The 115,343-nt window shown below is 37.0% G+C and carries 103 protein-coding genes and 1 tRNA gene (2 of these 104 running past the window's edge); 55 read left to right on the forward strand and 49 right to left on the reverse strand.

What is annotated here, in order from left to right:
- A protein-coding gene (locus MM214_RS04090; protein WP_241292314.1) for a sodium-dependent transporter crosses the window boundary here: on the forward strand, positions 1–376 show its 3' end. Its footprint begins 1,025 nt before the window's first position; the window shows 376 of its 1,401 coding nt (coding positions 1,026–1,401); its start codon lies off the left edge, out of view; the stop codon is at positions 374–376.
- Positions 377–641: 265 nt separating this feature from the next.
- On the forward strand, positions 642–1,226 hold the full coding sequence (locus tag MM214_RS04095; RefSeq protein ID WP_241292317.1) for a porin family protein: 585 nt from the start codon (positions 642–644) through the stop codon (positions 1,224–1,226).
- A 154-nt stretch (positions 1,227–1,380) separates the two neighbouring features.
- On the opposite strand, the gene MM214_RS04100 is transcribed toward MM214_RS04095, so the two are convergent.
- From MM214_RS04100 to purN, 7 genes are all read right to left on the reverse strand, one after another.
- Positions 1,381–2,526 carry a galactokinase gene (locus MM214_RS04100; RefSeq protein ID WP_241292319.1) on the reverse strand — a complete coding sequence of 382 codons (1,146 nt, stop codon included), beginning with the start codon at positions 2,524–2,526 and terminating at the stop codon, positions 1,381–1,383.
- A gap of 8 nt (positions 2,527–2,534) precedes the next feature.
- The gene (locus MM214_RS04105) at positions 2,535–3,614 is read right to left on the reverse strand and encodes an aldose epimerase family protein (RefSeq protein ID WP_241292322.1); all 1,080 of its coding nucleotides are present in this window, start codon (positions 3,612–3,614) and stop codon (positions 2,535–2,537) included.
- Positions 3,615–3,731: 117 nt separating this feature from the next.
- Positions 3,732–4,757: a LacI family DNA-binding transcriptional regulator gene (locus tag MM214_RS04110; protein ID WP_241292324.1), complete on the reverse strand. Its 1,026-nt coding sequence runs from the start codon at positions 4,755–4,757 to the stop codon at positions 3,732–3,734.
- A 20-nt stretch (positions 4,758–4,777) separates the two neighbouring features.
- Positions 4,778–5,758: a M28 family peptidase gene (locus MM214_RS04115; protein ID WP_241292327.1), complete on the reverse strand. Its 981-nt coding sequence runs from the start codon at positions 5,756–5,758 to the stop codon at positions 4,778–4,780.
- Positions 5,748–7,244, reverse strand: coding sequence for a cysteine--tRNA ligase (gene cysS, locus MM214_RS04120; protein WP_241292330.1), 1,497 nt, complete (start codon positions 7,242–7,244; stop codon positions 5,748–5,750). Before cysS ends, MM214_RS04115 begins: the two co-directional genes overlap by 11 nt.
- A 478-nt stretch (positions 7,245–7,722) precedes the next feature.
- Positions 7,723–9,249 (reverse strand): bifunctional phosphoribosylaminoimidazolecarboxamide formyltransferase/IMP cyclohydrolase, encoded by a 1,527-nt coding sequence (purH, locus tag MM214_RS04125; protein ID WP_241292332.1) that lies wholly within the window; start codon positions 9,247–9,249, stop codon positions 7,723–7,725.
- A 160-nt stretch (positions 9,250–9,409) separates the two neighbouring features.
- Positions 9,410–9,967, reverse strand: a complete 558-nt coding sequence (gene purN, locus MM214_RS04130) for a phosphoribosylglycinamide formyltransferase (protein ID WP_241292334.1) — start codon at positions 9,965–9,967, stop codon at positions 9,410–9,412.
- 215 nt (positions 9,968–10,182) lie between these two features.
- Between purN and MM214_RS04135 the strand changes: the two genes are divergently transcribed.
- Entirely contained in the window at positions 10,183–10,959 is a 777-nt protein-coding gene (locus MM214_RS04135) for a prohibitin family protein (RefSeq protein ID WP_241292337.1), read from the forward strand.
- A 130-nt stretch (positions 10,960–11,089) separates the two neighbouring features.
- Here the strand turns inward: MM214_RS04135 and MM214_RS04140 are convergent, their stop codons facing one another.
- From MM214_RS04140 to recQ (MM214_RS04150), 3 genes are all read right to left on the reverse strand, one after another.
- Entirely contained in the window at positions 11,090–11,947 is an 858-nt protein-coding gene (locus tag MM214_RS04140) for a geranylgeranylglycerol-phosphate geranylgeranyltransferase (RefSeq protein WP_241292339.1), read from the reverse strand.
- A gap of 236 nt (positions 11,948–12,183) precedes the next feature.
- Positions 12,184–13,347 (reverse strand): hypothetical protein, encoded by a 1,164-nt coding sequence (locus MM214_RS04145; protein ID WP_241292342.1) that lies wholly within the window; start codon positions 13,345–13,347, stop codon positions 12,184–12,186.
- Positions 13,348–13,669: 322 nt separating this feature from the next.
- The gene (gene recQ, locus MM214_RS04150; protein WP_241292346.1) at positions 13,670–15,805 is read right to left on the reverse strand and encodes a DNA helicase RecQ; all 2,136 of its coding nucleotides are present in this window, start codon (positions 15,803–15,805) and stop codon (positions 13,670–13,672) included.
- 287 nt (positions 15,806–16,092) lie between these two features.
- On the opposite strand from recQ (MM214_RS04150), the gene MM214_RS04155 reads away from it, so the two are divergent.
- Together MM214_RS04155 and MM214_RS04160 are read left to right on the forward strand one after the other, a co-directional pair.
- Positions 16,093–16,281 (forward strand): CsbD family protein, encoded by a 189-nt coding sequence (locus MM214_RS04155; RefSeq protein WP_241292348.1) that lies wholly within the window; start codon positions 16,093–16,095, stop codon positions 16,279–16,281.
- A 326-nt stretch (positions 16,282–16,607) separates the two neighbouring features.
- Complete coding sequence (locus tag MM214_RS04160) at positions 16,608–17,771, forward strand: homogentisate 1,2-dioxygenase (protein ID WP_241292351.1); 1,164 nt, start codon at positions 16,608–16,610, stop codon at positions 17,769–17,771.
- 201 nt (positions 17,772–17,972) lie between these two features.
- On the opposite strand, the gene MM214_RS04165 is transcribed toward MM214_RS04160, so the two are convergent.
- Positions 17,973–18,452: a DUF4293 domain-containing protein gene (locus MM214_RS04165; protein WP_241292354.1), complete on the reverse strand. Its 480-nt coding sequence runs from the start codon at positions 18,450–18,452 to the stop codon at positions 17,973–17,975.
- A 347-nt stretch (positions 18,453–18,799) separates the two neighbouring features.
- On the opposite strand from MM214_RS04165, the gene truA reads away from it, so the two are divergent.
- From truA to MM214_RS04230, 13 genes are all read left to right on the forward strand, one after another.
- A complete protein-coding gene (truA, locus tag MM214_RS04170; protein WP_241292357.1) occupies positions 18,800–19,594 on the forward strand; it encodes a tRNA pseudouridine(38-40) synthase TruA in 795 nt (264 codons plus the stop codon).
- Between the two features lie 21 nt (positions 19,595–19,615).
- A complete protein-coding gene (locus MM214_RS04175; RefSeq protein WP_241292360.1) occupies positions 19,616–21,388 on the forward strand; it encodes an ABC transporter ATP-binding protein in 1,773 nt (590 codons plus the stop codon).
- 85 nt (positions 21,389–21,473) lie between these two features.
- The gene (locus tag MM214_RS04180; RefSeq protein ID WP_241292363.1) at positions 21,474–22,061 is read left to right on the forward strand and encodes a hypothetical protein; all 588 of its coding nucleotides are present in this window, start codon (positions 21,474–21,476) and stop codon (positions 22,059–22,061) included.
- Between the two features lies 1 nt (position 22,062).
- A complete protein-coding gene (locus tag MM214_RS04185) occupies positions 22,063–22,575 on the forward strand; it encodes a hypothetical protein (RefSeq protein WP_241292365.1) in 513 nt (170 codons plus the stop codon).
- A gap of 134 nt (positions 22,576–22,709) precedes the next feature.
- Entirely contained in the window at positions 22,710–23,246 is a 537-nt protein-coding gene (locus MM214_RS04190) for a hypothetical protein (protein WP_241292368.1), read from the forward strand.
- 176 nt (positions 23,247–23,422) lie between these two features.
- Positions 23,423–24,454 (forward strand): uroporphyrinogen decarboxylase, encoded by a 1,032-nt coding sequence (gene hemE, locus MM214_RS04195; protein WP_241292370.1) that lies wholly within the window; start codon positions 23,423–23,425, stop codon positions 24,452–24,454.
- Positions 24,455–24,906: 452 nt separating this feature from the next.
- A complete protein-coding gene (locus MM214_RS04200; protein WP_241292372.1) occupies positions 24,907–25,662 on the forward strand; it encodes a DUF6733 family protein in 756 nt (251 codons plus the stop codon).
- A gap of 278 nt (positions 25,663–25,940) precedes the next feature.
- On the forward strand, positions 25,941–26,498 hold the full coding sequence (locus MM214_RS04205) for an RNA polymerase sigma factor (protein ID WP_241292375.1): 558 nt from the start codon (positions 25,941–25,943) through the stop codon (positions 26,496–26,498).
- Between the two features lie 100 nt (positions 26,499–26,598).
- Entirely contained in the window at positions 26,599–27,786 is a 1,188-nt protein-coding gene (locus MM214_RS04210; RefSeq protein WP_241292378.1) for a FecR family protein, read from the forward strand.
- Positions 27,787–27,848: 62 nt separating this feature from the next.
- Complete coding sequence (locus MM214_RS04215) at positions 27,849–31,511, forward strand: SusC/RagA family TonB-linked outer membrane protein (RefSeq protein ID WP_241292381.1); 3,663 nt, start codon at positions 27,849–27,851, stop codon at positions 31,509–31,511.
- Positions 31,512–31,532: 21 nt separating this feature from the next.
- On the forward strand, positions 31,533–32,999 hold the full coding sequence (locus MM214_RS04220) for a RagB/SusD family nutrient uptake outer membrane protein (RefSeq protein ID WP_241292384.1): 1,467 nt from the start codon (positions 31,533–31,535) through the stop codon (positions 32,997–32,999).
- 31 nt (positions 33,000–33,030) lie between these two features.
- Positions 33,031–34,419: a zinc-binding metallopeptidase gene (locus tag MM214_RS04225; protein ID WP_241292387.1), complete on the forward strand. Its 1,389-nt coding sequence runs from the start codon at positions 33,031–33,033 to the stop codon at positions 34,417–34,419.
- A 10-nt stretch (positions 34,420–34,429) separates the two neighbouring features.
- Entirely contained in the window at positions 34,430–35,737 is a 1,308-nt protein-coding gene (locus tag MM214_RS04230; RefSeq protein WP_241292391.1) for a DUF4302 domain-containing protein, read from the forward strand.
- Between the two features lie 64 nt (positions 35,738–35,801).
- Here the strand turns inward: MM214_RS04230 and MM214_RS04235 are convergent, their stop codons facing one another.
- Positions 35,802–36,596 carry an MOSC domain-containing protein gene (locus MM214_RS04235; RefSeq protein ID WP_241292394.1) on the reverse strand — a complete coding sequence of 265 codons (795 nt, stop codon included), beginning with the start codon at positions 36,594–36,596 and terminating at the stop codon, positions 35,802–35,804.
- A 514-nt stretch (positions 36,597–37,110) separates the two neighbouring features.
- On the opposite strand from MM214_RS04235, the gene dnaK reads away from it, so the two are divergent.
- Positions 37,111–39,027: a molecular chaperone DnaK gene (gene dnaK, locus MM214_RS04240; protein WP_241292397.1), complete on the forward strand. Its 1,917-nt coding sequence runs from the start codon at positions 37,111–37,113 to the stop codon at positions 39,025–39,027.
- Between the two features lie 191 nt (positions 39,028–39,218).
- Entirely contained in the window at positions 39,219–39,593 is a 375-nt protein-coding gene (locus tag MM214_RS04245) for a co-chaperone GroES (RefSeq protein ID WP_241292400.1), read from the forward strand.
- 145 nt (positions 39,594–39,738) lie between these two features.
- Here the strand turns inward: MM214_RS04245 and MM214_RS04250 are convergent, their stop codons facing one another.
- On the reverse strand, positions 39,739–40,065 hold the full coding sequence (locus MM214_RS04250) for a HesB/IscA family protein (RefSeq protein ID WP_241292403.1): 327 nt from the start codon (positions 40,063–40,065) through the stop codon (positions 39,739–39,741).
- Positions 40,066–40,448: 383 nt separating this feature from the next.
- On the opposite strand from MM214_RS04250, the gene MM214_RS04255 reads away from it, so the two are divergent.
- Positions 40,449–40,613, forward strand: coding sequence for a hypothetical protein (locus MM214_RS04255; RefSeq protein WP_241292406.1), 165 nt, complete (start codon positions 40,449–40,451; stop codon positions 40,611–40,613).
- A gap of 76 nt (positions 40,614–40,689) precedes the next feature.
- On the forward strand, positions 40,690–41,691 hold the full coding sequence (locus tag MM214_RS04260; protein ID WP_241292409.1) for a hypothetical protein: 1,002 nt from the start codon (positions 40,690–40,692) through the stop codon (positions 41,689–41,691).
- Between the two features lie 14 nt (positions 41,692–41,705).
- On the opposite strand, the gene MM214_RS04265 is transcribed toward MM214_RS04260, so the two are convergent.
- The 11 genes from MM214_RS04265 to MM214_RS04315 form a co-directional block, all read right to left on the reverse strand.
- Positions 41,706–42,101, reverse strand: a complete 396-nt coding sequence (locus MM214_RS04265; RefSeq protein ID WP_241292413.1) for a VOC family protein — start codon at positions 42,099–42,101, stop codon at positions 41,706–41,708.
- 195 nt (positions 42,102–42,296) lie between these two features.
- The gene (locus tag MM214_RS04270; protein ID WP_241292416.1) at positions 42,297–42,929 is read right to left on the reverse strand and encodes a nitroreductase family protein; all 633 of its coding nucleotides are present in this window, start codon (positions 42,927–42,929) and stop codon (positions 42,297–42,299) included.
- A 261-nt stretch (positions 42,930–43,190) separates the two neighbouring features.
- Positions 43,191–44,105, reverse strand: coding sequence for a bifunctional molybdenum cofactor biosynthesis protein MoaC/MoaB (moaCB, locus tag MM214_RS04275; RefSeq protein WP_241292419.1), 915 nt, complete (start codon positions 44,103–44,105; stop codon positions 43,191–43,193).
- A 46-nt stretch (positions 44,106–44,151) separates the two neighbouring features.
- Complete coding sequence (locus MM214_RS04280) at positions 44,152–44,460, reverse strand: nucleotidyltransferase domain-containing protein (protein ID WP_241292422.1); 309 nt, start codon at positions 44,458–44,460, stop codon at positions 44,152–44,154.
- Position 44,461: 1 nt separating this feature from the next.
- The gene (locus tag MM214_RS04285) at positions 44,462–44,938 is read right to left on the reverse strand and encodes a nucleotidyltransferase substrate binding protein (RefSeq protein WP_241292425.1); all 477 of its coding nucleotides are present in this window, start codon (positions 44,936–44,938) and stop codon (positions 44,462–44,464) included.
- 66 nt (positions 44,939–45,004) lie between these two features.
- Positions 45,005–45,451 carry a molybdenum cofactor biosynthesis protein MoaE gene (locus MM214_RS04290; RefSeq protein WP_241292428.1) on the reverse strand — a complete coding sequence of 149 codons (447 nt, stop codon included), beginning with the start codon at positions 45,449–45,451 and terminating at the stop codon, positions 45,005–45,007.
- A gap of 34 nt (positions 45,452–45,485) precedes the next feature.
- Positions 45,486–45,713, reverse strand: coding sequence for a MoaD/ThiS family protein (locus tag MM214_RS04295; protein WP_241292431.1), 228 nt, complete (start codon positions 45,711–45,713; stop codon positions 45,486–45,488).
- Between the two features lie 108 nt (positions 45,714–45,821).
- Complete coding sequence (locus tag MM214_RS04300; protein WP_241292434.1) at positions 45,822–46,556, reverse strand: sulfite exporter TauE/SafE family protein; 735 nt, start codon at positions 46,554–46,556, stop codon at positions 45,822–45,824.
- Between the two features lie 3 nt (positions 46,557–46,559).
- Positions 46,560–47,735 (reverse strand): molybdopterin molybdotransferase MoeA, encoded by a 1,176-nt coding sequence (locus MM214_RS04305; protein ID WP_241292437.1) that lies wholly within the window; start codon positions 47,733–47,735, stop codon positions 46,560–46,562.
- A 40-nt stretch (positions 47,736–47,775) separates the two neighbouring features.
- A complete protein-coding gene (moaA, locus tag MM214_RS04310; protein ID WP_241292440.1) occupies positions 47,776–48,777 on the reverse strand; it encodes a GTP 3',8-cyclase MoaA in 1,002 nt (333 codons plus the stop codon).
- 190 nt (positions 48,778–48,967) lie between these two features.
- Positions 48,968–49,906 carry a sterol desaturase family protein gene (locus MM214_RS04315; protein ID WP_241292443.1) on the reverse strand — a complete coding sequence of 313 codons (939 nt, stop codon included), beginning with the start codon at positions 49,904–49,906 and terminating at the stop codon, positions 48,968–48,970.
- Between the two features lie 413 nt (positions 49,907–50,319).
- Here MM214_RS04315 and mce point away from each other — a divergent pair, with 413 nt between their 5' ends.
- From mce to MM214_RS04330, 3 genes are all read left to right on the forward strand, one after another.
- Positions 50,320–50,721, forward strand: coding sequence for a methylmalonyl-CoA epimerase (gene mce / locus MM214_RS04320; RefSeq protein ID WP_241292719.1), 402 nt, complete (start codon positions 50,320–50,322; stop codon positions 50,719–50,721).
- A gap of 6 nt (positions 50,722–50,727) precedes the next feature.
- Positions 50,728–51,759 (forward strand): thiamine-phosphate kinase, encoded by a 1,032-nt coding sequence (gene thiL, locus MM214_RS04325; RefSeq protein WP_241292446.1) that lies wholly within the window; start codon positions 50,728–50,730, stop codon positions 51,757–51,759.
- Positions 51,760–51,862: 103 nt separating this feature from the next.
- On the forward strand, positions 51,863–52,555 hold the full coding sequence (locus tag MM214_RS04330) for an ERCC4 domain-containing protein (RefSeq protein WP_241292449.1): 693 nt from the start codon (positions 51,863–51,865) through the stop codon (positions 52,553–52,555).
- Positions 52,556–52,581: 26 nt separating this feature from the next.
- Here MM214_RS04330 and MM214_RS04335 read toward each other — a convergent pair whose 3' ends face one another.
- Complete coding sequence (locus tag MM214_RS04335; RefSeq protein ID WP_241292452.1) at positions 52,582–52,947, reverse strand: hypothetical protein; 366 nt, start codon at positions 52,945–52,947, stop codon at positions 52,582–52,584.
- A 407-nt stretch (positions 52,948–53,354) separates the two neighbouring features.
- On the opposite strand from MM214_RS04335, the gene MM214_RS04340 reads away from it, so the two are divergent.
- On the forward strand, positions 53,355–53,603 hold the full coding sequence (locus MM214_RS04340; protein ID WP_241292455.1) for a hypothetical protein: 249 nt from the start codon (positions 53,355–53,357) through the stop codon (positions 53,601–53,603).
- A 366-nt stretch (positions 53,604–53,969) separates the two neighbouring features.
- Here MM214_RS04340 and MM214_RS04345 read toward each other — a convergent pair whose 3' ends face one another.
- The 3 genes from MM214_RS04345 to MM214_RS04355 all read right to left on the reverse strand — a co-directional run bounded on the left by MM214_RS04345 (position 53,970) and on the right by MM214_RS04355 (position 56,635).
- Positions 53,970–54,347 carry a hypothetical protein gene (locus MM214_RS04345; RefSeq protein WP_241292458.1) on the reverse strand — a complete coding sequence of 126 codons (378 nt, stop codon included), beginning with the start codon at positions 54,345–54,347 and terminating at the stop codon, positions 53,970–53,972.
- Positions 54,344–55,750, reverse strand: coding sequence for a 23S rRNA (uracil(1939)-C(5))-methyltransferase RlmD (gene rlmD / locus MM214_RS04350; RefSeq protein ID WP_241292461.1), 1,407 nt, complete (start codon positions 55,748–55,750; stop codon positions 54,344–54,346). The genes MM214_RS04345 and rlmD overlap by 4 nt, the downstream gene beginning before the upstream one ends.
- Before the next feature lie 273 nt (positions 55,751–56,023).
- Positions 56,024–56,635 carry a Pr6Pr family membrane protein gene (locus tag MM214_RS04355; RefSeq protein ID WP_241292464.1) on the reverse strand — a complete coding sequence of 204 codons (612 nt, stop codon included), beginning with the start codon at positions 56,633–56,635 and terminating at the stop codon, positions 56,024–56,026.
- Positions 56,636–56,717: 82 nt separating this feature from the next.
- On the opposite strand from MM214_RS04355, the gene MM214_RS04360 reads away from it, so the two are divergent.
- Together MM214_RS04360 and MM214_RS04365 are read left to right on the forward strand one after the other, a co-directional pair.
- Positions 56,718–57,530 (forward strand): SDR family oxidoreductase, encoded by an 813-nt coding sequence (locus MM214_RS04360; protein WP_241292467.1) that lies wholly within the window; start codon positions 56,718–56,720, stop codon positions 57,528–57,530.
- 5 nt (positions 57,531–57,535) lie between these two features.
- Positions 57,536–61,480, forward strand: coding sequence for an AAA domain-containing protein (locus MM214_RS04365; protein WP_241292469.1), 3,945 nt, complete (start codon positions 57,536–57,538; stop codon positions 61,478–61,480).
- Here the strand turns inward: MM214_RS04365 and MM214_RS04370 are convergent.
- Genes MM214_RS04370 through recQ (MM214_RS04385) form a run of 4 tightly spaced genes read right to left on the reverse strand, consistent with a single transcriptional unit; the run spans position 61,477 to position 66,992 of the window.
- Positions 61,477–61,950: a gliding motility lipoprotein GldH gene (locus tag MM214_RS04370; RefSeq protein ID WP_241292472.1), complete on the reverse strand. Its 474-nt coding sequence runs from the start codon at positions 61,948–61,950 to the stop codon at positions 61,477–61,479. The genes MM214_RS04365 and MM214_RS04370 overlap by 4 nt on opposite strands.
- Entirely contained in the window at positions 61,940–63,454 is a 1,515-nt protein-coding gene (gene ricT, locus MM214_RS04375) for a PSP1 domain-containing protein (RefSeq protein WP_376856709.1), read from the reverse strand. Before ricT ends, MM214_RS04370 begins: the two co-directional genes overlap by 11 nt.
- 41 nt (positions 63,455–63,495) lie before the next feature.
- Positions 63,496–64,797, reverse strand: a complete 1,302-nt coding sequence (purD, locus tag MM214_RS04380; RefSeq protein WP_241292475.1) for a phosphoribosylamine--glycine ligase — start codon at positions 64,795–64,797, stop codon at positions 63,496–63,498.
- A gap of 17 nt (positions 64,798–64,814) precedes the next feature.
- Positions 64,815–66,992 (reverse strand): DNA helicase RecQ, encoded by a 2,178-nt coding sequence (gene recQ / locus MM214_RS04385; protein WP_241292478.1) that lies wholly within the window; start codon positions 66,990–66,992, stop codon positions 64,815–64,817.
- Positions 66,993–67,093: 101 nt separating this feature from the next.
- On the opposite strand from recQ (MM214_RS04385), the gene MM214_RS04390 reads away from it, so the two are divergent.
- Positions 67,094–68,062 (forward strand): KpsF/GutQ family sugar-phosphate isomerase, encoded by a 969-nt coding sequence (locus MM214_RS04390; RefSeq protein ID WP_241292481.1) that lies wholly within the window; start codon positions 67,094–67,096, stop codon positions 68,060–68,062.
- Positions 68,063–68,073: 11 nt separating this feature from the next.
- The gene (locus MM214_RS04395) at positions 68,074–69,147 is read left to right on the forward strand and encodes a mannose-1-phosphate guanylyltransferase (RefSeq protein WP_241292483.1); all 1,074 of its coding nucleotides are present in this window, start codon (positions 68,074–68,076) and stop codon (positions 69,145–69,147) included.
- A 25-nt stretch (positions 69,148–69,172) separates the two neighbouring features.
- On the opposite strand, the gene MM214_RS04400 is transcribed toward MM214_RS04395, so the two are convergent.
- Positions 69,173–69,826, reverse strand: coding sequence for a metallophosphoesterase (locus MM214_RS04400; protein ID WP_241292485.1), 654 nt, complete (start codon positions 69,824–69,826; stop codon positions 69,173–69,175).
- A gap of 262 nt (positions 69,827–70,088) precedes the next feature.
- Between MM214_RS04400 and MM214_RS04405 the strand changes: the two genes are divergently transcribed.
- The 4 genes from MM214_RS04405 to MM214_RS04420 all read left to right on the forward strand — a co-directional run bounded on the left by MM214_RS04405 (position 70,089) and on the right by MM214_RS04420 (position 72,717).
- Positions 70,089–70,673 carry a DUF4136 domain-containing protein gene (locus MM214_RS04405; RefSeq protein WP_241292488.1) on the forward strand — a complete coding sequence of 195 codons (585 nt, stop codon included), beginning with the start codon at positions 70,089–70,091 and terminating at the stop codon, positions 70,671–70,673.
- A 19-nt stretch (positions 70,674–70,692) separates the two neighbouring features.
- Entirely contained in the window at positions 70,693–71,190 is a 498-nt protein-coding gene (locus MM214_RS04410; RefSeq protein ID WP_317208408.1) for a type I restriction enzyme HsdR N-terminal domain-containing protein, read from the forward strand.
- A gap of 84 nt (positions 71,191–71,274) precedes the next feature.
- Complete coding sequence (locus tag MM214_RS04415; protein ID WP_241292491.1) at positions 71,275–71,985, forward strand: Crp/Fnr family transcriptional regulator; 711 nt, start codon at positions 71,275–71,277, stop codon at positions 71,983–71,985.
- Positions 71,986–72,003: 18 nt separating this feature from the next.
- Positions 72,004–72,717, forward strand: coding sequence for a hypothetical protein (locus MM214_RS04420; protein WP_241292492.1), 714 nt, complete (start codon positions 72,004–72,006; stop codon positions 72,715–72,717).
- A gap of 75 nt (positions 72,718–72,792) precedes the next feature.
- Here the strand turns inward: MM214_RS04420 and MM214_RS04425 are convergent, their stop codons facing one another.
- The 5 genes from MM214_RS04425 to MM214_RS04445 are packed head-to-tail and all read right to left on the reverse strand — an operon-like array spanning position 72,793 to position 76,297.
- The gene (locus tag MM214_RS04425) at positions 72,793–73,251 is read right to left on the reverse strand and encodes a DUF4268 domain-containing protein (RefSeq protein ID WP_241292495.1); all 459 of its coding nucleotides are present in this window, start codon (positions 73,249–73,251) and stop codon (positions 72,793–72,795) included.
- Between the two features lie 3 nt (positions 73,252–73,254).
- Entirely contained in the window at positions 73,255–74,118 is an 864-nt protein-coding gene (locus MM214_RS04430; protein ID WP_241292498.1) for a ChaN family lipoprotein, read from the reverse strand.
- Positions 74,111–74,476 (reverse strand): dihydroneopterin aldolase, encoded by a 366-nt coding sequence (gene folB, locus MM214_RS04435; protein WP_241292501.1) that lies wholly within the window; start codon positions 74,474–74,476, stop codon positions 74,111–74,113. The genes MM214_RS04430 and folB overlap by 8 nt, the downstream gene beginning before the upstream one ends.
- A complete protein-coding gene (locus MM214_RS04440) occupies positions 74,476–75,384 on the reverse strand; it encodes a DivIVA domain-containing protein (protein WP_241292503.1) in 909 nt (302 codons plus the stop codon). Before MM214_RS04440 ends, folB begins: the two co-directional genes overlap by 1 nt.
- A gap of 4 nt (positions 75,385–75,388) precedes the next feature.
- On the reverse strand, positions 75,389–76,297 hold the full coding sequence (locus MM214_RS04445; protein ID WP_241292505.1) for a WD40 repeat domain-containing protein: 909 nt from the start codon (positions 76,295–76,297) through the stop codon (positions 75,389–75,391).
- A gap of 39 nt (positions 76,298–76,336) precedes the next feature.
- On the opposite strand from MM214_RS04445, the gene MM214_RS04450 reads away from it, so the two are divergent.
- Both MM214_RS04450 and MM214_RS04455 read left to right on the forward strand, forming a co-directional pair.
- The gene (locus MM214_RS04450) at positions 76,337–76,966 is read left to right on the forward strand and encodes a 4'-phosphopantetheinyl transferase family protein (RefSeq protein WP_241292508.1); all 630 of its coding nucleotides are present in this window, start codon (positions 76,337–76,339) and stop codon (positions 76,964–76,966) included.
- A gap of 64 nt (positions 76,967–77,030) precedes the next feature.
- Complete coding sequence (locus MM214_RS04455; RefSeq protein ID WP_241292511.1) at positions 77,031–77,615, forward strand: thioredoxin-like domain-containing protein; 585 nt, start codon at positions 77,031–77,033, stop codon at positions 77,613–77,615.
- A 5-nt stretch (positions 77,616–77,620) separates the two neighbouring features.
- On the opposite strand, the gene MM214_RS04460 is transcribed toward MM214_RS04455, so the two are convergent.
- The 3 genes from MM214_RS04460 to MM214_RS04470 all read right to left on the reverse strand — a co-directional run bounded on the left by MM214_RS04460 (position 77,621) and on the right by MM214_RS04470 (position 81,274).
- Complete coding sequence (locus MM214_RS04460) at positions 77,621–78,469, reverse strand: transglutaminase-like domain-containing protein (protein ID WP_241292513.1); 849 nt, start codon at positions 78,467–78,469, stop codon at positions 77,621–77,623.
- A gap of 118 nt (positions 78,470–78,587) precedes the next feature.
- The gene (locus MM214_RS04465) at positions 78,588–80,216 is read right to left on the reverse strand and encodes an acyl-CoA carboxylase subunit beta (protein ID WP_241292515.1); all 1,629 of its coding nucleotides are present in this window, start codon (positions 80,214–80,216) and stop codon (positions 78,588–78,590) included.
- A gap of 257 nt (positions 80,217–80,473) precedes the next feature.
- Positions 80,474–81,274: an N-acetylmuramoyl-L-alanine amidase family protein gene (locus tag MM214_RS04470; RefSeq protein ID WP_241292725.1), complete on the reverse strand. Its 801-nt coding sequence runs from the start codon at positions 81,272–81,274 to the stop codon at positions 80,474–80,476.
- A 68-nt stretch (positions 81,275–81,342) separates the two neighbouring features.
- On the opposite strand from MM214_RS04470, the gene MM214_RS04475 reads away from it, so the two are divergent.
- From MM214_RS04475 to MM214_RS04490, 4 genes are all read left to right on the forward strand, one after another.
- Complete coding sequence (locus MM214_RS04475) at positions 81,343–84,108, forward strand: putative LPS assembly protein LptD (protein WP_376856708.1); 2,766 nt, start codon at positions 81,343–81,345, stop codon at positions 84,106–84,108.
- Between the two features lie 437 nt (positions 84,109–84,545).
- Positions 84,546–85,643, forward strand: a complete 1,098-nt coding sequence (locus tag MM214_RS04480) for a chorismate mutase (protein WP_241292521.1) — start codon at positions 84,546–84,548, stop codon at positions 85,641–85,643.
- Between the two features lie 2 nt (positions 85,644–85,645).
- On the forward strand, positions 85,646–86,677 hold the full coding sequence (gene aroB / locus MM214_RS04485) for a 3-dehydroquinate synthase (protein WP_241292525.1): 1,032 nt from the start codon (positions 85,646–85,648) through the stop codon (positions 86,675–86,677).
- A 50-nt stretch (positions 86,678–86,727) separates the two neighbouring features.
- On the forward strand, positions 86,728–87,933 hold the full coding sequence (locus MM214_RS04490; RefSeq protein ID WP_241292527.1) for a 3-phosphoshikimate 1-carboxyvinyltransferase: 1,206 nt from the start codon (positions 86,728–86,730) through the stop codon (positions 87,931–87,933).
- 61 nt (positions 87,934–87,994) lie between these two features.
- Here the strand turns inward: MM214_RS04490 and MM214_RS04495 are convergent, their stop codons facing one another.
- Positions 87,995–89,218: an exo-beta-N-acetylmuramidase NamZ family protein gene (locus MM214_RS04495; protein WP_241292529.1), complete on the reverse strand. Its 1,224-nt coding sequence runs from the start codon at positions 89,216–89,218 to the stop codon at positions 87,995–87,997.
- 41 nt (positions 89,219–89,259) lie between these two features.
- On the opposite strand from MM214_RS04495, the gene MM214_RS04500 reads away from it, so the two are divergent.
- Positions 89,260–90,477 (forward strand): ABC transporter permease, encoded by a 1,218-nt coding sequence (locus tag MM214_RS04500; RefSeq protein ID WP_241292531.1) that lies wholly within the window; start codon positions 89,260–89,262, stop codon positions 90,475–90,477.
- Here MM214_RS04500 and MM214_RS04505 read toward each other — a convergent pair.
- Positions 90,464–91,210 (reverse strand): polyprenol monophosphomannose synthase, encoded by a 747-nt coding sequence (locus MM214_RS04505; RefSeq protein WP_241292533.1) that lies wholly within the window; start codon positions 91,208–91,210, stop codon positions 90,464–90,466. The two genes, MM214_RS04500 and MM214_RS04505, sit on opposite strands and share 14 nt — an antisense overlap.
- A 946-nt stretch (positions 91,211–92,156) precedes the next feature.
- On the opposite strand from MM214_RS04505, the gene MM214_RS04510 reads away from it, so the two are divergent.
- Positions 92,157–92,241 (forward strand) — tRNA-Ser (locus MM214_RS04510).
- A 237-nt stretch (positions 92,242–92,478) separates the two neighbouring features.
- On the opposite strand, the gene MM214_RS04515 is transcribed toward MM214_RS04510, so the two are convergent.
- The 4 genes from MM214_RS04515 to MM214_RS04530 all read right to left on the reverse strand — a co-directional run bounded on the left by MM214_RS04515 (position 92,479) and on the right by MM214_RS04530 (position 95,776).
- Complete coding sequence (locus MM214_RS04515; RefSeq protein ID WP_241292535.1) at positions 92,479–92,667, reverse strand: sigma-70 RNA polymerase sigma factor region 4 domain-containing protein; 189 nt, start codon at positions 92,665–92,667, stop codon at positions 92,479–92,481.
- A 410-nt stretch (positions 92,668–93,077) separates the two neighbouring features.
- Positions 93,078–93,980, reverse strand: a complete 903-nt coding sequence (locus tag MM214_RS04520; RefSeq protein ID WP_241292537.1) for an alpha/beta hydrolase-fold protein — start codon at positions 93,978–93,980, stop codon at positions 93,078–93,080.
- Positions 93,981–94,548: 568 nt separating this feature from the next.
- The gene (locus tag MM214_RS04525; RefSeq protein WP_241292539.1) at positions 94,549–95,067 is read right to left on the reverse strand and encodes a hypothetical protein; all 519 of its coding nucleotides are present in this window, start codon (positions 95,065–95,067) and stop codon (positions 94,549–94,551) included.
- Between the two features lie 358 nt (positions 95,068–95,425).
- Positions 95,426–95,776: a hypothetical protein gene (locus MM214_RS04530; RefSeq protein WP_241292542.1), complete on the reverse strand. Its 351-nt coding sequence runs from the start codon at positions 95,774–95,776 to the stop codon at positions 95,426–95,428.
- A 270-nt stretch (positions 95,777–96,046) separates the two neighbouring features.
- On the opposite strand from MM214_RS04530, the gene MM214_RS04535 reads away from it, so the two are divergent.
- From MM214_RS04535 to MM214_RS04555, 5 genes are all read left to right on the forward strand, one after another.
- The gene (locus MM214_RS04535; protein WP_241292544.1) at positions 96,047–96,301 is read left to right on the forward strand and encodes a hypothetical protein; all 255 of its coding nucleotides are present in this window, start codon (positions 96,047–96,049) and stop codon (positions 96,299–96,301) included.
- A 119-nt stretch (positions 96,302–96,420) separates the two neighbouring features.
- Positions 96,421–96,672, forward strand: a complete 252-nt coding sequence (locus MM214_RS04540) for a hypothetical protein (RefSeq protein ID WP_241292546.1) — start codon at positions 96,421–96,423, stop codon at positions 96,670–96,672.
- A 513-nt stretch (positions 96,673–97,185) separates the two neighbouring features.
- Positions 97,186–98,205, forward strand: a complete 1,020-nt coding sequence (gene sbnA, locus MM214_RS04545) for a 2,3-diaminopropionate biosynthesis protein SbnA (RefSeq protein WP_241292548.1) — start codon at positions 97,186–97,188, stop codon at positions 98,203–98,205.
- Complete coding sequence (locus tag MM214_RS04550; RefSeq protein WP_241292550.1) at positions 98,192–100,075, forward strand: FAD/NAD(P)-binding protein; 1,884 nt, start codon at positions 98,192–98,194, stop codon at positions 100,073–100,075. The genes sbnA and MM214_RS04550 overlap by 14 nt, the downstream gene beginning before the upstream one ends.
- A complete protein-coding gene (locus tag MM214_RS04555; RefSeq protein ID WP_241292552.1) occupies positions 100,023–101,453 on the forward strand; it encodes a type III PLP-dependent enzyme domain-containing protein in 1,431 nt (476 codons plus the stop codon). Before MM214_RS04550 ends, MM214_RS04555 begins: the two co-directional genes overlap by 53 nt.
- 21 nt (positions 101,454–101,474) lie before the next feature.
- On the opposite strand, the gene MM214_RS04560 is transcribed toward MM214_RS04555, so the two are convergent.
- A complete protein-coding gene (locus MM214_RS04560; RefSeq protein ID WP_241292554.1) occupies positions 101,475–102,542 on the reverse strand; it encodes a serine hydrolase domain-containing protein in 1,068 nt (355 codons plus the stop codon).
- Between the two features lie 661 nt (positions 102,543–103,203).
- Here MM214_RS04560 and MM214_RS04565 point away from each other — a divergent pair.
- The 3 genes from MM214_RS04565 (at position 103,204) to MM214_RS04575 (ending at position 109,080) form a co-directional block, all read left to right on the forward strand.
- Positions 103,204–106,311: a SusC/RagA family TonB-linked outer membrane protein gene (locus MM214_RS04565; RefSeq protein ID WP_241292556.1), complete on the forward strand. Its 3,108-nt coding sequence runs from the start codon at positions 103,204–103,206 to the stop codon at positions 106,309–106,311.
- Positions 106,312–106,338: 27 nt separating this feature from the next.
- The gene (locus tag MM214_RS04570) at positions 106,339–107,826 is read left to right on the forward strand and encodes a RagB/SusD family nutrient uptake outer membrane protein (RefSeq protein WP_241292559.1); all 1,488 of its coding nucleotides are present in this window, start codon (positions 106,339–106,341) and stop codon (positions 107,824–107,826) included.
- 138 nt (positions 107,827–107,964) lie between these two features.
- Positions 107,965–109,080, forward strand: coding sequence for a glycoside hydrolase family 130 protein (locus tag MM214_RS04575; protein ID WP_241292561.1), 1,116 nt, complete (start codon positions 107,965–107,967; stop codon positions 109,078–109,080).
- Between the two features lie 459 nt (positions 109,081–109,539).
- Here MM214_RS04575 and MM214_RS04580 read toward each other — a convergent pair whose 3' ends face one another.
- Positions 109,540–109,896: a YraN family protein gene (locus tag MM214_RS04580; RefSeq protein ID WP_241292563.1), complete on the reverse strand. Its 357-nt coding sequence runs from the start codon at positions 109,894–109,896 to the stop codon at positions 109,540–109,542.
- Between the two features lie 116 nt (positions 109,897–110,012).
- On the opposite strand from MM214_RS04580, the gene lipB reads away from it, so the two are divergent.
- The 5 genes from lipB to rnr form a co-directional block, all read left to right on the forward strand.
- The gene (gene lipB, locus MM214_RS04585; protein WP_241292565.1) at positions 110,013–110,729 is read left to right on the forward strand and encodes a lipoyl(octanoyl) transferase LipB; all 717 of its coding nucleotides are present in this window, start codon (positions 110,013–110,015) and stop codon (positions 110,727–110,729) included.
- A 247-nt stretch (positions 110,730–110,976) separates the two neighbouring features.
- A complete protein-coding gene (locus tag MM214_RS04590; RefSeq protein ID WP_241292567.1) occupies positions 110,977–111,378 on the forward strand; it encodes a hypothetical protein in 402 nt (133 codons plus the stop codon).
- Between the two features lie 12 nt (positions 111,379–111,390).
- Positions 111,391–112,128: a 3'-5' exonuclease gene (locus tag MM214_RS04595; protein ID WP_241292569.1), complete on the forward strand. Its 738-nt coding sequence runs from the start codon at positions 111,391–111,393 to the stop codon at positions 112,126–112,128.
- Between the two features lie 340 nt (positions 112,129–112,468).
- Entirely contained in the window at positions 112,469–113,629 is a 1,161-nt protein-coding gene (locus tag MM214_RS04600) for an ATP-binding protein (protein WP_241292571.1), read from the forward strand.
- Between the two features lie 236 nt (positions 113,630–113,865).
- A protein-coding gene (gene rnr / locus MM214_RS04605; RefSeq protein ID WP_241292573.1) for a ribonuclease R crosses the window boundary here: on the forward strand, positions 113,866–115,343 show its 5' portion. It continues 724 nt past the right edge of the window; 1,478 of the gene's 2,202 nt are visible here — the first part of the coding sequence; the start codon lies at positions 113,866–113,868; its stop codon lies beyond the right edge, outside the window.

Genomic DNA, 115,343 nt, shown 5'->3' on the forward strand with positions numbered 1-115,343 from the left:
AGGTATAGTTGCGATGATAGTCTCTATTCCTGCTATTTTGAGCTCGGTAGAGGAAAGTGTTTTCAGTCAAGTGACTATGAAGATTGGATCCATCACGAAGACTGGCTGGTTAGATATTATGGATTGGACGTTTGGCACGCTTTCAGTTACCGTGCTGTGTCTACTATTTGCCATTTTCTCAGGCTGGAGTTTCAAGACCAGTGACCTTGTAGACGAAATCGCACTTGGTTCCCCAGGTTTCAAAAAGAAAATCATATTTGGAATCAGTCCAGGGCAGATTTGGGTGATTTTTATCAGGTTTGTCTGTCCAATAGTAATCGGATTGGTATTGCTTAACCTTTTTGGAGTATTCGGAGAGCCAGAGGCTGGAGGATAAAAAAACAAAAAAATAAAATCATAAGTGGTTTTTGACTCTTTGTCAAAAACCACTTTTCTTTTTGAATGCTATTTAATGTTTTTTAAAATTTAATTTCTGATATTTAAACAAATGATTTTCAAAAGCTTCAAAAAATGCAAATAACGGTAGCCAAAGAAAAAAAATCGTGCTGAAGTTTATAGAAAATCATAAATCATTCGTTATCAATCGAGGCTCTAGTGCTGAGAAGATCATTTACTAATTACCTGAATGAAATACTATTAATATGAAAAAGACCATTCTAATAATCATCTGCATGATAAGTAGCTTTGCTGTCAGTGCCCAGGATTTCTCTATTGGTCCTAAGTTTGGTATATCTCAAGCCAATATAAAAGTAAATGGAGACGGTTATCAATCTGGTGATGATAGGCTGGGATATCATGTTGGGGCATTTGTCAGGATGGGGGGTGCATCCATTTTTGTTCAGCCCGAATTTCTTTATACCAATACGGGTGGTGTAATTATAGATGAAGCAAACAATGCAACTGTGGAAACAAATTTCAATAGGTTAGACATTCCTTTGATGATTGGCTTTAAGCTAGCAAAGTTTTTTAGAATTCAGGCTGGGCCAATTGCTAGTATTTTATTGGATCAATCTTTCAATGAAAATCCCATAGCAGCTACACAGTCCATAGAGTATAGAAACTCCACAATTGGTTATCAAGCTGGAATTGGCCTTGACATTGGTAACTTGATTTTGGATGCCAAATATGAAAGCTCTCTCAATAAAATTGCTGGTAGCGTAGCTGGATTTCAAACAGATCAAAGACAGACACAATTGGTTCTTTCAGCAGGATTTAGGTTGTTTTGAGAATTAATTTTATTCTGCTGTGATGTGATTTTTTTAACATTCAAAAAATAAAACCCTCAAAAAAAGCTTCAATCAGCTAATTTTGAAGGTTTTTAATCTTCATTTTTTTCAATAGTCCTAAATCAGCGAAATAGCTTAATGGCCTGACTCCTTTTTATAAAACACCAGAGCCTTCCTCAGGAGATACCAAGTAAAATTCTGGAAGTCTTCCAAATTTCGCTTCATAGGCTTCACCTACTGACTGTTTGATCTTTTCGACCTCCTCTTGGTGTACAATGTTTATTGTACAACCACCGAATCCACCTCCCATCATTCTTGCACCAAGGATTGCTGATTCGTCTCTTACATAGTCTACCAAGAAATCTAATTCTTCACAGCTCACTTCGAATTCATTACTCAGTCCATAATGCGATTCATAGACCTTTTGACCAAAACGTACTAAGTTTCCATTTTCTAAAGCTATGCATGAGTCGATCACTCTTTGATTTTCTTCAATGATATATTTGCACCTCATCCTTACCTTATCCTCCAGTTCCAATTGAGCGAGCAGCTCTAAGGATACATCTCTTAAATCCTTTATCTCAGGGTTGATTTTTTGAGCTGCATGCACTCCCGCTTCACATTCATTCCTTCTTGTATTGTATGCACTGTCAGCCAATGAATGCTTCACTTTGGTATCTATCAGTAATAATTTATAATCACCAAGTGCTATAGGGAAATATTCGAAATCTAAAGATCTACAATCTAGTCGAATGGCGTGATCTTTTTTGCCCATGACAGAAGCAAATTGATCCATGATTCCACACATTACTCCGGCAAAAGTATGTTCTGCTTTTTGGGCATAGTGGACCAAAGAAGTTTTAGGGATCTGAAAGTCAAAGAGGGTAGAAAGTGCAAACCCTACAGCACATTCAAGTGCTGCTGATGAAGATAGTCCAGCACCTACAGGAATGTCTCCGCCAAATACCATATCGAAGCCTTTTACTTGATATCCTGCCTGCTGAAGCTGAGCTACGACTCCCATGATGTAAGTGGCCCAATGTCCTGGCTTCGGGGAGAATGAACTCAAATCAAAAACATACTCCTCTTTAAAATCCAAAGAATATATTTTACCAAATGTTGTTTGATTTTCTGCAATCGCTACAATCATCTTTTTGTCTATCGCCGCAGGTAATACGAATCCACCATTATAATCAGTATGTTCACCGATAAGATTGATCCTTCCTGGTGAATAAACGATCAATGGATCTTTGCCAAATGTTGTTTTAAAGGTGTCTAGAATTTGTTCTTGAAGTTGCATGATTGGTATTATAGACTTGTGGTAAATTTGAAGATGGTCTGTGACCAGAACTTATCTTCTGGATTAAGGTGGATAGAAGGGAGATCTTCTCGGTTTGCAGCATCTGGAAAACCTTGTGTTTCTAAGCAAATCGCTGCTCTGTGCTTGTAAGGAATGTCATTTTTTCCTTTGAAATGCTCATTGATATAGTTAGAAGTATATACTTGAATAGCAGGAGCAGTAGTGATACATTGCATTGTTCTACCTGATTTAGGATCATGCAAGATGGCATCTATTTCAGTATTTCCCACTTCAAACGCATGATCAAATCCGCTACCTCTTTGAAGCTGAACATTGTCTTTTTTACTCAATGCCTTCCCAATCAATGTAGGTTTGCGAAAATCAAACGGGGAATTTGCCACTTCTTGCAGATAGCCTTCAGCAAAGCTATTCTCATCGATAGGAAGGAATCTCTCCGAGTTGATTTGTAAAATATGATCAGTAATGTCAGTAGACAAGTCTCCACTAAGATTGAAATAACTGTGGTTTGTAGGGTTAAGTATAGTCGGTGCGTCAGTTTTACCCTCATAAGTGATAGATAATGCAGCTTCATCGTCAATTTTATAACTTACCTTAATATCCACATTTCCTGGATAACCTCCCTCACCATCTGGGCAAGTAAGAGAAAATGTGACACCAATACCTTCTTCATCATGAAAAAATTCAGCATTCCAGACCTTTCTGTCCCAACCTGCCTCTCCTCCATGGAGATGTGTTGTCGCTTGATTCAATGGGAGGTCATATACTTTACCATTCAGAGTGAACTTATTTCCTTTTGTTCTTCCTCCAACTCTTCCAATAGTCGCTCCTAAATAGCAGTAGTTATCTTGATATTCTTTTTGCAAATACCCTTCCAGATCATCAAAACCTAAAACGACATCTTGCATGTTCCCAAACCTGTCTGGAACAAAAAGATGGGTTAGGGTAGCACCTAAATTCATGATGGATGCTTTAATGACTCCTTCTATTTCGAGGGTGTAAAGCCATATTTCTTGACCATTCGGCAAGATGCCAAAAGGTGAAGAACTTGTTTTAAGTTCTGAAATCATACTAAAGGGAATAGGTTTGAATGTTAAAAATAAACGCTGAAAATCAAATTACCCACAATTCTTTTAAAATATGAAGGATAATTGCTGATTTTCAGCGGAAATATTGAAAAGAAGTCGTTATTTCGACTTCTTGGTAGAGTTTCTTGGTACTAATGTCGTCTCCAAGATAAATGATTGAGGCTCGTCGGAAGCAATTTCATCTAGCTGATCAAGTAAGTGATTGGCAGCTATTTTGCCCATTTCATAGCCAGGCTGTAGCACTGTAGTAAGGGAAGGTTCCACCACTGCTGAGGTTGGATTGTTGGTAAATCCTGCCAGTGCAATATCTTCTGGGATTCTGATTCCAGATTCTTTAAGTACCAACATCACATCTATGGCCAAAGGGTCTATCATAGCAAAGATGGCATCGGCTCGATCTTCCTCTTCGAGTATTTTTTTAGCAATCGCTTTATTAGACTCTTCTTTGAGATCTGAAGCATAGATTCTGCTTTCTGGATTTTCGATTCCAAATTCACGTAAAGCCCTCAAATACCCCTCTTTTCTTTTTTTACTTATGTACAAATCTTCTGGACCAGAGATATAAGCGACTTTTCTACATCCTTGCTCAAGTATATGCTTGGTGACTTGATAAGCTCCGTCAGCATCATCTACTGTGACCCTAGATACAGGTAGTTCTTCTGTGACCCTGTCAAACATGATGAATGGAATTCCTCTATCATAAAGGTCTTGTAGGTGTTGATAATTTTTTGTCTCTCTACTCAGAGAAATCAATAATCCATCCACCTGACTCGCTACGAGGATTTTGATGTTTGATATCTCTTGAATAAATGATTCATTTGATTGACAGATCATGACATTGTAGCCACGCTTGTATGCGGTGTCCTGAATCCCTGAAATATTGCTTGAGAAAAAGTGGGAAGTTAACTCTGGTACGATGACTCCCAATACTTTGCTTCTACTAATACGTAGTGATTGAGCAAGTAGATTGGGTTGGTAATTCATACTTTTCGCCATTTCGACCACCTTCTGTTTGGTGTCAGGATGTAATTCTGGCGAATCTTTTAATGCCCTTGAAACTGTAGAAACTGACAAGCCTAGCTTCTTCGCAATCTCTTTCATGGTAACTTGATGACCTCGTTTCATTTTTTCTTCTTTAGGCGTTTTTACTCTTGATAGAGTGTGAAAAGTACTGTTTGACCTACAGCCTTTAGTGTTCTGACATCTATCAAATCCATGTTGTCATCATGTGTATGATGATATCGTCCAAAACCTGTATTGGGGGAGAACTCTATAATGTTGATCATAGGTATCTTTGCATCTTTATTTACAAAGTAGTGATCATCTGTGATTTCTCCTGCATCTTGCAAAATAAAATAATCTGAATACCCCAATTCAATCCCAAAGTTCCAAACTTTATTGACGATGTTTTTGGCATAATACCTTGAGTATCCCTCTCTGTAGAATCGGGCACCTTTTGCGCCTACCATATCTAAGAGAATTCCATAATAGGCATTGTATCCATTTTGATGAGGATTTTTGGACCAATGTTGAGATCCAAGACACCACCATACTTGAGAATTGTTTCTATTGTAAGAGCTTTCTGGCTCTCCATCATCTTCTCCATCAAACAAGATAAAATCTACTCCAACATCAGGTTGCAAATCAGATGTAGCTAATACTCTTGCAATCTCCAATGCCATACCAACACCCGATGCTCCATCATTTGCTCCATCTATAGGCTCATCGATCCGCTGCGTGTCCTTGTCGGCTATCCTTCTTGTGTCCCAATGTGCAGAGATCATGATACGTTTGCTGGCAGAAGGATTGAAAGATGCAATGATGTTAGTAAGATCCCAAGTTAACCCATCATGAGTTTTCGTTTGAAAATCTTGTTCTTTGACCTCTAATCCGTAGGATTTGAATTTTTCAATGATCCACTCTTTAGTCAATTGATGCCCTTTTGTCATCGGTACTCTTGGGCCAAAATCCACTTGTTTTTGTATAAAGGCATACGCAGAATCTGCATTGAATTCAGGAACTTGATTATAAGTTTCATTACTGGATACATCAGTATTCTTACTCGACTCACAAGCACTTACCAATACTAAGGCCAATAAAAGCAATAAAGCAATTTTACTCTTCATATGCCCAGTCTATTTTGTCTTTCATATCTTTCACTACGATACCCAAGGATTTGAGAGAATTCCTTATTTCGTCAACTCTTGCATAATCCCTTGCTGTTTTCGCCTCACCATACAATTTCAAAAGGACTTCCAATAAGCCCTCTTGGTTATTCGGCTTTTCTTCACTTAAGCCTAAAATCTCTGTGATAAAAGTACTGTAAGTATTGATCATATTTTCAAATACTTCTTTTCCAAAATGTGCTGGATGCAACTGGCCAGTGTACATAGAATTGATTTTTTTCAATAAGTTGAAAATGTGACCAATCGCTTGTGCAGTATTGAAATCATCATCCATAGCTCTATAAGCATTAGTAATGATTTGCTCTACTTGTTGCACTTGTTTTTCATCTATACCTATGGTGTCATCTTGAACGTATTGAAGCTTTTGAGCAATTTTCAATCCATTGATGATTTTCTTGTAACCCTTTTGGGCTGCTTTTAGTGCATCATTGGAAAAGTCCAAGGTAGACCTGTAGTGGGCAGTCAAGATAAAATACCTGATCGTCATTGGGCTATAGGCTTGCTCTAAAAGCTCATGTTCTCCAGTAAAGAGCTCTTGAAGTGTGATGAAATTACCCAAAGATTTGCCCATCTTTTGTCCATTGATGGTGATCATATTATTGTGCATCCAGTATTTGGCAGGATCTTGATGATTACATGCATTGCCTTGCGCAATTTCACATTCATGATGTGGAAACATCAAATCCATTCCACCTCCATGTATATCAAAATGTTTACCCAAATATTTGGAACTCATGGCTGTACATTCCAAATGCCAACCAGGAAACCCTACTCCCCAGGGTGACTCCCATTTCATCAAGTGCTCAGGGGCTGCATTTTTCCACAAGGCAAAATCCACAGCATTTCTTTTCTCAGATTGTCCATCCAAGTCTCGCGTTCCACTCATAAGATCATCCAAGACTCTACCTGATAATTTCCCGTATTGTTGTCTTTCATTATATTTCAGTACATCGAAATACACAGATCCATTGACTTCATAGGCCAGTCCTTCGTCAAGAATAGACTGAACAAGCGCAATCTGCTCTGGAATATGGCCTGTTGCTCTTGGCTCTATACTTGGCTTGATCGTGTTGAGTGCTAGCATATCACGATGGTACGTATCTGTATACTGTTGAGCGACTTCCATAGGCTCCAGCTGCTCAAGTTTGGCTTTCTTAGCGATCTTATCCTCACCCTCATCAGCATCACCTTGAAGGTGTCCGACATCAGTGATGTTTCGTACATAGCGTACTTTGTAGCCCAAGTGGCTCAAGTATCGATACACGGTGTCAAAAGTAATAGCTGGTCTTCCATGACCTAAATGTGCGTCCCCATAGACCGTAGGACCACATACATACATGCCAACGAATGGTGCTTTGATAGGTTCAAAAGTCTCCTTTACCCTTGAGAGGGTGTTGTATATTTTGAGTTGTGACTTGTGTTTCATATTAAATGCTTGCTTAATCTTCCCCTTTCAGGGAATAGACTCATCGAGCTCTTAGATTTAGATTGCAAATTAGCAGATAGAATCCAAACTATAGAGATTTTCAAGGTATTTTTAGATTTTGTCAGATTCAATTGAGATTAATAATTTCTTACCGTTTCGGAGAAAATCATTCAAAAGGATCATCTAAGAAATTTTATTTCTGCTAACTGATTTATCAATAAATGATGGTACGTTCAAAGTAAAATTTATCTGATTATACGCTTTTTTGCCAACAACTTTAATTCATTGGCTCAACAGGTTGTTAATGGTCAATATCCATAAGTATCCAATATCAATTTATATCTGAAGTTAGATAAATCGGAATTTTGTAATGTTATTGGCAAAGTTCCGTATATCCATATTTAAATCATTTTTAAAGAAAAAAAGGCCTGAACAAAATGAATTTTGATCAGGCCTTTTTGAATTCATCAATGGACTCTTAATGTTTGAAGTGTCTCACGCCTGTCATTACCATGCTCATGCCGTTGGCATCACAGTAGTTGATAGAATCTTGATCTTTGATAGATCCACCTGGTTGAACTACCGCCTTGATTCCTTCCTTGGAAGCAATCTCTACACAATCAGGGAATGGGAAGAAGGCATCAGAAGCCATCACTGCACCATTGAGGTCAAAATTAAAGCTTTTGGCTTTTTCTATCGCTTGTCTTAGTGCATCTACTCTGGATGTTTGACCTACGCCTGAAGCAAATAGCTGATTGTTATTGCTAAGGATGATGGTATTTGATTTGGTATGTTTACAAACCTTCGCAGCAAATACCAATGCGTCCATTTCAGCATCCGAAGGAGATACTTTGGTTACTATCTTGAAATCTGCTTTTGTTTCTGTTTGAAGATCTTTGTCTTGCTCTATGATTCCGTTAAGCAAAGTTTTGATTTGCTTAGTTCCTGGAAGATCCATTTTTTGCACTAGCAAAATTCTGTTTTTCTTTCCTTTCAACAGCTCCAATGCGTCAGCGTCAAATGCTGGTGCGATCAAAACCTCGAAGAAAAGGCTATTCATTTCTTCTGCTGCGGCTAAATCTACCTTTTGATTCGTAACCAATACACCACCAAATGCAGAAGTTGTATCTGCCTCAAATGATTTTAAGTATGCTTCTTTTACCGTATCTGCCACAGCTACTCCGCATGCGTTGGTATGCTTCAAGATAGCAAAAGCTGTTTCACCTTTGAACTCAGCTATCAAGTTAACAGCTGCGTCTACATCTACAAGGTTGTTGTATGAAAGTTCTTTGCCATTCAATTGCTCAAAAAGAGCCTCCATGTCTCCATAGAAATGAGCAGCTTGGTGAGGGTTCTCCCCATATCTTAGAGATTTGGCTTTACTCTCAGACACTTTCAATGCTGGGATATTTTCTCTTTGATTGAAATAATTGAAAATATGCGTGTCGTAGTTGGAAGATACTTGGAAAGCCTGAGCTGCGAAATACCTTCTATCCTCAAGTGATGTAGCACCATCCTGAGACTTCAACCTTTCTTCAAGTTCGCCATACTGCGCTTTGGAGGCGATGATAACTACATCTTTGAAGTTTTTGGCAGCTGCACGGATCAGAGAGATTCCTCCAATATCAATTTTTTCTATAATATCAGCTTCAGAGGCACCAGAGGCTACAGTTTCTTCAAATGGATAAAGGTCGACGATCACCAAATCAATCGCAGGGATGTCAAACTCACCAGCCTGAGAAACATCTCCCTCGTGATCTCTTCGGTGAAGGATACCTCCGAAGATTTTTGGGTGAAGTGTCTTTACCCTTCCTCCAAAAATTGATGGATAACCAGTCAATTCTTCTACTGGAATGACCTCAGCACCTTGGTCTTCTATGAATTTTTGGGTGCCTCCAGTAGAATAGATTTTTACACCTTGAGCCTTTAGTTGTTCGATGATAGGTTCGAGGTTGTCCTTGTAATAGACTGAAATGAGAGCGGATTGAATTTTTTTGTTTGCCATGTTTTTATGCACTTAAAAGCTAGATGAATATCATCATCAATGTCTTCTAAGAACTGATATAGTGAAAGGAATTATTTTTCAAGTCGCAAAGGTACGGAAACACAGGGATTAACCCGAATATAATTGTGGGTTTTGCTTTTGTTCTATTTGCTTTCTATGATCAAAGCATACTTTCTATGATTTGAGGGAAATATTTATGTTCTAAGGCGTGTACTTTTTGAGCGATTTCTTCTGCGCTATCTTTTTCATCAATGGATGTAGCAGCTTGAAAAATGATCTTGCCTTCATCATAATTTTCGTTGACCAAGTGAATGGTGATTCCTGTTTCTTTTTCACCAGCCTCTTTTACAGCGCTGTGCACATTCATTCCATACATACCTATGCCTCCATATTTAGGGAGTAGCGCAGGGTGGATGTTGATGATATTATTTGGGAATTTATTGATCAGGTTTTGGGGAATTTTCAGTAAAAAACCTGCTAAGATCACCCAATCCACCTGATTTTCGATCAACTTTTCTGTGACAGTGCCTTGTTCGAGTGCTGTTTTGTTGAAAGTAAAAGTTGGTACGCCGTACTTTTTAGCTCTTTCAAGGACGTAAGCATCTTCTTTGTTAGATCCTATCTGTACGATTTGAGCTTTATCAGAAAATTGGAAGTGTTCCATTATTTTTTCGGCATTGCTACCACTTCCTGAGGCAAGTATGGCGATTTTTTTCACGTGAAGGCTGCTTTGGTTTTAGGGTACAAAAATAGGAAATTATCAATAGGATAAAATTCAGCACCAATTTTTCCCAAGTTCTTGGAAGGATGTGTAAAAATTAAGGTGGTTTAGTTTATGAAACTTGTTTTTTGATTATTTCAATTCATGTATATAATGCGCAACCTTATGTATGTTATTGTCCGTTTATCACCGTGTAACTAATCTTAAATACTATGAAAAATATCCTTTTTTTGTCAATTTTTGCTCTTTTACTTTCGTCATGTACTGTGGTGCGTCAAGGTGAAGTAGGCGTAAAACGAAAGTTTGGAAAATTGAATGACAATATCTCAGACGCTGGTCTTGTAGGGTTCAATCCTTTCACTACCAAAGTAATCAAGGTGCCTATTCAAACGGTGAATCAAGAAGTGAAATTGAATTTACCAAGTAAGGAAGGCTTGACAATCGAGTCAGAAATATCCATTCTTTATAATATCGAAAAAAATAAGGTGCCATTTATTCTTGAAGATGTCGGTGAGAACTATGAGCGTGTGCTTATTTTGAATGTATTCAGATCTGCTGCGGCAGATGTGACTGCACAATATATGGCTAAGGATATGCACTCAGGCATGAGAAGTCAGATAGAAAATCAAATATTAGATAGGATGCACGAATCCTTGAGAGATAGGGGATTTGTTGTAGAACGTGTCTTGATGAAAAGCATTAAGCTGCCAAATGAGCTAAGCAGAGCAATTGAAAGAAAACTTCAAGCTGAGCAAGAGGCTCAACAAATGGAGTATATTCTAGAAAGAGAAAGAAAAGAAGCAGAGAGAAGAAAGATTGAAGCAGAGGGTACTCGTGAAGCTCAAAAAATTCTAGCCGAGGGTCTTGTAAGGGAGATTATCGAACTACGAAGCATAGAGGCATTTAGAGAGCTTGCCACTTCTCCAAATACAAAAATAATCATCACTGATGGTAAAACTCCCTATTTGATCAATAGCCAGAAGGATTGATAGAGCAAATCATAGAAGAAGTAATGTACTGAATGATTCAAAATTGTAAGAGGGGATAAATTTATAAATGCCTCAAGGTTGATTGAAAAATCTACTTTGAGGCATTTATTGGTTTACTAAATCTAATAAACTACAAAAGTCCCATGCTAATGATCCCTGTAAGCATTAGAAGTTTGGACAATATACTTAATTGACTAAAATGCTCTTTGCGGTCGGCGATGTAGATTTTATACATAAAGAGAAAAAACAAAACACTAAGTCCTCCAAAATAGTAGAAGAGAGATGGCTTGTTGATTTTGAAAGCTACAGTCAGGATAGCCACTACAAATACCAATGCGATAGCAAATATTACTCGTTTTGTATTTCTGAATCCTAATACTATGGGGAGTGTTTTGCAGCCGTGCTTTCGATCCCCTTGTCGATCTTCTATATCTTTGATGATCTCTCTGATAAGATTGATGAAAAATGCGAAAATTGCATAAACGGACACCAAAAGCTCGGATTGCTGATAATAGTAGCCAATGATCCAGATTGATGAACCCGTCAAAAGAGCCACTACGAAATTTCCTATGAATGGTAAGCGCTTCAGAAGGTTGCTGTAGAGCCATAATAAAAATGCAGCGATAAATGTAATTACACCAACTCTTGGACTAACTAGCCAAGCTATTCCAATTCCCGTAAAGTTGAGTACCGAATGGAAAAAAATAGCCATCCTTCGTTTTAGACCTTTACCAATAATTACTTCATCAGGCTTGTTGATATAATCGATCTTGACATCATAGTAATCATTGATCATGTATCCAGCCGCTGTGATGATCACAGTAGAGAATACCAGAAGGTAGAGGTTTATGTCTTGTAGCACTGGTAAGCCTAACTGGCTTCTTTCTACGAGAAAATACGCTGTCATAAGCTGCGCAAAAGCCACAATAATCAAATTAACAGGACGGCTAATTTTGAACAAACTCCAAAAAGAAAAAGACTTGGCCATGAGCTTAGATTTGATCTTAAAAGTACGACAAGAATCTGGTTTTGGTGCTCAATTCAATTTTTTAAATGATAAACTTCAAAAGTTCTTGATGAGAGATCACTTATGAGTTAGTTGTTAGTTGTCTAAATTAGCTATTCAAGCTTTCATCATTGACTTTCTTATTTGGTATTTCTTAAAAATTTTAAGATCATCTTCTTTGATCCATACATCCTTTCTATGAGAAATTAAAACCAATATTATTTTTTACTAAAACCTATTTTGAAAATGCCGAAATAGTCTAGTTCTACATCTTGATTTTCCTTTTGCATTGCCCATAAGGATCCATCTCTTTGGATGATGCTTCTAGGGTGATAATCTTCTGGTGCAAAGTCAAACAGCAGTTCACCAGTTGAATCAAAAATAGCAACTCTATCCAAGTATTTTTCCCTCATTCTAGTTCCAAAAGCTCTTGCTTCTTCAGGAGATTTGTTTTCCATGCTTTCAATTTGATCTTGACTATCGTAACCAGGGAAATAACCAACCACAAAATGATCTTCAAAATATGTAATGGTATGAATTTGACCTGATGAGAACCATCTTCTAAAAGAATCAGGATTGAATTGAGGGTCACCTTGGAAATAGTTGTAATTAGGTAATGATAAATCAATGTACTTGATCAAATCAAATGGATAAATTTTGTCAAAAAAATAGATTCTAGGCTCTCCACCAAAAATCACCATGAGATTTTCATCTGTAATTTCAAAAATTGGTGCCCAATCATCTCTGTGAAAAAATTGACCATTCCTGTACAAACTTGAGGATGGGATTTTTATTATGGGAGTTTTTTCACCAGTACTTTTATGTATTATGATCATGGTATGAACTTCTTCATAGATTTTTAAGTCACTATAGTCCGCAGATCTTGAACCTTGATCAATATAAATATAATGTTCTTCTATCTCTCCAATTGCATACCCCATTGATCTTCTAGCAAAATTGTATGGGTGTATTTCTGATATTCGTGTTTTAGAAATGTTTTTTCCAGTAAAATCATAGCTCAACAAACCGTTGATACCATAAGCCAAAAACTCATTTACTCCAATGATTTTCAAAGGTGCGAACAGAATACCATAAGTATCGGGCATGTCACCAAATTTCGGGTAGCTGAATTCAACTTCACCGTCAAAATTTGCTACATGTATGGTTTCTTTTGTCTCTTCTGAATTCACGAATAGTATGGTTCCGGTTTTTGGGTTAATATCGTGAACACTTGGGTTTCCTAAGTAGTTAATATGAATGCTATCTTGTTTTACTAAAGAAACCTTTTGTGTATTATTATCTTCGGTATGATTTTGAGAAGAATTGCAGCTGAGTAGGGAAAGCGCATAAATGGGGATCAGAAATCTATTAACTTTAAACATATTGAAAGTGTGGATTTTGTATCCCAATTTAATTAGGTTAAAATTCAAGAACTAATTACTTAATAATTAAATATTAGTTTTTAACTTAAATCTTCACACCTTCCAGGTTTTAATTGATATGCAATCAGTTATTAAAAGTAGTCAAGTGAATCCTGGAAGGATTATTCTCACTATAAATCACCCTATAGCAATATTTCCATGCGGATTTTAGCTTCCTGTTGGTAATAAAAGGATATTTCTCGGTCGAATGTGATTCTCTCAAGTACTCAAATACTTTATATTATATGTATTGCTAAAGATAGAGAGGTGATTTTGAATCAACTCAGCGCTCTTCTGCCAAAGCAATTTTCAATTGGAAGTAGGTGTATCTTTCTCCAAAATGTTCTTTCAAGGGTTTTAAAAAATGAGAATCTTGTCTTCTATATGCCAGCCTTATGTTTAGGATGTCATCTTTTGAGATGAATTCGGAGGCTTCTACTTCTCGCTTTTTTACCATATTGACGAGGTGGTCTTCTATGGTATTGGGAGTCATATTTCTTTCATGAGCTATTTGGAATATGCTTTTACCTTCCTTATAGAGCTTAAGAGATAACCCTTCGGATGCCGAGCCTCGAGATGGTGTTGCCTTCTTAGGCTGAATTTTTCTTTTTGGAGTCAGCTGATGTTTACTGACGTAGCTTGAAATTAGTTTAATAAAATCCTCACCATAGCTTTGAGCTTTTACTTGACCTACACCAGCTATAGTCAAAAATGCTGACTCATCTGTGGGTAAGTAAGTGGCCATTTCTATCAATGCATTGTCTGCAAATACGACATATGGAGGTACAGCGCTTTTTTGTGCAATGCGGTATCTCAAGGATTTTAATTCATCTAATAGCTCCTCATGATATTCAGTAGGCTTATTGGATACATCTGCCAGTGTATCATCCATAGGAAGGAGTATTTTTTCTTTGTTTTTTAGCTTTTGCCAAGCAAATTCAGTAAGCTTTAATGTGGGGAATTGAGTGCCTGCCTCAGCTAGATAGTCTTCTTGCATCAATTTATCGCACAAATTCTTCCAGAAAGATTCTGGCCTGTCTTTGCCAATCCCGTATACGCTTAACTTTTGATGGGCCTCTTGAATTTTGGTGGATTTTGAACCTCTGAGAACCAATACCACATAGCCAATACCATAGCTTTCTCCTAACCTTGCCACTGCCGACAAGAGCATCTGTGAGGGTATTGTCATGTCTTGGCGTTTCCCCTTTTGAAAGCAAATGTCACAGTTGCCACAGTCTCCTTCATGCTGCTCACCAAAATAATTGAGTAGGTATTTTCTTCGACAAATTTTTGTCTGGCAGAAATGCCTCATTTTTTCCAATTTGTCCTGCATCACATCTACAAATTGCTGATTCTCTCCTTGATCGAGCATTCTACTCAATGTGATAGCATCTTGGCTAGAATAGAAAAGTAAGGCGTCACTTGGAAGCCCGTCCCTTCCAGCCCTTCCTGTTTCTTGATAGTACCCCTCAATATTTTGAGGCATGTTCATGTGGACGACAAAACGCACATTGGACTTATCTATACCCATTCCAAATGCGATAGTAGCCACCATGATTTTGACTTCATCTTTGATGAACAGCTCTTGATTTTTTTCTCGCTCTTCTCTTGGCAATCCTGCATGGTAGGGGAGAGCTGATAATCCCCTAGCTTGAAGTTCTGTGGCTGTTTCTTCTACGTTTTTTCTCGAAAGACAATAGATTACTCCAGAGTTCTTTTTGTGAAAGTCCAAAAACTCTAACAACTTGCCCATAGCATCTCTTTTAGCTGTGACACGATACGTGATATTGCTTCTGTCGAATGAGGACACAAACCACTGAGGAGACTTTAAGCCAAGCTTTTCAGCTATATCTTTTCTTGTCATCTTGTCTGCCGTGGCTGTCAAGGCAATAAATGGAATATTGGGAAAAGCATTCCTGAGCTCCCCAATGTTCAAATACTCAGGCCTAAAATCATGCCCCCACTGGGATACGCAATGGGCTTCGTCTATAGCAACTAGTGATAAGTTTATTGTTTTGAGAAAATCTACCAGCGGATAATCACCTCTATACAATCTCTCCGGAGCTATGTAAAGTAACTTGATCTTGCCCGACTCTATTTGAGATGATATGAATCGCTGCTCGCTATGACTTTGTGTAGAGTTCATGAAGGCAGCTGGAATCCCATTTGTATGGAGTGCATCTACTTGATCTTTCATTAAGGATATCAATGGAGATATCACCAAAGTCAAACCTTCAAAAACCATGGCGGGCACTTGATAACAAACAGATTTTCCACCACCTGTAGGCATCAATACTATGGTGTCTTTTTTTGAAAGTAAGGATTGAATAATTTGCCTTTGATTTCCTCTGAATTCAGAATAACCAAAAAATTCTTTTAATATACTTTCCGGTTTTTTCGCAATTACGGCTTCACTCATGCTATACAGGTTTGTAAAAATTGAAAACCTAAAGATACTAATTTTTGAAGGTTTTGTAAAGGCTTATGAATCCACGTCATATTATTAAGATTATTCTGATGAAGTATTAGCTAGTGGTATTTTAGAAGCAACAAGGATAGTTTTTGGAATGTTTCTTAAGATATTTAAATTCTTTTTGTTTTGGTTTATGAAAATAAACTTAGATTTTTTTTCATTTAATCTAGGGATTGGAATGGTTGTTGTAATAATTCTATCAAATAAAATTTTAACCTTAATCAACTACTATTATGTCTTTAAAATTGAAATTAAAAGGGAATTGGAACGAAATGAAGGGTAAGTTGAAAGAAAAGTATGGTGAGCTTACCGATGATGATTTGGTATATGCTGAAGGTCAAGAAGATCAACTTTTAGGTAAACTTCAGAAAAAAACTGGTGCAGCTAAAGAAGAGCTTAGCAAGTTCTTATTTGACGAGTAGATTTAAAGTCAATTGTATACAAATACAATAGGCAAAAAATATAAAAGAGCGACCTCAAATCGCTCTTTTTTTGCGTTAGCAAGGGTTAGTCCATCTTTTGTATTTCCACAGCATTCCTGTGGTTGGGTTATTTTAACTTTTTAATCCCTAGAAGCTATCAAATTTTTCAACTTTCCATTCTTTCATCGTGAAAATGCACTTTAAGCTATATATTTAACCTCTTCAATTTTCCGACTCTATACTTTTTACCATTGAAATATTTTCACCTTAGTATGAGCAGGTCAACATAATTCCTTATTTTTGAAATAAATATAAACCCAAAAAACATGGCCTATTACTGTAGATTAGGAAGTATTCCACCCAAAAGACATACACAATTTAGACAACCCGATGGGAGTCTATACAAGGAGGAGTTGGTGAGCTCTAAAGGTTTTTCTGGCATCTATTCCAATCTTTACCATATACATAATCCCAATAATGTAAAGCACATTGGTGATCCAGTTTCCTACAGATGGGATATAGCTGAATCGCATGGATTGAAACAGACTCACTTAAAGACAGCTGGAGTGGGTACGACAGGCAAGTGCTATCTCTCTGGTAGAAAAATGCTGCTCAAGAATAATGATGTGATGATGGGGATTTGCTCACCAGAAGAGCGTAAAATGGATTATTATTTCAAAAATGCAGATGGGGATGAGCTTATCTATGTCCATGATGGAGAAGGGGTGATGTATTCTCAATTTGGGAAATTAGATGTGAGGCAGGGAGATTACATTGTAATTCCAAGGACGACGATATACAGATTCGAATTCAATACAACTGGTCCACTTAGACTGCTAGTGATTGAGTCCAAAGGACCTATCGAAACGGTAAAGAGATATAGGAACGAAGTAGGGCAGCTTCTGGAGCATTCACCATATTGTGAGAGAGATATCAGACCTCCTGGCGAGCTATATACCGAATCTGAAGCTGGCGATTACTTAGTTCAGATCAAAAAGCAGGATATGCTACATCAATATACCTATGGGCACAGTCCGTTGGATATCATTGGCTGGGATGGATATTTGTATCCCTATGCACTTTCTATCCATGATTTTGAGCCTATCACAGGAAGAATTCATCAGCCGCCTCCTGTGCATCAAACTTTCCAAGCTTGGGGTTTTGTGATATGTTCTTTTGTGCCGAGGTTATTTGACTATCATCCACTAGCTATACCGGCTCCCTACAACCATAGCAATATTGACTCTGATGAAATTCTATATTATGCAGAGGGTGAATTTATGAGTAGAAAGGGAATAGATCGTGGATCATTTACTTTACATATGGGTGGGCTACCGCATGGCCCACATCCTGGAACAGTGGAAAAATCTATCGGAGCAAAAGCAACTGAAGAATTGGCTGTGATGTTGGATACATTCAAGCCTATGTATGTTACCACACAAGGGTTAGAATTTGTAGATCCTAAATATCCAATGAGCTGGAGTGAGTAGGTATTCGTTGCAGATAATTTGAGCATTCAAAAAAAACAAAGGGACTTCTTTTTAGTCCCTTTGTTTTTTCACCTAAAATTTACAATTTTTTGCTATGACTGATTTATCTGCAAAAGACCTTTTAGGTGTCAAGAAATGATTGCTAATCTATAAAAACTTGAAAGTTCTACAGATTTTACGAATAACTTAGAATCATTGAAATTACCTGATTCGATCCACAGATCTGACAAGCATTTCGTCTTTTCTTATAAACCTATTGGCAAGCAAGTTTAAGATCATACCACCGAAAATTGCCCAAAACCCAAGAACAAATGCACCATTTGCATTAGGATTAAAGTCAGCATTTACTTGATATGTGGTGTATACGATCAATCCCAACGTAACGACCATGACTAAGGAGTTGATCATATTTAGAAACATCTGTTTCGCTCTGTTTTTGTATTGAGATAAGCTAAACAATGCTAACCCAGCAGCTATGATGGATAATACGCCTAAATAGAACTTGCTACTCGAACTTACTACTTCTTGTGTTTGAATATCTATCAGGACTAAATTCCACGCCGAAAGGGTCATCATTTGGGTTTGGCCTGGGTTTACTTGTTGCCAAATAGGGAAGATCACTACTAAAATCATGGCAACTGCCACAAGAAATAAGAATATGGTTTGAATTCTTTGTATCATGTTTTTTGAAGTTTTGACAAAGAAAGGGTGTAAATCGAACAATCGCAAGAATTGCCAAAAGGAGTGTCGTGGATTTGAATATAAAATATTGAATCAATGGTCTAAAAAATCTCAGCCCAATGATGAGATCTGAAGCTATTTTTTGTTCTTTTCCCTGTTAGAATTATCATTTAATCTGTCGCTTTCAATAAAAGTCAATAAGTATTTAACCATTTTGAACCTTATAAGCAGAGAAAAATATTAAAACTAATTCAATCCTATATTTTTGATCTTTATAGGGAAAGTTATCCTTATTCATTTTTTTATAAAAAGCATTTTAACCACCGAGGATAATTGCTTGGAATCATATGCAGAAATTAGGATGTAATAGTATCTTTGCAGCTGTGACTGAAATTTCAAAAAGATATTTTCTAGAAATAGCTTATAATGGTGCAGCATATCATGGATGGCAATCTCAGAAAAATGCTACTTCTGTACAGCAGACTATCGAAACAGCCCTTTCGACACTTTTACGTGTACCCGTGGCAATAATGGGTTCTGGCAGGACAGATACGGGTGTTCATGCAAGTCAGCAATTTGCTCATGTGGTTATCGAGTCGGAAATTCATCTCCCTGATTTTCTCAAGAAACTAAATGCACTATTGCCAAAAGATATAGCCGTTTATAGTATATTACCCGTAAGAGATGAAGCGCATGCGCGATTTGACGCAGTATGGAGAAGTTATGTTTACAAGATTGCTACCCGAAAAGATCCTTTTGGCAATGGACTAAATTGGTGCTATTATAGACCTTTGGATATTTTGGCTATGAATCAAGCTTCAAGATTACTTCTTAGCCATGAAGATTTCGAATGTTTTAGCAAAGTAAAAACAGACGTAAATCATTTTGGTTGTAAAATAAAAACTGCATTCTGGGAACAAATAGGTAATGAAATTCACTTTCATATCACAGCGAATCGGTTTTTGAGAGGAATGGTAAGAGCGATTGTAGGTACCTTGGTACTGGTAGGTGAGGGGAGGTTGACTTTGGAGCAGTTTCAAGAGGTTTTGGATAGCAAAGATCGTTCTAATGCAGGTTCCTCAGCTCCTGCATCAGGCTTATTTCTTTGCAGCGTAGTTTATCCAGAAGATATATTTGTGTAGAATTGTTAATAGATTAAGATTTTGAGCCTAGAACAGGAAAATGTAAAAAGTGGTGATATCGTAGACACCAAGGTGCTGAAGAAACTCTATGAGTTTATCAAGCCATACCAAAGTAGGTTCTACTTTCTTATTTTTCTTACATTCGCACTGGCGGTTTTAGCACCAACGAGGCCTTATTTTATCCAAGTTGCTATAGATGATCATGTCGCGCTTGGCGATTACGATGGGTTGGTAAAGGTGATTTACTTATTAATTGGTTTGATGGTGTTGCAAGCCATAGTTCAGTTTGTACATACCTATTTGTCTGGCTGGATAGGTCAGGTGATCATCAAAGACATAAGAGTGAAGCTTTATCGCCATTTGCTAAAGATGCGCTTAAAGTTTTTTGATAATACTCCAATCGGAAGGTTGGTAACTAGGAATGTTTCCGATATAGAGACTTTGGCTGACGTGTTTAGTGAAGGGTTGGCAGCTATTGTAGGAGACTTGCTACAGCTTGTTACCATTTTGGGAGTGATGTTTTATATTGATTGGAAGCTCACATTAGTGAGTTTGAGTACATTGCCACTTTTGATAATTTCGACATACATATTCAAAGAGAAGATCAAAGTAGCTTTCAATGATGTGCGTAATGCCGTGTCCAATCTCAACTCTTTCTTACAGGAGCATATCACGGGGATGAACATCGTGCAGGTGTTCAACAGAGAAAAGCGTGAATACGAGAAATTCAAAGATATCAATAGAGACCACAGAAAGGCGCATGTAAAGTCTGTATTGTATTATGCGATATATTTTCCAGTCGCAGAGATTATTCAAGCCATTGGGATTGGTTTAGTCGTCTGGTATGGTGCTACTGGTGTGTTTGATTTGGAGATCAAAGTAGGAGTTTTGATATCTTTTATCATGTATCTCCAGTTGTTTTTCAGACCGATCAGGATGATAGCAGATAGGTACAATACCCTTCAAATGGGTGTGGTAAGCTCAAGCAGGATATTTAAGCTTCTAGAAAGTGATGATCAGATTCCAAATGAGGGTACTTTTAAGCCTGAGAAAATCAAAGGAAATATCCAACTAGAAAATGTATGGTTTGCTTACAACGATGAGGAGTATGTACTCAAAAATATTAATTTTGAAGTCAAACATGGAGAGACTGTCGCTTTGGTAGGTGCCACGGGTGCGGGCAAATCTTCAATTATCAATTTGATAAGTAGGTTCTATGAAATCAATAAGGGAAATATAAAAATAGATGGCACTGACATTAGAGATTTTGAATTAAGTATCTTGAGAAAACACATCGGTGTTGTTTTACAAGATGTTTTCTTATTCTCTGATACGATCTATTACAATATCACCTTAGGGAATCCAAATATTAGCAAAGAAGAAGTCATGCATGCAGCCAAGCTTGTGGGTGCTAAAAAGTTTATCGAAAGGCTACCTGGAGGATTGGATTACAATGTCAAAGAAAGGGGAGCTACACTTTCCGTTGGTCAGCGGCAATTGATTTCATTTGTACGAGCGATGGTGTACAATCCGGAGATCATTATTTTGGATGAAGCGACTTCATCAGTAGATACAGAAACTGAGGAGTTGATACAAAAAGCCATAGATAAAATGATGAAAGGAAGAACTTCGATAGTTATAGCACATAGACTATCTACGATACAAAAGGCAGATAAAATCATCGTGCTTCATCAAGGTGAGATTAAGGAGTCAGGTACACACGAGAGCCTGCTCAACCTAGGGGGCTATTACGCCAATTTGCATAAAATGCAACTCAAGTCTATGGCTATTTAAATGGTCTAATTTTAATAGAATGAATATCTGGCCTCGGTTTTGAGGTGATGGGGAATCGATTACTAAACCAATAAAAATAAATAACGTGAAAAAGTTACTGACTGTAGCCATGATGATGGTGGCATTTCTAGCAAATGCGCAAGAGGACGGGATAGGAATAAGACTAGGTGAGCCTTTGTCCATTACTTACAAGAAATTTTTGGATGGGAATATTGCAATAGAGGGGATGTTTGGTAGAGCAGGAGCAAATAGTGCCCAGTATTACTTTAGATCTTTTGACAACAATAGACCCACTTCCAATGCTTTTTATGCTGGTCACAGTACAGGGTCATCATTTTCCTTCAATGTGAGAGGGGCTTATCATGAAGATATTACAGATGACTTGAATATAGATCAAGGATACCTTTTAGCATATGCAGGTGCCGGTCTTCAGTTGAGGTCTACGCGCGTAGATTATACTTATACTGATCCGTCTGTTTCTCCCACAGGTATCTTTTACAGAGAATCTAGAAGAAACATAGATATAGGCCCAGAGATTTTCGGAGGAAGTGAATACTACTTTGACGATTTACCTATTAGTATTTTTGCAGAAATTGGTCTCTTTATGGAGTTATTGGATAGGTTTGGACATGTGAAGTTGCAAGGTGGGATAGGAGTGAGATACTTGTTTTAGAATGAGAAATAGAATCATTGTAGGTGCTATTGTAGGGTCATTGCTGACGATTGGGATAATTCTATTTCAAAACTTAGGCGGTTTCAACGAGGTGACTTTTACCACACTGGATGAGCCAAGTATTGTACTGCATGGCTTGACCTTCGAAGGTACGCCTCAAGATGAACAGATCAGGCATACTTTCGAGAAAGTGGGAGGGGAAGCTTCGAAGAGAAGTTTACCTCTTTTTACCTTGTATTATGTAGAGCCAGCAGGGAAACTAGATACAATGAAAGTCTTCGTCGGCATTGAAGCTCAAGATTCTATTCCAGGCTTTGAGACGTACAAGTTTACAGCTGATCTAGGTATAGTAGCGCATGTAAATGCTCATCGGCTTGTCATGCCAGGGCCGAATAAAGTTAAGTCCAAAATCAGGACACATTTAAAGAATCAAGGATCAAAAGAACCTTTTTTGTATTTGGATAAAATCATTGATACCGAATCTGTCCAAGTTATTGGGCTTATTAACCAATAACTGGAGGTTTTACTCTTTACTTTATTAGGAGTTGATTTTGGTATAGTTTTGGTAAACCCGCTCATATCACTCATGTGAAACTTATGTTTCCAAAAGGTCGTAGAAAAAGAATATCCACATTTAAATTTAGCATTATGAAGAATTTTATCAAAGGAGTGCTTGCATTTGGCATGATTGCCATGTTTGCCTGTGAAGGACCGATGGGACCTCCAGGTTCTCCAGGTCTTCCAGGGGCTGATGGTGTTACCATTGTAGGTCAAGTATTTGAGACTGATTTTATCAATTTTAATTCTAATAATAATTTCAGCACAGGGTTTCGAGATTTCCCATATACCATTGAGGAGACTGATAAAGTTTTGGTCTATGCCCTTTGGAGAATTGAGGATAATGTGGATGTATGGAGATTGCTTCCGCAAATGAATATCGAGTTTTCAGAGTTAGGTATATTTTTCTATAACTATGAGTTTACGATGTTTGATTACAATATATTCATGGAAGGGAATTTTAATTTGTCACAATTGCCCTCGGAGTATAGAGACAATCAAATTTTCAGAGTTGTAATTCTCCCTGTAGACCCAATGGGAGCAAATGCAAGGATAGATTATTCGGACTTTGACGGAGTGATGAAGCTACTAGACAAAACAGAAGAAGATATCATCAAATTGAACTAAAATAATAAAGCCTCCTTGTGAGGCTTTTTTTATGAGTTTTTTGAAATTTTTGGAGTAATCTAGTTTTGTTTTTTTTACGTTATTGAAATAGTTGCATAAAAGAACAAGTTAAAATTCAATTTCCAATTTTATGCTTCATTTTCTATTAATTTAATTTCCTGACTTATCTTTGCGACATGCAATTGAAAAACGACTTATTGATTAGGGCTGCCAAAGGTGAAGCTGTAGAACGAACTCCAGTGTGGCTGATGCGCCAAGCGGGTAGGATACTTCCAGAGTATAGAGCGGTAAGAGAAAGTGTGAGTGGATTTATAGAGCTTGCTCAGACTCCTGAACTAGCTGCAGAAGTTACTATACAGCCAGTGGATATTTTAGGTGTAGATGCTGCCATTATTTTTTCTGATATCTTGGTGATTCCAGAAGCTATGGGCTTACCATATGAAATGGTGGAGAAGAGAGGTCCTTGGTTTCCAAATGTAGTAAGCTCAGTTGCGGATTTGAAAAAGCTGAGGATTGCAGATGGAGTAGATGACCTGAGCTATGTGATCGATGCGATCAAAATCACCAAAAGAGAGCTGGATGGGAGAGTGCCATTGATTGGTTTTGCAGGTGCACCTTGGACTATTTTTGCCTATATGATCGAGGGATCAGGAAGCAAGACATTTTCTAAAGCAAGAGCCATGCTCTACACCCAGCCTGAAATGTCGCATCAATTACTCCAGATGATCACAGATAGTACGATCAATTACCTGAAGGCTCAAATAGCAGCAGGAGTTGATCTGATCCAATTGTTTGATAGCTGGGCAGGAATATTACCTCCTGAGCATTATGAGACATTCTCCCTAAAGTATATAGCTCAGATCTGTGACGCAATCAATGAAGTGCCAAAAACTGTATTCGCCAAAGGAGCGTTTTTTGCCAGAGAGCAGATGGGTAAACTAAATTGTGAGACTATTGGCCTTGATTGGAATATGGGTGTTGCTGAGTCACGCAAGATGATAGGTGATGATAAGACATTACAAGGAAACTTAGATCCAGCTGCCTTATATGGTTCTGCAAAAGAAGTGGAACTGGTTACAAACCTAATGATGGATCAGTTTAAGGGTGGAAGGCATATAGCAAACCTAGGTCATGGTGTTTATCCTGATATTAGCCCAGATAAGGTAAAGGTATTTATAGAGACTGTGAAAAATTACGCTAAGCGTTGAGAATAGTATTCGATTCAAGCAGTATGTGCCTTGAATTCAGCCTTGCAATTCATTTTAAGTGATTGCAGGGCTTTTTTTATGCTCAATAAGTAAGTAGGTTAATATTGGGTCTGGTTTTTTTGATTTTTTGTTTTTTTGAACAAAATCAGTCGATTTTCTAATCGTATAAAAGATTTTTTTTGTTAAAAAATCATAATTAAAGTGTTGGAAATGACTTAGTATTTTAATTATGCCCTGTTTTAGAATTTATACGACATAATAATTGACTGGTTTTTTTGAAATTTCCATAATAAATCTATGTTATGCTTATTTTTTTAATTAAAAAAACTGATATATGTTGTCTTTTATAAAATCATGGTTAAATTTGAAACTGTTATATCAGTATAAAACATAAAAAATGATTTATAAGGATGTTTTTAAAACCTATTTCTAACAAAAACCTATTTAAAACAATGAAAAACAGATTTACAAAAGTATTGGCAAAGGCCTCAGCATTGGTTGCGCTTTGTTTGGTATTGATTTCAGCTCCTGCACTTGCTCAAGATGATAGCAGATTCAGCATGGATGTTACTTTAAACTCAGATACCTTTTTTGGATTTTATCCATTCTTTGCTGGTTCATATAGTGTAAGTAGCAATGTTGACTTTACATTTTACGGAATTCTATGGTCTGGTGGTAACAATAGTGCAGGTGCTGGAGGTGGACCATGGGGTAACTGGACTGAGTTTGGTGTTGGTATTGGTCTTGAACCAGCAGAGGGATTAAGCATTAGCCCACAAATTGGTATAACAGGAGGTAATCTTTTATCTTCAGGTACAAATGGACCTTCCATATTTGGAGATGGTATTGTTCCAAACTTGACAATTGGTCTTGATAAAGCAAAAACTGAAGGTGAGATATACTTAGGATATTATGCGCCTTTAAGAAATGAAGCACCTGCAAATGGTACAACTTTGTCTTACCTTCACTATTGGGCAAACTTTGGTGTAAAGGCTTCAGATTTCTTTTCTGTGGGAGCACATTATGAGCACTTAATCAACACTGGTGGATCAAATGTCTCTTCTTCTTCTGATGTATATCAGTGGTTAGGTCCGTATATTCAGTTTAGTAAGCCAACAGGTGGTGCTTTTGCTAGATTATCTTTTGGTACTGATTTAGTTGCTGGAAGTGATTCTTTCTTTAAAGTAACTACAGGATTTAGTTTCTAATCCAATACTAACAATTTAATGAAGAGCTGTCTAACAAATGTTAGACAGCTTTTTTTAGTTAATTTAATCCATGATTTCAGGATAAATGCTTTACAATTGAGGGAAATTGTTGGAATTAAGTGTGGATTCCGCTAAGTTTCGAATATAAACAATCAAGAAGTGTTCATAAAACAGTTGATTGTCTATTTGAGACTATTTTTTTGACTTAAATAAACGCTAGAATTAATAATATTTCATAAACAAGATGACCTCGTTTATTGAGATAGAAAGAATAGCAAATGACAAAGAATGAAATATTGAATAATTTGAATAGGGGGGATCAAAAAGCTTTCAAAATGCTTTTCGATATGATGTTTTATGGACTTTTTGGGTACGCGTACAAGTTTGTGAAGAGCAAAGAAATTGCTGAGGAGCTGGTGGAAGATGTGATGGTGATCATGTGGGAGAAACAAGGTCAGTTTGATGAATACGACAGGTTGAAGGCTTATCTTTTTGGTGTTTTAAGAAACAAAGCCCTAGATTACCTCAAGTCAAATAGTAAGATGATGTTTTCTGAAATTGATAATCACGAAATTGCCGATGAAGGGCCAGCTGTGATTGAAGAAGAATTACACGTGTTGATATACCATGCTTTAGATTCTTTACCTGCCAAATGCCGTCAAGTTTTTGAATTGTCTTGTATTGAAGGACTTAAATACAGTGAGATCTCAGAAAGAATGGGTATATCAATTAATACAGTGAAATCTCAAAGAAGCAGAGCCATTAAGTTGACAAGGAGTTTTTTGGATGAGTATATGCTCGCCTTGTACCTTTCATTTTACATGCATAACCTCTGATTTTTCAGAATATTATTTCTGCTAATTTTTTTTTAAAAAAACTTGATTTTTTTTCCACCCATTTCAAGAAAATCATCGACTTACTTCAAACACCCTAAAGATGAATAATCTCATAGACGCATTTAAAATAGCATTAGGCATTTTTAAATCTAAAACAGAAACTTTCGACTCTAAAGAAGAGGAGGTCTATAAATTATGGTCCAAAGACCCTGCTAACAAGAGATTTATTGATGAAATCACTTCAAATCATAGAATCAAAGAAAAAATAGGGCTCTATGATTCTGCTGATAAAGAAGCGGTCTGGGCGAAAACTTTGGACAGGATATCCATAGATAAAAAGTCAAATTACCACATTGATTTTTGGAATAGGGGTAGAAGGATAGCAGCGATTCTAGTGATTGGGCTTTTGATTAGTATGGGGGTTTCTACCTTGATGCTTCTCAATCAAAATGAGCAAACAGAATTTGCTCATTTCTTACCTGGAAGCAGCAAGGCTATATTGATCATGGAAGATGGAAAGCAAATCAATCTCAATAGCAATGACCAAGAAGTTTCAAGCTCTAATGGATTCTTACTAAGAAGTAAGCAGAGTATACTGGATTATATGAGCCAATCTAAGCTTCATACAGTAATAGAGGAGGAGATAAAAATGCATACACTCATTGTGCCCCTTGGTGGAGAGTACAGGGTAAGCCTTTCGGATGGGACTAAAGTATGGATGAATTCAGCATCTACGCTTAAATACCCTGTTTTATTCACTGGAGAAACTAGGGAAGTTGAGCTAGTTGGTGAAGCTTATTTCGAAGTCTCTAAAGGAGATAAGGAGTTTAGAATAAAATCTGGTGAAGCACAGATTATTGTTTTGGGTACCTCATTCAACCTAAGATCTTATCCAGATGATGACAACATTACGACAACTTTGGTGACGGGCAAGGTTAAAATGAATGTAGGAGAAAAAGAATTGGATTTAACCCCAGGTTTACAAGGAAGATATCATAAAGTGGATAAATCATTTACGGCAAAGCCAGTTAATGTGAAAGAAAGCATCGCTTGGAAAGACGGGGTGTTTTATTTTGAAGAAGAAACATTAGAAGAAATATTAAAACAGTACGGCCGATGGTACGATATGAAGGTGAAATTTGAGAACTCGGCTTTGAAAAGCAAAACCTATACTGGGGTTTTTAAGAAAGATGATGCAATAGAAGTGTTTTTTGATATGGTCAGTGAGACCTCCGATATTTCATTTGAAGCAAAAGGTGATACAATAATCATTAAGAATCAAAAATAGAAAGCTACACACCCACAATCCAGCAAAAAAGAAAATGTTCAACCACAAAACCTAAATAATTTATGATGAAAAGTTTTACTAAAGATCCGAACTTGCTGGCAGACAAGCAGCGAGACCCTGTAAGAGTGAGAATGTTAAGAAAATCAATGTTGCTGTTGCTGATTTCTTTCTTCAGCTTGACCGTCAATGCACTCCCTCAGAAAGTAACCATAGAGCTGAATCAAAAACCCCTTAGGGAGGCGTTTGATTTATTGAAAAGGAAAAGTGATGCGGTATTATTCTTTAGTCATGATGAGATAGATCTGAGCCAAGTGGTGTCAGGGAAGTTTTACAATCAAGAAATTGAGGAAGTATTAGAGAAATTGATTGGACAGAATTACAATGTGTCTGTAAGAGAAGGAAATGTTTACATCATATCTCCTAAAAAGACAACGGATGTTATAAAAACAGTAGTAGATCAGGTTAGGGTAAGAGGAAAAGTAATAAGTGTAAATGGTGAACCCATGCCTGGATCGATCATTAGAGTAAAAGGTACTACGCTCGGAAGTGTGACAGATGCAGATGGCGACTTCTCTATGATGGTTCCATCGAATGAATCAATTCTAGTAGTAAGTTTCATTGGTTTTATTACTAGGGAGGTGACTGTAGGAAACCAGACAGAGCTTACGATTATCTTAGAAGAAGAGACAACAGCTCTTTCTGAAGTGACTGTAGTCTCTACTGGGTTTATGGATGTGGATAAAAGAAGGTTTACAGGTGCGGTGAGTTCATTGGATGGAAGAGACGTGAAAATGGAAGGTCCTGTTGATATTTCAAGGATGCTAGAAGGTAGGGCTTCTGGCGTATCTGTGCAGAACGTCTCTGGTACATTTGGATCGGCGCCCAAGTTGAGAATTCGAGGTGCTACTTCGATCACAGGTGATAACAAGCCACTTTGGGTAGTGGATGGTGTGATCTTGGAAGATGTAGTCAACGTGTCAAATGATCAATTGGCAAGCGGTGATCCCATGACTTTGATAGGGTCATCAGTAGCAGGGATCAATGCAGATGATATAGAAAGCTTTGATATCCTGAAAGATGCTGCTGCCACTGCTCTCTATGGAGCTAGAGCAATGAATGGTGTGGTTGTGATCACTACCAAAAAAGGACGTGTAGGGAAACCCATCGTGACCTATACAGGTAATTACTCAACTTACCTTAAGCCAAACTACAGCAATTTCAATATCATGAATTCTGTAGATCAAATGTCCGTATATGCTGAAATGTATAGAAAGGGGTGGCTGAATCATGCAAGTACTGCAAATGCATCAGATGGTGGTGTGTTTGTGAAAATGTATAATTTGATCAATACATATGATGAAACCACAGGTCAATTTGGCCTTCAAAATACCCCCGAGGCAAGAGCCCAATTCCTAGATAGATATGCTAGAGGAAATACAGATTGGTTTGATATTCTTTTTAGAAATTCTTTTGTACAAGAGCATTCATTGAGTATCTCATCCGGTACTGAAAATTCAAGGCACTATTTTTCTGCAAGTTACTATAATGACAATGGATGGACCATAGCAGATAATGTCAATAGGTATACAGCTAACTTGAGATCTAATTATGATATCTCTAATAGATTGGAGCTTGGTGTGATCGCTACAGCTTCGATCAGAGAACAGAGAACTCCCGGTACTGTCAATAGAGTGAACGATGTGGTTCGAGGAGCATACGCAAGGGATTTTGATATTAATCCTTTCAGTTATGCCTTGAATACAAGCAGGGTGCTCACTGCATATGATGAAAATGGAGATTTAGAATTTTTTACAAGAAATTATGCTCCTTTCAATATCATTCATGAAACAGAAAACAACTTCGTAGATCTCAATATGCTAGACTTCAAGCTACAACTTGATGCTACGTATAAGTTCAATGATAACCTGAAATATACTGCTTTGGGCTCTTACAGATATGTCAAAACAAATAGACAACATAATGTAACGGAGTACTCTAATATGGCAGAAGCATATAGGCAAGATTGGTCTTCCTTGATTAGATCAAGAAATCGGTTTCTTTTCAATGATCCAGATTTTCCAGCAGAAGAAGCTCAGGTGGTTTTACCGCAAGGAGGCTTGTTGAATAGAAATGAAAATTATTTGAAAAATTTCTATGCCAGGCATATGTTGCAATGGAATAAGGAATTTTCAGGAGGTCATTTTTTAAGTTTATTTGGCGGTCAAGAGATTAAATACACCGATAGACAGACCACCTTCTTCAATGGCTATGGATTTCAATTTGATAAAGGAGGAGTACCCTTTACAGATTATAGAATTATCAAGCAGACCCTGTTAGGGAATTTCAATTACTTTGATCAAGATTTGTTCTATGATCGTTTTGTGGGATTTTTCAGTAATGTGAATTACGCATACGATGGTAAATATGTAGCAGAATTTACTACTAGATATGATGGCTCCAATATGATGGGTAACTCAAGACAAGCTAGGTGGCTTCCCACTTGGACTGTCAGTGGAGCATGGAATGTAGATCAAGAAAATTTCATGCAACAGTATGATAAAATTGATTATTTAAAATTCCGCGCATCATATGGATTGACCGCCTCAATGGGTAATGCTACCAACTCAAGAGCTATATTCCAAAGCAATACAACATTGAGACCATATCCTTCTGAAATGGAGTCGTTGATAAATATCCAGAGTTTGGAAAACTCAGAATTGACTTGGGAAAAAAACTTTACATCGAACTTTGGTCTCGATCTTGGGCTCTGGAATGGTGCAGTTAATATCACGGCAGAATACTATAGAAGGGATATGTTTGACCTGATCAATACAGTCAGAACATCAGGTATAGGAGGACAAGCTACTAAGTCAGCAAACTATGCCGATATGAAATCTAGTGGTGTAGATTTGAATATAGGGCACAGGTATTTGACTGGAACTGATTGGGAATGGCGTGGAAACTTGACTTTCTCTTATAATCAAACCAGAATAACAAATCTGAAGAATAATCCGAGAATATTTGATCTTGTCAAGCCTGAGGGAGGACCTAGCGAAGGCGGAGCAGTAAGAGGCTTATACTCTATTCCTTTTGTAGGATTAGATCCGTCTACTGGTATACCGCTTTTTATAAATGAGAACGGAGAGACAAGCTCGAATGTCTACTTACAAAGTATAGCTATCGATAACCTCATCTACGAGGGGCCAGTAGATCCTACTATATTCGGTGGGTATTCAAATAGCTTCAAATACAAAAATTTCAATATTGCTGCATTCTTCACTTATCAAGCAGGACACAAGATTAGATTGAACCCTACATTCAGAGGGATATATTCTGATCTAGATGCTATGCCGAGAGAATTTTTGAATAGATGGACATTGCCAGGAGATGAGTTGGTGACTGATATCCCTGCCATCATGGATCCTATTCAGGAGGGATTGTTGGGCAGTGTTTATCCTTACAATAATTACAACTATTCTTCGGCAAGGGTAGCGGATGGTTCCTTTGTGAAATTGAGAACGATGACTTTTGGGTATATGCTTCCTCGATCCTTTGTAGACAAAATGCAAGCACAGAATGTGACGATCAATCTACATGCTACCAACTTGTGGACCATCTATGCAGACAAAAAACTAAACGGTCAAGACCCTGAGTTTTTTAATTCTGGTGGGGTGGCTTTGCCTTTGCCTAGACAATTTACCTTGTCCCTAAAAGCAATTTTCTAGTATCAATTTAATATGCTACAAATGAAAAAAATTAAGTATACATATATGATTTTGACAATCACCATAATGACTATGGCTGGTTGCAACAGTTTCTTAGATCAGTTACCCGATCAGCGAACTGAATTGAATACACCAAGTAAAATATCAGAATTACTTGTGACGGCTTATCCTGGAGCAAATTATATCACCTTTACCGAGGCTATGAGTGACAATGTCACAGATAACTTTGGGATGGGGAATGTGGAGAACATCAATACGGATCCATACTTTTGGAGAGATGTGCAAGGTATCAATCAGGACTCACCTACTTTTTATTGGAACAATTGCTATGCGGCAATCGCAGCCTCCAACCAAGCCTTGGAGGCAATTCAAACCCTCGGAGATGGACCTGAATTGAGATCTCAAAAGGGAGAAGCACTTGTGACTAGAGCGTATTCACATTTTATGCTTGTCAATCTTTTCTCCAAAACTTACGATCCAGCTACGGCTTCTACAGATTTGGGAATACCTTATGTGCTTGAACCTGAAAAAGTGGTTTGGAAAAACTATGAAAGACGCACAGTTGCATATGTGTACGAGCAAATCGAAAAAGATTTGGTCGAAGGATTACCGCTTATCAATGATAACAATTATGAAGTGCAAAGTTACCATTTTACAAGAAGGGCTGCTCATGCCTTTGCTGTAAGGTTTTATTTGTTCAAAAGAGACTACCAAAAAGTAATAAACCATGCTGAGATTGCTTTTCCAAGCAACAACTTCCTCAACAGTATGCGACCTTGGACTTCAACATACAAAGAATGGACAGCAGAGGCTCTATCATTGAATTATACTAAAGCTACCGAAAGCTCAAACCTACTCCTTGCTCAAACTACTTCTTGGTGGGCAAGAAGATATAGAGGTTACAGATATTCCACATCGAATGACATCATTTACTCTGTATTTGGTGGAGCAGGCCGAGTAAATGTAATTGGTGCTCAGATGGCCTATAACGTATGGTCTCAAGGCAATCTATCTTTCTATGTTAGGAAATTTACAGAGCACTTCGTAAGGACAAGTATCAATGCCACGACTGGAAGGGGGTACGTAATGATCCCATTATTTACTACCGAAGAAGTATTGCTTAGCAGAGCTGAAGCACACGTGATGTTAGGAAATATGGATCAAGCATTTCAAGACCTCAATACTTTTGTGGGTCAGCGTGTGATGAACTATAACCCTAATACTCATAATTTGACGGAGCAGAAAGTAATGAATTACTATGATGTCACTGATCCGCAAGAAGGTGCTTTAAAAGCTGTATTGGACATGAGAAGAGCCGAGTTTATGCATGAAGGCTTAAGGTGGTTTGATATACTCAGACACAAGATTCCGGTTACCCATAGAACTCACACAGGTGAAGTATATACATTGGAGCCAAACGACTTGCGAAGGGTGCTTCAAATACCCGAAGATGCTTTGCAAGCTGGATTAGAACTCAATCCTAGATAAGTGCTTTTGCTTTATTCAAAATATTAAAATCATGAAAAATCATAGAAAAATATATCAAAATATAAAAGCTTCTCTAATCTTTGGTCTCCTTGTGAATAGCTTTTCTTGTGCTGTTCAGGAGGATTTGACCAAACCAATTTTGGGCTTGGAAGGCGATACTTGGGAAAAAACAGAAATTGATCATTGGTTGGATGAAAATTTTCTTATCCCTTATAATGTAGAAGTGAAGTACCGTTGGGATGCTTCTGAACTAGATATAGATAGGACATTGGTTCCTCCACATGAAGAGCGCGTTATTCCGATCATGGAGGTAGTAAAAGAAGGATGGATTGATGTGTACAACAAAGAAACTCAAGAAGAATTCATCAAAAGATATGCTCCAAAACAATATCAACTAGTAGGGAGTCCTCAGTATAATTCGAATGGAACGATTACAGTGGGTCAAGCAGAGGCTGGAAGAAAAGTGGTTCTATTCAGAGTCAATCAATTTGAAAGAAGTAATCAGACAATGGTGAAAAGGACCTTAAAGACAATTCACCACGAGTTTGCGCACATTCTTCATCAAAACATCATGTATGCACCCGAATACAAAGAGATTACTCCTGGAGCTTATACTGCTTCTTGGAATACCCTCAGCGATACCCAAGCAAGAGAAATGGGGTTCATTACGCCTTACTCATCTTCTTCACCTGATGAAGATTTTGTAGAGATGATTGCAATTATGCTCACTGAAGGGAAGCTTGGATATGAAAGTATATTGGCTGGAATAAACAACCCCCAAGCAGTGCAGGCTCTGAGAAGAAAGGAAGAAATTGTAGTTACATATTTCAAACAGGTGTGGGATATAGATTTTTATCATTTGCAGGAGACTACTGCTCAGGCGATTGAAGAGATTTCACCTAGTCCTGTTACTCCTCTTCATACTTTACTTGGTGTAGGTCAGACTTATACCAAAATGGGAATGGATATAAGTGCTGGAGAGGATCAGTCTGCTGCCTTCTTGAGCGTATTCCAAGCAGCTAATGAAGGACTTGGCACTTTAGGAAATGCAGGTAGATTTATAGAGGCACTAGAGATTTCATTCATTGAGACAGGCAAGTCACTGGTAAGCGTTACTTACAAGAATCCAAGTAACTTGAACAGCACTTTTTATGCTGATTTTGGTTTTGATTATACGGTAACTCCTGAAGGCTTGGCTAACTTCACTTACACAGGACCACCAGCAGAATCTGTTTCCAGAAATAACAATGCTCGTGTCATAGAAACCTACGTGATGGCATTGATGGATTATTTGAATGACAATAATTTCCAAATTTCTTGGAAAAACGGCAGGCCAGATATTGGGTCTTCTGATCAGTTTGGAAGATTTACTGTCGTAGATGATTCTGAAAACTTTTTCTTTGGTATTCTAGGCAATTAAAATTTTGAGTATGAAAACGAAATTGAATTATATATATACGCTATTTATCGTCATGGGACTTCTGGGCTGTAGCCTTGAAGAAGATCTCGTACTAGAAAATCCTGACGAAAGATTACTCGCTAGCTTGGAAGAGTTACAAGGGAAGCTTCAAAATGCAGCGCATGGCTGGATAGGGAATATTTACCCTGCTGGAGGAAAGGGCTTCTCGTTTTACTTTGAGTTTGGCGCAAATGGAAGAGTCAATATGCTGTCAGATTTCAATGACGCCACTGCTACTGATGCCTACGAAAGCTCATACAGACTGAAAGCATTACAAAGACCTACGATTATATTTGATACATATGGCTATATACATTTAATCGCCGATCCAGATGAATCTATCAGTGGAGGTGTAAGAGGTTCAGGATTGAAATCCGATTTTGAATTTGCTGCGATTAGCATTTCAGACGATATGCTTGAACTTGAAGGTATAAAGAATGGCAGTAAATTGACACTTTTTGCAGCTACTCAAGCTCAGGCGGAAGCTTGGAAAGGTGGTGAGATCTCTGAAATGTTTAGAATCACAAGAAGTTTCCTAGATGAGGTTGGTTTTCCATATATAGACTTTGGAGATGGCATAAGACAAGCGGTAGATATATCCTCTAGTAGCAAAATGTTTCAATTGAGCTATGTAGATGACAACGAGCAGAGTATATCTATTTCGTCAAATTTTGCCTTTACCCTTGAGGGGTTGTCCTTAGGTGAAGAAATGACCTACAATGGTAAAGTTATTGGTAATATATATTGGGATCAAGAAGCTTCTAATTTCTATATTCTCTATGATGGAAATCCCTTGTATTTTAGCAATTCACCTACTCCAATTATCCCACTAAGAACACTGTTTGGATTTGGGAAGCAGTACAATATGCTGACTTACAATCCACTGGTAGTAAGTGCACTTCCTTCTAAATTTCTGGATGTGTATGAAGCAGGAAGAGCAGGATTATTTGGCTTGTCAAGTCGAAGATTGAATAGGGTAGAGTTTACCATTTCTGGAGCAAATGAAGCAATACTCAACTTTGCTTATAACAATACAGCTGGTAGCAACTTCAATGCAAGAACAACTTATAGAATTCGTACTGATGATGAAGGTAACTTGACCTTTGAGTTTATTGCAAGGGATAATAATACCAATGTGGTAGGAAGTGGTCTAGCCTCTATCATTAATTATTTTGAATCAAATAAATTCAGAATAGATTGGGTTGCTGGAGATGGGAATTTATATGGTGCTTTGGTAGTCGTAGATGATGATGAGTCGTATTTCTATGGTGCTTTTTAGTCATAGGAAATATATAAAAAAAAGGAGCTTGATAAAAGCTCCTTTTTTTATTCAATGTTTTGATCTAAACACGCTCTATAATATCTCCCACCTTGACTTCACCACCTTCAATAAGCACCATATTTTGACCAAACATTACTTTATTATTGATAGTCCTGTATGATGCTAATGTTTTTAAGGGTTCCTTTCCTTTTTTTCCAGTCTCTTGATCGATGGTGGTCATGACACAGCGCGCGCAAGGCTTCACGATTTGAAAAATAGAGGATCCGATTTTGATTGTTTTTAGACTGTCTTCGACAAATGCATCCCCTCCTTCAAACACAAAATTTGGCCTAAACCTATCCATAAGTACAGGTTTCGACAGTTTGTTGTTTAAGTCATCTAGAGAGGATTGTCCGATGAGTAAATATGGCATCCCATCTGCAAAACTTACGGATTCACTGTTTACTGCATACTTTGAGCTTACTTTTCTTTCTACATTATCTGGCATCTTGACCAACATACACTTCTTGTCAAGTGCTTCCGAAAACCATAAGCTTACTTCCTTAGAAACTATCTGTGCCTGGACTTTGTCTTCCCAGATTTGTACCCATATCAATTCTTCAGTGACTTCTTCAAAAGGTACTATTAAGGTCGATTGTTTTGTTTTTTTATTGTTAATTACAAACTCATTTCCTGAGAGTTCCACATGGATCAGGGCCATATCTGGAAAAGTCCTTTGTGATAAAAAAAGCCCATTTTCGTCAACTAGCATCCACCTTCTGTCAAGTTGTATACCTCTTTCTTCCAAAGTTGCTTTTGCTAGTCGGATTCCACCGAGAGATTTGATTGGGTAGATGTAAATGTCTTTTAAGATCATGATTTGGTGCTTTTGTTTCCCAAGTTACAATCTTTTTAAGTCATCGAGGATTTCTGGCCTTATCAATTTTGTGAAGACCGTCCGAATTTGATTTTCTTGTAGGTTTTTAAGATAGCTTATGGGGTTAAGGACCTTACTTATGTATGAATTTTCAGAAGTTAGATGAGAGAAAATCATGGCGGTAATCAAGCAAATCAAAAGTGCTGTACACCACTTAATTCTGTCATTGATAAGTCTTTTTTTAGAATCCTCTGCCATACTACTAAGATACAGTTCACCAAGTAAAGGTTGCATGGCTAGGTCTTAAATGTCGTTAAACGATCAGGATTTTTAACATTTTTGTCAGTTTGCATTAATGAAATTCTTAAAGATTGTCAGGAACATGGAATAATTATGTCATTGAAAACTGACATTCTGACCTGATTTTAGGGTGGGGTCGCCTTGGCACAAGCCTTGTCTAATGGGAATATGTAAAGTTTAATTAAGTAATCAATAATTAGAAAAAATATATATCATGGGAAAGATCATAGGTATTGATTTGGGTACTACCAACTCCTGTGTTGCCGTAATGGAAGGTAACGAGCCAGTGGTGATCCAAAATTCTGAAGGTAGAAGAACTACTCCTTCAATAGTAGCATTCTTGGATAATGGAAATGGCGAACGTAAAGTAGGAGATCCTGCAAAGCGTCAAGCTATCACCAACCCTGCGAATACGATTTCTTCAGTGAAGAGATTTATGGGTAAAAAATTCTCAGAAGTATCTGAAGAGAAAAAACACGCCTCTTATAAAGTAGAACAAGGTTCTAATGATACTGTGGCGGTGAAGATCGGTGACAGATCGTATACGCCACAAGAATTGTCAGCAATGATTCTTCAGAAAATGAAGAGCACGGCAGAAGATTTTCTTGGACAAGAGGTTTCTGAAGCGGTGATCACAGTGCCTGCATATTTCAATGATGCAGAACGTCAAGCTACCAAAGAAGCTGGTCAGATTGCTGGTCTTGAGGTGAAGAGAATTATAAATGAGCCTACAGCAGCAGCTTTGGCTTATGGTATGGATAAGAAAAATCAGGATATGAAAATCGCCGTGTATGACCTTGGTGGTGGTACATTCGACGTGTCTATCCTTGAGCTAGGTGATGGTGTATTTGAAGTGAAGTCTACCAATGGTGATGTACACTTAGGTGGAGATGACTTCGATCAAGTAATCATCAACTGGCTAGCAGATGAGTTCAAAGGTGAAGAGCAAATTGATCTGAGACAAGATCCAATGGCACTTCAAAGATTAAAAGAAGCTGCTGAAAAGGCTAAAATAGAATTATCAAGCTCGTCATCAACAGAAATCAACTTGCCATATATCACGGCCACTCAGACAGGTCCTAAGCACTTGGTGAGAACATTAAGCAGAGCTAAGTTTGAGCAGCTTTCTGAAGACCTTGTGAGAAGATCCATGGAACCTTGTAAGAAAGCATTGCAAGATGCAGGTCTTTCAGCTTCTGATATCGATGAGGTGATTTTGGTAGGTGGATCTACTCGAATCCCTAAGATTCAAGAAGAAGTAGAGAAATTCTTCGGTAAAAAGCCTTCTAAAGGCGTAAATCCTGATGAGGTAGTTGCCATCGGAGCGGCCATTCAAGGTGGTGTATTGACAGGGGAAGTAAAAGATGTGTTACTTCTTGATGTGACGCCGTTATCATTGGGTATTGAGACCATGGGAGGTGTATTCACTAAGCTGATCGAAGCGAATACTACTATTCCTTCAAAGAAATCAGAAGTGTTCTCTACGGCAGCAGACAATCAGCCAGCAGTTGATATCCACGTGCTGCAAGGTGAGCGTCCTTTGGCGAAGGACAATAGAACAATCGGTAGGTTTCAGTTGGCGGATATTCCACCAGCTCCGAGAGGAGTTCCTCAGATTGAAGTTACCTTCGATATCGATGCCAATGGTATCTTGAATGTATCTGCAAAAGATAAAGGAACTGGCAAAGAGCAAAAGATCAAAATCGAAGCTTCTTCTGGTTTGTCTCAAGATGATATCGAGAGAATGAAGAGAGAAGCTGAAGCCAATGCAGCTGGTGACAAAGCAGAAAAAGAGAAGATTGAAAAATTGAATGGTGCTGATAGCTTGATCTTCCAAACTGAAAAACAGTTGAAAGAGTATGGCGAAAAGTTATCTGACGGTAATAAAGCTAACATCTCTTCTGCCTTGGAAACTTTGAAATCAGCTCATCAATCTCAAGATTTGGCTGGTATAGATGCAGCTATGGAAAGCCTGAACAAAGCTTGGGAAGCAGCTTCTCAAGAGATCTACAATGCTACACAAGGTGCCGGCCCGCAGCCAGGAGCTGATGCTTCTGCCAGTGGCGCAGCGGATGCTTCCGATAGTGTGTCGGATGTAGACTATGAAGAGGTATCTGAAGATAAGAAATAAGTATTTGTAACTTATATCAATTGGGCATCCATACTTGTTATGGATGCCTTTTTTTGTGAAGCAAAATATGCTAGCGAATTTATAGAGTCAGTATAGAGATGAAAATTAGCTTTCTTAATAAGTGAAAGCATTGCCAGAGTTTTTCAATAAAAAGGCGTTAAAAAAGTTTATCAGTAAAAAAATCAACAGATATGAAGCTGACAGCGGACAATAAATTAAGGAAATTGATCATCGTCGGAGACAGGGTTTTGATCAAGCTGAGAAAAGCAGATGAAAAGACATCAGCTGGATTGTATTTGCCTCCTGGTGTACAAGAAAAGGAAAAGGTGCAGCAGGGATATATCATCAAGACAGGTCCAGGTTATCCGATTCCATCTCCGGTAGAAGAGGATGAGCCATGGAAAGAAAGAGATGATCAGATAAAATATATTCCTCTTCAAGCCAAAGAAGGCGACATGGCGGTATTCTTGGTCAACGGAAGTTTTGAGGTGATGTATGAAGGGGAAAAATACTACATCGTTCCGCAGCATTCCATTTTGATGCTAGAAAGGGAGGAGGAACTTTGAAAATGTTTGTTTTCAAAGGAATATAATTTAAATAGTAAAGCTTAAGTAATATTCCGACAGCAGATAAATTTTGTTAAGATTTATGGTAAAAATAAAAGCCTTCCCAAAAATGAGAAGGCTTTTAAAAACTCTTTAACCACAAACTTTAAATCGAAAAACTTTCACCACATCCACATGTACGAGATGCATTCGGATTTACAAATTGAAATCCTTTTCCATTTAGACCATCTGAAAATTCTAAAGTGGTACCTGCAAGATAAAGCAAACTTTTTCGGTCTACTAGAATTTTGATACCTTTATCTTCAAACACATGATCTGTATCTACGAGCGTGGCATCAAAACCTAAATCATACATCAGACCTGAGCATCCACCGCCTTTTACCGAAACTCTTATATTTTCATTTTCAGATCGGCCTTCCTCCTTCTTGAGTTCGAGGATTCTTTCTTTGGCTTTTTCAGAAACTACTATCATATTAACTTTATTTTCTTATACCATTTCAAAACAAATACCTCATTGAAATGATTCAACTTCAAATATACTTTAGATGACTGGAACTAGCAAGGATATGAGGCATAAGACTTTAGAAAGATCTTGATAACTCAAAAAGTAATTCTTTGCAATAATTTTAACTGTGGATGGTTAAACATAGATTGCCTGACTTTTTAAAGGTGTTTATTTAGATATAAAATACATAAATAAGCTGTTGGAATGTTAAATCACTATTTTTAGTGAGCTAAAATTTAAAATTTCAATCTATTTTTAGGTATTGGATTAATTAGATCATTCCAAGTAACCCATTTAGGTCAGTATAATTTCTATCAAAAATAATTTCAACTTACTTAATTTAAAACTTTATGAAAGCATTAAAACTAATTTTCGCTTTGTTGTTGATGACATCTCTTTATGCTTGTGGAGATGATGATGGATGCAAGGTTTGTACGTTTGAAGGAGATTCATTAGGAGAACTATGCGATGATAGGCTCAAAGTAGCTCAAGAAAATGGGGCATCATGTAGGTAGTAATCAATTAGTAAGATTTTGCGCGTGAATATTTGATTTTGAGAATTTATTTGCCAACCATTTAGCTTTAGTTGCTATGAAAATATGTTTTGGAAAGTTGAGAGTCTATGTTATACCTTTTATAGTTATAGCTTTTACCTTGTTTGGTTGTGCTGAGGAGGCTGATCCTCCCACGCCACCAAATAGTGATTCCCCGAAAACTGAAAATCCAGACAATGACAATTCAAATGGAAATAATTCAGACCCAAATGCTGATGAATTATTTTTACTTCTTCAGGGGAAATGGATTTTTGGGGAACGAAGTAGAGCTAATGGTAGGGAGCTGATATCAAAAAGTAGCGATTTATTTAATTTGAATAGCCGTAATAAAAGCTTGAATAATAGGTATTTAGATTATTATCAGGCTTTTGTAGAATTTCTTTCGGACACGACTTTTATATATAATGATCCAAGAGTATTGAAGCCTCGGTGGAGTGCAGAGTATGGAAAATTTCAAGTTGATGCGGATAGTAAGAAAATTATACTTGAAGGGGTAGGTGAGATATCTATTCAAAATGCTGATGATAATAAAGTTGATTTTTCTTTGAAAATTTTGAATGATGACGCTGAATATTCACTGACAGCAGTGAAGAGGGAGTTGATTAAGGATTCTGCAAAAACAAGGATGTTAACCAAAGTTTGGGCGCTTAATTATGAAAATGAATTTGGTAGATACATAGAAGAGGTTATGAAAGAAGGTGTCGAAATTTATAATGAAAATGGTGAAGTAGAGTTTATATCTTATCCAGAAAAAATACTTTTTGCTTTTACTCCATCTGGTACCATTTTGACGGCTCACTATGCAAAATCTAAATTTACCATTTTTGATATTTTCAATTGGAGGTGGGAAAATGAATCTGAAGATAATATTCAAACGACTTTCGATTTTAAAGACTGGACATATGAGTATGAGTTAAATGATTTGGAAGGGATTGTTGAACTTACAGAAAGTAGGATGGTAATAAGGGTATACTATACATATGACGATAATGAAATTCCAGAACTAGTAGAATGGGTTTTTGATGTGTTTGAAAATTAAGATTAAAGAGTTTATCAATTGATTGTGGGCTCTATCAAGTCCCATAGATTTCCATAAAGATCTTCAAACACTACCACAGTACCATAACTTTCGACGCTGGGTTCTCTGATGATTTTGATCTGGTTATCAATTAAGTTTTGATAGTCTCTATAGAAATTGTCTGTATGCAAAAATAAGAATACGCGTCCGCCTGTTTGGTTACCAATTCTAGATTTTTGTTGATCACTTGCAGCTTTGGCAAGTAGGAGAGAGCATCCTTCACTTCCTTTGGGTCTTACTAAAACCCATCTTTTGGATGCTGAAAGTACGGTGTCTTCAATCAGTTCAAAATGTAGTTTTTCAGTGTAAAAAGATATTGCCTTGTCGTAATCGTCCACAATTATGGCAATGTGTTTTAGAATTTGCTTCATCTTTTTTCGTAAATATATAAAGGATTTCATTAGGGGAGTTGAGAAAACTCCCCTTTATGTTTCTCGGTGTACGATAAGATTATTTTAGCAAATACATTTAATTTTTGGATTGCAAAGAGACCAAGGTAATTGTTTGAAATTTTAAATTTTCAAAGGGCATGATTTACTTTAAACAGAACCCTTTTTGTGTACATTTTAAAGTTTCACAAAGAGCTCATCGTGAGATCTTCTTACTTTTTTTGCATTAGTCAAATGATCTTTTGATTCATCTCTATATCCTATTGCCAATAAGGCTGCTGCGGCCATTCCTTTTTCACTTAAGCCAAGAACATTATCAAGTTCGGAGGCATCAAAACCTTCCATGGGAGTGCTATCAACCCTGAGCTCAGCAGCTGCTACCAATGCAGTGCCTAAAGCGATGTAGGCTTGTTTTGAAGACCAATTGAAAAACTCTTCCTCTGATTGTTTTGTGAAGCTTTTCTTCAATGCGTTTGCATACTGTTCGAGTGCCCCTTTCTCCATGTTTCTCTCCTCGTATACCTTATCAAAGTAGCTGTCAATCTGCTCTGGAGAGATCGATTTCCAAGCAGCAAAAACAATAAGATGAGAACCTTCTACAACCTGGGGCTGCTTCACAGCTTTTTCAAATAGCTTCTTTCTCAAAGCTTCATCTTCAATGACAAAGACTGTAAAAGGTTGCAGTCCATTTGATGTCGCAGTCAGACTGATCGAATCCAAAATAGTTTTCAATTTATCTTCGGACACTTTTTGACCATTCATTCTTTTGGTCGCATATCTCCATTCTAAATCTTGTATTATACCTGTCATAATATTGTTGTATTAACTTATGTATATACATTTAATTTGTTTCAAAAGTTCCAATTCATTGATATTGATTTTTTGAATTCTGATTATACGCTTTTTTGCCAGCAACTTCAATTCATTGGCTCAACAGGTTGTTAACGATCAATATCCATAAGTATCCAATATCAATTTATATCGGAAGTTAGATAAATCGGAATTTTGTAATGTTATAGGCAAAGTTCCGTATATCCATATTTTGAATTTATCAGATGCCTATAAAAGCATTTAATGTCTAAAGCTTGGTCCTTGCAAGACCTTGAAAATATGCAAAACTGCTGGAAAAATAGAATCCATTGATTCTTCAGCTCCTTTGGTAGAGCCCGGAAGCGCAAGAACCAGGGTATTGCCTATCAATCCTGCAACAGATCTGGAGAGCATGGCATACGGCATTCTAGATTGTCCATAGCTTCGAATGGCCTCTTCTATACCTGGTACTTCCCTTTCGATCAATGGCCTGATAGCTTCTGGAGTGACATCTCTAGGAGAGAGTCCAGTACCACCAGTAAAGATGACCAAGTCAAGTTTGGCATTTGTAAAGGTTTTTAATTGGTCTTGAATTGAAGTAACTTCGTCAGGGATGATCAGGTATTTTTTGACTTGAACATTCAAGGATTCTAACTTCTTCATGATCACTTTCCCAGCCTTGTCTTCCTTATTGCCTTCAGCAATACTGTCTGAACACACAATTACAGCTGCGTGAAGTATTTGCTCTTTATCTTTTGAGAAATCAGACTTGCCACCTTTTTTGTCTACCAACTTGATCTTTTCTATGCTGATGTTTTTATCTATTGGCTTCAGCATATCATACATTGTAAGGGCAACAACTGAAGCTGCATGCATGGCTTCCACTTCTACACCAGTTTTATAAATGGTATGAATCTCCACCATGATTAGGATCTCTAATTCTTTGACTTCATAACTTACACTTGTGAACTCTACAGGCAATGGATGACAGTCAGGTATCATGTCAGCAGTTCGCTTTGCTGCAAAAAGTCCCGCTACTTTTGCCATTTCAAAAACATCACCTTTTGGAACCTTCTTATTGACTACAGTATCGATAGTTGCTTGAGAGCTTACTTTGACTATCGCTTGTGCGATAGCTTTTCTGAGTGTACTTGATTTATGTGTAATATTGATCATTTTAATGGAGAGATGTAATTGGCATTATAGCATGTTGCAGGTTTCGTTAACTGCTTTTGTAAATTTCTTTTCCGACGCTATTTATATGTTTGATAAATTCAGGGTTAGTTATCCTATTGTAAATTGAAATATCAAATTTATATGGCAACATCAAATCATCTAAATCAAACTCAATCTCTGTTTGTAAACTCAAATCAATATCATTTCCAATCAAAGAAAGGTCTATGTCTGAAGCGGGTTTAAAATTGCCCATTGCTCTTGAGCCGTAGATCAATACTTCCTCTACTTGAGGGTATTTCGAAAAGACGTCTCTGATGTCAGTTATCTCTTCTTTTGTCAAGCCTGAACTTTCCATTTTAAAAAAGTTTCTCTTGTCCACCATTTCTTTTTTCCTCCATATTCTGATGAAAATCTAAAAATGCAGGATAATACTCATTCATTATTTTGAAATAAATCTCGTCAGCTGTTTCTTCATTATAGGTGTGTGAAGTTTTGTTTCGGCTTCCGATCATTTCCATCCAAACTTTACCATCAGATACCAATTTTAATTGAAAAGCCTCTCTTGTTGCGTCTCTACTACCTCCAATGTTTGGGTTTCCTTGAAATGTGGCATAATCTTTCATTACATTCCAAGCTAATTCATGGGTATACTCAAACCGTTGAATTAAACCCTCTTTTATGATTTCATCCAACACATAGCCTAAATCACTATTGTCTATAGGCTCATCTTTCTTTATGAAATTATGTTTAATGTATTCAACAGCTTGTGAAAGTTTCCGTAGCGCTTTTACGAAGTTTGAAAACCTCTGTTCCCACCTGATATCTTGTTCCATTTTTTAGTAATTATTTGACTGATAATCTTTCATAACAATTTACAAATTAACTTTAACTAGTTTAAATCAAGTATTCACTTTCCAAGCTGAATTTTCATTATCGATGATTTCTTTGCCCCATATGGGGAGTTCTTTTTTGATGCGTTCAACTAATTCTTCACATGCTTCCATGGCAGCTTTTCGATGTTTGGAAGAGGTAAAGACAAAAAGGCAGATTTCACCGACTTTTACTTCGCCTAGACTATGGTAAATGTGCATACAAGTCAAAGGATACTTAGCAAATATGGCTTCTCGAATCTCGAATGCTTGTTGGAGTGCCATGTCTTCATAGGCAGTGTATTCGATGGCTTTAACCATACCTTCCTCTTTCATATCTGCTCGCACTTGACCCAAAAAAATACTATGGCCACCAATATCTGTTTTACTAGCGTGATTGGCTATAGATTGAGCTATCTTTTCAGGAGAAATAGCTCCGTTTACAAATATGTTTTTAGCTGTCCTTTGCTTTTTCATTGCTTTGTCAAATGGGGTGATGAATGATTATTATTTACCCACCTGAAAATGGGGGCAAGAGTGCTACTTCCACATCCATGGGGATGTGGCTTTCACCAGAAGTTAATTTTTTATCGACTGCTATAGTGAATTTCATGTGCTCTAAAGCTGGATATTGATGATAAAGGTAACCTCTTAAAATTTCTGTGTTGGGAAAATTGTCAACTATTAACACTTCATTGCCTACAATTTCAGCGATTTTTCCAAAAGCAAGTATTTTCATATGCACAGATGTCTTAGTGATTCTATCCAAAGATAGTATTCCAAAAGGTGCGAGAGAACATTTTTTGCAATATTTTCAAAATTGTTGTGAAGCAATCCTTTTGTTTGTTTAATTGAAAATAAGCTTTATTGCTGCTATAAATAGAACGAAAGTAAGTGTAATCTTGACGGCTTTAAAATTGAAAACATTTGCACCAAAATAAGCCCCCAATCCACCTCCTAAAATAGTCAAAGGCATCAGTATCCATAGCTGAGAATCATACGAAATGCTCAAGAAATTTGAACCAAGTAGTCCTGAGATTGAATTGAGGCAGATAAACAAAGCGCTGACAGCAGCAGTTTCTTTCATGTCAGTCCATCCCAAAAGGAGCAAAATCGGAGATAATATTATACCTCCTCCAATCCCTATCAATCCTGAAACAAACCCTATTCCTAGACCGAGGATGCCTAGAAGTAGCCAGTTTTCTTCCATTCGTTTTGCTTTGGGTAGAGGAATAATATTTAAAAATTTCAAAATCGGGAAAAAGAGAAGGATTCCCAGTATCTGTTTGTAAAGAGAGGTGTCAATCAAGATTTTACCTCCAAAAAATGCAGCTGGGATGGAAAAGATTATCAAGCAAAAAAATAATTTTGTTGGGAATTTTACAGTTTTTTGAAATGCCCAAAAAGCCATTGATGAGACAATTATGTTGAGTATAAGAGCAGTGGGTCGGATTTGTTCTGGAGCGAAATTGAAAATAGTCAAAAACATCAAATAGCTACTTGCTCCACCATGCCCAACAGCAGCATATAGAAATGCTACCAATGGTAGCAATATGAAAAGCATCCAAGTAAATCCCTCCATTTTTTACCAATAGTAAACAGCTACATTTTCTCCTTTTTTCATGTGTGAGATACCATCAGGAATCAATGCAAAGCCATCAGCATGAGCAAAGGCTTTCAAATTAAATGATTCTTGCCCTTCTAAAATTCTAACTTGACCATCTTTATTTTGGAATTTTAATAAAAATGTAAGGTCTGCATTTTTACTTATATCATTTTCTAGTGGTAATATCGCTTGTGGTTTCCAAGCTTTGTTATTTCCTAGCCATTGGAGGATGGATGGTTTGACATATTGGTTGAAGCATGTAATGACAGAGGCAGGATTGCCAGGAAGAGCAAATACCAGTTGATTACCTTTTCTACCAGCATATAATGGTTTACCTGGCTTTTGCTTGATTTTGTAAAATAGCTCCGTGACATTGGCTTTTTTTAAACCTTCTTTTACAAAATCGTAATCACCCACTGAAATGCCACCAGAAATAATAATAAGGTCATGGATGGCCAATGCTTTGTCTATAGCTTGCTTTACAATATTTGGATGATCTGCTACTGTGAATGTTTCAATTTGCTTTACACCTATTTGATTCAGGTATGCTTTTAATATAGGGCCATTGGCATTATAGATTTGACCTAATTCCAGAGACTGACCTACTTCTTTTATTTCGTTACCTGTGATAATTAACCCTACGCTTGGAGCTGCAAATATCCCTACAGTAGCATAGCCTACAGAAGCCAATAGTCCAACTGTCCCAGCACTGATTACACTACCTGCATCAAGAATTTTAGATCCTGAAAGTGTCTGCGTGCCTTTTTTTCTGACATGATCCCCTTTTTTTACTTTATCAATTTCAAAAGTGACCTGATCATTAACATGATGAACCCATTCTTGCTGCACTACGGTGTCAGCTCCCGATGGTATTGGTGCTCCTGTAAAAATCCTTACTGCCTTTCCTTTATCTACTGTGAACTTTGGGATGCTCCCAGCAGCAATTTCTCCTTCTACTTGATACGTACTGATCTGAGGATCATATGCTATGGCATAGCCGTCCATGGCGGAATTGTCAAAAGATGGGACATCCATGGGGGCAATGACATCCTCAGCAATTACATAACCTATGGATTCTTCAAGGGGTACAAAGCTGATTTTGGCTTTAGGAAGATTGTTTTTGAGAATAGATTTTGCTTTGGTTACGCTAATCATGAATTAATAATTTGCAGTTTATAAAATGATAGATTGAGATTCAACCACCAATTTTGATCATGCTTCGATTTTCAATTTTATCAGCAGATGCAAGCGTATAATCTGTAGAGATCTGTCCACCCAAGGCCGCGTGCTTTTTGCCAACGGCTATTTTTATAAGAGGATCAATATTATCACCAGCTCTCAAAGCTCCTAAAAGATCCATTTCATCTTTGCCAAATAGGCAATTTTTCATTTTACCATCAGCTGTGAGCCGCAGCCTGTTACATGTGCCACAAAAATGTTCACTCATGGTTGTGATAAAGGCAAAAGTTCCCATGTGTCCTTTTACTTGATAAGCTTTGGCTGTATCGTTTGGATCGTCCTGAAGCTTCATGATTTCGTATTCTTCACGAATCATTTGGAGCATTTTGGCAGCAGTGAAAACTTTGTCTTTGTTCCAATAGTTGCCTGCAAATGGCATAAATTCTATAAACCTTACATGAATAGGTAGCTCTTTGGTAATGGCGATAAAGTCCAAAATCTCCTTTTCAATGATGCCATTTAGTGCTACTACATTTATTTTGACTCTGAATTGATGCTTGAGTAGCAGTTGTATATTGTTCCAAACCTGAGAAAATTGATCTCTTTTGGTGAGTTTGTAAAAAGTATCTGCATTCAAAGTGTCTAGACTGATATTGACTTTTTTCAACCCCGCTGTCTTGAAGCTTTCGATGAACTTATCTATGAAGACTCCGTTGCTCGTTAGGGTTAACTCAACTGGAAGTTCAGCAAGTTGGGCTAATATGAGTGGAAACTCTTTCCTTACCAGAGGCTCTCCTCCAGTTAATCTAATTTTATTTATGCCTAAGGAGACAAATTTTTTGGCTAAAATATTAATCTCCTCTACCTGCATAAGTTTGGCGTTGGGCATACTTGAAATGTCTTCTTCAGGCATGCAATAACTGCATCTAAAGTTGCAATTGTCTGTAAGAGAGATTCTTAGGTAGTTGTGAACCCTGCCGTAACGATCTTCCAAAGTACCTTTCTGCTCCATAGTCATATGCACAACATTTTTAAAGTATTGCTTTTCATAAGACAATCCTTAAATACATTCGAATTGTTTGATGTATGTTAGTTTATTTCAACTTCTAAAAAGTTACGCTGTACAGTTTTTTCCGTACAGCGTAACCAGAACTCTTATATTGGGATTCTTAAAATGAATCTTATGCTTATTTCTAAATTGCTTTAATTCAAACTTTCACGCTCTCCCTCAGTGGCTCTCGTTGTGTCTCTTGAATTGGTTTTGCAGTGCTTGAACGGTACTTAGCCTTGACCGCTTCGAGTTCACTTGGTCTGGTGAAAACCATAGCATAGGCTTCCTTAAATGATTTTGAGCTCCTGACATCTTTAACAATGTCAGCCCATTCATGGAAATTCAGGGTGATTGGATTATAAGAATTTACATTTTTGGTCAAGCCGTAAGTTGGCCTTTCTTCTTCTGGCATAAACGTACCAAACATCCTATCCCAAATGATGAAGGTAGAACCATAATTTTTGTCAAGGTATTTCTCATTGCTGGCATGATGTACCCTATGATGAGAGGGGGTTGTGAAGAAATATTCGATAGGTCTAGGAAGCTTGTTGATATACTCTGTATGTATCCAGAACTGATACAAGACAGCTACTTGATGACATATGAAAAATACTACTGGATGAAACCCAGCAAGTGCCACAGGGATAAAGAAAATAATCTTGATATGTTGTGTCCAGCTTAATCTAAAGGAAACTGACCAGTTATATTTTTCTGAATTGTGGTGTGTAACATGGGTAGCCCACCAAAACCTATTTTCATGTGCAATCCGATGTGCCCAATATCTCCAAAAGTCCAGCCAAAACAAGCATAAAACATATGCCCACCAAGTATTTGGGATTGACCATGGCACCATGTTGTAGAAGAACAAGATGATTCCAAACGTCACCACCTTAATGGCTGCACTCATACCAACATTGACCAAACCGATAAAAGTAGCGGAGATTGTATCTTTGCTGTCGTAATAATCTTTTTTCTCTCTGTAAGAGTAGATCCATTCCAGTACCACTAATCCTATCATCACTGGTGCGGCATATAGAATAATGTTAGGTAGATCCAGACTAAAGATCTGTTCAATAGTTAACTTTTCTTTGTTCATTGTAATATTATTGGTTGATGGTGGTTATTTAATTTTTTATAGTTTTCCTTTTTAATTTTAAAGCGTCCACTTTGAATCTATCATTTCAACAAAAAAATTTGATTTAAATTAGATGGATCAAATATTTTTGATTTTGAATAATCTTAGACTGAAGTATTTGCTTTAATTAAATTCAAAAACGTAAGCATACTTTAAAATGGTTATGCCTTTTTTTCTCAAACTTCATTTGAATGCTGAGGGGTTTTTGCACTTTGAAGGAGAGGGTGAGTTAGCGTGAGGAAAATTACATTTATAAGACAATTGTATTGATTATTTAATATTCGAAATCAAGTTCTTTATTTTATTACGACTTTTTCAAAAGGGTAATATTCCTAAATATAAGAATTATTTTTGTCAAAAATAAAAATGCCATGATGAGAAAAATAGAACATATAGGAATCGCTGTAAAAGATCTGAAGGCTTCAAATGACTTGTTCAGAAGATTGTTGGGGAAGGATAGCTATAAAGAAGAGGAAGTAGCAGGCGAAGGGGTATTGACATCTTTTTTTCAGGTAGGAGATACAAAAGTTGAGCTACTAGAAGCAAGTAGACCTGAAAGCCCAATAGCTAAGTATTTGGAAAAGAGATCAGAAGGAGTTCATCACATAGCTTTTGACGTAGAGGACATTCATGCAGAGGTGCTGAGGCTGAAGGCGGCTGGGTTTGAAATACTGAATGAAACGCCAAAATCAGGTGCGGACAATAAATTAGTCGTATTTTTGCATCCCAAGTCTACAAACGGCGTTTTGGTAGAGTTGTGTCAAGAAAGAAATTAATAAAAAATGGAAGAGCAAAAGAGGACAGAGATAGGGTCTTTAGGCGAATTTGGTCTAATAGATCGATTGAATAAAAATATAGAAATCAAAAACCCGTCTACTTTCAAAGGGATAGGTGATGATGCGGCAGTGATTGAATCAGGAGACCATGTCAAAGTGGTTTCTACTGATTTGCTTTTGGAGGGGGTTCACTTTGATCTTTCGTACGCACCATTGCAGCATGTAGGGTTCAAGGCGGTGGCAGTCAATGTTTCTGACGTAGCTGCCATGAATGCTGTTCCCAAGCAGATTACGGTGAGTATTGCTTTATCCAACAGGTTTTCTGTGGAAGCGGTGGAGGCATTGTATGCTGGGATCAATGCTGCCGCTGCACACTATGGTGTGGATGTGGTAGGAGGAGATACTACAGCCTCACGTTCTGGTTTAGTGATAGGCATCACAGCAATTGGGGAAGGCAAGAAAGAGACATTATCCTATCGCTCGGGGGCGAAAGTAAATGACATCATTTGCGTGACAGGAGATCTTGGTGGTGCATTGGTCGGATTGCAGATTTTGGAAAGAGAGAAGCAGGTTTTTATGGCTGATCCAAATATGAAGCCAGCCTTAGATGGCTATTCTTATGTGACGGGAAGGCAACTCAAGCCAGATGCAAGAATGGATATCATCCACGAGCTCAAAGAATTGGGAGTAGTCCCTACGAGTATGATAGATATTTCTGATGGGTTGGCTTCGGAGCTGTTTCATATCAGTAAGGCATCCGATGTAGGGGTGACCATTTATGAAGATAAGCTTCCTATCGACAAGCAGACTTTTGATACCGCAGTAGAATTGAATATGGACCCGATTACTTGTGTACTTAATGGGGGAGAGGATTATGAATTGCTGTTCACGATAGATCAGAAGGATTTTGAGAAGCTAGAGAAGCATGCTGATGTACATTTTATTGGGCATGTTGCCAAGCCAGAGGAAGGTAAACATTTGGTAACCAAAAGCGGGACAGCCGTTACGCTAAAAGCCCAAGGCTGGAAACACTTTTGATTTATTTTACATAGAAATGGGGAAGCTTTTCGCTTCCCCATTTCTATGTAAAATAGTTGTTGTTATGTACATTTATGGTGTAATTGTAACAACTTTTGATATTATGAAAGATTTTTTAAAGGGCTCGAAGTTTTATCCATTGGAGATAGTGATTGATGACAGGGAGCCTGATGCGATGCTTGAGTATCTGCTTTTTTACAAAAATATCATCGTTAGGAAAGAGAGGTTGCTTGTAGGAGATTTTCGTTTGGATTCGGAATTGCTTGTGGAAAGGAAATCTATTTCTGATTTCTGCATCTCCCTAAAAGATGGAAGATTTTTTAAACAAGCTGCGAAACTTTCAAACTCAAACATACCTGCATGTATTATTATTGAAGGTAGAAAAAATGTTTTGAAGGGAATAGGTTTTAGCAAAAATGCGCTTCAAGCTATCTTATTGTCAGTATCATTGATTTTTAAAATCCCAGTTTTGAGATCAAAGTCTCAGGAGGAGACTGTTAAGATCATGCTCCAATCTTTCAGACAGCTTACCAAGGATAGGTTAGCAGATTATAAGTTTAATCCAAGATGGAAACCAAAATTTAATAGGCAAAAATCTGATAAATTTTTGAAGCAAAAAGTCCACATCTTGGAAGGGTTCCCCGGGATAGGTGCTGATAAAGCAGAGCAGCTAATCAAGCATTTTGGTAGCCTTCAGCATGTTTTTAATGCCCCAGAATCAGAATTATTAAAGGTAGTAGGTATAGGTAAATCTACAGTAGAGAAAATGAAGATGATTTTGAATGAATCGAGTTAATTCCTTAAAATGTATTCCCCCTGATCTCAGGGTAGATTTTCAGAAAGTCTGTAAGTACTGGATGCCTCCATTATCTCACTCTGAAAATTGTCGTCATATTTGAACTCCTGCAATTGCCATTTGTCTTTAGGTTTGTAATAGATGAATGTAAATCTCATAGGCTGTCGATCATATTTTACTAGAAACGTATAAAGTAAATAGTTTTGACCAATACTATTTTTAGTAATAGCATCTCTATCCTGATAGGAACCTAAAAGTTTTGTAAACCCTGTCAGATTATTTGCTACTACTTGGGCTTGTGTTTCTTCTATCCATGGGTTAGTTGAAAAAATAAAATCTAAAGCGTCTTTTGGACTTTTTGATTCATAGAGACTAAAAAAATGCTCATTCATTTTTTCGGGTGTAAGTGATTTACCTGTTAAGGAAGAATCTGATCTATTGCAACCAAATAGCATAAAGCTTAAAAAGATTAATTTCAAAAGGATTTTCATAAATTAAAGACAGTTATATGAAATAGAAGGAATTGAAATTTAAAACGGAATATAAATGCGGGTTAGTTATCGGAAACTTTTCCAAAGTTCAGGTATGTGAATTGTGTTTTTTACATTAAGTCAAACTTTGTAAAAGTTTGACTTAACTGGTGCCTTATCTAAATGATATTGAATTAGTTCATCTAAATGTAGTTCATTTATTCCAAATTATCTATTTGAGTTGAAATAAATAATTAACTTGGTAGTTGTTGAATTTGAGAGAGAAAACCCTATTTTAAATGTTTTGAGTTGATTTAAGTTTCTATTAAATGAAAGCACTTGAGTATTTGTCTATTTTAATCATAGCAATCTTTATGATTGCATATGGGATTTTTATGTTGGTTAATAAAATTCATGTCATAGGAATAAAAAGAAATCTAGACCCAAATGTAGTTGGTGGAGCGAGCTTGATTTTTGTTGGGATTATATTCCTTGTAGTCTATTACCATAGTCTTTCTCCATACGTTGGTATTAGGAGATTTTTAGAAGAGAGGAAAACTAAGAGAAGAAAAAAATGATTGACAGTATAATATGTACTGTTTTTTTTTGAATTTTTGGAGCATTGACAAAACGGATATTGTATGCTCTTTTTAGCAAGCTAAGAGGAGAAAAAACGGTAAGTTTTAGAGAAGTATGGAGTGGAAGAAAAGGAGGTCAAAAATCAGAAATATTCTTGCACGGTTTTTCAAATATAATCCTTGGACTTATTGTCGTAACAACTCTTTTTGTAATAGTTATAAAATTAATGTGAAACCCTATAGTAAACATTCCAACCTCCCAACTTTAAAACCAACAATTTTCCAATTTTCCAATTTTAAAATTTTCTAATCCCCAACCTCCTTCTCTGCGCTCCTTTGCACCTTCGCATGCTTTGCGAGCTCTAGCTACTCCTCAGGAAATGGCACATACACAAAACTCGTGAACTCTTGATCCATCACGAATAGGCAACAGAACTCATCAGGGTTTTTATAGTTTTTTTCAAACTCTCCCAATAAGTCCTCAGCAATCAATTTCCTTTGGATAAATTCATCCACATAGGTGATGTAATAATTCCAGTCGAGATTCTTTTCTTCACGACCAAGAAGCAGCTGACCTATAGGCTGCTCTTCTTTAGAAATTGGGAAAATGGGGTATTTGGAAAACTTCCTACTTCTGACTTGGTAAGAGGCTTCCTTGAGGATATCGGAAACTTTTAAGAAGTCCTTGGTGATGGTTCCAAGGTATTTTCCGTTTAGTTCTGGATCGTTGAAGTCTGATATCATGGCTTTAGGGTCAGTCTGATTACATTTTCTACATGGTAAGTTTGTGGAAACATATCCACAGGCTGTATTTTGTCTACTGTATATTTCTCAGCTAGTAAAGCCACATCACGTGCTTGTGTGGCTGGATTGCAGCTGACATAGACGATTTTTGGTGCTTCTAGTTTGAGTAGCATATTTACCACATCATCATGCATGCCTGCACGAGGCGGGTCGGTGATGACAACATCAGGTCGAGCATGCTTTTCGATAAACTCATCGTTGAGCATATCTTTCATATCACCTGCATAGAACAATGTATTATCAAGTTCATTGACTTTCGAATTCAGCTTGGCATCTACAATGGCGGCTTCTACATATTCGATTCCGATGACTTGCTTGGCTTGTTTGGCTACAAAGTTTGCAATCGTGCCAGTACCAGTGTATAAATCGTACACTACCTCATCTCCTTTAAGTTCTGCAAAATCTCTGGTGACTTTGTACAGCTCGTAGGCTTGTTCGGAGTTGGTTTGATAAAAGGATTTTGGTCCGATTCTGAACTTCAAGCCTTCCATTTCCTCCTCTATATAATCCTTACCAGCAAAAGTCACCACTTCCAGGTCATTGAAAGTTTCATTTTTCTTAAGATTGATAATGTAAAGTAATGAGGTGATCTGTGGGAATTTTTCATGAAGAAAATTCATGACTAGATCGATTTCTTCGGTATTATCACCACCAAACTGAACGATTACCATGCTTTCTCCAGTACTAGTAGATCGGATGATAAGGTTACGAAGAAGACCCACTTGATTTCTAATGTCGTAGAAAGAAAGGTTATTTAGCAGAGCAAAATTTCTCAGTTCATTTCTAACATCATTGGAAATATTCCCTTGCAGGTAGCAATGCTCGATGTCTACGATTTTGTCGTACATTTTTGGGATGTGAAACCCAAGTGCATTTCTTTCAAATTCGGCCCCAGAGTCGATTTCTTCTCTCGTGAGCCACCTGTTATTTGAAAAAGTGAAATCAAGCTTATTTCTATAGTATTGGGTTTTTGCAGAGCCGAGTATAGGCATTACCTCTGGAATGTCAACCTTGGCAATTCTAGTAAACTGATCTACGACTTGTTGTCTCTTATAAGTCTTTTGTAGTTCGTAGTTGATGTGTTGCCATTTACAACCACCGCAAGTGCCAAAGTGTGAGCAGAATGGTTGGATTCTATCTTTGGAGTATTCATGGAAATGTATGGCTTCACCCTCCATAAATGAGCTCTTGCCTCTAGTGATCCTTACATCGACTACATCACCTGGTGCTACATTTTGAACAAATACCACTTTACCTTCATGGTGTGCGACACATTTTCCTTCGGTTGCAATTCTTTCTATACTCAGGTTTTTTACAACCTTATTTTTCATCTTTCTAGACATGCCCGCAAAATTAATCAAAAAACTCAAGGAAAATGGGTATAATTGAATTATGCTTTTTGGCTATCGCGTTTTAGATTCATCTATTTTCAAATTTAGTTTGATATGATTGTGAAATATGTGAAGAAAGAGACAAATCCTCCTCGGAATAGTGTGGAAGCAAAAAAAGCGATTGCTAAATAGTCTATTTATCAGGCTATTGTTTTTTTAGGTACATTAAATTGAAATTCTAACGTATATGGCCAAATACTACTTTCTCATCCTATATCAGATGTATTATATATTTTTCCTATTGAAATTTTTACCCATGAAAATCAATAAGCCAGAAAGTCCCACGAAAACGAGTAAAACAAAAAATGAATTCAGAAACGTCTGGGTATATCCTATCTCTGAGACATTGACAAAAGGGTAAGGGTAGAAGCCAGAGAGATAACCTCTGATCATGATGTAAGCCAAATATAATGCAGGATATATTAGCCAGCTGGGAATTTGAGACCAACTGAGTTTTTGTTTTTTTTCATACAAAACCCAATAAAAAAAAGTCAATAGCGGGGTTACACTGTGCAATAGTTCATCGGTTAGTTTTGCCAAGCCTTCAGGATTCCATGTACTTCTAAGTACCACCTGATAGACCAAACCTACAACCAAAATATATACTGTAATTGCACTGAGTTTACCTGTTTGTGAAAATCGATTGTTGTTTGGATTGCAAGCCTGAAAGGTGAAATACACAGCCACCAAACTATTCGTTAGAATGGTGAAATAGCTGAAAAACCTTATCAATGTTTCATGGATCGGAGTGATTTGGTTTTTGATCGCCAAAAAGAGCTGCAGGATCAAAGCAAACCAAGCAATACCTGCAAAAATGATTGCCAATGTTCTTTTCATAGCTAAATTTATACAATTACTTGGTGATTTTACCTTTTCACTCCCATATCTAATTTTTATCTTTGAACTCAAAGCAAAAAAAATGAAACTGAAAGACAAAGTAGTGATCATAACAGGAGCAACCTCCGGAATAGGGGAAGCATGCGCAGTGGTGTATGGCAGAGCAGGAGCTAAGATAGTGATCACAGGTAGAAGTCAGGTAAAATTGGATAATTCACTTGCTAAACTTCAAAAATTGGGGATTGAAGTTTTTGGAATTCTTGCAGATGCAGCTTGTGAAGAAGACAACCAAAGGATGGCAGAAGAAGTAATTGCCAAATTTGGAGGAGTAGATATACTGATCAATAATGCAGGAATCTCTATGAGGGCATTGTTTGAAGATTTGGACTTGAAAGTGTTCAAGCAAGTTATGGATATCAACTTTTGGGGTACTGTATATGCGACTAAATATTGCCTAGAATCTATTAAATCTCGTCAGGGTAGTATCATTGGTATTTCTTCTATCAATGGATATAGGGGTACACCGGCAAGGACTGCTTACACAGCCAGTAAATATGCTATGAATGGATTTTTGGAGTCTTTGAGAACCGAGTTATTCAAAAAAAATGTCCATGTATTGGTAGCTTGCCCAGGATTCACTTCTTCTAATATTCGCAATAATGCCTTGCAAGCAGATGGATCCACACAAGGAGAATCTCCACGTGATGAAAATAAAATGATGACAGCAGAGGAAGTTGCTGAGCGACTACTTCAAGCTACTTTAAAAAGAAAAAGAGACCTAGTGTTGACAAGGCAAGGCAAATTGGCTGTGTTTTTGAATAAATGGATTCCAGGCGTCATGGACAAAGTGGTATACAATGTCATGGCCAAAGAAAAAGATTCTCCATTTAAATAAGCCTCATGCTCAAAGAGACTTTTCAGATTTACCTCAATAGACTGACTGATATAAGCAGTAGGAACAGGTCATTGTACCTGCCCAAATTGTATGCGAGTCAGTTGTTGGATGTGAAAAGTTTAGATTTTTTGAACCATCATCCAGCGCATGATTATATCAAGTTCCTTCTCAATAAAGAGGAGGAATTTACATTACACTCTCTTGTAGACCCTAGAGATCAGGATGTCAACATCTCAGCTAAAAAGATACGTGCTATTCTACAGCAAGTGAATAGCAATGAGGAAGAGACAGGAGAAAAGAGTTTGTATTTGGGCTATCCATTTGTGGAGGGGAAAATGCTCAATGGCCAATTGATAAGATGCCCTTTGGTACTTTTTCCTATATCTGTGATTCAAGATCAAGGTAATTGGGTGATAAGAAAAGACAAGCAAGAGCTTCCCTTTTTCAATAAAGCGTTTTGTCTAGCCTATGAAAGTATTTATGGTTCTTCTTTGATCAAGAATAAAGAATTGTCACTTTTAGATATACCTGAAGATCCTAGAGATTTTTTGACGATGCTATATGAACTCATCAAGGTTAACTTTTCTATCAATTTTAATAGCAAGCTCTACGAAAACGTCCTTGAGAAATTTCCCGAATCTTCCAGAGAATTAGATTTGGAGGATTTCAAAATTGGGGAGCTTAAGCTGAAACCTTATGCTGTTCTAGGCCAGTTTTCTCAAAAAGCAAGCTTTCTTATGGAAGATTACCATAGTTTGCTAAAATCGACCTCTGCTGAATCTTTAGAAGATTTATTCTCCGATCAGTTTGCAATCTCAGAGGAACTTCAAGAGCCAAAAGAAGATCAACTGTACCACGTTTTTCCTCTAGATGCAAGTCAAGAGGCTGTAGTGAGAGCCGTGAGAACAGGACATTCCTGTGTGGTACAAGGCCCTCCTGGTACTGGTAAGTCACAGTTGATTAGTAATTTAGTGGTGGATTATATCTCAAGGGGAAAGAAAGTGTTAGTGGTTTCCCAAAAGCGTGCAGCACTAGATGTTGTATTCAAGAGGCTTAAAGAGAAAGGTTTTGGAGAGTTTTTAGCATTGGTTCATGATTTTCGATCTGATCGCATGGCTTTGTATAAAAAAATCAAATCCCAGATTGAATCAGTAGAACAATATAAAGTTCTCAATAGAAGTGTAAATGCAATGCATTTGGAGAGAGAGTTTTCAATTCTTTCTCGTGCTATAGCTGGTCATTTGGAGTATTTGGAGGAGTTCAAAAAGGCCCTTTACAATACTGAGGAGTGTGGTGTCCCCATCAAGAAGCTTTACATGACAGCGGGACAAAATCATTCTGAATTTGATTTGACTCAATATTACAAAAACTTTCATTGGGATACGATTGGACCTTTTTTGATTGATTTCAAAGCTTTTTCAGTTTATGCAAAAAAATATCAGCAATCGAACTCATTTTGGCTTCATCGAGTAGATTTTAGTTCTTTTGGACCATTAGCTATTCAAAGAATTGAAGAATCGATCTCAGAAATTACTCAATTCCGTAGGAAATTCGAGTCCACTGTTGAGCAATTTGACATGTTGGATTCGTCAAATTTGTTTTCGTTTTATGAACAGAAAGATAAGCTTCATTCTGTTTTTCAACTTTTGAAAAGTGCAGAGGTTCAGGAAGTATTTGATAAGCTATTGCAAGTACCCACAGATCAGATCGATTTACTTTGGTTGGGAAATAAATTGGAGGCAGTGAAGACTCTCTTGTCACAAGAGGGGGTTTCTTGGAAGGTGCATGATGAAGAAGTTCAAGAAGTTTTGCAATTGGCACTACTTTATGATGAAGCACAGACTTCTTGGTGGGGAAAAATAAAAGCAAGATTTGCTGGAGAGAAATTCAATAAAGTAAAGTCTCTCCTCAAAGAAGAAGGACTTGTTGATTCAAGGCATGATTTAGGTGTTTTGATTAAAAAACTTGAAAACAGGTTAAACTTGAATCACCAATACACTTTGCTGGATAGGAAATCTTGGCTAGACTTGCCTGAAAAGCCATTTACTTTCGTGTCTTTTAACCACACCAGTGCATTACTTCTGGAAGCATTGAGGGTTAGAAAAATCATCGGGGAGTTTAGCGAGCTTAACAACCTGATCTCAGTACAAGGACTTAAGGGTAGTAAAGTTTTGGAGCTTATCTCCAAGTTATTAGAATTCATAGAGGAATTAAGTGAGAAGTTAGGTCAATGGGGTATTTACTTGAGCAAAATTCAGATTCAGCACTTGGTTTCTGATTTTTCTTACGAGATGCTTTCTCAGATTTTTGGAGAGGTAAGACATGTTTTTGATGAATTGGTAGACTTCGATGCACTAAGAAGTAAGATGGGTAAAGAAGAGCAACTGGTAATAGAAAAACTGCTGTTTAAGTTTCCAGAGTATGATTTTGATCAGCTAAGAGATGTATTTTTGTTAGCATTGAGTAATGCATGGATAGAACACATTGAAGCCAAATATCCAGTATTGAGAGATATAGGCGGTGTGAAATTCCGAGCTATTCTTGAAGAGTTGATTCAATCTGTAGAGGATAAATGGAAGCTGTCTCAGTACATTTCGGAAATAAGGCTTAGAGAGCAAGTTGTACATGGGCTGGCGTATAATAGGCTCAATAATTTGGTGACTTATAGGAAACTTCTTCATCAGGTTTCGAAAAAGAGAAATATTTGGGCCATAAAATCATTGGTAGAAAATTTTGAGGAGGAGCTATTTAAACTACTACCATGTTGGATGGCTTCCCCAGAGACTGTTTCGGCTCTTTTTCCGCTGAAAGAAGAGTTCGATTTAGTGATTTTTGATGAAGCATCCCAGTGTCATGTTGAGCGTGGTATACCTGCTATGCTCAGAGGAAAGCAAGTGGTCATTGCAGGGGATTCACAACAACTTCAGCCTTATGATTTCTATCAAAGCAGATTGGAAACAACAGAAGAAGGAGAAGAAGTAGAGCAATTGTCTATACTTTCAATGGCTTCCGTTTATTTTAAGAAATTCTGGCTCAGAGGTCACTATAGAAGTGAACAAAAATCCTTGATTCAATTTTCAAATCAACATTTCTATCAGAATAGGCTAAGCATGTTAGTGGATAGAGAGGTTTACAATAGACAGGAGCGAGCATTCAAATTGATACATGTAGATGGAAAGTGGGAAAATCAGCAAAATCAAATAGAAGCCGTTGAAGTCGTAGAGGAAGTAAAAAGAATTCTCGATAGTGATAGAGACAAGACAATAGGTGTGATCACTTTCAATTATCCACAGATGGAATTGATCAATGAAATGTTAGGCAATGAGAATCTGCTGGGTACACCTTCGATAAGTGTCAAAAACATAGAAAACGTGCAAGGAGATGAATTTGATTGGGTGATATATTCATTGGGTTATGCCAAGAGTAAATCGGGCAGGTTGATTGCGAATTTTGGTTCTTTGTCCAAGCAGGGTGGAAGTAATCGTCTCAATGTCGCAATCACCAGAGCAAAGAAAAGAATCACTTTAATCACTAGTTTACGGTCATCTGATTTCAAAAAGAAGCAGCTTGAAAATCATGGAGTGAAGATGTTAAGGAATTATTTGTTGTATGTAGAAAATCTATTGAGAGGAGATCTTGTCCCTATGGATAAGGAAGTCCCTTTTGGTTTTGAGACAGAATGGTCGCTCAAACAAAAACTGGCACTCAGTAATGATTCCTTCAAGCTGAAAACTTTTGAAGATTCATCTTGGCTCGATTTGGCCATATTCAAAGATGGTGAAGGATATATGGAGGCTATATTGACTGATGATGAGCGTCTATATGAAGCTGTAAGCTCCAAGGAAGCCTTTGTATACCATCCTATGCAACTATCCGCAAAAAGATGGCCGTGGAGATATTACTTTAGTAGGCAGTTTTGGTCTCGGAAGGATCCTTTTGATACGCTTTAATGAGCTGATGCTTCTAGCTTGTTTTGTCTAAATCCAATAGCCTCTATGCCCTCAAGCCTATCAATTCTCATGTATTGGATGAATTGTACCTTGCTATAATCACCCCTCATTTGGAAAGGTAAAGTATCAATTCTTGTATATGAACTTCCGTAACCTTTTCCGGTAGGCTTACCTGTCTTACTATCAAACAATCTAATATTTATCAGCTGTGTCTCTGAAAAGTTTTCAGAGCTATCTGTGAGGATATATTTTAAGTATAGATTTCTATACGGGTAGTCTGTGTTATACTTGATACTAATCATAGGAACTGCACCTGAGCTAGTAGGAGGAGGGTAAAAGCTGACCGTGTCCGATACCAGCCAGCTTTTAGTTTCCATTCCTTGATATTCTTCAAATAATCTTCCCCCATCACAAGAAGCTAACCCTGTGATAAGCATGGTTAAGAAAAATAACAAAAGCTTATTGTTCATTTTGATTTTTTGGCTTTTGATCATCTTGATTATTTGCTCCACCTTTCCTAGGAGGGAATTTTCTTTTTCCTCCGTTTCTATTTTCATTTGGCTTGTTTTGCCTGTTTGGATGAATATCTGCCTTCCCTTCAGAAGGTGCTTTTGATCTAGGATTTGTGTTTTTATCCTTTTGACCTGCAGTTTTATCGATTTGGGCAGGTTGATTGATTCCAGATTTTGGGTTAGGTTTTCTTCTATTTTGTCGAGGGTTTTTTCCTCTGCCTTTATCGTTTTCTTGATCAGGCTTGTTGGAATCGTTTCTTGGATTTTGTCGTCCCCCTGATTTGTTACCTTGAGCAGGCTTTGTTTGTTGAGGTTGAGCTGTATTTACAGTTTCCTCGGAAATCTCTCTGCTTCTAGGTTTCTTTTTCTTCTTCTTTTTCTTTTGTGTTGCAAATTTTTTGTCCAAAGCTTCAAGCTCCATAGTTGCTTTTGCAGCTTTATCCTCTGCATCGGCGGCATGGTCATTTTGAAGATCGAAAGGTTTTATATTTTTAGCATTCAAACCTTGGATTTCTTTGACACGATCGCAAGTGATAGAGTACCAGTTATTTTCATTGTTATAGCTGAACCACATCAATTTTCTGAATATATCTGTTTTTTGAAGTTTGGCAGCACCTACTTCGGTCAATAACGGTTTGTCGACTGTAGGGATGTCTTCAAGAGCAGACATATAAGTATCAAGTTCATAATTTAAGCAGCATTTTAGTCTACCACATTGACCTGAAAGTTTGGTTGGATTTAGGGATAGGTTTTGATATCTCGCCGCAGAGGTGCTTACACTTTTGAAATCATGAATCCAGGTGGAGCAGCATAATTCTCTACCGCATACACCTATGCCACCAAGTCTACCAGCTTCTTGCCTTAGGCTTATTTGGCGCATTTCTACACGAATCTTGAACTCAGAAGCGAGTAGCTTAATCAATTCTCTGAAATCGACTCTATCTTCTGCAGAATAAAAGAAGGTAGCTTTACTATTGTCGGCTTGAAATTCTACATCCGACAGTTTCATGTTGAGTTGAAGCTCGTCGATGATTTGTTTTGACCTATAGATAGTGGGTACTTCTCTGTTTTTAGCCTCTTCCCATTTTTCTATATCTTTTTGATTTGCGACACGATAGATTCTTAAGATGTCATCATCATCTTTGATTTTTCGTTTTTGCATTTGCAATCTTACCAGCTCTCCTTGCAAGGATACCCAGCCGATATGATGTCCATTTGGTACATCCACGACTACAGGGTCACCAGTGGTCAATGCCAGATGGTCTACATTTCTATAGTATTCTTTTCGTCCACCTTTAAACTTTACCTCTACGATATCAAATTTATCTACTACTGGTATTCCCATATGAGAAAGCCAGTCGAAAGCATTCATTTTATTACAATCGCTCGTACCACAGGTGCCATTGTTTTGGCATCCACCACTTCCTCCAGAAGTGGTCGAGCAGCTACTACATCCAGCCATATTTATATATCTAGGGAGATAATCTCCTCTTTGTATTGGGTTTATTTTACTAATTTCAAAATATCCTGTCCAATGTCTTTTCTGAAATAATGTTGATTCCAAGAAATGGAAGAGACAGTTTGGTAGGCATTTGAAAGTGCATTTTCTATATTTTCACCAATGCCTGTTACCGCTATTACCCTACCGCCATTGGTGACAATATCTCCAGTTTTGTTGTGACAGGTTCCTGCATGGAACACCAATGAAGTGTTAGTGGAATGCGAGATTCCTTTTAGACCAGTGATCAAGTCTCCTTTAGGGTAAGTTCCAGGATATCCACCAGCTACCATCACCACCGTGGTAGTAGTAAATGCCTGTAGCTCGATTTCATAATTCTCCAATTGCATAGTGCCCATGGCATGAAGGAGATCTACAAAGTCACTCTTGATCCTTGGTAGCACTGCTTGTGTTTCCGGGTCTCCCATACGTACATTATACTCTATGACATAAGGATCTCCTCCTATGTTCATAAGACCGATGAAAAGGAATCCCGTATATCTAATATTTTCTTTTTCTAGGCCATTCACAGTTGGGATGACAACTCGCTCTTCAACTTTCTGCATGAATGCTTCATCCGCAAAAGGTACTGGACTTACTGCGCCCATACCACCTGTATTGAGACCGGTGTCTGCCTCTCCGATTCTTTTATAATCCTTGGCTTCAGGCAGGATTTTATAGCTTTTGCCGTCTGTGGCTACAAATACAGATAATTCTATTCCATCTAAGAATTGCTCAACGACTACTTTAGAAGAGGCTTCTCCAAACATACCATCTACCAACATTTCCTTTAAAGAGTCTTTTGCTTCTTGGTGACTTTGGCAGATCAATACACCCTTGCCAGCTGCTAGCCCGTCAGCCTTGAGAACCACAGGGATGGATTGTTTTTCTATAAAAGCAATACCATCTTCTAAGTTTTCTTTGGTGAATGTGGCAGAAGCAGCAGTAGGAATTCCATGTCTTTCCATGAACTGTTTGGAGAAGTCTTTGGAGCCCTCCATTCTTGCACCTTCTTGACTTGGTCCGATGATAGGGATATCTTTAGTGGATTCGTTTTTTTGAAAATGATCCACAATACCCCTTACTAGCGGTTCTTCTGGACCTACCACGACCATATTGATTTGATGGTCTATCACAAAATTAATGATAGCTTCAAAGTCATTGATGGATAGCGAAACATTTTCTGCAATTTCAGCTGTACCTGCATTTCCAGGTGCCACAAAAAGTTTGGTGCAATTTTGACTATTTACAATTTTCCAAGCAAAGGCATGTTCACGGCCTCCGCTACCTAGCAATAATATATTCATTGTTTACTTGTCTTTTGTTAGTTGGCATGATCTGAGATGAACTTTACTCTATATACGCGGATTTCTTCTTCAGCAAAATCCTCGTCTTCAAGTTCTTCCAATGCCACTTTTATGTTGTCTGAATCAGCAGTCATGAAATAATCATGGAGGATGTCTTCTCTTTCCTCATCCATGATGTTTTCAATGTAATAATTAATATTCAATTTGGTGCCGCTGTAGATGATTTGTTCGATTTCTTGCAGTAGCTCCGCCATTGAAATGTTGAGGTTGCCAGCTATTTCATCTAGGTCAATTTTTCTATCAATCTGCTGTATTATCGATATTTTGACTTTAGATCTACTTCCAGAGGTTTTTACTACGACATCAGAGGCAGTCATGATATCATTTTCCTCTACATATTCGGCAATTAATTTAAGAAAAGATGATCCAAATTTAGTTACTTTTCCCATACCAACCCCATTGATCTGAGCTAATTCCTCTTTGGTAGTAGGGTAGACTGTAGCCATTTCTTCTAAGGAAGGATCCTGAAAAATCACATAAGGTGGTAATCCTTTGGATTTAGCAACTTTTTTTCGTTCCGCTTTTAGTAGCTCAAATAAGTTCTCGTCGTAGGATTTTCCACTTGAAGAAATTTCGTCTGGAGTTTCATCAATTACCATTTGCTCGAAGTCATGGTCTTTTGACATCATGATACTGTATGGAGCTTCTAAGTAATCTAGACCTTTCTGAGTGATTTTGATAACACCATAATTTTCAATGTCTTTTTCAAGAAAATTATTGATCATCGCTTGACGGAGGACTGTTTTCCAAAGTCTCTCGTCTTCTTCTTTGCCTATACCAAATACAGCTAGCTTATCATGACTGTAGCTTACCATATATTCATTTTGCTCCCCCCTGATCACATTTACGATATGATCAATGTTGAACCTGTTGTTGGTTGCTTTTACGGCTTCTATAGCATTGATTAATAGATCTTTGCCTTCAAATTTTTCTTTGGGATGTTTGCAATTGTCACAGAATCCGCAGTCTTTTTCCATGTACTCTCCAAAATAGTGGAGCAGGGATTTTCTTCTACATACCGTGCTTTCTGCGTAAGCAGCCATTTCTTGCAAAAGAACTTTGGCATTTTCTCTCTCAGTGACAGGCTTGTCTTTATTGAACTTTTCTAGCTTGATGATGTCGTCATATTTGTAAAACATGAGACAGTGACCTTCTAGCCCATCTCTTCCCGCTCTACCAGTCTCTTGGTAGTAGCCTTCCAAAGATTTGGGCACATCATAGTGAATGACATAGCGTACATCTGGCTTGTCTATACCCATACCGAAAGCAATGGTAGCCACAATGACATCTACTTCTTCATTGAGAAAATCGTCTTGATTTTTTACCCTCACGTTCTGATCAAGTCCCGCGTGATACGGAGCAGCACTTACACCATTTACCTTGAGCAATTCAGCGATCTCTTCTACTTTCTTTCTACTAAGACAATAAATAATTCCTGATTTGCCTTTGTGGCTTTTGATGTATTTGATGATTTGTTTTTTGGTTTCATTTTTCACTTTTGGACGTACTTCATAGTACAAGTTTGTCCTATTGAATGAAGACTTGAACAAATCAGCCTCCTCCATTTGGAGGTTTCTCTGTATATCTTGTTGTACTTTCGGAGTAGCGGTGGCAGTCAATGCTATGATAGGCAGGTTGTTACCTATCTGTCCTATGATAGATTTAATTTTTCTGTATTCAGGTCGGAAATCATGTCCCCATTCTGAGATACAGTGAGCCTCATCTATTGCTACAAAGCTAAGTTGGGCTTCTTTCAGAAATTGTATATTTTCTTCCTTTGTAAGAGATTCGGGAGCCACATAAAGGAGCTTGGTTTTGCCATCAAGCACTTCTTTTTTGACTTTATTTGTCTCTGATTTGTTCAATGTGGAATTGAGAAAATAGGCATTGATTCCAAAAGCATTGAGCTGATCAACTTGGTTTTTCATCAGTGCAATCAATGGAGAGATGACTACAGCTGTGCCATTTTTGATTACAGCAGGTAGTTGATAGCAGAGTGATTTGCCTGCTCCCGTAGGCATGATTACAAATGTATTGCTACCACCCAGAATATTGTCTACTATAGCTTCTTGGTTCCCACGGAACTGGCTAAAGCCGAATATTTGTTTGAGATTATCTTTTACTTTTTGATCCACTACACGTGCATGTTTAAATGTCTCGCTTTTTAGCTTTCATTAAACTTTAAGGAATTCTTTTTTTACCTTTGGTACAAATTTAATGATTAAGCCTCTCAAAATTGAAATTAACAAAAAATATTAAAACAAGTGCTATAGAAGTGCTTCAAAAGGAGTCAGAAGCTTTACAAAATCTTATAAATTACATTGATGACGATTTTGTGGCCTGTGTGGAAGCTATTTTAGCATCTTCTGGGAGAGTCGTGATCACTGGGATAGGAAAAAGTGCTATAGTAGCGAATAAGATTGTTGCAACACTAAACTCTACGGGCACACCTGCGTTATTTATGCATGCTGCCGATGCAATTCATGGTGATTTGGGCATGATTCAGCAAAATGATTTCGTAATATGCATTTCTAAAAGTGGTAATACACCTGAAATTAGGGTTCTTGTGCCTTTGCTGAAAAGATTGGGGTCAAAACTAATTGCTTTGGTTAGTAATATAAATAGTTATCTTGCAGAGCAAGCGGACTATATCTTGAATGCTACCATTGCAGAAGAGGCTTGTCCCAATAACCTGGCACCCACTACCAGCACCACAGTTCATATGGCTTTGGGAGATGCATTGGCCATTTGTTTGCTTGAGGCTAGAGGATTTACTTCTGAGGATTTCGCTAAGTATCACCCCGGCGGAGCACTTGGAAAGCAATTATACTTGACAGTTTCTGATGTGATTCCTAAGAATCAAATACCAAAAGTGGATCTAGAAGCTTCTTTGACTGAAATTATCGTAGAAATAAGTAGTAAGAGACTTGGAGCCACGGCTGTGGTGAATAGTCAAGGTAAGTTACAAGGTATCATTACAGATGGTGATCTTAGAAGGATGTTACTTTCTGGAGCAGATATCAATCAAGTAAAAGCAGGTCAAATCATGACCGTGAATCCTAAAGTCATCGCCAAGGAAGAATTTGCGATTAGAGCTTTGAATATGATGAAAAGTTTCAATATTACCCAACTTGTGGCCATGGATGGAGAATCTGTGGCTGGCTTCGTTCATATTCATGATTTAATGAAAGAAGGAATAGTTTAATATCAAAATAGATGCAGGAACAACCCTATGTAGTAATCATGGCTGGAGGTATAGGATCCAGGTTTTGGCCTTACAGTAGAAATGAGAGACCAAAGCAGTTTTTAGATGTTTTAAGCACTGGAAGAACACTTCTTCAGATGACTTATGATAGGTTTTTGAAGATTTCTACTCCAGAGATGTTTTTTGTGGTGACCAATAAAAATTACGAACATATAGTCAAAGAACAATTGCCTGATGTGCCTGAAAATCAGATTTTAACAGAGCCTCTAAGGAGAAACACCGCTACTTGTGTGGCATATGCGAGTTATAAAATTGCAAGTATCAATCGAAATGCAAATGTGATTGTGACGCCAGCAGATCACTTGATATTAAACGAGGAAAATTTTTTAGATAAAATAACTAAAGCACAGAAAGCTGCTGAAGTTAATAATAATTTGGTCACAATAGGAATCAAGCCAAATCGTCCAGAAACTGGCTATGGATATATTCAATACCATAGCAATGAAAAATCAGTAGCTAAAAAAGTAAAGACCTTTACAGAAAAACCCAATGCTAAGTTAGCGAAGGCATTTATAGAAAGTGGAGATTTTGTCTGGAATTCAGGGATGTTTGTCTGGAAAGTAAGTAGCATAATATCTGCATTTGAGAAGTATATGCCCGAAGTAGCCGAGGTGTTTGAGGAAGGGACTCAGCATTATTTTTCACCTACAGAAGGAGATTTTATAAATCGTGCATATACCCTTGTCAAGAATATTTCTATCGATTTTGGCATCATGGAAAAGTCAGACGAAGTCTTCGTGGTATTAGGGGACTTTGGATGGTCTGACCTCGGTTCATGGATGAGCTTGCATGAGTTAAAAGATAAAGATGATGCGGGAAATGTGATAGAGGCAAATGCACTTATGTACGATTCTGAAGGATGTTTTGTAAAGGCCCCTAAGGATAAATTGGTGATCGTGCAAGGTTTGAAGAATTATCTTATCAATGAGTCAGATAATGTACTTCTTATCTGTGAACTCGACGCAGAGAATAAATTCAGGGAATTTGTTTCTGATGCCAAGCAAAAAGGAGATGAATATGTCTGATTTTATTTCCTTCAGCCCAAATGGACTACTTTATATCCTGCATGTCTGTAGGTATTGAAATGAGCTCGATGAGCGTTCCATCATCTTCAAGTTTAATTCCAGAAAGATAGTTTCCTTTATAGGCACCAGTATCAATATTCCATGTATTGCTTTCTGGGTAGTATTGAGGATGTTCTGATGTCAAAGGAGTGTGGCCTATAATTTGAACCTTATCTAGTTTCATAGGTCTTCTTCTGCTCCAAAGTACATTTTGGCTGTTGTTTTGCTCAAATGGATCTCCGATACCACTAAATCCAGCATGGGAAATTAACACATGGTCATTTTCCCAATGTAGTGGCAACTCATTGATCCATGGCTGATAGTCTGAGAGGTTCATTTCAAGATTTTCAAATTGAGATAAAACTTGTTCACCACCATTTTGTAGCCAATTGTAGGGCGTTTTGGCATGTTGGAAATGATCTATCATCATTTGCTCATGATTTCCTCTTAAAAAAAAGGAATTATCAGGGAAGGATTTTTTGATTTCGAAAGATAGCCTAATCGATAGAGGAGAAAGATTACCTCTGTCAATTAAGTCCCCAACTTGGATAAGTGTCTCATGCTTAGGGTTCCACTGGTCTAATAGTTTCAGGTAAGTGTGAAAACAGCCATGCACATCGCCGATAATAAATAAAGCCATATTTTTTTTCTTAAGATGATTTATTTTTTCTGGGTCAGATTTTAAATTCAAAGCAACAAATAAAGCCATTTTTGACATATAAGAGGTGGTTTTTTGAAAAATGTCTTTTAAATGTTTGACTTACAGAAGTCTATGTTTGATAAACAAAAAATTATGATTGAAGTTTAACCTTAGAATTTGTTCAAAATATGGATTTCATTGATTAAATTGAACGTGTGAGTTTAAAAAGAAATAATTCAAAACACCCATACTTACATCAAACATGAAAAACTTTACAACTCTAAGCTTGGTTCTTTTGCTACTTGCAGTATCATGTGCCACCCAAAAAGACTACATTGCGGAATACGACTTTAATTATTCAGCAAATTTTAAGAGGTATAAAACTTTTGGATTTGTAGATAATCCTGATGATGATGAAGATATGGAGGTCGTGGAAGTAATTCGAAGATCAATTTCCAATAGACTCGGTTCACAAGGTTTCAAGTTTCAAGAGACCAAACCTGACTTATTGGTAAATTATAAAGTGTATCGTGAGGAAGTAAAGTATAGGGGATATGATCAGCCTAACTTTGATTATTGGCTACAAAGGAAAAGCTATTATGTAGCGGAAGATGAAGAGGAGATAAGTGATGATAAGAAAGAAAAAGATGAGAATTACAATAAGGTAAAATACGCTCAGAATGATGGGATGTTGGTTGTATTCGTGATAGACAACAAAAAAGGGAATACTATATGGCAGGGATATACTTCAGGTCTGTTTGATTATACCTCTCCTGAGATGAAAACCGATCTGACTAGAGCAACATATAAGGTCATGGATCAATTTAGGATTTTGACAAAAAACTAATAAATCAAATTATCAGTCTTTGGACAAAAGCTTGCATATTTGTGCTATGCTCAAGGATAGATACGGATTTCTTCAAGAACCATTAAATTTCCCTTCATTTGATTTTAAAATTCAAGATGGTCAGGATGGGAGTTTAATGGTTTTTGACGCTTTGAGGAAAAAATTTTTGGTGCTTACTCCTGAGGAATGGGTTAGACAGCACATCGTTCAGTTATTATTGACTCAGTTTAATTATCCCAAAAGTTTGTTTGTTTTAGAAAAGGGGGTCAAATATAACACCCTTCAAAAAAGGTTTGATGTATTGGTGTACGATAGAGAGGGCTTGCCTTTTCTTTTGATAGAATGCAAAGCACCTAGTGTGAAGCTCTCTCAATCAACCTTGTCTCAAGTATGTACATACAACCAAACCCTCCGAGCGCCATATTTGGGTATAAGTAATGGAAAGCAGCATATTTTTTTGGAGCTTGACCCCAACACGCTTGAGTATAGTCAAATTTCTAAATTACCGACATTTTAAGCTGTGTTTTGCTTAAAATTGGTGTCAATCTTTAGTTTTTTGAGTATATTTAGACATTGATTTCAAATTCACTTCCAAATTATCATGATCAAAGAAAAGGCTAGCCCATGTGAACTTTGCCTCAGTAGAAAATTTTCAATGTTTGCTGACTTGAGTGATTCCCACTTATGCAATATATCAGATAACAAGAATTTCATATCACACAAAAAAGGTCAAATTCTATTCTATGAGGGGACCAAACCTTTGGGTGTATTCTGTGTAAGTTCGGGAATAGTGAAAGTTTTCAAGACAGCTTCAAACGGAAAGGAGCAAATCATAAGACTTGCGAAGAAGGGAGATTTCTTAGGATATTCATCAATGCTAGGTGAGGAATCGTACTCGAATACCGCCACTATAGTGGAGGATGCAAAGATTTGTTTTGTTCCGAAAGAGACTTTTCTGAAAGTTCTTGTTGAGGATAATAATTTTCACCGAAGATTGACCAAAGCACTTTGCAAGGATCTGGGTTTGATGGAGGAAAAGTTGACAGATGCTACGCAGAAAACGATCCGGGAGCGATTAGCATTTACTTTACTGAAGCTGAGTGATACTTATGGTGTAGATGGTGGAGAGGGAGAGAAGATAGATGTGGTATTGAGTAGAGAAGAGATAGCTGGATTGGTGGGTACTGCTACGGAGACTGTCATAAGGTTGCTTTCTGAGTTCAAAAAAGATGGGCTTATCGAATTCGATGGAAAAAAAATCATCGTGATTGATAAAAAGCAACTGGCAAGGTTAAGTGATTTTTATGGTTGATATATGATTCGTGTTATTATGAAAATAAGTTTGCTCTATTTTGTATTAGCTTTCTTGCTTTTAGCGGCTTGTACTTCTTCTTCAGAACAATTTGCATCTGAGGTATTGAAGGAAGCTTTATCGACACATGATCCTTCAAAAGCATGGCTGAATAAGGAGGCTTTAAAGATAAATACCGTAACAGTACATTTTGATACTGATGGAAACATATTGAATTCACAAGAAAATCAATTGGAGTTTAGATTGAAACCTTTTTTCGAAGGGTCAAATAAATGGGAAAAAGATAGCCTAATTCATAAAGTTACATTTGATGGCTTGGTTACTAGCTATAAAATGGGGCAAAATGAGGTTTTGAATAAAGGTTTTCTTAAAAACAAGCATGATGAACTACTATCGGCTTATATGGATATAGCTTTTCCGCTGAATCATAAAGATGTCGTGAAGTCTATTTCTTTTCTAAATAAATCAAAAATTCTAGGCAATAGGGAGGCTGAAGTTTTAGAACTTCATACAAAAGATGGTAGATCTTTGGAAATTTACATCCTAACTGAGACGAATGAAATGATAGGGTATAAACGTAATACTAGAGATAGCTATGAAGTAGTTTATTCAGTCGAAAGTGATTATTTGGAAGGACTTTTACTTCCAAAGAAAAAGGAGATTTTTGCCGCAGATAGTCTTGGAAATCACTTGTATTTGAAATCAACTGTTACTTACAATTATTTGAAATAGTGTTTTATACATCAATGCATCATTGAAGTCGAAGATAACGGCTTCTATTGTTTTCCTATTGAATATTAAAGTCAATTACAGTTCTTCAAATGCTGGCTTCATATTAGACCAGAATTCATCAAGTAAAATGATTCTTGGCTTGAGAAAGGATATTATTTTGGGCCAATCATTTTGATCTAACACATTTACTTTGGTAAGGCCTTTTTCTACTTTGGAAATATATTTCCCATATTCGTCTTCGTGATGTAAAGTCCATTTCCATTCTTCACCCAAAGTATTATGCAAAATAGACTTGAAGGTGATCAATTGCTCGAAATAAAGTTGCTGCAACTCTGGATCTGTATGTGTGAATTCTATGCCAATTGAAGCGAAATCTCTTTCAGCTTTCATTTTGAAGAATATGTGTTTCACACCAGTTTTGTAATTAGGCCAGTTTATTTTCTTTCCTTCGGCTGAAGGTACTGGTTTCATGTACTGACCAAATGCTGTCCAAAAGTCTTTTCTGATTTTTGATTTTTCTGCTTTACTGTACATTGATCAATAACTCTTAGGACTGTCCAAAGGAAGTACAATTATAAAGTCAGCAATGCCTACAGATTCTTTTTGAAGCTCACCCATATTATCTTGCTCCACAGTAGATATCGTGGCCAAGGCGATGGAAGGGTTTCTCTGCATCAGATACCAGACTATTCCTTCGTAGTTATTGCTATGATAACTACCATTGATATGATAAACTTGAACATTGTTGTCTATTGACTCCTCTAATGAAAAAGCCATGGTTGCATCTTTTATGGCTTGAGCTTGTATCATATAGTCGGTGTTCATTCCGCTGCCGTGCATCATTTGTTTCATGCCAACATAACCAGGGAGGCTCATATCCACATCGATCGGAAGTGGTGCAATATATGTTTTTGCTAGGTCACTAAGGTTCTCTAAGGCAAGTAATCCTTCTCTGCTGACCAAGGAAGCATATTTACGAGGTACATTACTAGCGATGAAGCCAATACCTTTTTCTTTGGCAAAGCGCATTAAAGGTTTGTAATCTGTCTGGTAATTATTCCAAAGTTTTGCTTCGGCTTCGAAATTTTTTTCTGATATTTTTCCTGCAAACCATTCATCAATATTCAATTGATCATCTCTTTCAAAAAACTCACCACTAAGAGCTATATTTCTTTCGGTTTTGTGAAGCTCCTTCAATAGCTGCAATTGCAGCCAATGTGCTATGGCACTGTTGTGTAATTCACCAAACAAAATTACATCTTGCGTTTTGACTGAGGTGACCATCTGCTCAAATGTCGCAGCATTTCCTTCTTTGTCGAAAATATTAAATGTCAGATTTTGAGCGTAGGAGAATTGAATGGTACTAATGAGTAGACCAAATAGCAATACTTTTTTAATCATAGTCTTCAGGATAACTTACTGTCACAACGGAATAATTCACCACTCCACCAATGGCAGGATTGTGTTTTTTGATAGTAATACACACTTGCTTGGCGTGAGGATAGGCTAAAAGGATGTCTTTGATCATGAGGTGAGCGAGATGTTCTAAAAGCTTGACAGGCTCAAGCATGTGAGATTTAGCTATTTGGTAGATTTTCGCATAGTCTACTGTATCCTTCAGCGTATCATGCAGCATGGCTTGTCTAAAATCAGCTTCTACTTGAATATCTACTGTAAATCTATTACCTAGTTTATTCTCTTCAGAGAATACACCATGATAAGCATGAAACTCAATACCTTCTAATGATACCCTTCCCATTATCCTAACTCATCAAAGAAAGAATTTCCTTTATTGATTTTGTTTTTAACCTCTTGAGGTTCTTCCACGGGTTGCTCATTGGGGATGTTTTCAGAAACCACTTCAGCAGCGGTGGTTTGAGCCAAAGGTGTATTTTCTTTCAATTCTTCATCACTATCAGCGTCTTCAATTGTTGAATCCCGATCAGATTCCAGTGTTTCGGTATAGATTTCTTCATCATGAGCTAAACTATCTTGAACAAGTTCATCTGCCATCTTGATCTCAGAAGAGGATTCTTTTAAAACTATTTCTTCCTGATTGATACTTGCGCTTGCTATATTGGCCATGGTAAATGCGTTGGACTTGTTCAAATTTTCTACCAGTTCCAAGTGTACATTTACATTGATTTTTTCCAAGTTACTTGTCGAAACACTGATGTCATCTTGGATGTCTTCTGCAATTTTTTTAAGGTTTCTTAAGACCAACTCACGCTGTTGAATAAGCTTTTGATAGCCATAAACCAGTGAGCTAACATCATTTTGGAGGTCTTCCATGATTTGTCTTGCTTTGGTTTCTGCCGTCTCAATTAAGTTTTGAGATCTAGACTTAGCATCATTCAGCATAGATTCAGCGTTTTGGTGAGCCTCTCTTACGATGTACTCGGCTGCTTCATTGGCTTCTTCGATGATACTGGCGCCAGTATCTTCTGCAGTTTTCAATGTTCTAAAAAGAGAAGCTTCTACTTCCTTCATTTTGTTTGCCTCTCTGATACTTTCATCCAATTTTTTTTGAAGTTCTTCAGTATCATTGTTGACTTTTTCCCATTCTTCGGATAGTTGCTTCAAAAATTCGTCAACTTCATCCTTGTCATACCCTCTGAAGTTTTTTTCAAAGGATTTTTTTCTGATTTCTAAGGCTGTTATTTTCATAAAATTAAAATTCTAATTGCCAAATGGAGATATTTCTATCGTCACTGACAGAAATAATAGATTGGTCATATTTACTCCATATTATTTTGTTAATTGAAGTTCCATGTCCCGCGTGGCGTGCTTTGTCTATCACTTTGAGTAATTTGTGGTCTTCGGAACTCCATACTTTTATGGACTTGTCCATGCTGCAAGTAGCAAAATACTTACCATCATTGCGAAAAGCAAGAAAATTGATAGCATACATATGTGCTATCACCTCATCTTGAAGCAAAAAGTCCTTAGCATTCCAAATTTTGAGGTGTGCATCTCTACCACCTGAAATCAATTTGGATTGATCTGGAGCGTAGGCTAGAGCAAAAACTGAATTAGTATGCCCTTCCAAGTTTGCAATAGGTTCGTCATTGGTCAGGTTTAGTATTTTGACAGTGTGGTCACTGAATCCTATTGCTAATTGATTAAGTATGGGATTCACGGCCATTACTCGCGCACTTTTGTCGCTTAGTTTTAATCTTTTCTTGATTGCTTTTTGATCTAGATCTATCATTGTAATTAGCCCATCTCCAGTAGCTACATAGGCTATTCCAGAGGTGATTTTGATATCAAAAATGGATTGATCTGTCATTCTAATAGACCACAATTCTTGATTATGAACTAAATCAATCACATGAATACCTTCAAAATTATGACCTATGAGTAATAAATTTCTCTCATGATCTACTGCCAAAGCGTACACAGAATGTGGGAGTTTTGCAATCAATTTTCCATTTTTCGGATCCTCTAAATTCCACGCTACCACCATTCCATCACCAGCTCCAGTGTAGAAGTATTGAGGCTCAGCACCTTCTGTCAAAGCATAGATGCAATCATTGTGTCCAGTGAGTGTATGGAGTTTATTTACATTGATTTTTGACATATATTGCGAGTTGAGCAAACCATAAACCCGTTTTGGGCTATGCAAACAAAAATAGAAAAAATAAGTGCTTTATCGGCTTTGGCTGTGAATAATATTCAAGAAGTAGCTACTCAAGAAGTGGATTTCTTGAGTTTTAGAGAAAGACTTGCTTTATCGAATATTTCTAGGGAAGAGAAGAGGTATGAATGGAAAGCTGCTCGGATTGCTCTAAAGGCAGCATTAGATGAGATTTCTTTACCTTATGCAGGGTTTTTCAAAGATGAGCATGGCAAATCTTATCCTATGGATGGTTTGGGTTTTGTTTCATTAACGCATACCAAAGGTGTAGCTGCTGCGATTTTTCATAAAAATATGCCTGTGGGTATTGACTTGGATTATGTTCGAGAAAAAGTTGTAAAACTTGGTCCAAAATTTTTAGACCCTTGTGAAATGGCTTTTCTCCAAAGTGACCCACTACTCTATACAATGGCATGGTCTGCGAAGGAATCTATTTTCAAATGTCAAGGTAAAAAAGGTATAAGCTTACGAGAACATATTCTTCTTGAACCTTTCTCAAAAGGGGATCATATAATCTCAGGAAAAATTTATCAAACCGAATACTCCGACCATCACTATCAAGTGAAAATTGAAGTATCGGGAGACATGGTATTAAGCTATACTGTTTGGTAGTGAATTTGTGGTTATATTTACGTGGTTGTTTGATCTGTTTTGACATTGATGTGACTCTAATTATATGAAAAATATTATACTCTCCATAATATTAGTGCTTAGCTTAGTACATTACTCAAGCTTTGCACAGCGTGTTGACAATTTCCAATTAGAAGACATAATTTCAGGGAATAGTTTTGAACTTGCCCAACATCAAGAAGCAAAAGCAGTCGTTTTGATATTCACTACAGTTTCTTGCCCATTTTCAAAACTTTATGAAAATAGGATATTTGAATTTCACGAAAAATTCACAAAAGAAGGATTTGTGTTTGCATTGGTGAATCCTCATCATGGAAATGATCCAGAAGAATCCAAAGAAGCAGTCTCAGAGAGATTTAAAAATAAAGCTAATGGATTGGTAGTCTTGAATGATGGAGATCAATCGCTCATGACAATGGTACAAGCAAGCAAACTACCAGAGGTGGTTGTGATCACCCCTGGACCAACAGGCTTCGCAATAGCTTATAAGGGTGCCATAGATAACAATCCTCAGGTACCAGAGAGTGCAAACATGAAATATCTTCAGAGTGCCCTACAATCTATTCAATCCAAAAGAAGTCCTAGCCCTAGCAGTAGCAGAGCAGTGGGCTGTAATATTCGCTTGAAGTAAGGTTTTTAGTATGATCCTTCTAGAATTTTTAAAATTTCCTGCGTTTCCAAGCTTTTTTCTAGTTCACCGATCTTTTCAAATGCTAGAAAAAGGTTTTTTACCGTTCTTAGGATAATATCTTTGTTGGAACATGGTTCAAAATAGGCGTCTTTTGGAGAGATTTTCAAGTGTTCGAGGTAATTGTGAATATCTTTTTTGTTGAATATCAAGCCTTTATTGAAAGCGTTGATGTAGAAGTTATAGTCCTGAGATTTGTAAGTCAATACAAAAAGATTGGGGAGATTCACTCCATATATAGGAAGACCGAGTTTTTGAGCCACCAGAAGATAAATTGAACAAAGGCTTATTGGGTTTCCTTTTTTACTTTCGATCACATTGCTAAGCATGCTATTTCCAGGAGAATGGAAATTTTTCGTATTGGCAGAAAATCTCAAGCTGCTAAACAAGACATGATTGATATTGAGGATTTGATCTCTAGGGGGCAAGTCATTTTTGAAACCAGTCCATACTTCAAAATATATCTGATGCATGTCCGCATTCAGTTTGTCAAATTCAAGGTCAGGATATTGATAGGTGTTGATTATCCATAGGCCAGTAAGGAGATCCTGTTCTGGAGACTTTACCCAATCTATCAATCTATCTTTCAATAGGGAAAATTGTAATTTATGAACCAGATCTTCAATTTCTTTTTGTAATTCAGGATTAAAACTGTCTTCCCATTTCTTTTCCAAAGTAGGGATAATTTGATGTCCGAGGGATATTATTTTTTCTTGCACATGTGATTTCACTTCGTGATCATTGTCATCTAGCAGTGAAATCAAGGCATCCAATTCGCTTTCTGTCAGTTTACCCATGCTTAAATAATTTTGTCTTTTATATTGAGTCAATTACGGGTTTGGTGATGATTTGATTTTTTTTTAGAAACTCCAATGGTCAAAGACTTCCTAATCAATAATTATGTAAGAGTAATCCTTAGGTTTGGATAACCCCAACGTTGAATCTTTCTGTAATTGGCGCATGGTTTGCTGCTTCTATTCCTATACTGATAACCTTACGAGTTTCTAAAGGATCGATTACCCCATCTATCCAGAGTCTCGAAGCTGCATAGTAAGGGCTAAGTTCTTCATCATACTTAGCTTTGATATCCTCTAATAACTTGTTTTCATCCTCAGAAGAGATTTCTTTACCAGCCTTTTTCAAAGATGCAATTTTAATTTGTAATAAGGTTTTGGCGGCAGAAGCTCCAGACATGACAGCCATCTGTGCAGTAGGCCAAGAGAAAATCAATCTAGGATCATATGCTTTGCCACACATGGCGTAATTTCCAGCTCCATAAGAATTGCCTACAATTATAGTGAATTTTGGAACAACTGAATTAGCCATAGCATTGACCATTTTTGCACCATCTTTGATAATCCCGCCATGCTCAGCTTTGCTACCTACCATGAACCCAGATACATCTTGAATGAATAGGAGAGGGATCTTACGCTGATTACAATTCATGATAAATCTAGCTGCTTTATCTGCAGAATCGGAGTAGATGACTCCTCCCATTTGCATTTCACCTTTTTTTGTCTTTACAATTTTGCGCTGATTGGCTACTATTCCTATAGCCCAGCCATCTATCCTTGCTGTTCCACAAAGTAGGGTTTTCCCATAATCTTTTTTATACTCATCAAATGTAGATTCGTCCACCAAATGTTCAATGATTTCCTTCATGTCATAAGGCTTTACACGGTCGGTGGGGAAAATTCCATAAAGGTTGTTTATGTCTTTTTTAGGGTCTTGACTTTCTATTCTATCAAATCCTGCTTTTTCAGATTCGCCTATTTTATCAAAAATATTCCTAATGGCATCCAAGCAGGATTGATCAGAATCATATTTGTTGTCTGTGACTCCTGATATTTCGCAATGTGTCGTTGCTCCGCCGAGTGTTTCATTGTCTATATGCTCACCAATTGCCGCTTTGACAAGGTATGATCCTGCAAGAAAAATTGAACCTGTCTTATCTACAATCATCGCTTCATCAGACATGATCGGAAGATATGCACCTCCTGCTACGCAGCTCCCCATGATGGCGGCTATTTGAATGATTCCCATAGAGGACATCTTGGCATTGTTTCTGAATTGCCTACCAAAGTGCTCTTTATCTGGGAAAATTTCATTTTGCATTGGGAGAAATACCCCTGCACTATCGACCAAATATACAATCGGCAGCCTATTTTCCATGGCTATCTCTTGAGCCCGAAGGTTCTTCTTGGCTGTCATGGGAAACCAAGCACCAGCTTTGACAGTAGCGTCATTGGCTACGACCATGCACATGCGACCTTTGATATAGCCTATACCCGCTACTACACCTGCTGAGGGACATCCACCTTCCTCTAGATACATGCCATCAGCTGCAAAAGTACCAATTTCTAAAAATTCAGAATCCTTGTCACGCAAGTAGGAAATTCTTTCTCTTGCAGTAAGTTTTCCTTTTTCATGCTCTTTTGCAATTCTTTTTTCCCCACCTCCAAGTTTTACTCTTTTCAATTTTTCCTTAAGGTGAAAAAGTAACTCTTTATTTTGTGCTTCATTGTTTTTGAAAGTATTATCCATACAGTTTTTTGGGTTTAATTCGTCGATTAAGATAGGTTAATACAAGATAAATACCAAGTCAATAATAGTCTCTATACTTGACGTAGTAGATATATGTATAGTTTTAGCCGATTCGTCTTCGATCAGCAGAAGTAATATATAGGTGACAAATACGTTTCGGAATGAAATTTCATACTTGAAACAAGAAATGAGTTAAAACAAAAGTAGTCTTGCTTCCAAGACTACATTTTCCAAGTATGATAATTTATGAAAATATTTTACAAAGACTCTATATCTTCTTTGTAGGCTTTGATAGATCGGTATATTGCCGACGCAAGATAAGTTTGTCCATCTTTGCTATTGAGGAATCTTTCCTCATTGGCATTGGAAATAAAACCAAGCTCAACCAATACAGAAGGCATACTTGTAGTCCAAAGCACATAAAAAGGAGCTTGTTTCACCCCTCTGCTATGCCTATTGACTCTACTGGTGAAATCAGTTTCGATTTTGGAAGCAAGTGAGAGGCTATTGGATAGAAAAGCCTTTTGCATGATGTTGAACATGATGTAGGATTCTGGTGAAGTAGGATCAAAACCCTCGTAATTCTCCTTATAGTTATCTTCTAGTAAAATTACAGAGTTCTCTTTTTTGACTATGTCAAAATTTGCCTCAAAGTTTTTTGTACCCATTACGAATGTTTCCGTGCCATAAGCAGATCTATTGGCGGCGGAGTTGCAATGAATAGAAATGAAAAGATCTGCCTTATTTCTATTGGCTATGTTTGATCTCTCTTTTAAATCCACGAAAACGTCAGACTGCCTAGTGTAAATCACTTTGACATCTGGGAGATTTTCTTGAATATATTTCCCCACTTGTAAGGCCACTTTGAGGGTGATATCTTTTTCTCTGCTGCTAGAGCCCAGAGCTCCAGGGTCTTTTCCTCCATGTCCTGCATCAATGACAATGGTCTTCAGTTTGAATTCAGGAGCTCTACTTCCAGTAGGTAAGAAGCTCATAAAAAGGGTAGAAAAAGTAATTAAAGAAATAACTAGAATATTTTTAACTTGAAGGCGTTTCATAAGCATTAAATACCATTAACTTTGCTCGTTCGAAATTTAGAAATTTTTAAACAAATTTGATTCACTCGGTGCGGAATATCAGGCTCCATTTCATATTATTACTCCTTTTGTGGGTATTACCTCAGCTGGTTCAATCCCAAGATCGGAGAACTAGGAGGGTAGAGATACCCATCACCGCTCCAGATTCTATACTGACAGCACCAGCTGCCGTGATTCCCGATATTGATAATACTGAAATTGCGCTTTCTGACAGCCTTCCCGAAAATGACTCTACAAAGGTAGTGCCTAAAGGTGATATTGAAACAATAATCAATTATTATGGTGAAGATAGTATCATCACTGACTTTGTTCAAAATAAGATTTTCCTTCACAAAGACGCTTGGTTTGAATATGGAAATATTAGATTAGATGCAGATTTAATTATAATAGATTGGGATAAAAGCGAGATTTTTGCATCTGGGGTAGTAGATTCATTGGGGAATATTCAGGGCAACCCCATGTTCAAAGAAGGAAATACTTCTTATGAAATAAGGAAAGAAATGCGATATAATTTTAAATCGCAGCGAGCAATAATCAAAGATGTAGTCACGGAACAGCAAGATGGACTACTTCGTGGGCAGACGATAAAGAAAACCACCGATGGAAGTATTTACATGGATCATGGATTCTATACCACATGTAATTTGGCAGAGCCTCATTGGCATATCAATGCCGCTAAGATCAAATCCATCAGAGGAAAGCAAGTAGTCACTGGACCATTCAATTTGTATTTTAATAACATACCTACTCCTTTTGGGTTACCATTTGGTATCATACCAGATACACCAGAAGAAAAAATGTCTGGTATAGTGTTTCCTTCGTACGGTCAAGAACAACGGAGAGGATTGTTTCTAAGAGATTTTGGCTACTATTTTGCATTCAATGACTATATTCATACCAGATTGACGGGTGATATTTTTTCCAATGGTGGTTGGGGAGCAAAAGCTGCAACAATTTACAAGAAAAGGTATAAGTACAATGGTGGATTCAATATTGACTTTCAAAGTTTCAAAAGCCCTGAAACAGAATTGAATCCTTTAGATTTCACTTCGGTATGGGTAAGTTGGCAACATACTCCAGAAACTCGTGGTAACTCAAGATTTTCAGCATCTGTCAATGCAGGTACTCAGAACTACAATAATAATGTAGTCAATCCCAATAACTTTGTGAATAATGTAAGGGCTGATTTCAACTCAAACGTAGCTTATAGCAAAACTTTTGCTGGAACACCTTTCAGCATGTCCGCTAATCTTCGACATTCTCAAAACATCAATACTGATGAGGTAAACCTGACACTTCCTGATGTTGCATTTAACATGAACAGGCAGAATCCTTTTCAGAATATCAGTAAATTTGAGCCATTGAAAACACTCAACATTGCTTGGAATTTTAACCTTCAAAACTCCATTACAAATAGAATAACTCCAACTTTAGGAGTGCAAAATTTAGTTTTCCAACAAGATTTTGGCGAAGAGCAAATTGAACAACCCTCGGTTACTCCCTTTAATTTTGCTAATATTCCGCAGCTATTTAGAGATGCAAATAATGGAGCACGAAATACAGTTCCTATCTCTTCAAATTTCACCTTATTCAAGTACTTCACAGGTACTGCCTCTGCCAACTATACAGAGCTTTGGTATTTAGAAAAAATCAACTATTACTACAATGATGTTGAGAATAGGGTGGATCGTATCATCGAAAATGGATTTAATAGAGTCGGGTTTTATACCTCTTCATTTGCACTCAATACCAACCTTTATGGTATGTACATTCTGAAGAATAGTAAGAAAATCGAAAGAATTAGGCATCATATGCAGCCCTCTTTTGGATTTAACTATACACCTGATTTTTCCAATCCTGCTTTTGGGTATTATCAAAATGTACAAGTAGATAGTACAGGAAGGACACAGCTATATTCAAGACACCAAGGGTTTATATTCCAAGGAGCACCTCTTGGAGAGTCTCGGTCTTTGAGTATATCGATTCGAAATGTGCTCGAAGCAAAAATAAGAACCGAAAGTGATACAGCGGGGGTCAAGACAAAGAAGATTCCTTTGCTTCAGACTTTGAATATCAACACCAATTATAACTTTGCAGCTGATTCATTTCAGTTGGCCCCCATCAACATGAGCACGCGGACTACATTTTTTGACAATAAGCTTTCCGTAAACTTGTCAGGTACATTGGATCCATATGCTACTGCCACGTCCCGGACAGCTCAAGGTCAAGAGACCACTCGGAGAATAAATGACTACGCATGGCGGCGAGGACAAGGCATAGGTGCTTTAAGAAATGCAACGTTGAATCTTAACGGTAGCTTAAATCCAAGTAAGACTCAGAAGTCTCCTGGAGAGGTAAGAGATGATATCACAAACGATTTCTTGCAGCAAGGTGGGCAGATGAATGAGTTTGTTGAGAATGAGATTACTAGAATTGTCAATGACCCTAGTCAGTACATTGATTGGAGTATACCATGGAATCTTGGATTTGGCTATAACCTTTCTTACAATAGGCAACCAAGTGGTAATACAAATATCACTCAAGCCTTGAACATCAATGGAGATTTAAGCTTGACAGAGAAGTGGAAAATCAATTTTAATACTGGATATGATTTTTCCACTGCGAAAATTACTCAGACTATGATATCTATAGCCAGAGATTTACATTGCTGGCAAATGAATGTCTCTTGGATACCATTTGGGACATTTACTTCTTATAGTGTTGATATCAGGGTGAAATCTGCGATACTCCAAGATTTGAAAGTAAGCAGAAGGAGATCCTTCTTTGATAGGTAAATATTGTAATGATTTAAAAGATTAGACTCTTGGTGTCTTTGCGGACATACCGATCAATCAATTGTATTACTTAGGAATAAAAATAATAGGTAGTTGGGTGAGGAGATTAGTAAAGATGTGGATTTTCTGTTGCCCAATAAAATTTCGTATTTTAAAAAGAAAGATGTGATCATTGAGGAATTAGTAATGATTTAATCTAGTTTTATGTATTTAGAAAAAAAATATTGAAAAATTAATTTGTTTTTAAAAAATGACCCTTTACATTTGAGACATGATAAACGCAGCCCTTACATATTTTAGCTTCTTTTACTTTTACTTTCGTCCTCAAGGTCGAATCGGAGCTGCCTATTGCTAGATAAAAAACAAATCAATCATACATGCAGACAAGCCCGATTCGAGAGAGTCGGGCTTTTTGTATTTCAAACCAATTAAAACTCATGGAAAATCACTTACAAACAAAAGATTGGGGACTTGGCCTTAAGGGTCATGTGATCATAGCAGGACCGTGCAGCGCGGAAACCCCAGAGCAAATCGAGAAGGTATGTCTCGACATGAAAAAGGAAAACATGATTCCAAATATCTTTAGGGCAGGAATCTGGAAACCGAGAACAAGACCAGGAAGCTTTGAAGGTATAGGAGAGGATGGTTTGAAGTGGATGGAGATTGTAAGACATCACCTTAATATCCCAATTACGACTGAAGTTGGGAATGCAGCGCACGTAGAGCTTGCATTGAAACACAAAGTAGATGTACTATGGATAGGAGCTAGAACTACAGTCAATCCCTTTGCTGTACAGGAAATTGCTGATGCATTGCAAGGTGTAGACATACCAGTGATGGTAAAAAACCCTATGAATCCAGATCTTCAACTATGGCTCGGTGCCCTTGAGAGGCTACAAGCGGTAGGAATCAACAAACTTGCGGCAATTCACAGAGGATTCTCAGATTCATATGACAAAAGGTTCAGAAATAAGCCAAATTGGTCTATGCCAATTCATTTGAAAAGAGAATGGAAGGGGATGGAAGTGATCAATGATCCAAGCCATATTGTAGGAAATAGGGCTGGTATCTTGGAGACATCACAAAGGGCTATCAATTTTGGTTTGGATGGTTTGATGATTGAAACTCATCATGATCCTGACAATGCTTGGTCTGATGCCAAACAACAAGTAACTCCAGCAGCGCTAAAAGATATACTTTCGAAAATAGATTTCAAATCAACAACAGGATTTGAAAACCCAGGAGAAAGATTAAATGACCTTAGAACAGCAGTAGATCATCTTGATGATCAGCTACTTGATCTTCTTCAGGAAAGATTTTCCCTGATAGACCAGATTGGTGCATACAAAAGAGAACATAATCTGACTGTATTTCAGTCAGACAGATGGAAGTTTGTGATGGAATCGAGAACGCAAAAGGGGGTTCAAAAGAATCTAAGTGAAAAATTCATGAAGGAGTTATTATATTGTATCCATGAAGAGTCTGTAAAAAGACAAGAAAAACAATTAAGAGAAGCTGACCCGGTAAAAAAATAAAATTGGAATCGATAATATTTTCTAGTTCCATCAAGATTGATTTGAGGGGATTTCTGAGTAGACAGAAATATTCCCGACTTGGATTGATAATGGATAGCAACACATTTCGTGATTGCTATCCATTGATCTTAGATGGATTGCCAGACCATGACTATTATGTGTTTGAAGCTGGTGAAGTGAACAAAAACTTGACTACTTGCACAAAAATCTGGCAATGGATGACGGATTTAGGCCTCGATAGAAAGGCCTTGATCATCAATCTAGGGGGAGGAGTGACAGGTGACATGGGAGGGTTTTGTGCAAGTACTTACAAGCGAGGAATTTCATTTATAAATGTTCCAACCACACTTTTGTCTCAAGTAGATGCTAGTGTTGGTGGAAAGCTAGGAATAGACTTCAATGGTTACAAAAATCACATTGGTGTATTTACGGAGCCTTTGGCAGTATTGATCTCTGAAGAATTTCTAAAAACACTTCCGATTGAAGAACTGAGATCTGGGTATGCTGAGGTAATAAAACATGGCTTGATACAGCATGCAAATTATTACTCTAGTCTGTTAATTAGGGGCTGGGAGAATCAGGATTGGAAATCTATTATAGAAAAGTCTGTGTCCATCAAGAAGGAGGTAGTGAGCAAAGATCCAAAAGAGGCAGGACTTAGAAAAATCTTGAATTTTGGACATACCATAGGTCATGCTTTTGAGTCATTTTACCTAGATACAGATCGTCATCTGCTTCATGGTGAGGCTATAGCCATAGGAATGATCACAGAGGCTTACCTGTCTGAATTAAAAACAGGTCTTTCAAAGGATGATGTAAAACTTATCTCCGATGCTTTGATACAAATTTATGGGAAATTTGATTTTCCTGAAAAAGATGTAAAAGAAATCATCAGCTTGTGTAGCCAAGACAAAAAGAACGAGGCCGATCGTATCAATTTCTCGCTTCTAAGTGCTATAGGAAAATGTGAATACAATATACCTGTAGCTCTAGAGGAAATAGCAGCATCCATCACATTTTATAAGTCATTATAATCCCAGATAAATCAAAAACAAACAACACTACCACTACGCTAATCAAACCTATGAATATTCAATTATTGCAACAATTATCCACTTTTGGGGATATTGAAATACCACTACCATCTTCCAAAAGTGAGAGCAATAGGGTACTAATTATCGATGCTCTCACCGAAGGATCAAATCAAATATCAAATCTTGCTGAAGCTAGAGATACACAGACGATGATCAGGCTTTTGGCAGATAATCCTCCAGTATTTGATGTGTTAGATGCTGGTACTACGATGCGTTTTTTGACAGCCTATGCTACAGTGACCAATCAAAACAAAATTATGACTGGTACAGCTCGGATGTGTGAAAGACCTATTGGGATACTCGTGGATGCTTTGAGAACTATAGGGGGCGAGATTCACTATATGAATAAGGAAGGATATCCTCCCTTGGCAATTCATGGCTTTGCAGGGCAAAAAAACAAAAGAGTAGAAGTGCGAGGTGATGTGAGTAGTCAATATATTTCTGCCCTGTTGATGATTGCTCCATTGTTGCCTGATGGTTTGGAAATAGCCCTGCAAGGCAAGGTAGGATCAAGGACGTATATAGAAATGACTTTGGAACTCATGGCGCAATTTGGTGTCGAATATCAATGGGTAAATGAAGTGATCAAGATCCCCGCTGGTAAATATAAAGTAACAAGCTTTGCTGTGGAGTCTGATTGGTCAGGTGCAAGCTACTGGTTCAGTTTGTTAGCCTGTGCAGATCAAGGAAGTCTATTCCTCAAAGGACTCAAAGCTAATAGCTTGCAAGGCGATAGCAAAATTGTGGACATTATGGATAGGCTTGGTGTCAAGAGTGAGTTTGTGGCAGACGGAGTACGCCTGACAAAACAAGCTGTCAAAGGTCTTTTGTCTTGGGATTTTACACACTGCCCAGACTTGGCACAGACCGTGGCTGTCACATGTGCTATTCTTGGTCAGAAGGTTGAATTTACTGGGTTGGAAAGCCTGAGAATCAAAGAAACAGATAGAATTCTTGCCTTGCAGAATGAGCTTGGGAAATTTAATGCCCAACTAGTAGAGGGAGAAAATGATGTGTTTACTTTGATCCCTTCAGTTTCATTACCATCAGAAGTACAGATACATACCTATGATGATCATAGGATGGCGATGGCATTCATGCCACTGATGACAAAAACTCGCGTAATCATCGAAGAACCAGATGTGGTCAACAAGTCATACCCGAGTTTTTGGAAGCATGTATCTTTGATTCAGTAAATTGAATACGCTTTCAATATTCTCCTTTGTACCGATCAAATATATAATAGTGAGGTTTTGATTATTTATACAAAGAATAGGCTTCGCTCATGTTACTGAAATCTTCTAAGTCTTTCTGCCAAGACTTTCTGATGTCCTCTTCTGATTTTCCGGAGAGGATATCTTTTTTCAATTGATCTGTACCAGCTAATTTGTCAAAGAAGTTATTGAAGAATTTTTCACCTTTACCACTAATTTGAAAGGCATTGATAAGGTAATCTAGCGTAAACCTATGTTCAAGAGATACTTCACGAAGGTCTTTTCCATAACATGTTTTGTTTTGGTGTGGAGGATTTTTGGACATACCTTCTATACTCACTGGTTTGAAAGAAAAATCTCCGAATTTTGGATCGGGATATCCATAAACTTGGAAAGGGAACTGTGTGCCTCGTCCCACAGAAACATCAGTGCCTTCAAAAAAACATAACGATGGATAAAGTCTAATAGATAAATCATTAGGAAGATTTGGTGACGGCTTCACAGGTAGGCTATAACTCATGCTTTTATCCCAGTTTTCCACTTTGATAATTTCGATATCAGCTTTGACCTTATTCTTCAACCAGCCTTCACCATTGATCATCAGGGCAAGTTCACCCACGGTGAGCCCATGCACGACAGGAATTGGATGCATGCCTACAAAGCTTTCAAAGCCCTTTTTGAGAACTGGGCCATCGATATAATCTCCATTGGGGTTTGGTCTATCAAGGATGATCATAGGTAGCTTGTTTTCAGCACAGCTCTCCATCACGTAATGCATGGTACTGATATAAGTATAAAATCTAAGCCCAACATCTTGTAAGTCATATATGATCACATCCAAATCCTTCAGGACTTCAGCGGATGGCTTTTTATTGTTGCCGTAAAGTGAGACCAAAGGAATTCCTGTTCTTCTATCTACTTCATTGTTTACAACTTCACCTGCATCTGCATCGCCTCTAAATCCATGTTCTGGGACAAATACTTTTTGCACATCGACACCTTCCATCATTAGGAAATCAACTAAATGCATATTGTCTTGAGAAGTCAAGATACTCGTTTGATTTACTACAAGTCCGACTTTCTTTCCTTCTAGCATAGGTAGATATAGATCTGACCTATCCGCTCCTGGGGTTATTTGATTAGAAATGCTGCTTTCTAAAAGTTGCATTTTTCCATCTTTCTCAGATTTTTCTGGGTATGGATTTTTGCAAAATGCCAAAGTGTTCATTAAAAAAGTGAGAAGGAATAAGATTTTTAGCTGCTTCATGTTAATTTGCGGTAGATTTACAGCAAATTAAAGAAACTTCATTGAACATTTCATATTTCATAGCCAAAAGAATCAGTTTTAAAAGAACAGGAGGCTTCACGGGAACGATTCATCAAATAGCTGTAGCTAGTGTAGCCATAGGGCTGGCCATAACAATGATTTCTTTCATGATCCTAGGAGGTTTTCAGAATGAAATTTCCAATAAGGTCTTTTCGTTTACAGGGCATTACCAAGGTCTTAAGTTTGTGTCAGGGAATGCATTTGAAGAAAGCCCTGTTTCGACTAACTCTGATTTTTTTCAAAATTATTCCACACTTGCTTTTATCGAACATGTTCAGGGATTTGCGCATAAGCCTGGATTGCTAAAAGGTGATGATGAGGTGGAAGGAGTACTCATGAAAGGTGTAGGGCCGGATTTTGATTCTTTGTCATTCAAAAAATCAATAATAAAGGGCAGGTTCATTCAGTTCTCTGACTCATCAGCAAGCAATGAAGTGGTAATTAGTAAAAAAATTGCCAATAAATTGAAGCTAGATGTAGGTGAGCGGGTTACTATGTATTATGTTCAAGAACCACCAAGGTATAGAAGATTGGAAATTGTAGGGATTTATGAGACTTTTTTAGAGAATTTTGACGATAAGATTTTAGTAGGAGATATTCAAGTGATCAGAAATCTCAATGCCTGGTCAGAAGATCAAGTTGGAGGATTTGAAATTTTTGTGGACCACCCTGAGAGAATAGATGATTATGCGGAGGAGATATATGAGTTTATGGATTTTGATCTTCGGTTGATAAAAGTTACAGATAAGTATTTAGAAATTTTTGATTGGTTGAAACTATTGAACAATAATGTATATGTTTTTCTTGGTTTGATTTTATTTGTGGCGGCCTTCAATATGGTTTCTATACTTTTTATATTGATCATGGAGCGTACTCAGATGATCGGCATATTGAAAGCAGTAGGGGCGGAGAATAAGCAGATCAGGAGAGTCTTTGTTTGGAATGGGGTTAGAATAATAGGTAGAGGGATGCTTATTGGAAATGGTGTGGGATTGGCGTTTGGCTGGATTCAATCTCAGTTTAAGCTGATACCACTGGATCCTGAAAATTACTACATGAGTTTCGTGCCCATTGATTGGAATTGGCCTGTGTTCCTTATTTTGAATTTGCTTGTACTTATTGTGATAACTTTGGTGCTATTTATACCAGCCATGGTAATTAGCAATATCAAGCCAATCAAAGCAATCAGGTTTGATTGATTGGTTTTAGAGGTTTGAATATGCTTTTGATTTTCATGTAAATCACTCCAAAAATGGCTTCTTTGAATATTCCAGAAGTCATTTTTGAGGTACCACGAGTTCGATCGGTAAATATGATCGGAACTTCAATGATCTTGAACCCCAGCTTCCATGCAGTAAATTTCATTTCTATCTGAAAAGCGTAGCCAATAAACTTGATTTTTGAGAAATCCATTGCTTTCAGAACCCTTGTATGGTAGCACTTGAATCCAGCGGTGGTGTCTTTTATGGGAATTCCGGTGATGAATTGTACATATTTACTTGCAAAGAATGACATCAACACGCGTCCCATAGGCCAATTCACCACATTCACTCCAGTAATGTATCTTGATCCTATGGATACATCAAAACCTTGCGTCTCGCAAGCCTCGTAAAGTCTAATTAGATCGAGGGGGTTATGAGAAAAGTCAGCATCCATTTCAAAAACGTAGTGATAGTTGTTTTTGATAGCGTATTTGAAGCCTTCAATATATGCTGTTCCAAGTCCTAACTTACCAGGCCTTTGGAGAAGGTGCAGTCTTTCTTCATGATTTTTTTGTAAACTTTTGACTATCTCGGCAGTACCATCAGGAGAATTGTCATCGATGACCAGGAGTTCAAATTCTCCTTCCAAACCCAAAACGTCATGAATCATCTGAGCGATGTTCTCCAGTTCGTTGTAAGTTGGAATGATGACTAGTTTCTTTTTTTTCATAAGTTGGAATTCAAAAATAGTAGTTAATTTTTAATATGTATATCCTTTTTATACCAGAAGAAGTATTTCATTGAAATAATAGATTACTTGAGGATCAGGAAAAACTAATAACTTGTCCGACTGGGCGAATCCAGTATCATTTAATATCTGGATTTTGAAAACCCCAATATGACTTGGTTGCTGGTATCTTCGCAGATATACATTATTTTAAAATATGGATATACTGAACTTTGCCAATAGCATTACAAAATCCCGATTTATCTAACTTCTGATATAAAATGATATTGGATACTTATGAATATTGATCATTAACAACCTGTTGAGCCAACGAATAGAAGATACTGGTAAAAAAGCGTATGATCAGAATTTTAAAAATTAGGATTTTGATAAAAATTACATTGATTCAGATTTTTTTTAAACAATAAATAAATAATTAGTTTTTTGAAGGAGATGTTAATGCGTATGAAATGCAAAAAAATGTATTTTTTTTAACAGACTTTTGTTAGCTTAATAAGAGGGAAAGGGTTTTAATTTATATAATTTGATATTCAGCTAGTTATGTATTTTGAGTTGTAAAAATAATATGCAATATTTGTGTTAAAATTGAAAAATTCTAATATTTGTCAAAGTCAATTAGAAGAGTATACAATATTTAAAATGCAAATATTTTAGTGTAAGGGTAATTTTGGGAAGAAATTAAGTTTATAACTAAATCGATCATAGGAGAGGAGTTGCTTATCACCCAAGAAAAGCACAAAGCTATATCTCTATAAAAGCCTAAGGTTTTGATCTTAGGTTTTTTTATTTGAAATTTTTATACCAGTGAATCAATTAATTATGACATTGAATAAAATAATTTCATTGAATGTATTTGGAAATATCTGCATTAAAAGTACCTTTGCAGACCATTAGACATGAAAGTCGAAGGGAAATAGTAATAAAAAATAGAGGAGTGGCAGAGTGGTCGATTGCGGCGGTCTTGAAAACCGTTGTACCGCGAGGTACCGGGGGTTCGAATCCCTCCTCCTCTGCATTTGAGCCCTGTAATTAGCTTTAAAACAGTTAGTTACAGGGTTTTTTACTTCCCTTAGTCACAAATAAGTCACAAGGTTATTAGTACTTTTAGCTTGATTAAATTATTTTTCAGATAGTATATATTTATATAGATTCTAAATAAATATCTAGTCAAAATTGGGTTTTCTTGATACTGATCACCCTTAAAAATAGAAAAGCCAACTAGTGATAGTTGGCTTTTCTTGTTGGTGTCTTTACGCTTCTTTATCTTTCGCAGCTTTGATTTCAGTCTCAATTTTAGCAATTGCACTTTTTACCGTAGGTGATGTTATACCCAATTCATTAGCTATTTTAGAGTTGTTCCAGCCTTCTTTTGTGCTTAGTTGATGGATTGTTCTCTTTGTGACTAAAGAGTAAACAGGGGCTGCTTTTGTACCTTCCACGAGTGCTTGTTTTCATGGTTACTATTTTCTAGAATTTAAAAAAAAATCAGCATTCTAAAATGAAGTTTTGGGTGATTTACAAAAAACCAATCTCAATCACTAGTATTAGGTGATTGGAAGGGCTGTAGATGATGATGTTTTTCCTTACCAGATCTTTCATGCACCTGTGATTAGTGCTTAGAGATTTGACCTGCGAGTTTTGCACGGTCAATTTTTGATTACTAAATCAATAGAAACGCCATATTCCAAAAATCAAAATTACCATTATATTATTTTAGCGAATTACCACAGTGTACAATTGGATAACGCCATTAACGAAGCCATTATTGGAAACATTTTAGGTAAGTGAGTCATATTTTGCTGGCATGCTAAATTATCTTATAATGAGTTATAGTCTGATTTTCAGTTGATTATTTGATGATAAGAAAATCCGCCAAAGAGTTAATATCAATGGCACAATGGCCAGCATATAATGGATGCCAATGTGTCTTGACCCCCATTGTATTTGCTATATTCACAAGAGCTTCCGTCCCTTCATAGTTGCCAAATTTATCATATAATCCGCAGGATAGATACAATTCAGGGTAGTCAATATTAGCTGTCTTCATTAATTCAATGGGAGAAATTTTCTTCCATTCCTCTTCATTTGAAACGTATTTTTTAGCCATCAGGTACACCCCAAGAGCAATCTTAGGGTCTCCCCCTGTACGTTTTATGGCTTCCTTTAATATATCGAAATCAGAAAATGGAGAGTCTAAATATACTCCAGGGCATAATGATGCAATTCGTGAAAATAATTCTGGATGATTAAGTCCCAAGATTAAGACATTTAGACCACCCATTGATTCTCCAACTAGTATCCTATTTTTTGGTTCGCCTATTTTAGATTCTATAAATGGTAAATTGTATATGAAGTCATCCAGCAAACCACTATCTGATTTCGAGTTTTTAGGTGAAAGTAACCATTCTGGACCATAGGAAATTAATACAACCGTGGGTGGCTTAATTTTTGATTTTTGCCAATGCGACTGTATCATTGATGTATAGTAGGTGTCTTCATTCCATATAGTATTATCTAAATTTCTTCCATGAAAATGATATATAATATCTTCATTAGTTCCATTACTGGACCTATAGATTGAAAAACTTAAATTGCCTTGTGTGAAAGTTTCTACTTCCGAAGGGATGAAATTCACCTTTTGGACGCCCCAAGGACTCGTGAATTTCCCCCACAGCCAGTAAATACTAGAAGTAGTAATAAGAATTAAAAAAAGTATTTTTATTTTTCTTAAAGAAATTGTTATTGATTTCATATTCCACTTTGTCAATATTGATAATAATGTCGCTTTAGGATTTTCATATGAATATGATTTAGTTTCGGAGTTGTCAAAAGTAAGTCCTTTGCTTCCTTAGTGACTACATCTATTTCAAAATGTATGAATTCATTGCTTGACTGATCATTCCAAAAAAAAGCAAACACTTTGTCAGCTCTAGTTTTATTAAATTTTTTGTTGTCAAATCAGTAATTGTTAAAAGGCACAAATTAGTTAATGCTGTTGTCCATATAGCATAAGTCAAAACTACTTGAATAATAAGTGTTTTCTTCCTTCTCGTCCAAATTCTTTTCTTCTTAGTAAATGAACATGAAACATATCAGCTCAATCATCTCTTTAATGTTCTCCATTTTCAGCTATGCGTAAGGTAAGCTTCAAGGCTTGTTCTTTTTTTCTTCTGAAAATATGGAAAGGTATTCACTATTTACAACCTTTCCATATTTGATTCAAAACACAATTGGAAAAGGACTATTTCCAGCTTGTGCAAGGGTTTGAATTAGCTGATCCAGCGTTATGAATTTCCTCTTTTTAATAATTTTGATCTATTTTATACGATTATCTCTTTTTTTTCTTGATTAATTTTCAAGGATGCACTAATATAATGTTCCCATTCTCTAAGGATGACAGGTTCTCCTACCAAATCGGAGAAGATGTCGCCATGGTAGAATTCAAGTGTGGCCACTTGTTCTCCTCGGTGGCTAAACAACTCAATGTAAAGTTCATCAATGATTTTTCTGCTATTTTTTCCTGTTCCTCTAGAACTTGAAATTTCAATTGCTTTTACTTTTTTGATTCCATGAAGGTCCAGGATCAGTGGTTCGGGATTCTGAAGATCTCGTATATAGACTAACTTGCCATGAGTGTCATCTAGCCCTATGAAGTATCTTCTTCTCCATTGTTGAGAAGTATTAATTCGAAGTCCTGCTGCTTTGATCAGTTTATCCAATTGATTTTCGGACTTTTGCTTCTCTTTTTTTACTTTGAGGTGATTGATGTAAAATGGTACAGCAAATGTAACCAGGAGTACTATCGCTATACAAATAGTTAATATATCTATGTCAAACATTTTGTGTATAATTTATTGACCTTTATGGTCTTGATGAGGTGTGTGTGAAATAAATTTCTTGGTAGTGTATTTGTCACCGAATGGATATTGTATATATCCGAAAAGATAACCTCAGTCAAATTTCTCTCGATATTTTTAATGTTCAGGTATTTATGGTCACCTGAACGAATCTTAGAGGGCTTGATAATGAGTGGGGATTTGTCCAGGAGAAATATGATTAGATTTCAAATATTTTTTGGAGCAAATGCGGATATCCATATCACTTTTTCAGTATGATACCTGACAAGAAAGTACATGTGCTTCATCGACTGAAGTTATGTAAACTTCATTTTGTGAAAATGAAGAAGGAAAAGTCTAATTACCAAAAAAAGTGAGTTGGGAATTTCAGTTCCCTTATTCCAAAATCTACTATTATTTCAGCAGCTTTTTTGATTTGTTCATTAGCAATAAGCCAATGTTGAATATTGATAAAATTGAAGTTTCTATGAAACTCCGAATCAACCTTGAGCTGCTGCTTTTCGAAATTAACAGCAATTACCGGTGTCTCGACAAGGATAGAGTGATCCCCATAATATTCACCTAGTGCAGAATATATGTAATAGGACTTTGTGTCAAGAGTTGAATTCGATTTTGAAACATTCAGATAAGGAATAACTAAACCATGAAGCGTAAAAGCTATGGCAAGGCAAATCCCTAAAAACTGTTTCATTCTCTGATTCATATAATTTTTATTCAGCAAATCTCGTGCTTTTCATCTATTAAATTCAAAATGAATTTTCAAATGTAATTATATTTTGATTGATAAAATTCAATTTAATAGCAACTTTTTATTGTGATTCTCAGGTTAAATTAGTTCAAATTTCTTATTACTAGAAAGTCGGATCGGATTTTGTGGCTTTAAAAAATAATATGCAGTGTTTCCAAATTACTCATTTTTGAAACATTCAATTTCCTTCACCCAAACCAAATAATTATGGATATGAAAACCACATTAAATAAATCTATGGCTGTTCTTCTGCTATTCATGCAAATACACAGTATCGCGTATGCCCAAAATCAGCCAGATATCCCCAAGCCTACCGGTCCCATAGACTTCTCTGAGACTAGCAATATTATCATATTTATTGTAATCCCAGCTGCTATAATTATAGCATACCTCATTTTTCGAAACAGAATTAGAAATATAAAACAGGAAAAAAGTAAAAAACGAGGAGAGACAAAGATCGAAAAATAGACTTCTTTTCATAAACTATTCTTCGTGATATTTATTTAATTGAAAATGAAAAGGTTAAATTAATTTTCAGTGCCAAATTTGATAATAAAATAAAAAATGATAATATTATTATCATAAATATGTCAATTATATTAACAATGGATGTTTTTGAAGTTTTAGGTAAGCTCCAACTGAAGGAAGTTCAGATTGAAAAGAAGATTCAGTCACTGATCGAGGCCAATTTAGATCCTTTCCCGATGGATCGATTACAAAAGGGAAAGGTTTTACTATCTCTTATTCGCGAATTCAAAATGCATGTCGATGCGGATGATTTTATTCAAGCGGGTATGAGATTGAGGGATCTTGAATTGGAAGGGCTTCATATAAAATGACTTGTTTTCTTTAAATTATATTTAATTAATTGTACTTTAAATATGGTTTAAATTATTGCATTTACCATTTATATTTAAATATGTGTTTTTTAAATAAATTTTATGATCATTTTTAACTAATTGGTAAATTATTTGTTATAGATTTTGATAAGTAATTATTCAAGTACTCCATTTATCACCTCTAAATATTTGTCTTGAATGATCCACGCCTAGTATTGGCATATTTTGAGTACTGTTTTATTGAAATCAGTTCAATGAAACGTCACCTCTATGAGGTATTAAGATTTTAAATAGCTCTGATTTTCGAGTTTAAGTGCAGTGTACTTTATTGATGGATTTAGATGCAGCCATCAATTGATTTGATTATCCAAAAGTCATCCGAAATACCACATCCTAAACCAACAAATTTAGATGACACAGTAATTAGATTATCTACCAATGTGTCTGAATTAGGAATTGGTAGCATTACCATTGATCATAATAAGATGCATTCCAACCAAATTATCTTAAATCATGCTTGAAATCAAAGAATCACATCATATCAATAGAACAGTACAATGTGGAATTACCTCTTTTGTGGGGCAGACAGGATTGATCAGATTGTCCAAACTTTTTCCTGACAAGCAGGTGTATGGCAAGCTAGAGCTGATGAATCCAGCAGGAAGCATCAAAGACCGCACAGCTAAATTCATAGTGGAGGAATCGATGAAGCATGACCTCATCAACAAAAATTCCATAGTTGTAGAAAGTACCTCAGGCAACATGGGAGTAGGGCTTGCACAGATATGCTTGTACTATCAGTTGAGGCTAAAACTTGTAGTAGATCCATTTATCAATATGCAAACTTTGAAAATGCTTGAGGCTTACGGAGCTGAAGTAGAGATGGTTCATGTTCCTGATGCCTCAGGATCTTATCTGAGTGCAAGGATAGCTAGAGTCAAAGAAATTCTTGAAGAGAATGTCAATGCTTTTTGGATTGAACAATACGAAAATCCACTAAATCCAATTACGCATCATGAAACTTTCAAAGAAATAGAACAGCAATTAGGTCAAGCACCAGATTTTATTCTTGCAGCTACCAGTACATGTGGCACCTTGATGGGGCTAGCGGAAGGAAGCCGAAGTGATGAGCATCATGTCAAAGTCATACCTGTAGATGCACATGGGAGTGTGATCTTTGGTGATGATCCTGCCAAAAGATTAATTCCAGGCTTTGGAGCCTCTGTCCCTGCCAAGCTTCTTGACAAAAGGCTGATCCACCACCCACAATGGGTTCATGAATGGGAATGTATAGTAGGATGTAAAAAACTCCTTAGGCAAGAAGCCATATTGGCAGGAGGATCTACAGGAGCATTGGTAGCAGCAGTAGAAAAATTAGAAATGGGAAAAGAAGAAAAAGCAGTAATTATCATATGTGATCGTGGAGAACGGTACTTGGATACTATCTACTCTGATCAATGGATCCTAGACAATTTGGGATTTGAAACATTCACTCTTATCAAGGAAAAAGCATATGAATATGTGGAAAATTGATGCGTTGAAACGAATGACTTATCAAAGCAATCTGATGCTGACTGATAGAAACACTCGAAATGATCACCAGAAAACTAGCTTGAGAATAGCCATAATAGGGGGTGGACCAAGAGGCGTCTACACCATTGAGCGGCTTGCAAGCGTGTGGAATTCAAAAAATACAGGAAGGAGTTTAGAAATTGTCTGTTTCAATAAAACACACGAATTTGGATCTGGTCCAAATTTTTCACCTTCACAGCCTGATTTTTTATTGATGAATAATCCTATCGGCCAAGTTGATTTTTGGACAAATGAAGAAGAGCAGTTGGTAGTGGATAGACCAAACTTGGTAGAGTTTATCAAAAAATACAAGATAGAAAAAAACAGAAGTGTACAGCCAGCAGATTTTTGTTCTCGCTCACTCACGGGACTATATATGCAATATTGCTTTGCCAAAGTAATAAATGCCATGCCAAGCCATATCAAAGTTAATTTGATAATAGATGAAGTGATTAGTATGTATCAATCTGAGGATGTGGTCAAGATCAAGACCAAATCAGGGATGTGTGATGTTTTTGACGAAGTAATATGTTGCTCGGGTCATAGTTACACATTTGATCAAGAAGATCAACAGGATTGTGACCAAAATCAAGTTGAATCTGCTCATAGATCAATCAATCAAATTTATCCTATCGAAAACTTGATTAAGCGACCTCTGAAAGGAGAAAATGTAGTTGTAAAGGGTCTTGGGCTTACTAGTATTGATGTTATTTTGGGACTAACAGAAGGCAGGGGAGGTAGTTTTTACAGAGAAATGGAGGTTTTGAAATACAAGCCTTCAGGTAATGAACCTCATTCTATTTATGCATTTTCCCGTTCTGGGATACCGATGTTGGCTAGACAGCCAATACTCACTGATAAAGTGTTTTCGCTCAGGTTCTTTACTCAAGAATCTGTAGATTATTTATGTAAAAATTTCAAGAAGCTAGATTTTAGAAAGCAGGTTTTACCCTTTATAGCCCATGAGTTTAGATACCAATATGTGATGTATTTACTGCACTTTTTCTCAAATCAGCACGTACCTCAAGACAAGACTTTGTGTGATTTAGAGCAATTTGCAAAAATTATATTCCCTAGATTCAAACCATTTGATCTTGAAGAGTTTTTGACCCCAAAAATCAACTCTAGTAGAGCCCATCAGCAAGCTATAAAGTGCTTTAGAATGGGTGTCAAGCCTGATAACTCTAAGCCTTTGCAAGCTTCCCGGATAGCAATGGCAGCATTGTGGGGTAAAATATATCCATTATGCCAACAACTTTATGCTTTTGGGAAATTGACTGGCAAGAGTCAAAGATACTTTGACAGACATTTTTACAAAAGAATCCAACGCACTGCGTTTGGACCACCTAAGATTAATGTAGAAAAGCTCTTGGCATTGGCAGAAGTGGGGATTTTGAGATTTGGTAAAGGTGAGCAATGCGCCAGTTTTATCATGGACAGTAGTGATACAGCTGATTCAAAATTTGAAAAAGTAGCACCAAATCTCCAATCTAGCATTTCTATCGACGCTAGGATTGCTAAATCTGCTGGACTATCGACTCAGCCAGAGTACATACGTCAATTGGTGAGTGGTCACGGGGCTAGTTTTTTTGACAATGGTGGCTACGCTCCTGGATGTCTGAAATTGGACGAAGTGGGCAGGATAACCAACCAAAAACGAATATGTATGTATGGTGTTCCTACTGAAGGATGGACATTAGATAATGAAAGCCTATCAAGAACAAATAATAATCTTCTTTCAAACTGGGTTAAGACAATCCATTTAAAATACACAAAACATGAAATATTTTCCTTTGACACCCATTTTACACCCATGGATCGAAGAGCTTAGTAAGGATAAGGATCTGATTTTCGATTGGATCAATGAGCACAATTCTCCAATCAATCTAATTAATTTGGATACTTTTGCTGAGAATTTTCAAGAATTCAAAGCTGTGTTTGATAAATATGAACTTAAGCATAAGATTTTTTTTGCTCGAAAATCAAATAAAAGTAAAAGTTTAGTCTGGGCTGCAAAGTCTTTGGGCTTTGGTGTGGATACAGCAAGTATTCATGAAGTCAAAGACTGTATTGAAATAGGTCTGAATCCAGAATCTATCACAGTGACTGCCGCTATCAAAAACAAAGAGCTAATTGAATATGCGGTCAAGCATCAAATCCCAATTATTCTAGACAATGACGACGAGTGTGATTTGCTTCATGAAGTGCTTTCAGCAAGTAGTAGTACCCTCAAAGTCGGGATTAGATTAAGTGGATTTTTGCACAATGGTAAGAAGCTTTATTCAAGATTTGGATATGATGTGACTAAGGTCAAACCTTTACTTACAAATCATTTTACAGCTCAAGGAAAGTACAGCAATTTCATCTTTGAGGGTTTTCACTTTCACCTCAATGGTTATAGTATTGCCGAAAGAGTGTCAGCTATATTTCAAACCATATCATTAATGGATGAGATCAAACCTTATGGTTTCCATACATCATATCTTGATATAGGTGGAGGAATTTTAATGAACTACCTTACATCCAAAGAGGAGTGGACTGATTTTTTAAGTGCTTTGAAAGAAAGTGTAAAAGATGATCGTGACGAAGTGACATTTCAAAAGGATCTGCTTGGAATGGTATTGCATGATGGACATGTGACCGGTGAGCCAAAAATCTACCCTTATTACAACACAATTTCGCAAGGAGGATTTTTAGAACAAATCTTATCGAGCACCTCAGATGGCAAATTCTGTCATGAAGAGCTCAACAAAAGAGGGATTGAGCTGAGGATTGAACCGGGTAGATCGATTTTGGCACAGGTTGGGGTTACTGTGGCAAGAGTGGCATATCGGAAATATGATATAGATGGTCGTTTACTCGTAGGTTTGGAAATGAACAAGTCACAGATGACTAGCGCAAGTGCTGACTTTTTGGTCGATCCATTGTTTCTACCAAAAGATGAATTAGCACCAGAGCTTACAGAAGTTTACTTTGTAGGTGGATATTGTCTGGAACAAGATTTTATCTTGAAAAGATGTATAAGATTGCCCCAATTTCCTCAAGTAGGTGACTTAGTGTGCTTTGTAAATACAGCAGGCTATATGATGCATTTTTATGAAAGACAAGCTCATGGATTTGAATATGCCAAAAACCTAGTCATAGGCAACAAAAGGACTTGGGAGGTTTTATCAGATGAGAAATTTTGGGAATCTAGGCTTAATAACTGAGGAGCTTGAAATTTTCAATAATCAACGGATCAATAAATTGATTTTCGCCCATAATTCATTATCAAATCTTGACCCAGCAAAGACCGGGTTACTTGGATCAGAAGCATTTCCCATTCTTATCACAATGAGGTTTTTACTCGGTACGATATAAAGCCTTTGGTCAAATGCTCCCATCGCTGCAAACATGTCAACAGGAGCATTAGATACTAGCATCCCAGAATATACATTTCTGTCACTGGGTAACATGTAACTTTCCCTACCATTGAGCCACCACAAGTAACCATAGGAAGGATTTAGATTTTGGGAAGGAGATATACTCTGAACAAATAGCGCTTCATCAATAATTTGCTCATTCATCCATTTACCTTTATTCATTGCCAGTATCCCAAATCTAGCCATGCTACGTGCAGTACTATGATAAATCGAAAATATGACACCTGTATTCCAAAATCCATCCATGCCAATTTTTTCTTTCAGGTATTTATTGAAAAATGCTTCATATGAGCCATCGGTGGAGACCGATATGATATCCATTAATTTTTGAAAAATGTTGCTGTACGCCCACCTAGTTCCTGCATCAGCCACATAGGTAATGTTTTGTTTTATCATCAGCTGCCTTGTTTCATCATTTCCAGCAGTCATGCTCAATAGGTCTTTTACGGTAATGAGAGCTTCTTTTTCAGAGGGCATGTTTGTCCATCCAGTACTTAAATAATCAGAAGCTTTGCTGTCAATTTGAATTAATTCATTTTGAGCTGCTATGCTGACAGTAGCTGCAACAAGAGTCTTTCCTGCACTATTCCATTCCCAACTGTCAGATGCTCGATGTCCATCATAGTATTCCTCTAGTACAATCCTACCATTTACTAATAACAAGAATGCTTTGGTATTGGACTCTTTTAGGAAGCTTCTTAATTCTGGAATTGCAGCTTCATTCCAACCCAAGGATGATATATTTTCAGTTTCCCAATCTTGACTTGAAGCAGGCGGGAAGTACATTTCTTTTTTTGGTTTTGAAGGATCATTACTTAAGTCATTGCATCCCATTGCTATGAAAAGAAGCAGTACTATAATAGATATTCTTATCATGATCGTATTCTAAAATTGTGATTACCTTCATTTACACCAGATGGAGGATTTTAGATAGGGCAAAAGTTACTTCTGAATCTTCAGCTACTGGTAGTTTGTCACTTGCGGATCCAACGCTTCATCCGATAGTTAGCTAAATATATCAGTATTTTTCAGTCTTTTAGCATGGTTTGGGAATTGATTTCTTTGTGGATATTGATATAAATTATTTTGATGATGCAATTGTTAACATGGTTTTACATTTCATTTAAATATTTTTTTGGGATAAGTATTTGAAAAATACTTATCCAAATCTGGCAATTTAAAATAGTTTATTTGTTAAGGTAGAAGAGTGTGAATTCATTCATGTTTACAGATTTTTTTTAGGAAACATAACAATCAGCTACCTTTCATTCTTTGAGCACCTTTTACTCAATTTCAATGAGTTTCTGATTAGCAAATAGAACTTATTGCAAATACCTATTTCTTCAAATTCATGCATATTGCCTAAGGTTTATGAATTTCAGCATGAGAAATTTTGGAAATTGAAATAATCCTGATAAATTTGGCTTAAGTAAAACGTTTTACTAAGATTATAGAGCTCTGGGAGGAGTTTTTTTTCGTCCAAATTGATAAAACGTTTTACCAATAAAGTCAATTCAAATAAATAACCCCAAAGCCAATGAAAAATTCTACTAGAGTAGCACATTACCTTAAGCGTGTTTTGATGCTCTGTTTTTCACTTTATTTATCAAGCATTGCATCCACCTATGCTATTGAACAGGGAGATCAAAATGGTTCTCAACCTATTCAGGTGGTAGGTAAAGTTGTTCAAGTCATAGATCTAAGCCCAATTCCGGGAGTGACTGTATTAGAAAAGGGGACCCGAAATGGTACAGTAACGGATTCGGATGGTAGCTTTAAGCTTGAAGTAAGTTCTTCGAATTCTGTCTTACAAGTTTCCTTTATAGGTTACAAAAGTCAGGAAATTAGTGTTTCAAATCGCTCAAACTTTACAATCGAGTTAGAAGAGAGTTATTCTGATCTTGGAGAAGCTGTTGTGATTGGTTATCAATCACAAAAGGAAGCAAATATATCTGGGTCAGTAGCAAAAGTAGATATTCAATCTCTGGAGTCAAGAAGAGTTCCTGTTTTGACACAAGCTTTGCAAGGTCAAATAGCTGGTGTTCAAGTTACCCAAAGTACAGGAGCACCTGGTGATGATATCGAGATCAGGATTCGAGGCAATGGGACTATAGGTAATAATAATCCACTGTATATAATTGATGGTATACCAAGTAGAGAAATTTCCTTTCTTAATCCAGCTGACATAGAATCAATGACGGTTCTAAAAGATGCCGCTGCTACATCTATCTATGGATCGCGAGCTTCTGCGGGTGTTGTGGTGATTACCACCAAGAGTGGCAAGACTACTCAGGGTATCAATGTGAATTATTTTGGAGGGGTTCAGCGAGTTACCAATCTACCAAGAATGCTCAATGCACAAGAATACATGACAGTAGTGGAGCGTGCCTGGGACAATGCGGGTTATTCAGGTACAAATCCTTATACTGGAGATAGAAATCGAAGTGATTTCGCTGATACAAATTGGCTAGAAGAGCTTTTTGAGATGGGTAGAACCCATAATGTACAGCTTTCAAGTCAAGGTGGTAATGAAAAGACAAGATACATGATGTCTGGAGGCTTTTTTACTCAAGATGGAATTGTGAAGTTTAATAATGATAAATTCAATAGATTGAATTTCAGAACCAATGTAAGTTCTCAAATTCATGAAAGGGTGACGGTAGGTACAAATGTGCAGTTTTCTTACACCTCTCAGGATAGGATTTCTTCGAGTGGAGATTCGCCTGGTACTATTAGGCATGCATTTCTAAGGCCTCCTATCATACCTGTCTACAAATCGCTCGATGACCCTACATATTCTCCTTCAAATCCCTTTACAGATTTACCTTTTTACAGAGGACCAGGCGATTTCGAGAGTAGCAAATATGAGTTTAGTCAAAACCCACTAGCTATTGCCTATTTTGCAGATGACAAAATGAATAATTTTAAGACTTTTGGGAATGTGTTTGGGGAATACAATATATTGGGAGATGGTAGTTTGAAGTTTAGAACAAATTTTGGAGCTGATATCAACTTTTTTTATAACAGGACATTTGCTCAAAACTATGGGGATGATGATGGCGGTGGTGCTGAAATTGATCGCGGACAAGGAAGACAAAACAGACCTAATAGCCTAGCGGAAGCACGGGGTCAGGCTTTTACATATACTTGGAACAACACCTTCAATTTTGATAAAACTTTTGGGGATCATTACTTGAATGCTGTAGTTGGTACGGAATTTATCTCTTATGCTTCTTCTTTTATGAATGCATCAAGGATGCGGTTTGACTTTACTTCACCAAATTTCCAGTACTTGGATTTTGGAAATACTGAACGTGACTTGTGGAATGGAGGACTTGCAGAAGAGTGGGCTTTATTTTCCTATTTTGGTTCTGCTACATATGTATTCAAAAATAAATATATGGTAACTGGAACAATGAGAGCGGATGCCTCCTCACGATTTGCTTCAAATAATCAATGGGGTTATTTCCCAGCGATGTCAGCAGGATGGATGATTTCAGAAGAGGATTTTATGACGCAAATGGGTGCTGTTTCTGAGCTTAAAATTAGAGGTAGCTGGGGACAGCAGGGTAATCAAGAAATACCTAACTATGCCTATCTGACTCTATTTGCTAGAGATCAAGATCGTTATCAAATATCAAGATACGGGAATTCAGAATTGAAATGGGAGACAACCACTCAGGCAAATATTGGGTTTGACTTAGGGCTTTTCAGCAATAAGCTATTTGTTAGTATGGATTACTTTCATAAAGTGACTTCTGATATATTACTGCCTATTTCACTTCCCCAGATAGTGGGTAACGTTTCTCCCACTTTTGTAAATGCGGGACAAGTTACCAATAAGGGGCTTGAACTTGCCATAAATTATAGGAATTCATTCAATAACTTTAAATACTTCATAAACACCAATTTGGCTACTTTGAAAAATGTAGTTGATAATTTACATCCTAATTTGCCATATATCACTGGACCCGTGACAAGAATTCAACCAGGTCAGCCGCTTAATGCTTATTATGGTTTTGTTCAAGAAGGAATATATCAAAATCAAGAGGAAATCAATCAACACCTTTCAGGCACCACGAATCCGCCACAGCAACCAGGTGATATTAGATTCAGAGATTTGGATGGAAATGGAGTGATCAATGACAATGATCGAACTTTTATTGGGAATCCTAATCCAAGATTAGCCTATGGATTGACGTTTGGTGGTAATTATAAATCTTTTGATTTTAATATATTGTTTCAAGGTGTTCAAGGGGTAGAGAGATATAATGATTTGAAGAAAATCATCGATTACGATACTCGCCCTTTCAATTTTACAGAAAGAGTTTTAGATAGTTGGAGTGGTGAAGGTACTTCGAATACGATTCCAAGGGTGAGTTTTACAGATAATGGTGGAAGTAGAGTATCAGATGTTTTTGTGGAAGATGCTTCATACTTAAGGTTAAAAAACCTGGAAATCGGCTATACTTTAAAGACAACTCGAGTTGCTTATAATAGTAATGTGAGATTTTACCTTTCAGGTCAAAACCTCTTGACTTTCACCAAATACTCAGGGTTAGATCCTGAATCTACTGCTTTGATTGATATGGGTACTTACCCGCAAGCTAGATCCTTTCTAGTGGGAGTCAATCTAAACTTTTAACAATTTGAAATCCAAAATATCAGAGACATGAAAAAATATAAAAAATCAATAGTTGTCATATTATCACTACTAACCATGAGCTGTGGTGATTATTTCGATAAAGAGCCTATTGGTCTAATCACTCAAGAGCAAATTAGCTCTGATCCCACTGAACAATCTATAGTCTCAGCAGTCAATTCAACTTATCAGATGTACTCTCAAACATTAAATGTGATCGGGGAGTGGGACTGGACGGGAGGAAAAGTTCTTCGAAATGATTTTATAATATATGATATCGCTTCTGGAGATATGTTAAAAAAATGGAACCCAGATGGTGATCAGGCCTGGATGGATGAAGTAGGTAGTTTTAATTTTACATCTATCAATGGTGCATTTAATGGCGCTTGGAGCTATAGTTTTGAAGCTATATCAAGAGCTAATACAGCAATTTCCATTCTTGAACAGGATCATATTACATCAAATACAGGGATGAGCCAGAATTTAATTGATAGACTATTAGCTGAATCTTTATTTTTAAGAGCATTGAGTTATTTTGAATTGGTAAATAACTTTGGAGATGTTCCTATGATCACAGTCCCATTGGATAGTTTTGCGGATGCATATGAAGTATCTGTAAGGAGACCTGCTTCCGAAGTGTGGCAATTGATCATGTCAGATTTGCAAAAAGCTTCAAGTTTACTTCCTCAAGCAAAATTTTCTAGTCAATCAGAGCCATGGAGGGTATCAAAAGGTGCTGTATTATCACTTATTGCTAAGGCAGAATTATATCAAGAAAATTATCAGAATGTAATATCTATTATTTCTCAAATAGAAGATCTTGGTTTTTATAGCTTAAATGTTCATTATTTTGACTCTTTTGATGTTACAAAACATTTTCAAGAAAATGAGGTCATATTTGCCTATGATCATCAAGAGGGTAGAAATCCCAGGAAGGGTAATGGACTCGCTGCATTGATGGGGTGGGGATTTGTGGCTCCATCGGAAAGTTTTGTTCAAGCATTTGAGCAAGGAGATCCAAGGCTTTTTTATACAGTGGACCTCACCAACAGGAATGTCAACAAGCTTTTGGGTACAAAAAATGGCTTGTACAAAGGAAATGATGACTCGCCAGGTAATAAAATATATATAAGATATGCCGATGTTTTGTTATGGAAAGCAGAAGCTTTAATCAAATTGGGTAATATAGAGCAGGGACTTCTGATAGTAGATATGGTAAGATTGCGTGCCAAAAATACGCCGTATGTGAATGGTACTTTACCTGATCCAAGCATTCTTGCCCCATATGCTGGAAGGGGATTAAACCAAGCCGAAGCCCTACAAGCTTTGATTCAAGAAAGAAGGGTTGAACTAGGGTTCGAATCTCATCGATTCAATGATTTGAAGAGGTGGGGAATTGCATTAGACATACTTCGAGATATGGGTAAAAACTTTCAGGCTCATCACATGTTGTTTCCTATTCCTCAAGAAGAAGTAGACCGGTCAGGAGGATTGATAAATCAAAATCAGGGATATTAATTATTCACCTTTGATAGATATATGCATGTTAATTTAGCTTATAAAATGTTTGATAGATTGATTTTTTATCAATAATGTGAGGAAATTAATTGCAAATCTTAAGAATTAAATCATTAAAAAAAATTGAAATAGAAAGTAATGAAGGTAAAAAGTAAATCAATGTTCGGGTTTTTAGTCTTAGTGTATTTGGTGATGCCTGCTTGCGCTCAAGAAAAATCATGGATGATGGGGCCATTTGAAAGAGCAGAAAATCAAAAGCCAATAATTGAACCTCAATTAGAAACAGTTTTTGACGATCCGATGACTGAAAGAAGTGTTTTTTGGGAGTCTATGGCTACTTTTAATCCCGCTGCTATTATCAAAGATAAGACCATTCATGTATTTTACAGAGCGGAAGAAAAGCTTGGTGAAAATGAAATCGGAGGACATACCTCAAGGCTTGGTTTAGCTACTTCCACAGACGGTGTTAACTACAAAAGGTTTTCAGTGCCTGTTTTCTTTCCTGCAGACGATGACCAAAAAGAATTTGAATGGACAGGGGGTACCGAGGATCCTAGAATTGTAGTTACGGACGAGGGATTGTATGTATTAACATACACACAATGGAATAGAGAATACCCAAGATTGGCAATTGCAACTTCCAAAGATTTAAAAAATTGGACTAAACATGGCCCTATTTTTCAAAATTTTAAAGATGGTAAATACCACAACATTGAAACCAAATCTGGAGCTATTGTAACTCAAGTTAAAAATGGCGAGCTCGTTGCTGCTAAAATCGATGAGAAATATTGGATGTATTATGGAGTTCCGCATATCTGGTTGGCTTATTCTGAAGATTTGATCAATTGGACACCTGTAGAGACGCATGAGGGAAATTTAGCACCTGTATTGAGTCCAAGGCCAGGGTATTTTGACTCTTGGCTTGTAGAAGCAGGGCCACCGCCCGTACTTACTGAGGACGGAATTGTAGTATTGTATAATGCAGGTAACTCTAAGGAGATTGGTGTGGAAGATTTAGGGAATAGAGTGTATACTGGAGGCCAAGCATTATTTTCAAAAGATCAACCATGGAAATTACTTGACAGAGGAAAACATCCATTTATCAAACCAGAGAAGGATTTTGAAAAATCTGGACAATATCAAGATGGTACGACTTTCTTGGAAGGTTTAGTTTTATTCAATGATGTTTGGTATTTATATTATGGTACTGCTGATAGCATGGTAGGAGTAGTTACTTGGAAGCAAAAGCCTTAAGCGCATACTTATTGCAATAAGCATGTATAATTGTTGCTACACATTGAAAGCTATTTTGCTTGACAAGCTTTTTGAAACAATCCATTAAGTTCAAGTTGGTTCCTTTCAAAATAGCTCATCTACTACCTATTACCTTATGGGAGAATTGGTTAGTAGATGAGCATTTGGTTATACCACTTGGATTAAAAGCAATTGTTTTGTTCAACCAGCTGATAATCAATTTTAGCTTTCGTGATTACCTTCATTTACACCAGATGGAGGATTTTAGATAGGGCAAAAGTTACTTCTGAATCTTCAGCTACTGGTAGTTTGTCACTTGCGGATCCAACGCTTCATCCGATAGTTAGCTAAATATATCAGTATTTTTCAGTCTTTTAGCATGGTTTGGGAATTGATTTCTTTGTGGATATTGATTCTAATTTTTTACCCAAAAGCCAGATTCATAACCTTCTAATGAAATTAATAAAAGGCATCTTCAAAATGCTTGAAGTTGATGTTTCCATTTTTGTCTTGATATACACCTACGATGTCGAATCTGATGTCTTTATGCCAATCGATTTCATGGATATAATGATCGGCCGCTTTGATGAGAAGTTTGCGTTTTGTGTAATCTACGAATTCCTCAGCATAGCCAAATCCAGTTCCACTCCTGAATTTCACTTCTACAAATACAAGAATTCCCTTATACTCAAAAATAAGGTCGATTTCCGCATATCCATGCCGGTAATTGGAGACTTTGAATTCGTAACCTTTGCCAATTAACCAATTTTTGACCTGTTCTTCTGCAAGCTTTCCTTTTTCATTGTGTGCTGCCATGACAATTATTCATTAATTTTGAAAAGTAAAAACTGTTTGCCTATTTCGGACTTCATCAATTCAAGAACTGAATCGCTTCAATTGGCGTTGGACAATAAAAGAAATTTATACCCACTGTGAATAAAGTTATCAATAAAAAAGTAAAATTTCTAGACCTTGGCCAAAAGGACTACAAAGAAACCTGGGATTTTCAGGAAGAAATTTTCGCAAAAACTGTCACTTTGAAGATAGAGAATCGCAAGGCCGGTGAGGAAAATCAACAATTGACCGAGAATTATTTACTTTTTGTAGAGCACCCTCATGTCTATACTTTAGGTAAAAGTGGTGAACTTTCACATTTGTTGCTCGATGAAGTAGGATTGGCAGAAAAAGGAGCGACATTTTATAAGATCAATCGTGGAGGTGATATTACCTATCATGGTCCCGGTCAGTTGGTGGGCTATCCGATTTTGGATTTGGATAATTTTTTTACAGATATCCATAAGTACTTGAGATTTCTCGAAGAGGCAATTATCATGACCTTGGCAGAATATGGAATTGAAGCAGGAAGGATTGATGGGCTTACAGGGGTTTGGCTAGATCACGTGGCGCAGAAGAATCCGAGAAAAATCTGTGCTTTGGGAGTGAAATCTAGCCGGTGGGTGACCATGCATGGATTTGCCTTCAATGTGAACGCAGATTTAACTTACTTTGGAAATATAGTGCCTTGCGGTATAGCCGACAAAGCTGTCACATCCATGCACTTGGAACTGGGCAGACCAGTAGATGAGCAGGAAGTAAAAAATAAAGTTAAAAAACACATCGCCACACTATTCGAAATGGAAATAGAGTAAGTTTTGGTTTTTTAAATAGACCAATATTTAATGGATGATATCGTTTTGCTAAGATCACAGATGTCTATTGGTTCATAAAAAAAACGATTCTTACTCTGGGGAAAAGCACCTGTAAGATGTCAAATCGCTTTTTCAAACTAATAGGCATTGAGTCTGCGCTATCAATACGCTAGAATCGTATGATTTGCCCAGATCATTATTGTAGGAAAGAGATAAATCAAACTTTCAAAAAAGAAAAAAAGAAAAAATGAAAAAAGATATAGATTTTCATCCAGTCACAGGAGTGAAATTGGCCATTGCCAAGGATTTTGTCAATGGAAATGAAGAATGGTCGGTATATATCATCAACCTCAACCTAATAGAACTCAATACTGTGATGATCACTTCCAAAGGATATGGCATTATTGATGGAGAGCAGCGTAGAACTTCTACTTTACGCCACATGATTGAACAGTTGGGCTCACAGTCTATCGCAAAAGTAGAGCCGATCGATCCCTCAGTTTTTGCACTGAACAATGAGTTTTGGGTGAGTTATTATATTTTGGATCAGATATTTGACAAAAAGTTTATCTTTACAGAAGGAAGTATGGATCCTTCACATATCAGGTTGATCCCTGAACTGGGGCTAGAAGGCGTCCTTCATGGTTAAAAACAAAACCCTATGAGACATTTTTTTGAGGAATTGAATGATATCTTATTCTTAGACATAGAGACGGCATCTCTTGAGCCAAATTTTGATTTGCTTTCTGAAAGGTATCAAGAAGAGTGGCTAAAGAAAGAAAGACATTTATATGGAAACAATGAAGTAATTGTCCCTGGTAGTATGTTTTTTGAAAAGGCTGGGATTTATGCCGAATTTGGGAAGGTGATTTGTATAGGAGTAGGCTACTTCCGGTTTGACAAGGAAAGTGAAACCTTGACCTATAGGTCGAAGACTTTTGCAGAGACTAGTGAATATGATACCTTACAGGCTTTCAAAGAACTTTTGGATAAAAAGCCTTGGACACTTTGTGCCCACAACGGTAAAGAATTTGATTTCCCTTATTTGGCAAGAAGGATTCTTATCAATAGGATTCCTTTACCAGAACCACTACAGCTAGCAGGCAAAAAGCCCTGGGAAGTAAGACACTTGGATACTTTGGAGCTTTGGAAATTTGGGGATTACAAACATTACACAAGGTTAGAGTTATTGGCAACTATTTTTGATATACCTACTTCCAAAGATGGTATAGATGGATCAAAAGTAAATGAGAGCTACTATAAGCATAATGATCTCCAGACTATCCGCACTTATTGTTCCAAAGACGTGCTAGTTACAGCACAGATTTTCTTGGCATTCCGTGGTATCCCACCAGAGCTTGATTTTGAGATCGTCAATTTGGATGAAGAACAAGCTTGATTTGATTTTGGAGTGGCGATTTTTCATGATTCTACCAGATGTAAATTCAAAGCATAGCTTATGTTTTTTCAAAATAGAGTTCATGTTATTTGAAGATTTATCTTGTGTTATTTCAAAATAGATATCATGTTATTTCAAAATTAAACTCGTGTTAATTCAAAATATAGTTAATGTTATTTCAAAATAGAGTGAGTGTTATTTCAAAGTAAAGTTCATGTTATTTCAAAATAGAGTACGTGTTATTTCAAAATAGAGTGTGTGTTATTTCAAAATTCAACTTGTGTTATTTCAAAATTCAACTTGTGTTATTTCAAAATTTGTTTTATTTTTGAAATAAAAAGTGCTGATAGAAAGGAATATATATGATGCTGTCAAGAGGATGATACCAAAGTATCCTATAATCGCATTGACAGGCCCCAGACAATCTGGAAAGACTACTTTACTGAGAGATTTATTCAGCGGCTATAGGTATGTTAGCCTTGAAAATCTTGATCATAGAAATTTCGCTTTAAATGATCCAAATGGTTTTTTGGAGGAGTTCGATCATCAGGTGATTTTTGACGAAGTGCAAAGAGTGCCTGAGCTTTTTTCATACCTTCAAACCAGAGTAGATAATTACCCAGAGAGGATGGGATCTTATGTGCTTTCGGGCTCCCAAAATTTTCATTTAATGCACAGTATCACACAGAGTCTTGCTGGAAGAGTGGCTATCTTCAAACTTTTCCCTTTAGATCATTTGGAACTAAATTCAGCAGGCTTGTTGCAAGATGAGTTTTTGGAGAATTTAGTTAAGGGCTATTATCCAGCAATATATCATAGAGATATACCTTCTAAAGTATTTTATGCTAATTATATCCAGACATATATACATAGGGATGTGAGTGAGTTGATTGCAATCAGAGAAATGAGGCTATTTCAGAATTTCCTTTCACTATGTGCGACACGAGCAGGACAGCTACTCAATTTAAATGCTTTGGCCAATGAATGTGGTATTACTCAGCCTACAGCAAAAGCGTGGCTTTCAGCATTGGAGCAGAGTTTTATTACATTTCAACTTTATCCATATTATAAGAATTTCAGCAAACGAATCTTGAAAACTCCGAAGCTCTATTTTTATGATACGGGGTTGTTGTGTCACTTGCTTAAGGCAACTTCTACAGAAAAGCTTTTGACACATCCATTCAAGGGAGTTTTGTTTGAAAATATGATGGTAGCGGAATACGTAAAACAAATGCATCATTCCAATGATTTGGAAGATATTTGGTATTGGAGAGATTCTGGAGGAAATGAAGTCGACTTACTAGTTGATAAGGGATTAGACTTTACTGCATTTGAGTTCAAAGCTACCAAGACTATCACTTCCGAAATGTTCAATGGTTTGAATAAGTTTGAAGCAATCTCGAAAATCAAAGGTTTGGAAAAAAAGCTGGTCTATGCTGGAAATGAGAACCAAGTTCGTACAGCAGGTAAATTAGTATCTTGGAAAGATTTCCCAAATTGAACCATTTTTGCATATATTTTTTTATAACTTTGATAGCATCGATAGACCAAGAGATGTTTTGAGAATAAAGCTGGAAATTAATAACTGGAATTACCATTTTTCGGAAAGCGATATCACCTATTGCTTAGAATACTTTAATCACCAATATTTTCATATCTATTCAAGCAAAGCTGGTGTAAAGTGCCCCCAGCAAAAAATATTAACAAACTAAAGAATTTAAAAAAAGACTCATTTTTATGGGAAGAAAATCAAATAACAAAACAGGTAAAGGCAAGAAGAAAGGCGGCAAAGTAATGGACGCAGCCCAGTTAGCTAGAAAAATCCTCAATTTTTTGGATAATCACTTTGGAGAAGAGTTCAACTCCAAACAAATCATTAAAAAATTAGAGATTAGGGATGGTGTGACCAAGGGTGGTGTAGAACCTATATTACACAAATTAGCTGCGGCGGGTTCTGTGTCCAAGTCACCTAGGAACTATTTTTCATCGACCAAGGATCCGGAATTTATAGAAGGAATTGTAGACTATGTCAATCCAAGATTCGCCTACATAGTAGCGGACGCTAGGCATGACGTAGAAGAAGACATCTTGGTAAAGGAAGCAGATCTTAAGAATGCTTTAGATGGAGACCGAGTAAGGATCATGGTGTATCCACTGAAAGGAAATAGCGGTCGGGTAGAAGGAAAGGTTCTTGAAGTCCTAGAAAGAAGCAAAGATGAATTTGTAGGAAGGGTAGAGATCTCGCCACGTTTTGCTTTTGTAGTTCCAGATTTTAGAAAAATGCACCATGACATCTTTGTACACAAAGGTGACCTTGGAGGTGCTGAGCACAATCAGAAAGTAGTAGTCAAAATGACTGAGTGGAGGGATGGAGATAAAAACCCTACGGGTAAAGTGACTCGTGTACTTGGTAAAGCTGGCGAGCATGAAGTTGAAATCCACTCGATCATGGCGGAGTTTGGGTTGCCATTTGAGTATCCAGAGGAAGTTGTGGCAGAAGCGGAGGAGATTTCAGATCAAATACCAACATCAGAGATCAAAAACCGCAAGGACTTTAGAGGTGTCACAACCTTCACCATAGATCCAGCTGATGCAAAGGATTTTGATGATGCCATTTCTTATCAAAAGCTAGCAAATGGCAACTACGAAATTGGCGTTCATATAGCCGATGTAACTCATTATGTCAAGCCAAAGACCAAGCTTGAGAAAGAAGCCTATGACAGGGCCACTTCCGTGTACTTGGTAGATCGCACGATACCGATGCTACCAGAGCGATTGAGCAATGGCTTATGTTCATTGAGACCCAATGAAGATAAGTTGACTTTCTCATGTGTCTTTGAGATGGATGAAGCAGGTGATGTACTCAAGCATTGGATTGGTCGCACGATCATCCATTCAGATAGGCGATTTGCTTATGAAGAGGCTCAAGAGAATATAGACAATCAGGCTGGAGATTTTTTTGAAGAACTTACGTTGCTAAATGATTTAGCGAAAAAGTTACGTAAGAGGAGGTTTGACAAAGGAGCTGTGAATTTCGAAACAGTGGAGGTGAAATTCAAGTTAGATGAAAAAGGTACTCCACTTGGCCTAATGGTCAAAGAGCGAAAGGATATCCATAAAATGATCGAGGAGTTCATGCTCTTAGCCAATAGAACAGTAGCGGAATTTATCTTTGATCGAAACAAAGGTGCAGACACTTTTGTCTACAGGGTACA

It is taken from the genome of Belliella kenyensis, from assembly GCF_022549675.1.
GTDB lineage: Bacteria > Bacteroidota > Bacteroidia > Cytophagales > Cyclobacteriaceae > Belliella > Belliella kenyensis.

Excerpts from the sequence above, each read along its gene's own strand:
- MM214_RS04570 (WP_241292559.1), top strand. The coding sequence starts at position 106,339 with ATGAAAAAATATAAAAAATCAATAGTTGTCATATTATCACTACTAACC.
- MM214_RS04565 (WP_241292556.1), top strand. The coding sequence starts at position 103,204 with ATGAAAAATTCTACTAGAGTAGCACATTACCTTAAGCGTGTTTTGATG.
- MM214_RS04280 (WP_241292422.1), bottom strand. The coding sequence starts at position 44,460 with ATGGAAAGTTCAGGCTTGACAAAAGAAGAGATAACTGACATCAGAGAC.
- MM214_RS04595 (WP_241292569.1), top strand. The coding sequence starts at position 111,391 with ATGAGACATTTTTTTGAGGAATTGAATGATATCTTATTCTTAGACATA.
- MM214_RS04440 (WP_241292503.1), bottom strand. The coding sequence starts at position 75,384 with ATGAAAATAACAGCCTTAGAAATCAGAAAAAAATCCTTTGAAAAAAAC.
- MM214_RS04190 (WP_241292368.1), top strand. The coding sequence starts at position 22,710 with ATGAAGAATTTTATCAAAGGAGTGCTTGCATTTGGCATGATTGCCATG.
- MM214_RS04340 (WP_241292455.1), top strand. The coding sequence starts at position 53,355 with ATGAAAGCACTTGAGTATTTGTCTATTTTAATCATAGCAATCTTTATG.
- MM214_RS04330 (WP_241292449.1), top strand. The coding sequence starts at position 51,863 with ATGAAAGATTTTTTAAAGGGCTCGAAGTTTTATCCATTGGAGATAGTG.
- MM214_RS04205 (WP_241292375.1), top strand. The coding sequence starts at position 25,941 with ATGACAAAGAATGAAATATTGAATAATTTGAATAGGGGGGATCAAAAA.
- MM214_RS04525 (WP_241292539.1), bottom strand. The coding sequence starts at position 95,067 with ATGTTTGACATAGATATATTAACTATTTGTATAGCGATAGTACTCCTG.
- MM214_RS04315 (WP_241292443.1), bottom strand. The coding sequence starts at position 49,906 with ATGAACAAAGAAAAGTTAACTATTGAACAGATCTTTAGTCTGGATCTA.
- MM214_RS04235 (WP_241292394.1), bottom strand. The coding sequence starts at position 36,596 with ATGATCTTAAAAGACATTTACATCTACCCAATCAAATCTCTCGGTGGA.
- MM214_RS04115 (WP_241292327.1), bottom strand. The coding sequence starts at position 5,758 with ATGAAGAGTAAAATTGCTTTATTGCTTTTATTGGCCTTAGTATTGGTA.
- MM214_RS04555 (WP_241292552.1), top strand. The coding sequence starts at position 100,023 with ATGAAATATTTTCCTTTGACACCCATTTTACACCCATGGATCGAAGAG.
- MM214_RS04540 (WP_241292546.1), top strand. The coding sequence starts at position 96,421 with ATGTCAATTATATTAACAATGGATGTTTTTGAAGTTTTAGGTAAGCTC.
- MM214_RS04365 (WP_241292469.1), top strand. The coding sequence starts at position 57,536 with ATGCTCAAAGAGACTTTTCAGATTTACCTCAATAGACTGACTGATATA.
- MM214_RS04300 (WP_241292434.1), bottom strand. The coding sequence starts at position 46,556 with ATGGAGGGATTTACTTGGATGCTTTTCATATTGCTACCATTGGTAGCA.
- MM214_RS04480 (WP_241292521.1), top strand. The coding sequence starts at position 84,546 with ATGGAAAATCACTTACAAACAAAAGATTGGGGACTTGGCCTTAAGGGT.
- MM214_RS04220 (WP_241292384.1), top strand. The coding sequence starts at position 31,533 with ATGAAAAAAATTAAGTATACATATATGATTTTGACAATCACCATAATG.
- MM214_RS04535 (WP_241292544.1), top strand. The coding sequence starts at position 96,047 with ATGAAAACCACATTAAATAAATCTATGGCTGTTCTTCTGCTATTCATG.
- MM214_RS04335 (WP_241292452.1), bottom strand. The coding sequence starts at position 52,947 with ATGAATGAGCATTTTTTTAGTCTCTATGAATCAAAAAGTCCAAAAGAC.
- MM214_RS04520 (WP_241292537.1), bottom strand. The coding sequence starts at position 93,980 with ATGAAATCAATAACAATTTCTTTAAGAAAAATAAAAATACTTTTTTTA.
- MM214_RS04575 (WP_241292561.1), top strand. The coding sequence starts at position 107,965 with ATGAAGGTAAAAAGTAAATCAATGTTCGGGTTTTTAGTCTTAGTGTAT.
- MM214_RS04400 (WP_241292485.1), bottom strand. The coding sequence starts at position 69,826 with ATGGCTTTATTTATTATCGGCGATGTGCATGGCTGTTTTCACACTTAC.
- MM214_RS04105 (WP_241292322.1), bottom strand. The coding sequence starts at position 3,614 with ATGATTTCAGAACTTAAAACAAGTTCTTCACCTTTTGGCATCTTGCCG.
- cysS (WP_241292330.1), bottom strand. The coding sequence starts at position 7,244 with ATGAAACACAAGTCACAACTCAAAATATACAACACCCTCTCAAGGGTA.
- MM214_RS04560 (WP_241292554.1), bottom strand. The coding sequence starts at position 102,542 with ATGATAAGAATATCTATTATAGTACTGCTTCTTTTCATAGCAATGGGA.
- MM214_RS04345 (WP_241292458.1), bottom strand. The coding sequence starts at position 54,347 with ATGATATCAGACTTCAACGATCCAGAACTAAACGGAAAATACCTTGGA.
- recQ (WP_241292346.1), bottom strand. The coding sequence starts at position 15,805 with ATGAGTGAAGCCGTAATTGCGAAAAAACCGGAAAGTATATTAAAAGAA.
- MM214_RS04260 (WP_241292409.1), top strand. The coding sequence starts at position 40,690 with ATGAAAATATGTTTTGGAAAGTTGAGAGTCTATGTTATACCTTTTATA.
- MM214_RS04360 (WP_241292467.1), top strand. The coding sequence starts at position 56,718 with ATGAAACTGAAAGACAAAGTAGTGATCATAACAGGAGCAACCTCCGGA.
- MM214_RS04425 (WP_241292495.1), bottom strand. The coding sequence starts at position 73,251 with ATGTACAGTAAAGCAGAAAAATCAAAAATCAGAAAAGACTTTTGGACA.
- MM214_RS04295 (WP_241292431.1), bottom strand. The coding sequence starts at position 45,713 with ATGAAAATACTTGCTTTTGGAAAAATCGCTGAAATTGTAGGCAATGAA.
- MM214_RS04465 (WP_241292515.1), bottom strand. The coding sequence starts at position 80,216 with ATGGATAATACTTTCAAAAACAATGAAGCACAAAATAAAGAGTTACTT.
- MM214_RS04370 (WP_241292472.1), bottom strand. The coding sequence starts at position 61,950 with ATGAACAATAAGCTTTTGTTATTTTTCTTAACCATGCTTATCACAGGG.
- MM214_RS04100 (WP_241292319.1), bottom strand. The coding sequence starts at position 2,526 with ATGCAACTTCAAGAACAAATTCTAGACACCTTTAAAACAACATTTGGC.
- MM214_RS04245 (WP_241292400.1), top strand. The coding sequence starts at position 39,219 with ATGAAGCTGACAGCGGACAATAAATTAAGGAAATTGATCATCGTCGGA.
- ricT (WP_376856709.1), bottom strand. The coding sequence starts at position 63,454 with ATGGCTGGATGTAGTAGCTGCTCGACCACTTCTGGAGGAAGTGGTGGA.
- MM214_RS04455 (WP_241292511.1), top strand. The coding sequence starts at position 77,031 with ATGAAAAATATTATACTCTCCATAATATTAGTGCTTAGCTTAGTACAT.
- MM214_RS04135 (WP_241292337.1), top strand. The coding sequence starts at position 10,183 with ATGAAAAATATCCTTTTTTTGTCAATTTTTGCTCTTTTACTTTCGTCA.
- MM214_RS04285 (WP_241292425.1), bottom strand. The coding sequence starts at position 44,938 with ATGGAACAAGATATCAGGTGGGAACAGAGGTTTTCAAACTTCGTAAAA.
- MM214_RS04185 (WP_241292365.1), top strand. The coding sequence starts at position 22,063 with ATGAGAAATAGAATCATTGTAGGTGCTATTGTAGGGTCATTGCTGACG.
- MM214_RS04270 (WP_241292416.1), bottom strand. The coding sequence starts at position 42,929 with ATGACAGGTATAATACAAGATTTAGAATGGAGATATGCGACCAAAAGA.
- MM214_RS04490 (WP_241292527.1), top strand. The coding sequence starts at position 86,728 with ATGAATATTCAATTATTGCAACAATTATCCACTTTTGGGGATATTGAA.
- thiL (WP_241292446.1), top strand. The coding sequence starts at position 50,728 with ATGGAAGAGCAAAAGAGGACAGAGATAGGGTCTTTAGGCGAATTTGGT.
- MM214_RS04210 (WP_241292378.1), top strand. The coding sequence starts at position 26,599 with ATGAATAATCTCATAGACGCATTTAAAATAGCATTAGGCATTTTTAAA.
- MM214_RS04450 (WP_241292508.1), top strand. The coding sequence starts at position 76,337 with ATGCAAACAAAAATAGAAAAAATAAGTGCTTTATCGGCTTTGGCTGTG.
- MM214_RS04355 (WP_241292464.1), bottom strand. The coding sequence starts at position 56,635 with ATGAAAAGAACATTGGCAATCATTTTTGCAGGTATTGCTTGGTTTGCT.
- MM214_RS04470 (WP_241292725.1), bottom strand. The coding sequence starts at position 81,274 with ATGAAACGCCTTCAAGTTAAAAATATTCTAGTTATTTCTTTAATTACT.
- mce (WP_241292719.1), top strand. The coding sequence starts at position 50,320 with ATGAGAAAAATAGAACATATAGGAATCGCTGTAAAAGATCTGAAGGCT.
- MM214_RS04550 (WP_241292550.1), top strand. The coding sequence starts at position 98,192 with ATGTGGAAAATTGATGCGTTGAAACGAATGACTTATCAAAGCAATCTG.
- MM214_RS04495 (WP_241292529.1), bottom strand. The coding sequence starts at position 89,218 with ATGAAGCAGCTAAAAATCTTATTCCTTCTCACTTTTTTAATGAACACT.
- MM214_RS04095 (WP_241292317.1), top strand. The coding sequence starts at position 642 with ATGAAAAAGACCATTCTAATAATCATCTGCATGATAAGTAGCTTTGCT.
- MM214_RS04265 (WP_241292413.1), bottom strand. The coding sequence starts at position 42,101 with ATGAAGCAAATTCTAAAACACATTGCCATAATTGTGGACGATTACGAC.
- moaCB (WP_241292419.1), bottom strand. The coding sequence starts at position 44,105 with ATGATCAATATTACACATAAATCAAGTACACTCAGAAAAGCTATCGCA.
- MM214_RS04420 (WP_241292492.1), top strand. The coding sequence starts at position 72,004 with ATGAAAATAAGTTTGCTCTATTTTGTATTAGCTTTCTTGCTTTTAGCG.
- folB (WP_241292501.1), bottom strand. The coding sequence starts at position 74,476 with ATGGGAAGGGTATCATTAGAAGGTATTGAGTTTCATGCTTATCATGGT.
- MM214_RS04305 (WP_241292437.1), bottom strand. The coding sequence starts at position 47,735 with ATGATTAGCGTAACCAAAGCAAAATCTATTCTCAAAAACAATCTTCCT.
- MM214_RS04200 (WP_241292372.1), top strand. The coding sequence starts at position 24,907 with ATGAAAAACAGATTTACAAAAGTATTGGCAAAGGCCTCAGCATTGGTT.
- MM214_RS04155 (WP_241292348.1), top strand. The coding sequence starts at position 16,093 with ATGTCTTTAAAATTGAAATTAAAAGGGAATTGGAACGAAATGAAGGGT.
- MM214_RS04145 (WP_241292342.1), bottom strand. The coding sequence starts at position 13,347 with ATGTTTAAAGTTAATAGATTTCTGATCCCCATTTATGCGCTTTCCCTA.
- dnaK (WP_241292397.1), top strand. The coding sequence starts at position 37,111 with ATGGGAAAGATCATAGGTATTGATTTGGGTACTACCAACTCCTGTGTT.
- MM214_RS04415 (WP_241292491.1), top strand. The coding sequence starts at position 71,275 with ATGATCAAAGAAAAGGCTAGCCCATGTGAACTTTGCCTCAGTAGAAAA.
- MM214_RS04290 (WP_241292428.1), bottom strand. The coding sequence starts at position 45,451 with ATGAAAAAGCAAAGGACAGCTAAAAACATATTTGTAAACGGAGCTATT.
- hemE (WP_241292370.1), top strand. The coding sequence starts at position 23,423 with ATGCAATTGAAAAACGACTTATTGATTAGGGCTGCCAAAGGTGAAGCT.
- MM214_RS04430 (WP_241292498.1), bottom strand. The coding sequence starts at position 74,118 with ATGATTAAAAAAGTATTGCTATTTGGTCTACTCATTAGTACCATTCAA.
- MM214_RS04225 (WP_241292387.1), top strand. The coding sequence starts at position 33,031 with ATGAAAAATCATAGAAAAATATATCAAAATATAAAAGCTTCTCTAATC.
- MM214_RS04250 (WP_241292403.1), bottom strand. The coding sequence starts at position 40,065 with ATGATAGTAGTTTCTGAAAAAGCCAAAGAAAGAATCCTCGAACTCAAG.
- MM214_RS04590 (WP_241292567.1), top strand. The coding sequence starts at position 110,977 with ATGAAAAAAGATATAGATTTTCATCCAGTCACAGGAGTGAAATTGGCC.
- sbnA (WP_241292548.1), top strand. The coding sequence starts at position 97,186 with ATGCTTGAAATCAAAGAATCACATCATATCAATAGAACAGTACAATGT.
- moaA (WP_241292440.1), bottom strand. The coding sequence starts at position 48,777 with ATGACTATGGAGCAGAAAGGTACTTTGGAAGATCGTTACGGCAGGGTT.
- MM214_RS04255 (WP_241292406.1), top strand. The coding sequence starts at position 40,449 with ATGAAAGCATTAAAACTAATTTTCGCTTTGTTGTTGATGACATCTCTT.
- rlmD (WP_241292461.1), bottom strand. The coding sequence starts at position 55,750 with ATGTCTAGAAAGATGAAAAATAAGGTTGTAAAAAACCTGAGTATAGAA.
- MM214_RS04530 (WP_241292542.1), bottom strand. The coding sequence starts at position 95,776 with ATGAAACAGTTTTTAGGGATTTGCCTTGCCATAGCTTTTACGCTTCAT.
- MM214_RS04505 (WP_241292533.1), bottom strand. The coding sequence starts at position 91,210 with ATGAAAAAAAAGAAACTAGTCATCATTCCAACTTACAACGAACTGGAG.
- truA (WP_241292357.1), top strand. The coding sequence starts at position 18,800 with ATGCAGAAATTAGGATGTAATAGTATCTTTGCAGCTGTGACTGAAATT.
- MM214_RS04395 (WP_241292483.1), top strand. The coding sequence starts at position 68,074 with ATGCAGGAACAACCCTATGTAGTAATCATGGCTGGAGGTATAGGATCC.
- MM214_RS04110 (WP_241292324.1), bottom strand. The coding sequence starts at position 4,757 with ATGAAACGAGGTCATCAAGTTACCATGAAAGAGATTGCGAAGAAGCTA.
- purD (WP_241292475.1), bottom strand. The coding sequence starts at position 64,797 with ATGAATATATTATTGCTAGGTAGCGGAGGCCGTGAACATGCCTTTGCT.
- MM214_RS04165 (WP_241292354.1), bottom strand. The coding sequence starts at position 18,452 with ATGATACAAAGAATTCAAACCATATTCTTATTTCTTGTGGCAGTTGCC.
- MM214_RS04140 (WP_241292339.1), bottom strand. The coding sequence starts at position 11,947 with ATGGCCAAGTCTTTTTCTTTTTGGAGTTTGTTCAAAATTAGCCGTCCT.
- MM214_RS04445 (WP_241292505.1), bottom strand. The coding sequence starts at position 76,297 with ATGTCAAAAATCAATGTAAATAAACTCCATACACTCACTGGACACAAT.
- MM214_RS04405 (WP_241292488.1), top strand. The coding sequence starts at position 70,089 with ATGAAAAACTTTACAACTCTAAGCTTGGTTCTTTTGCTACTTGCAGTA.
- MM214_RS04160 (WP_241292351.1), top strand. The coding sequence starts at position 16,608 with ATGGCCTATTACTGTAGATTAGGAAGTATTCCACCCAAAAGACATACA.
- purH (WP_241292332.1), bottom strand. The coding sequence starts at position 9,249 with ATGGCAAACAAAAAAATTCAATCCGCTCTCATTTCAGTCTATTACAAG.
- MM214_RS04215 (WP_241292381.1), top strand. The coding sequence starts at position 27,849 with ATGATGAAAAGTTTTACTAAAGATCCGAACTTGCTGGCAGACAAGCAG.
- MM214_RS04580 (WP_241292563.1), bottom strand. The coding sequence starts at position 109,896 with ATGGCAGCACACAATGAAAAAGGAAAGCTTGCAGAAGAACAGGTCAAA.
- MM214_RS04460 (WP_241292513.1), bottom strand. The coding sequence starts at position 78,469 with ATGGGTAAACTGACAGAAAGCGAATTGGATGCCTTGATTTCACTGCTA.
- MM214_RS04230 (WP_241292391.1), top strand. The coding sequence starts at position 34,430 with ATGAAAACGAAATTGAATTATATATATACGCTATTTATCGTCATGGGA.